We start from the raw sequence: 106,636 nt of genomic DNA, 5'->3' as shown, positions 1-106,636 counted from the left end.
GGTGCGCCGGGCCCGCCCCCCCCCCCCCCCCGCCGGCCGCCCCCCCCCCCCCCCCGCCCCCCCCCCCCCCGGGGGGGGGGGCGGGGGGGCCCCCCCCCCCCCCGCCGGTTGTGGGAGAGCGTTGCTGTGGGGTCAGACGCCCGCGGTCGAGGTGATCCAGGCCCGGTTGTAGGCGACGCTGCCGTAGTTCTGGATGCTGACGCCGTCGGCCGTCGAGGCCACACCCACCTGCGCGCCGTTGTAGAACTGCGGGCCGCCGGAGTCGCCGCGCCAGGCGTTGCCGTTGATCCGGGTGCTGCGGATGGCCCGGCCGCCGTAGGCGTCGGTGACGTTGGTGCTGGTCACCCGGACGCTCGCGGTCTTCAGGACCGGCGAGGCGTCACAGCCGCTGTAGCAGGTCATGCCCCAGCCGTAGATCGTGTTGGTGGAGTTGACCGGCGGGTAGGAGCTGGACAACGTCACGTAGGTGGTGCTCACCGCGCTGCTCAGCCGCATCAGGGCCAGGTCGCTGCGGGTGTAGGTGGCGCTGACGGTGCGGGTGACGCCTCCTGAGGAGCGGTTGACGCTGCCCACCCGCACCGACATGGTGCCGCTGATGCAGTGCCGGGCGGTGAGCACCCAGGTCGACGCGATGATGGTGCCCGAGCAGGTGAACGAACCGTTGCTCATCACGGCCGCGGCCCACGGCGCCGACGCGACCGTGCTGCCACCGATGATCTGGGCCGGGTCGGTCGGGCCGACGGGTGCGGCGCCGGCCGCGCTGGGCACGAGGAACGCGCCGGTCAGACCGATGGCGAGCGCGGCCAGGGTGAGGCGTTTGCGCATCTGTTGGGCTCCTATCCGAGGGGGGTGGTTCGGACTGCCCGAGACGCTATTGGGATATCGATGTATTCGCAATCATCAAATCCAGGTCATACCTCCCGGTGATGGCCGGCCGGCGGCGGCGGGTTTGTGGCCGAGATCCCATCGCGGTCTTCGCCGGCTCCTGGCGGGCGCTGGTGGCGCTCTCCCGAGCCGCTGTTTGGGGTCCTCCGGGGCTGCGGAAGAGGGCCAAGTTGTCGGTGATCCGATATGTGGCGCCCGGGATCCGCCTCGTCCTCGCCGTCCGCACCACGGTTGCGGCACTACGCGCGTAATGCCTGTCCACGACGCCTGTCCACGGTCTGGGCGGGTGCCGGTCCGCGTCTATCTACCGGGTAGTCTTGGCGCGCTTACCGCGTACAAAAGTCAGGAGTGCCCAGTGGCTCGCGTCGTCGTCGACGTCATGCTCAAGCCGGAGATCCTCGATCCTCAGGGCCAAGCGGTCGCCAACGCGCTGCCACGGCTAGGGGTCAGCGATGTCTCCTCCGTGCGCATCGGTCGCCGCATCGAGATCGAGTTCACCGGCGAAGCCGATCTCGATCGGGTGCGGGAGATCGCCGACAAGCTGCTCGCCAACCCGGTGATCGAAGACTTCACCATTCACGAGGTTGCCGAGGAGCCGGTCGCCGCGGGTGATCCGTCGTGAGTGCCCGCGTCGGTGTGGTGACCTTCCCGGGTTCGCTCGACGACGGTGACGCCGCCCGCGCCGTCCGCGTCGCCGGTGGCGAGGCCGTGCGCCTCTGGCACGGCGACAGCGACCTGCACGGCGTCGACGCCGTGGTGCTGCCCGGCGGCTTCTCCTACGGCGACTACCTGCGCACCGGTGCGATCGCCCGGTTCGCGCCGGTGATGGAGTCGATCATCGACGGGGCCCGGGCCGGGCTGCCGGTGCTCGGCATCTGCAACGGCTTCCAGATCCTCTGCGAGGCACACCTGCTCCCCGGTGCCCTCACCCGCAACAGCCACCTGCACTTCCGCAACCGCGACCAGTGGCTGCGCGTCGGCACCAGTGGCACCGCGTGGACCAACTCGTTCGAGACCGACCAGGAGATCCTGGTGCCGCTCAAGAGCGGCGAGGGCCGCTACGTCGCCGACCAGGCGACGCTCGACGAGCTCGCCGCCAACGGCCGGATCGTGGCGACCTACGTGCGCGGCAACCCCAACGGCTCCGAGCGCGACATCGCCGGCGTCAGCAACGAGGCCGGCAACGTCGTCGGTCTCATGCCCCACCCCGAGCACGCGATCGAGGCACTCACCGGTCCGTCGCTCGACGGTCTGGGCTTCTTCACCTCGATTCTCAAGCACTTGGCGGGGGCCTCGGCATGACAACTTCGTCCGACACCGCGCCCGGCGAGGCAGCGGAGCTGTCCTTGCCCGCGCAGGTTTCGCCTTACGAGCCGCACGAGGGCCCCGACACCGTCGAGCAGGCCAACGGCACCCCGGGCGAGCTGCAGCCGTTCGCCGAGCTGGGGCTCCGCGACGACGAATACGAGCGCATCCGCGGCATCCTGGGCCGCCGGCCGACCCAGTCGGAGCTGGCGATGTACTCGATCATGTGGAGCGAGCACTGCTCCTACAAGTCGAGCAAGGTGCACCTGCGGCAGTTCAGCGAGAAGGCGCCGCCGAGCGACCGGATGCTGGCCGGCATCGGCGAAAACGCCGGCGTCATCAAGATCTCCGACGAGATCGCGGTCACCTTCAAGGTCGAGTCGCACAACCACCCGAGCTTCGTCGAGCCCTACCAGGGCGCCGCGACCGGTGTCGGCGGCATCGTCCGCGACATCCTCGCGATGGGCGCCCGGCCGGTCGCCGTGATGGACCCGCTGCGGTTCGGCGCCGCCGACCACGAAGACACCGCCCGCGTGCTGCCCGGCGTGGTGGCCGGCATCGGCGGCTACGGCAACTCCCTGGGCCTGCCCAACGTCGGCGGCGAGGTCGTCTTCGACCCGACCTATCAGGGCAACCCGCTGGTCAACGCGCTCTGCCTTGGCGTGCTGCCGGTCGACCGGCTGCAGAAGAAAGACGCCGCCGGCCCCGGCAACATCGTGGTGCTGATGGGCGCCAAGACGGGCCGCGACGGCATCGGCGGCGTCTCGGTGCTGGCCAGCGCGACCTTCGACGACGGCAGCGCGGCCCGCCGGCCGTCGGTGCAGGTCGGCGACCCGTTCACGGAGAAGCTGCTGATCGAGGCCTGCCTCGAGCTCTACGACGCCAACCTGGTCGTCGGCATTCAAGACCTCGGTGGCGCGGGCCTGACCTGCGCGCTGACCGAGACGGCCGCCTCCGCCGGCACCGGCATGCGCGTCGCTCTGGAGCGGGTGCCGCTGCGTGAGCAGTCGATGGAGCCGCACGAGATCCTGGCCAGCGAGTCGCAGGAGCGGATGCTGCTGATCGTCAAGCCCGAGCAGCTCGACGAGGTGCTCGGCGTCGCCGAGAAGTGGGGCGTGCTGGCCACCGCGATCGGCGAGGTCACCCCGTCCGAGGTCAGCGGCCTGCCCGGGCGGCTCCGGATCACCTGGCGCGACAACCTGGTCGTCGACGTGCCGCCGGCCTCGCTGGTCGACGACGGCCCGGTCTACGCCCGCCCGATGCGCGAACCCGCCGACCTGATCCTGCTGCAGGCCGACCGGGCCGAGACGCTGCCCCGACCGGCGACGCCGGAAGACCTCAAGGCGACGCTGCTGAAGATGGTCGGCTCGCCGAACCTCTGCGACAAGTCGTGGGTCACCGAGCAGTTCGACCGCTACGTGCTCGGCAACACCGTGCTGGCCCAGCCGGAAGACGCGGGTCTGGTCCGGATCGACGAGAACAGCGGCCTCGGCGTCGCGCTCTCGGTCGACGGCAACGGCCGGTTCGCGCGGCTCGACCCCTACAACGGCGCCAAGCTGGCCCTGGCCGAGAGCTACCGCAACGTCGCCGTCAGCGGTGCCAAGCCGATCGCGGTGACCAACTGCCTCAACTTCGGCTCGCCCGAAGACCCGGCCGTGATGTGGCAGTTCGCCGAGGCCGTGCGCGGTCTGGCCGACGGCTGCCTCGAGCTGGGCATCCCGGTGACCGGCGGCAACGTCAGCTTCTACAACCAGACCGGCGCCGCGGCGATCCACCCGACGCCGGTGGTCGGCGTGCTCGGCGTGATCGACAACGTCGCCGACCGGGTGCCGATCGGCTTCACCAAGCCGGCGACCGGCGACGGCGACCTGATCTTCCTGCTCGGCGAGACCGCCAACGAGCTGTCCGGCTCCGAGTGGGCCTGGGTCGCCCACGAGCACCTGGGCGGCGTGCCGCCGAAGGTCGACCTGGCCCGCGAGCGGGCCCTGGCCGAGGTGCTGGCCGAGGCCTCGCGGGTCGGCCACCTGAGCGCGGCGCACGACGTTTCCGACGGCGGCCTCGCGCAGGCCCTGGTCGAGGCCAGCCTGCGCAACGGTGTGGGTGCCCGGATCGCGCTGCCGGAGGAGTTCTCGGCCGGGTCGATGCCGTTCGTCTACCTCTTCAGCGAGTCGGCCGGCCGGGCCGTCGTGGCGGTGCCGCGCGGTCACGAGCGGGCGTTCACCGGGCTGTGCGCCGAGAAGGGCGTGCCGTGGACCCCGATCGGCGTGACCGACGGGCAGAACGAGGCGCTCGACATCCGCGGCCAGTTCGCGGTGCCGCTGGCCGAGTTGCGCGCGGCACACACCGCGACGATGCCCCGCCTGTTCGGCGCGTCGCTGCCGGTCGACGAGTAAGCCATACAAAAGGGGGGCCGCCTTCGCGGCCCCCCTTTTTTCGTTGCTCTGATCAGTCGTCGAGCCAGCCGAGCTGCCGCCGGTCGCGGCCGCCCTCGGCGCCGTGCCGGGCACTGCGGCCCTCGGGCTCGTCGGGGTAGTAGTCGCCCCGCTCGCCGTAGCCGTTGGGCGCGGTGTATTCGCCACCGCCCCGCTGCTCCGGCACCCGGTCATAGCCGTTGCCACCCTGCGGGTAGCCGCCGCCCTGACCCGGGTCGTAGCCACCCTGCGGGTAGCCACCGGCCGGCGGGCCCTGGTCGTAGCCGGCAGTCGGTGCGCCGCCGTAGCCGCCGCCCTCGTAGCCGCCCCGACCCTGGTCGTAGCCGCCACGCTGGCCGCCGCCGTAGCCGTTGCCGCCCTGGTCGTAGCCGTTGGGCTCCGCTGCGCCGTAGCCGCGCTCGTCGGCGCCGTAGCCCTGGCCGCCGCCGTAGCCGCCGCCCTGCTGCGGGTAGCCGGCGCCGGGCTGGCCGCCGTAGCCGCCGCCACCGGACGCGGGCTCGTAGCGACCGGTCGGCTCGTCGAAGCGCTCGCCGTAGCCGCCGCCGGCCGCCGGGTAGCCGCCACCGCCGGGCTGGCCGCCGAAGCCGCCGCCCGACGAAGGCGCGGCGCCGTAGCCGCCGCTACCCGAGCCGGGCGCGTCGGGGTAGCCGCCGCCGGCACCGTAGCCGCCGCCCGAGCCGGGCGCCGGGTTGTACATCTGCGTCTGCTCGCCGTAGCCGCCGGCCCGGGTGGGCTGGTCGCCGTAGCCGCCGGCCCGGGTGGGCTGGTCGCCGTAGCCGCCGGCGCCGCCCCAGCCGGGCTGCGTCTGCGCGCCGCCACCGTAGGTCGGTGCCTGCGGCGGCATCGGAGCGCCGTAGGGGTCGGGGAACTCGTCCATCGGGGCGCGGCTGTGCAGCATCGTCGGTGCGTCGGCCAGAGCGCCGCCGCCGGGCCCGCCGATCCGGGTCGCGTCGTTGCCGCGGTAGGCCGCCGCGCCGCCGACCGGCACCGCCGGCCGGACACCCGTCGTCGAGGGGTCGCCGTCGGGGTCGTCGGTCTCCTTGCGGCGCAGCATCACCCAGATGATGCCGCCGACGCCGAACGCCACCAGCAGGCCGCCACCGAGCACGACCAGCCAGTTGCCGAAACCGCCACCGTCGTCGGAGTTGCCGACCGGTGCCGCGGCGATCGCGCTGTCACTGGCCGTGGCCTCGTCGGTGACCTCGTCGTCGGGCGCCTCGGTGGGCACCAGCGGGGTCGCGCTGATCGTGGGGTCGGCCGCGGCGAGCGGGAGCTGGATCACCACGCCGTTCTTGCTCTGGCCGGCGCCGACGTTGATCGTGGTGGTGTTGCGCTTGTCGTCCTTCGAGGCGCCGACAGTGATCTGGCCGGGTGCGATCGGGTTCTGGGCGCTGCCCGAGAAGCTGTAGTTGCCGCTGGCGTTGGCCAGGCTCTCGTGCAGCTTGCCGGCACCGTCACTGAGAGCGACGTAAGCGCCACTCACGCCCTTGCCGTCGGACTGGTTGGTGACCTTGCCGGTGATCGACTTGACCGTCTCCACCGCCGGCGGCGCCTGCACCTGCTTGCCACGGACCGTCACATTACGAGTGGCTGGATCGCTCTTCTCGCCGTTGATGGTGGCGGTCACGATGACCTGGCCGGACTTGGTCTGCCCGTCGGGGACGTTGCCGGCGGTCAGCTCCGCCTCGAACGTCTGGCCGCCGGGGCCGATCTGCTCGTCGCTGTCGCAGACACCGTCGGTGCAGCTCAACTCGCCGAAGCTGGTCGTCACGCTGATGGTCGCCGTCTGCTGGCCACCGCCCTGGTTGCGGTTGACGACCTGGAACCGGACGGTCGCCTTCTGACCGGGTGACAAGGTGCCGTTGGAGAAGCTGACGATCGACACTGTTGGAGCGTCCGCTTGTGCGGGGTTGGGAAATACTGTGACCAGTGCGCCAGCTATCAGCGCTACGACCACACCGGCCCGTGCTCTCCAGGCTCGTCGGTGTGTTGTCACGTCCACCGCCTTCCGGTCTCACCCCCGAACGAGTACACCGTCGGTCACTATGCCTTGTCCGACGGGATCAGCGCGACCCAGGGCCGAAGGAACAACAACGCGAAGAGGTCGTATCGTCCCGTCATGTCCCGTGCGCACAATAAGTCACCCGCGGTAGCTGCCGCCCTTGATGCCCTCGACGCCGGGGATAGCCCCGAGGCGGCGACGCTCCGTGATGCCGTGCGTGCGCTGCTGACCGACCTCGCCAAGCGCGCGCCAGGCCGCTCGGTCGAGGTGCGGGTCCCACCATACGGTGCCGTGCAATGCATTCCAGGACCGCGACATACCCGTGGAACTCCCTCTAATGTGGTCGAAACCGACGGTGTGACGTGGATCCTTCTCGCGACCGGCCGCCTCGACTGGGCTGCGGCGCTTGCCGCCGGCAAGATCAAGGCAAGCGGAAACCGAGCCGATCTCTCCGCATATCTCCCCTAGTCGGCCAGAAATCGGGTCGCCCGAACGGGTCCGTTGACCGCGTGGAGCGCCAAGGTGGCCGACGGTGACCGGCCTGAACTCGCGTACACTGGCCCGAGCAGACGTGCCAAGCAGGTGAGCAGCGAGGAGCGGTAGGTGCCCCGAGGCGACGGCCGGTTGAGCCAGGACCTCGACCCCCAACGACCCGGCCCGCAAGATGCTTGCGGTGTGTTCGGTGTGTGGGGGCCGGGTGAAGAGGTCGCGAAGCTGACCTACTTCGGGCTCTACGCCCTTCAGCACCGAGGCCAGGAAGCGGCCGGCATAGCCGTCAGCGACGGCTCCGGCGTGGTGGTCTACAAGGACCTCGGCCTGGTGGCCCAGGTTTTCGACGAGCCCACGCTGGCCAGCCTGCGCGGCCATCTCGCCATCGGCCACACCCGTTACTCCACCACCGGCGGCTCGACGTGGGAAAACGCCCAGCCGACGATCCGGGCGACCACGGCCGGCACGACCATCGCGCTGGCGCACAACGGCAACCTGGTCAACACCGCCGAGTTGGCCCGCGAGGTCGCCGAGCGGGGTCTGCCGACCGACCCGGCGACCACCTCCGACACCGCGCTGGTGACCGCGCTGCTCGCCGGCCGCCCCGACATGTCGGTCGAGGCCGCCGCGCTCGAGGTGCTGCCCACCCTGCAGGGCGCGTTCAGCTTCGTGTTCATGGACGAAAACACCCTCTACGCCGCCCGTGACCCTTATGGGGTGCGGCCGCTGGTGCTCGGCCGGCTGGAGCGCGGCTGGGTGGTGGCCAGCGAGACCGCGGCCCTCGACATCGTCGGCGCCAGCGTCGTGCGCGAGGTCGAGCCGGGTGAGCTGATCGCGATCGACGAAGACGGGCTGCGCTCGTTCCGGTTCGCGGTGCCCGAGCCCAAGGGCTGCCTCTTCGAATACGTCTACATCGCGCGCCCCGACACCACGATCTCCGGGCGCAACGTGCACGCCGCCCGGGTGCAGATCGGCCGCCAGCTCGCCAAGGAGCACCCGGTCGAGGCCGACATGGTGATCCCGGTGCCCGAGTCCGGCACGCCGGCCGCGATCGGCTACGCCGCCGAGTCCGGCATCACCTACGGCGCGGGCCTGGTGAAGAACGCCTACGTCGGGCGCACCTTCATCCAGCCGTCGCAGACGCTGCGCCAGCTCGGCATCCGGCTCAAGCTCAACCCATTGCGGGAAAACGTCCGCGGCAAGCGGATCGTGGTGGTCGACGACTCCATCGTGCGGGGCAACACCCAGCGGGCCATCGTCCGCATGCTCCGCGAGGCCGGCGCGCTCGAGGTGCACGTGCGCATCTCCTCGCCGCCGGTCAACTGGCCCTGCTTCTACGGCATCGACTTCGCCACCCGCGCGGAGCTGCTGGCCAACGGCCTCGACAACGAGGGCATCCGGCGATCGATCGGTGCCGACTCGTTGGGTTACGTATCACTCGGCGGTCTGATTGCCGCGACCGAGCAGCCGAAGACGCGCCTGTGCCGCGCGTGTTTCGATGGGGAGTACCCGATCCCGCTGCCGGCCGGCAACCTGATCGGCAAGCACGTGCTCGAAGGTGTCGCCCGGCGGGTCGGCGCCGATGCCGAGCAGCGCGGCGAGGGCGGAGCCAACCGTCCGGCGTCGGGCGACCTTCCGTTGGTCGTCCAGCAGATGGCAGCCAGCTCCAACGGCGGCGGCACGCACAGTTCCTAGCCGGCGTCTCCAGCGAGACACCGCGCGTCAGGCGTAAAGGGAGAAATCGTGACGCACGTTACTGAGCGGGGCGGCGGCCCGAGCAACACCGGGGGCACCGACGGTCTCCAGCCATGGACGGCCGGTTCGGGTCGCACCAGTCGCAAGCGCACAGTGACCTACGCCGACGCCGGCGTCTCGATCCACGCCGGCGAGCGCGCGGTCGAGCTGCTCAAGAGCAAGGTGGCCAAGGCGCAGCGCCCCGAGGTGCTCGGCGACCTCGGCGGCTTCGCGGGCCTCTTCAAGCTCGACACCAAGCGCTACAAGAACCCGATCCTGGCCTCGTCGACCGACGGTGTCGGCACCAAGCTGGTCATCGCGCAGCAGCTCGACATCCACGACACGGTCGGCATCGACCTGGTCGCGATGGTCGTCGACGACCTGGTCGCGTGCGGCGCCGAGCCGCTGTTCCTGCTCGACTACATCGCCTGCGGCGAGGTCGTGCCCGACAAGGTGGCCGAGATCGGCGCCGGCATCTCCGACGGCTGCCGCTACGCCGGCTGCGCCCTGCTCGGTGGCGAGACGGCCGAGCACCCGGGTGTCCTGCGCCCCGACGAATACGACCTATCGGCGACCGGTGTCGGCGTGGTGGAGGAGAGCGAGATCCTCGGCCGCGAGCGGGTCGAGGTCGGCGACGTGGTCATCGCCATGCGCTCCTCGGGCCTGCACTCCAACGGCTACTCGCTGGTCCGCCACGTGCTGCTCGGCGCCGGCCGGATGCGGCTCGACACGGTCGTCGACGACTTCGGCAAGCAGCGCACCCTCGGCGAGGAGCTGCTCACGCCGACCAAGATCTACGCCCGCGACTGCCTCAAGCTGATCTCCGAGGCCGACGTGCGGGCGCTGGCCCACGTCACCGGCGGCGGCATCCCCGGCAACCTGGTGCGGGTGCTGCCCGAACACGTCGACGCCGTGGTCAACCGCTCGACCTGGAAGCCGCAGCCGATCTTCGACATGGTGCAGGCCAAGGGCCGGATCGAAGACCAGGAGATGGAGTCGACGTTCAACATGGGCGTCGGCATGTTCGCCATCGTCTCGCCGGAAGACGCCGACCGGGCGCTGGCGTTCCTCGCCGGCCGCGGCATCGACGCCTGGCAGGCCGGCGAAATCATCGAGGGCACCGGCACCGTTCAGATGATCGGCCAGCACACCCGCGGCTGATCGCGGCCGGGCCCTTGTGATCGTTCGCCTAGTGACCGGGCGGCCGCTTGACACGCAGTGTCAAGACGCCTGAGGACCTGAGCTGACAACTGATTGGGTCTTACCCGATTGGCTACCGCCGCCTAACCTAAAGTCCTGCCTTCGACACCTCGACGGGGAGAGGAGGGCGGGTGGTTGTCCGGCATGGCCAGTTCACCGGCATGCGCGGCATCGCCCAGGTGCCCTCCTATGTGGTCATGCAGCCGACGACGCTGTGCAACCTCGACTGCGCCTACTGTTATCTCCCGTTCCGCTCCGCTGACCGGAAAATGCCGGTCGGCGTAGCCGGCGCGGTCGCGGAGCCGGTCAACCGCTGGGCCGCAGACGGCCGCTTCTCGGTCGTCTGGCACGGCGGCGAGCCGCTGGCGACCGGTCGCGACCACCTCGCCGCGCTGCTCGCGCCGTTCGATCCGGCGGTCGAGCACCACGTCCAGACCAACGCGACGCTGGTCGACGACGCCTGGTGTGAGTTCTTCGCCGCGCACCAGATCCGGGTCAGTGTCAGCGTCGACGGGCCGCGCGAGCGCAACGGCGACCGGGTGACCCGGGGCGGCCGGCCCGCCTACGACCGCATCGTCCGCGGCATCGAGACGCTGCGCCGGCACGGCGTCGGCTTCTCCGCCCTCTGCGTGGTCTCCGATCCCGCACCTGGGCGGGCGGCCGAGCTCTACCGCTATTTCCTCGACCTCGGTTGCGACGTGCTCGGCATCAACATCGAAGAGACCGAGGGCACCAACACCCGCGCCAACGCCCATCCGGCACAGCAGGTCGTCGACTTCTGGGCCGAACTCGTCGCCGCCTGGCGCCAGGATCCGCGGATCCACGTCCGCGAGATCGAGTGGTCACTGCGCTACACCGAGGCGGTGCTGGCCGGCACCGCCGACAGCCTGCTGCCCCGGCAGCTCGACCCGATTCCTACCGTCGCCTACGACGGCTCGGTGGTGCTGCTCTCTCCCGAGCTGGCCGGGTTCCAGGACGCCCGGCACGGCGACTTCAGCAGCGGCAACGTCCTGGCGACACCCCTTACCGAAATCATCGCGGGTGCGGCCAGCCGCACGCCCTGGGTCGCCGAGTTCCTCGACGGCGTGGAGGCGTGCCGGGCAACCTGCCCCTACTTCGGTTTCTGCGGCGGTGCGCACGCGGCGAACCGCTATTTCGAACACGGCCGGTTCGACACGACCGAGACCGACCACTGCCGCAACAGCAAGATCCGCCTACTGGAAGGGGTGTTGCAGCATGCCCGAGACCACCAGCCTTCGGCCGTCTGACGACGTCGAGGGCGCCACGGCTGACACCACCGACCTCGCCGACCGCGTCGCCGGTGTGCGGGCAGGGCTCAGCGCACTGCTGATGGAAGCGGAAGAGGCTCGCAAGCTACGCGCGGAGGCGGCCGACCCGGCCGACGGCGCGGTGTGTGCCTGGAACCACTTCGAGAACATCCCAACGTTCTACAACTGGAACAACCGGCCCCGCTGACACCCCTGGACACGACCGAGCACGCGGGTAGTTACCGCGTGCTCGTTGATGACCCGGGGGTCAGCGGGAGCGAGACGACCAGTTGTTGGAAGCGTCGTCTTCTGCGATGTCGTCCTCGTCTTCGTCGTCGACCAAGCTGCCGCTGTGGTCATTGTCGAAGTCGTGGTCCGACTTGCCGCTGCCGCCGAGTTCTCGCTGCAAGGCAGCAAGGTCGGTGTTCGGGGAGTGATACTTCAACTCCCTGGCCACCTTTGTCTGCTTGGCCTTAGCACGGCCGCGCCCCATGGCTCGACCCCCTCGCACAGAATTCGGGGCAGCACGAAGGCGGGCCCCGATGACGTCAGGCATCTCTCGTGGCTCTTACGGTACATGGGGATGGCCAGGTTCGACACCTCGGGTTGCCCCGTCCGGCCGGCGCGTCGATCACGTTTTTGATCAGGGGAATGTCCGGCGGTCGTGTCGCCCGCCAGGAGGCGGTCGGCGACACGACCCGGGAACCGGACGGTAAGGGGCGCTCTGGTCAGCGGAGATGGATGGTGCGGAGTCGCCCGATCTCGGCCATCCGCCGCTCTGCCAGGCGATCCGCGGCCACGGCCGGGGGAACGCCCTCGGCGTCGGCCAGTCGCAAGATCTCGCGCGTTGTGTCGTAGATCCGCGTCGCCCGGAGCTTGGCGCGGTCGAAGTTGAAGCCCTCGATCTCATCTGCGACCTGGATCACACCGCCCGCGTTGACCACGTAGTCGGGCGTGTAGAGGATGCCGCGATCGGCGAGCTGCTTCTCGATGCCGGGGTGGGCGAGCTGGTTGTTGGCGCCGCCGGTGACGATCTTTGCCCGGAGCTGCGGCACCGTGTCGTCGTCGAGGGCGCCGCCGAGCGCGCAGGGCGCGTAGACGTCGATGTCGCCGGAGATCAGGCCGGCGGTGTCGGAGACCAGGTCGACCTGGGGGTACGTGGTCCTGGCCCAGTCGAGCGCGCGGGCGTTGACGTCGGTGGCCACCACGCTGGCGCCGTCGTCGATCAGGTGGGCGGTGAGGTGCTTACCGACCTTGCCGAGACCGGACACGCCGACCCGGCGGCCGGCCAGCGTCGGGCTGCCCCAGACGTGTTCGGCCGCGGCCCGCATGCCCTGGAAGACGCCCCACGCGGTGAGCACCGACGAGTCGCCGGCGCCGCCGTGCTCGACGCTGCGGCCGGTGACGTAGCTGGTCTCCCGGGCCACCACGTCCATGTCGGTGACGTAGGTGCCCACGTCGCAGGCGGTGTAGTAGCGCCCGCCGAGGGACTCGACGAACCGGCCGTACGCCCGCAGCAGGCTCTCGCTCTTGATCTTGTCTGGGTCTCCCCAGATGACCGCCTTGCCGCCGCCGAGGTCGAGCCCGGCCAGGGCGTTCTTGTAGGCCATGCCGCGGGAGAGCTCCAGGACGTCGTGGAGGGCCTCGGCCTCGCTGGCGTAGGGGTAGAAGCGGGTGCCGCCGAGGGCCGGGCCCAGGGCGGTGGAGTAGATACCGATGATCGCCTTCAGGCCGCTCTGCTTGTCCTGGCAGAAGACGACCTGTTCATGGCCGGTGGAGTCGGGATCTTCCGTAGTGGCGAATACGGCCATCACTGTTCCTCCTGGTCGCGGTGCGGCCTCGTGGGGCGCACGCCTGCGGGTGGCGCCGGCGGGGTGGTGCCGGTTTCTGCGCACGACGATATTCCCGTTGGCAACGTGGCGCAGACGCGTGTCGCCCGTCGTTACGGCTCGCGGCCGATTCGTGGGAGGATCGCGCCGTGCCGTCGCTGTTCGCTTCCTACCTGCGGGTCTACGAGCCGTTGACCGCATTCGATCGGGAACGTCAGGTTTTCTGGCGCCGCTACGTCCGTGAGGGCCGTGCGGTCGCGCCCCAGGAGGGGCCGGTCCGCCAGCGGACCGCCGTGATCGAGGGCCTTGGCGCCGGCTGGACCCGCCTGCCCGACCTGCCCGAAGAGGCCTACGTGCTGGAGGCCGACGACACGCTGCTCGTCTGCCCCTGGAACCTGCGCCTGCGGGTGGCCGAGGCGGCGCTGAGCGCCCGCGACGGCGTGCCGTCGGTGATCGCTGACGCGTTCGTCCCGCCGGTGCTCGCCGGCCAGGCCCGCGCGGTCGTCGACGACTGGCGCAGTGGTGCCCGGGTGCTCGAGCACGGCGTGCCCCGGGTGCACGAGCAGATCGCCACCTGGGGCGTGCCGCTGCGCTGGTTCGTCTTCGTCGACCTGGGCGAGCGCGAACTCGTGCTGCGCGAGGAGCGGCGGTCGCTGCGCTACCGCACCGAGATCTCCAAGGCCCGCCGGCGGGCCTCCCGGGCGCTGTCCGTCCTGCGCAAGTCCATCGGGGACGCGCCGATCACCGAGGCCGTCGAAGAGGGTGCCCGGTGGCTGGAGGAGTTCCACCCCCGTTCGGTGGTCGAACTCGACTACGGCGGCCTGGTCGACCTGCTCTCCGACACCATCCTCGAAGAGGACGACTCGCCGGGTCTGGTCGCTGCCGGCCTGGCTGCTTTGTCCCGCGGTGATGCTGATGGGGCCACAGAGGTCTATGAGAACTTGGTCACTCGTTGGCGTGCGATTCAGCTCCTCGAACGGTGTAATTAGGTGCCAAATCGGTGACGTTGAATGAGTTAACCTCGTGTTTTCCTGAACACGAACGGTGACGTAGAGTCCAAATAAGGCGGTTTCTGGCATATAAAATCGCCATAAATCGGTCATTGCTCATCCGTCCATCCAGGGACGTTCGGCCGTTCGGCCCATGTCGGACATCGGGGACTAGCCGGACCATGAGAGACGCGTCGGCCGGCGGGACCCCGGCCGATGTCTATAGGTACCTGTGGAGGAGTGACCGATGGCATCGCGTACGCACGAACCCGAGCCGCTACTCACGCCGGCAGAGGTCGCGTCGATGTTCCGTGTCGACCCGAAGACGGTGACCCGGTGGGCGAAGGCCGGAAAGCTCAGCGCGATTCGCACGCTGGGCGGCCACCGCCGCTACCGTGAATCCGAGGTTCGAGCCCTGCTGCAGGGGCAGATTCCCCAGCAGCGCCAGGGCGACTGACCAACCCCCGGTCGAACGATCGTCGGACAGGGGCGGGAGCTACACGACAACCGTGTAGGTCCCGCCCCTGATGCGTGTTCGGCCACGGTCTGACCTGCGTCTAAGGTCGACCGGTGCGAGAACCCCTCTCCGGCGACGCCTTCGGCGAGCTGATCCGCGACGCCCTCGCCGTCGCCACCGGGGTCGGCCCCCGGCCCCTGGCCGGCGGGCGGCTGCCCCGGCCGGTCATCGAGGTCATCGAGCGCGACGACGGGCTGATCAACGGGGCGCCCGCCGCCGGCTACCTCGACGAGCCGGACGCCTGGCCGGATCACGACCATCGAGCCATTTCCCGGGTACGCGGGCGCGTGCTCGACATCGGCGTCGGCGGCGGCCGGATCGCCCTGGAACTGCAGCGCCGCGGCATCGAGGTGACCGGTCTGGACGTCTCCGCCGGTGCGATCGAGGTGTGCCGCCGGCGTGGCGTACGCGACCTCGTGCTCGCCACGGTCGACGAGCACGCGGCGACCGCCGGGCCCACGTACGACACCTTCCTGATGCTCGGCAACAACCTCGGGCTGATCGGCGGGGCCGACCGGGCACCCGGGTTCCTGGCCGCGCTGGCCGCGCTGGCCCGTCCGGGTGCGCGCGTGATCGCCCATGGCACGAACCCCTACAACACCACCGATCCCGTGCACACCGCCTACCATCGGTGGAATCGGGAACGCGGCCGATTGGGCGGCCAACTGCGGCTCCGGGTGCGCTACCGGGAGCTGGCCACCGACTGGTTCGACTTCCTCGTCTGCTCGGTCGACGAGCTGGCCGGCCTGGTCGCCGGCACGCCGTGGCGGATCGCCGACATCGACAACGCGGACGCCCCTTACTACCTCGCCACGCTGGAGCTGACCGCCTCGCGGTAAAGGTGAACAAACCTCGGGAATCCGGCGCTGCCGGATGTTTCGGTCGGTAGCGTCCGGTCCATGAGGGTGGCGGGCGGCACGCTGCTGCGGAACCTCGCCGGCAGCATCGGGATCCTGGCCACCGTGGCCGGGTTGGCCATCGGGCTACCCGCCCTCGACAACGCCCTGCCGGCGCAGCGCCCGGTCGGCAGCGGCAGCTATCCGGTCGGCGGCGGCGTGACCGTCACACCGCCGCCGGACGCGCGGCTCGACGTGACCCTCACCCGCCCGGGTGACACCCGGGGCACCGCGGTCTTCCTGGTCGGCTCGGTGCGCTACGTCATCGTGGTCACGCCATTCCACGGCACGCTGCCGGAGGCGACGGAACGGCTGCGCCGCAAGATCACTGCCGTCCGCGGGCACGAGATCACCGGCCAGCAGTTCCCGACCACCACGGCCAGCGGCCTGCCCGGGGTGCAGGGCACCTACGCCGCACCCGGGCGCGGCGGCCGTTACCTGGTCTTCGCCGGCGACGGTGTGGCGATCGAGGTCACCGTGGCCGGGACGGCGCCCGCGCTGCGTGACGCGCTCGGCGCCATCGAGGCCAGCACGAAGACGATCGCCCACCGCGGCGGCACCGCATGACGCAGACCCTCCGGGCGTCCCGGAGCGCACCGGTGCACCCGACACCGGCCTGGGCGCACCCCGGCAAGTCCCTGCTCCTGCCGGCGTTCTGGGTGGTGCTGTTGCTGATCGCCGGCGGCGGGCTGCGCCTGGTCGTCTTCATCCGCGAGTCGTTCGCGACCTATCCGACCGCGACCCTGACCGCATTGGTCCTGTTCGGCCTGTACGCGGTGCCGTTCTGCGTCTTCGTCGCCGCGCTCGACTACCTGGAGCGCGAACCGCCCCTGCTGCTGGCGACGGCGTTCGCCTGGGGCGGCCTGGTCGCGACCTCGATCTCGATCCGCGGCAACGCGGCCGTGCACAACCTGATCGCCAAGCTGGCCTCGCCTGGGCTGGCCGCGGAATGGGGTTCGGCCATGGCCGGCCCGACCGTCGAGGAGACCGCCAAGGCACTCGGCATCGTCGCGATCGTGCTGGTGGCCCGCGCCCAGGTCAACAGCATCCTGGACGGTGTCGTCTACGGCTCGCTGGTCGGCCTCGGCTTCCAGGTCGTCGAGGACGTGGTCTACGCGATCAACGCGGTCGCGGTGGCCGGTCGCGGTGACCAGGTGGCCCCGGTGGTGGCCACGTTCCTCCTGCGCGGCTTCCTGGCCGGCCTCTGGAGCCACACCCTGTTCGGCGCGCTGGCCGGCGCCGGCATCGGCTACCTGGCGGTCCGCACGGACCGCTCGCTCTTCTCCCGCGTCGGCGTGGCGGTGCTGTCGGTCCTGGGCGCGATGGCGATCCACTTCCTGTGGAACTCCCCGCTCCTGAGCCTCGGTGGCGGCGCCGGCATCTTCGGCGACCTGTTCGTGAAGGGCCTACCCCCGCTCCTGATGATCCTTTTCCTGGTCCGCGGGGTGCGGCATCGCGAGGCTGACTACTACATGGCCCAGTTGGCCGCCCTCGGCGATCGCCGGATCGCCACGCCCGACGAGTTGCGGGTGCTGGCGCACGGGCACCTGCGCGCCGGCGCCCGCCGGCACGCCCATGGCCGGGCTGGGATCAAGGGCCGGCACGCGGTACGCCGATTGCAGCGTGCCCAGGCCCGGCTGGCGGTGGAGCTGAGCCGGGCCGGCGGGATCGCGGTTGCCGGCCTGCCCCTCCCGCCGGCCACCGCGGTCGCGCCTTCGCCGGTGGGCGGTGCCGGGGTCGCGGTCGGAGTGGCCCGCATGGTGCCGCAGCCGCCAGGCGCCCTCGTGCTGGGCGGCCCGGCGGCGGTCCGGTGGCGCGACCGGGTACTGGTGGAGCGCGGCCGCCTGCTGGCGCTCGGCCACCCCGAGGCGACCGCTCCCGCGACGCGGAACGGCAGCATTCGCCGCGTGGTCGGCGGCGTGGCCATCTTCCTGGCGTCGATGGTCGCGGTCGGGCTGGCCTTGATCGCGCTCGGCGCGTCGTGACCGGATCATCAGGGGCGGAAGGCGTGCTCGACCACGTCGCCGCAGGGTCGGCCAGCCGGCGCATGCCGGGAGTCGAGCGGTGCTGGTGGGACGCGTGCTGGGCCAGGTTGTCGTGGAGTGCCGCCGCGAGGTTCACGCCAGCGCGCTTCGGGTGCTGGCCGCGACGTGTGCGCCGCCGCCGAGGTCGGCCGTCGTGCCCGCGGCGAAGCCGGACGCGCCGCCGTCCCCGGTGAGGCGGCGCGGGCGGGCCAGGCGGGCCGTCGGGTAGGCCTCGTCGCGGCGGCGCTCCACCGCGCCCGAGCGGTCGGCCAGGACCAGGTCCATCGACGGCACGCCCGACGACGCCGCCGATTCGGCCGCCCGGAGCCGGGTGGTCACCGCGGCCGCGAAGCCGGCCAGCCACGACCTTCGGAAGGCCGCGGCGTGCTGGCCGGGCGGGACCGCGGCGGCGGCCAGGCCGTGCGCGGCCTGCACCAGCAGCGAGGTGTAGAGCAACTCCGCCCGACTCACGTCGCTGTCGAAGCCGAACAGGTGCACGGCGACCGAGCCGGCCCGGGTGAGCCGGACCGTGCGGCACCGCAGTGGGATCGCGACGCCGACGAGCAGGCCGGCCTTGTCGGTGGCGTAGGGCGACGGCACCTCGATCATCCGGTCGACGACGGGGTCGCGGGCCGGGTCCCGAGCGGCAAGGAGCGCCTGGTCGACGCCGTATTTGGCGATCAGCTCGGTCGCCTTGGCGGTCAGTGCCTCGGCCTCGGCCGGCGAGCACGCCGGGTCTTCGGCCTTCGCCAGCAGCTTTCGCACCTTGTCAAGCACGAGGTCAAGAGATAGCACATCGCCGGAAACGGCTGTCAGACATGGATAGTCATGAGTACGCTGGCGTCCGCCCGTTGATCCACGATGGAGGCCGCCCCATGTTGACCCGACTCCTCCGTGCCCTCTTGACGAGCCTGTTGGCGATCACCACGATGGCCGCGCTCGGCGTCGCCGTGGCCACCCCCGCGCAGGCCGAGCCCGCCACCACCGACCTCGCCGCCGCTGGCATCTGCTACGGCGGGTTCGTCCGCAAGTCGCTCCCGCGCGGCGGCACCGGCTTCGACGCCGGGCCCTACACGACCTCGACGCGCTGCGTCGACATCAACGTCCGCAACGCCAGCGTCTACCCGTTCAAGGTCTGCGTGATCTTCGTCAGCGTCGGTTCGTGCAACTACTGGACCAGCGTGCCGACCGGCGGTGCGTGGAAGGTCGCCGCCACCAACGTGCGCGACAACGTGAAGTTCTACGTGCGCGTCGTGCTCGCCGAATACAAGTACGAGCCGCTGGTGATCGACACCGCCTACTGAGAGCGGCGGCGGAGCGTGGCGACGGCCGACCCGGCCAGCGTCAAAAGGCACTCCGGCAGTTGACCGTCGGCCAGCGCGGCGCCGAACAGCGCCTCGCCGGTCGACGCGTCGCTATTGGCATAGGCACTGACGAAGCGGGCCACCCACCGGGTGTCATAGCCCGCTTCGTCGATGTCGGGAAAGTCGAGCGTCCACCGGCCGGCCGGCACGCCGTCGCCGACCATCGTCGCGGCCAGGCACCAGGCGACGTCGTAGGCGCCGACGACACCCGACCGGTCGACGACCGCGTCGAACGCGTTGACCACCGCGTCACTGTCGCCGTCGAGGGCCAACCGCAGCACCTGCGCGGCATCGTCGACCGCATCCGGGGGAACCTCGACCACGGGCGAACTCTACGACCCACCGTCAACCACGGCCACGCGAACGACTCAGCCGGGTGCCCGCAACAGACAGGTCAGCCGGGCGGTGCAGACCCGGTCGCCGGCCTCGTCGGTGATCACGATTTCGTAGGTGGCCACCCCGCGACCCCGGTGGGCCGGTGTGGCGACGCCGGTGACCGTGCCCGTGCGTACCGCCTTGTGGTGGGTGGCACTGATGTCGACGCCCAGGGCGAGCCCACGGCCGATGGTGTGCCCGTGCATGGCGGAGGCCACCGAGCCGAGCGTCTCGGCCAGCACGCACGACGCGCCGCCGTGCAGCAGGCCGTACGGCTGCGTGTTGCCGTCGACCGGCATCGTGCCGACCACGCGCTCCGGGGTCACTTCGGTGAGGACGATGCCCATCCGCTCCGCGAGCGCGCCCGGGCCTGATTCGAGGGGTGATGTTGACACGCGGTCACGTTACCCGTCGGTATAACGGTTTTGACCGGGCGCTATCCCATATATCGACGTGGGCACGCTACCCTCCCTGGCGGACCTCAGGGGAGGAAGGACGGACACCCCATGCTCGTCTCCCGCGGAGCGCGCTACATGGCCATCGCCGTGTCTGCCGCGCTCGTGCTGGCCAGTGCCGCGTGTGGCAAGGATGCCCCACCGCCGGACACCGCCGAGGCGGCCGGCACCCCGGCGCGGCTCTACGGCACCGACGGAAACATGATCAATACGTTCGGCGACGAGTTCAAGGAGCAGGCGGGCATGCTCGCCGGGATGAAGGGCACGACGCCCCTCGCCCCGCTGTCCGAAGACTTCAAGGCGCGGATCAAGGCGCTGCGCCCCAAGCTCACCGACTACACCTATGCCGGCGAGACCTACGACGCGGTCGTGATCAGCGCGCTCGCGGCGCAGCAGGCGGGCTCGACCGAGCCGGCCGCGATCGCCAAGCAGATCAACTCGGTGACCACCGGGGGCACCGAGTGCGAGTCGGTGCCGGCCTGCCTGGCGCTCGCGCGCGACGGTGCCGACCTGGAATACCGGGGCGTCTCGCTCAAGCGCGGCGGGTTCACCGACGCCGGTGAGCCGTCGACCGCGAGCTACGCGACACTGCACTTCGGCTCCGGCGACCGGCTCGACGACAGCAAGACGGAATACGTCGGCGCCGGCGACGAGTCGGCCACGACGACGAAGAAGCCCCCCGCGACGTCGACCGCGCCCGACAAGATCGACCCACTCAAGATCGGCGGGCTGTTGCCGGAGACCGGCGACCTGGCGCTCGCCTACCCGCCGATGGAGGCGGCCGCGGCGCTGGCGATCAAGGAACTCAACGCGGCCGGCGGCGTCTTCGACCAGGACGTCGTGTGGGTGCCCGGCGACGACGGCACCAACCCCGACGTGGCCAAGCAGACGGTGGCCAAGCAGATCGCGGCCAAGGTCAGCGTGATCATCGGTGCCGGTGCGTCGAGCATCTCGCGCGCCGTGCTGCCCGATGTGGTCAAGGCCGGCCTGGTGCTGTTCTCGCCGTGCAACACCGACGCCGGGCTGAGCACGATCGACGACAAGGGCCTCTACTTCCGCACCGCGCCCTCCGACATCCTGCAGGGCCGCGCCCTGGCCGACGTGATCCTGCGCGACGGGCCGCGGAAGATCGCGATCGTCGCCCGCAACGACTCCTACGGCACGGGCCTGCAGGGCAACGTGAAGTCCGAACTGGAGCGGGCCGGCTTCCCGACCGACATGATCGAGCTGCTGACCTACGAGCCGCCGACGCCGGCCGCCCCCAACATCGACTTCACCACCGGCGCCAATCAGATCAAGACCACCGGCCCCGACGGCGTCCTGGTCATCGGCTTCGGCGAGTCGGCCCAGATCATCAAGGCGCTCGACAAGGCCGGCGTCGCGATCCATCACTGACGTGGCACGTTTCCGGGAGCCGGGCCCATCGGGCCCGGCCCTAGATTGCTCCACATGAGTGAGTGGGACACCTCGCACCTGGCCAGTGACCCGGCCGGCGTAGACGGCCTGGGCGGCGGCGACGACTCCGCCGGCCTCGGCGCACCGCAGTCCATCGTGGAGCACGACCTCGACGGCGGCCGCACCTACATCACCGACGTCGACGGAGACGGCTACGCCGACCTGGTGGCCGTCGACGGCGACCACGACGGCGTCATCGAGGCCGCCTACCACGACAGCGACGGCGACGGCCGCCTCGACACGACGATGCGCGACTACGACGAAGACGGCGTAGCCGACCAATACCTGACCGACAACAACGGCGACGGCCACACCGACGCGGTATCCTCCGACATCAACAACGACGGCCGCGTCGACTCCCTGTCGATGGACACTGACTTCGACGGCCGCACCGACGCCTGGATCCGCGACACCAACTACGACGGCATCGCCGATTACGCCTCGGTCCGGCCGAGCCCGTTCGTCACGAACTAACTGCTGGTTGGCTCGGGCCCGCGGTGGGCGCGACCGTTGCTCCCGCCAGGGACCGCTGCGCTTCGCTCCGCTGCCAGGTCCGCGGCGGCTCGCTCTCAGATCGCCGCCAGCGGCATTGGCCGGGACTCCGCTGCGGGTTCTGCGGCGGTTGTCGGGGCGTCGCCTGATGGGCGGCGGCCGGGAATTCTGTTGGCGGTTCCGCTGGGGGGCCGCTCGGGGTCGTCGCTCGGTGGGCGGCGACCACGGATTCTGTTGACGGGTGGGCGACGACCCCTTGTCAGGGGGTCCCCTGGTGGGTGGCGGCCGGGAATTCTGTTGGCGGGTGTGCGGCCGCTTGCTGTCAGATCGTCGCCCTGGGCGGCGGCCGGGACGTGTGTGCCGGGTCCGCGATGGCTCGCTGTAGATCGCCGCCTGCTGGGCGAGAACTGGAACCTTCCTCGCCGGACGCCCGAGGCGGCGGCCCGGACGTGTGTGCCGGGTCCGCGATGGCTCGCTGTAGATCGCCGCCCGCTGGGCCAGAACCGGAATGTTCCTCGCCGGGTCCGCGGCCGCCCGCTGTCAGATCGTCGTCCCTGGGCGGCGATTTGGACCTCTGTTGTCAGGTCTGCGGCGCCTGTCGCCGAATCGCCGCGGCGTGGGTGACGGGTGGTCGGGGGCCCTTCTCAGAGCCAACATGTTTTCGCGTGTAGCTACATGCCAAAACATGTGCGCGCGAAGCAGGTACCCGGCCCTCGCCGTGGCGCGTGTGGGGGTGGCGTGCGAGCGTCGAGTCGCGGTGGGGAGCCGGTGGCCGTAGGTTGTGCCGGAACGCTACCCGCACCCGCGCGAGGAGATCCGATGAGCGAGTCCGAAGAGGTCGTCGAGACCCGCGGCGACGAGCACGTCGAGCTGATGACGGCAGACGCCAACAACGACGGCAAGACCGACGTGTGGGTGGTCGACACCGACGGCGACGGCAAGCCCGACCTGTTCCAGTTCGACACCGACGGCGACGGCAAGGTCGACGTCACCATGGTCGACCTCGACGAAGACGGCACCCCTGACGAGGTCGTCGACGGCGACGGCGGCCACCCGCCGGCGGCCGCCTGACCGCCGCCGCACCCTGCCTGAACATTGGGCCCGCCCGCGAGGGGCGGGCCTAATGCTGTTTGGCGGCCGCGAGGAGCGCCGTCAGGAGGTGGTCGTCGGCTGCCGGCGGCACCGTACGCAGGTCGAGCAGGCAGCGGCCCGCGGATACCCGGCCGACGACCGGTGGGTCGCCCTGGCGGAGCAGCGCCGCGTAGCCGGTGGGCAGGCTCAGCGCGACGCTCGGCAGCACCACCCCGGGCGCGCCGCCGCCGCCGACCGTGGAGCCGGCGTCCACCACCTCGACGTCGATGGCCGCGTCGGTCAGTGCCGACGCGAGCCGCCGCGCCCGCTCGCGTAGGGCCGTCACGGGGGTACGCAGTGACACCGTCGTCGGCGGGAGCGGGCCGCGTACCGTCGCCTCGAGCGCGGCCAGGGTCAGCTTGTCGACGCGCAGCGCCCGCGCCAGCGGATGCCGGGCCATCCGCGTCACCAGGTCGGTGCGGCCGAAGATCAGGCCGGCCTGGGGGCCGCCCAGCAGCTTGTCGCCGCTCGCCGTGACCAGGGAGGCCCCCGCGGCCAGGGCCGAGGCGGCGTCCGGCTCGTCGGGGAGCAACGGCTCGGGTGCCAGCAGGCCCGAACCGATGTCGTAGACCACCGGCAGGTTCAGGGAGGCCAACTCGGCGACGGTGGGCGCCGCGGTGAAGCCGGTGACCCGATAGTTCGACGGATGCAGGCGCATCACCAGCGCCGTGTCGGGGCCGATCGCCGCGGCGTAGTCGGCGAGCCGGGTCCGGTTGGTGGTGCCGACCTCGCGCAGCACCGCGCCGGCCGCGGTGAGCAACTCCGGGATGCGGAAGCCGTCGCCGATCTCGATCAGTTCGCCTCGGCTGATCACGACCTCGCGGCCGGCCGCCAGCGCGAAGACCGTCAGCGCCAGCGCGGCGGCGTTGTTGTTGACGACGTGCACCGCCTCGGCGCCGGGGACCGCGGCCCGCAGTGCCGCGAGGACCTCGGCGCCGCGCCGGGCGCGTACGCCCGATGAAAGGTCGAATTCCACGTCGGTGTAGCCGGCCGCGTCGGTGACCGCCGCGAGCGCCGCCGGTGAGAGGGCGGAACGCCCGAGGTTGGTGTGCACGATGACACCGGTCGCGTTGAGGACCGGCCGCAGCGCCGCGGGCGACGCGGGCAGGGCGCCGACCGCCACGTCGGCGGCGGCCGATGCCGGGAGACGGCCGGAGCGGATCTCGTCCAGTGCCCGGTTCACCGCGGCGCGGACCAGGCCGTGGCCGAGGCGCTCGGCGGCGGCGACCAGGCGCGGGTCGGCGAGGACCGTGTCGACCCGCGGCGTCGCCCGGCGTGGATCGGTCATCGCGCCCCCCGGGTCAGGGAAGGTTGGTGGCGGAGGCGTACGGGAATCGAACCCGCCTGACCCGGATGCCGGATCACGCCGGTTTTGAAGACCGGGAGGGCCACCAGGCGCCCACTCGCCTCCGTCGGCGACTATAAGCGACAAACGCGGAGCTTGCGGAGAACCTCGGGAAAGCAACACGCCCACCGTGCGAAGCCGCAGGTGGGCGGTGCTCAAAGCCCGGCGAGAGGCTTGGTGGCCAGGGGCGGGGTCGAACCGCCGACCTTCCGATTTTCAGTCGGACGCTCGTACCAACTGAGCTACCTGGCCGTGGTGACAACGCGGTCCTGACGGGACTTGAACCCGCGACCTCCGCCTTGACAGGGCGGCGAGCACTCCAACTGCTCCACAGGACCTTGCTCGTGCTCCCCGGCCGAAGCCGGGGTCTTTCCGTGCCCCCAACGGGATTCGAACCCGTGCTACCGCCTTGAAAGGGCGGCGTCCTGGGCCGCTAGACGATGAGGGCGGCCCCGCAATCATCGCACATGTGGATCCAGGCGCGAATCTGGCGGCAGTGCTCCCATCCGGACCCGCCGGAGGCTTCGAAAGCATACGCGATGCCTGTCTCCCTCACCAAGCCGGTACCACCGGTACCGCAAACCCGCCCAAACCCCACCCGCTCAGCGCAGCTGGGTGATGCCGTACCGGCTGCGCAGGTTCTTGATCACTCCTGGGCACGCGACGAGCGTGCCGTTCCGGTCACCGCCGCCGTCGTGCATCAGGATGATCGAGCCGGCACGTGAGTGCGAGATCACTCGGGAGCCGATGAGTTTCGCGTCGGAGATCTCCCAGTCGCGCGGATCGACGTCCCAGCCGAGCGGGAGCATGCCCAGCGAACCGGCGACCTTGACCACGTTGGCGGTCCATTCGCCGCCGGGCTGGCGGAAGTAGCGGATCTTCGCGTTGGGCACGGCCTTGCGGATCGCGCGGTTGGTCGCCTCGAGGTTGGCCTTGATCTCGTTGACCGGGCGCTTGCCGAGGTCGAGTTCGTGGTTCCAGCTGTGGTTGCAGAGCGTGTGCCCCTCGCGGACGATCCGCTTCACCAGGTCGGGGTATTTCCTGACCTGCGAGCCGACCACGCAGAACGTCGCCTTCACGTGTGCGGCCTTGAGCCGGTCGAGCACCTTCGGTGTCCACATCGGGTGCGGGCCGTCGTCGAAGGTGAGCGCGACCTGCTTGCGGCCGGTCAGCTTCATGCTGCCGAACGGGCCGCTGCCGGCCGGCTTGGGCTTCGGCTTGGGTTTGGGCGCGACGACCACGTCGGGCGGTGGGGCGGATACCGAAGGTGACGGCGCCGGCTCGGTCGTGTGCACTGCCGACGGGCTGGCCGCGACCGTGCCGCGCTGATTGGCCAGCACGGCCGAGCGGTTGGTGGTCCAGCGCGAGCCCACCAGCAGCGTGAGGACGACCAGCGCGGCAGCGACCGCGACGCGTCTCGACATCGTCTGACTCCCGGGGCGGGAGCGGGGGCGTGCTCCCAAGGGGCGCCGGCCCACGCCGGCGAGGACCGCACACACGGTAGCGGACCTCGGCCCGGTATACGACTATCCGAGAGACCTTCGCGCCCACGTTTGGGCGAGTTGGACCGCTTCGGCGAGGCTCGCCGGCGCGACCACCCCGGAGGGCAGCGTTTCGACCGACCATCCTGGACCGCCGGCCAGGATCAGCACCGGTCGGCGTGGCGCGTCCTGCAGCACGACGAGTTGCGCCGGGTCGGCGGTGTCGGGTGCGTGCGACCAGATCATGACCACATCGGGACCGGTACGGTCGACCGCGTCGGCCAACGCCACCGACGGCACCCGGGCGCCGAGCAACCGGCTCGCGACCCCGGCGGTCGCCAGCGCGGCGGCCATCGCCTCCAGCGGCAGGCTGTGCTGTTCCTCGTCGGCGCAGGCGAGCAGGATCCGCGGCGGCTCGGCCTCGCGCGGCCTCGGCACGGCCGCGAAGACCTCGGTCGCGGTGCGGGTGAACAGGTGCTCGACCTCGATCAGCCGCTTGGTCGCCATGTGCCGCTCGCCGATGCCGGCCAGCACCGGGCGCAGCACCTCGTCCCACGCTGACACGACACCCTGCTCGGCGACGGCCCGCGACATGATCTCGCGCATCGCGTCGACGTCGAGCCGGATCGCCGCGCGGGCCAGGCCGCGCGCGGTCGGCCCGGCGCGGCCGACCGGGATGGCGAACCCGCCGCCGTCGCGGGCCGGCCGGGCCGCCGGCGCAGGAGGCGCCGGCGGGACGTCGGGTGCGTACCGGGCCCAGCGAGCGGCTTCGGCCGGCGCGATGCCCTCGGCGGTCAGCCGGCGCATCACCTCGAGCCGGGACAGGTCTTCGACGGTGTAGCGACGGTGGTGCCCGGGCACGTGGCTGCTCGGCCCCAGCCCGTAGCGCTGGTGCCAGGTGCGCAGCGTGGTGACCGCGACACCGAGGCGGCGCGCGACAGCCCCGGCGCTCAGGCCCTCATCGGCCACCTGACCGCTCCGCCGCGTCGCCGTCGGCGTCTGCCGGTGCCGCGGCCGCGCCCACGGCGCCGGACCGCTGGAACGCGGCGACCTGGTTGATCACCCCCGCCAGCCAGGGTGAGTAGAGCGTGGGCTCGGCTCGGATCGCCCGGGGCAGCACCTCGGGATCGACCCAGTCGAGCTCCGCGACCTCGTCGGGGTCTGGCAGCAGTGGCTCGTCGCCGGACACCCGGCCGAGCAGCACGTGGTCGTATTCCCACTCGACCCGGCCGGTCGCGGGGTCTTCGGCGTAGTAGACGTAGACACCGATCTCGGCCAGCGCGACCGGCGTCGCGCCGAGTTCTTCCTTGAGCCGGCGGTTGGCCGAGATCGCCAGCTCCTCGCCCGGCGCCGGGTGGCCGCAACAGGTGTTGGCCCAGCGCATCGGGAAGCGCGTCTTCACCGCCGCCCGGCGCTGCAGCAGGACCCGCCCATCAGGGTCCATCAGCACCACCGAGAACGCCCGGTGCAGTTGACCGGGGCGCTGGTGTGCCACCTCGACGGTCTCGCTGCCGATCGGCAGGCCGGCGTCGTCCACGAGTTCGACGAGGTGTCGTTCGCGAGAGTCGGTCATGTCAGTCCTCCGACGATCCGGTCAGCGGCGAGCTTGCCGGAGATGAGCACCATCGGCACGCCGACGCCCGGCTGGGTGCCGGAACCGACGAAAACCACATTGGACAATGCGGGGTGCAGGTTGCCCGGGCGGAACGGCCCGGTCTGGAACAAGCTGTGCGCGGCCGCGAACGGGGTGCCCGCGGCCATCCCGGCGGCCGCCCAGTCGGCTGGGGTGACCACACGGGAAACTTCGACGCCGGCGGCGAACCCGTGGTAGCCGCGCTTTTCCAGCGTGGCCATCAGCTCGTCGGCGTAGCGGCGGCCGAGCGGGCCGCGCCAGTCCAGTGGCGCCCGGTCGAGGTTGGGCACCGGCGCCAGCACGTAGTAGCTGTGCCGGCCGGCGGGCGCCACCGTCGGCTCGGTGCGGCTCGGGTTGGTGACCAGCAGCGACGGGTCGGACATCAGCGCGCCCCGGTCGATGATCTCGGCGAACGTACGCCGCCAGGCCCGGCCGAAGTGGATGTTGTGGTGCGCGATCCGCTCGTACCCCTGGCTGGATCCGATGTGCAGGACGACGGCGGAGGGCGAGTAGCGAAGCGGGCGCACCGACTCGCCGAGCAACTCCGCGGCCGCGACGGGCAGGTCGGGGTTGAGCACCACCACGTCGGCCGGGATCCGCTCGCCGGTGGCGGTGTGCACGGCGACCGCCCGGCCGCCAGCGGTCTCCACCCGCGTCACCGCGCAGCCGTAGCGGATCTGCACGCCGTGCTTCTCGGCGGCGCCGGCCAGGGCACGCGGCACGGCGTAGATGCCGCCGCGCGGGTAGAACACGCCGGCGACCGAGTCGAGGTAGGCGATCACCGCGTAGATCGCCAGCGCGTCCTGTGGCGCGAGGCCGGCGTACATGGCCTGGAAAGAGAAGATCCGGCGGGTACGCGGGTCGCGGAAGAACTGGTTGACCTTGGTCTGCAGGCGGCGGAAGGCGCCGGTGGCGAAGAGCCGCAGCAGGTTGCCGGTCAGCAGGTCGGTCGGGGCGTCGAAGTTGCGGGCGATGAAGTCGTCACGCTCGAGCCGCCACAGGTTGCGCGCGAACTCGACGAACCGCAGATAGCCGTCGGCCTCGCGCGGTCCGCAGACGCGGGAGATCTCGGCGGCCATCCGCACGGTGTCGGTGATCACGTCGAGGGTCGAGCCGTCGGGGTAGTGGGCCCGGTAGGCCGGGTCGAGGGGGATCAACTCCAGCCAGTCGCCGAGTTCCTCGCCCACCGCGGCCAGCGCCTCGGCGATCAGGTCGGGCATGGTCAACACGGTCGGCCCGGTGTCGAACTCGTAGCCGTCGAGGCTGAGTCGCCCGGCGCGGCCGCCCGGGACCGCCTCGCGCTCGAGGATCGTGACCTGGCGGCCGGCACCGGCGAGGTGCAGGGCGGCGGCCAGCCCACCAAGGCCCGCGCCGACCACGACGACGCGGTCGGTCGGTCCGGTTACGGTTCGCACGCCCACCTCCTGAAGTTAGCCGTCACGATCGCCGTTGCGTGGCCGCCACCGCCAGCGCACCCAGCGCGGCCCGGGTCGAGCCGTCGACCGGTGCCCCGTCCAGCGCGGTCAGAGCGGCACTGATCCGATTGTCGATCATGGCGTCGACCATGGCCACCGCGCCAGTATCGGCGACGATCTCCGCAACGCGGTCGATTTCGCGTGGACGGGCCAGCTCCGCCTGCTGTGCCGGGTTGGCCAGGCGCCGGGCGAGCAGCAGCAACACGGTCGGTTTGCCGGTGCGCAGGTCGTCGCCGGCCGGCTTGCCGGTCTCGGCCGGGTCGCCGAACACGCCGAGCAGGTCGTCGCGGAGTTGGAACGCCTCGCCGACCGCGTCGCCGTAGCGCTGGTAGGACTCGGCGACCGCCGCACCGCCGCCGGTGAGCGCCGCTCCGAACAGCAACGGCCGGGTCACCGTGTAGCTCGCCGTCTTCAGCCGGGCCACCCGCAGCGCCCGATCGACCGACCAGCGATCGGGCTCGGCGTCGCCGAGCACGTCGAGGTATTGCCCGGCGATCGCTTCGACCCGCATCTCGTCATAGCAGCGGCGGGCAGCCAGCAGCGCGGCTGCGGGCACGTCGGCCTTGGCCAGCAACCGATCGGCCCAGACCAGGCAGAGGTCACCGACCAGCACGGCGCCGGCCGAGCCGAACCGGTCCGCCGGGCCGACCCGCCCCGCGTGGGTGTGCTGTGCCGCGAGCACCTGGTGTGCCGTCGGCCGGCCGCGCCGGGTCAGCGAGCCGTCCATCACGTCGTCGTGGATCAGCGCGAACGCGTGCAGCAACTCGAGGGCGGCGAAGGCGGGCAGCACCGGGTCGACGGCGGGCCCGGGACCGGCGACGCCACGCCAGCCCCAGTGTGCGAACGTCGGCCGCAGCCGCTTGCCGCCGGCCAGCACGCTGTCGCGGGCCAGGGCCCCGAACGGGCGCAGGGCGTGGTCGGTGGACTCGAGGGTGGTGCATTCGTCCCGGAGGAACGCGGCGAGGGTGGTGTCGATAGCGGCCCGTAGCCGCCCGTCGCCCAGGTATGTGGAGCGTTGGGGCGGCGGGGCCAGAGGCAGCGCGTCGAGCGTGTCGTTGGCCACGCGGCCGAGCGTACCCTATGATTACGAGTTGCGTCGATTGATGAGTCGATTTACTGTAGGAGGCGTGATGGAGCAGAACCTGACTGCGTCCTACGAAAGCTGCCGTGAGCTGCACCGACAGCACGGTCGAACGTACTATCTCGCGACTCGGCTGCTGCCCGCGTGGAAACGGCGACACGTTCACGCTCTCTACGGCTTCACCCGCCATGCCGACGAGATCGTCGACCGCACCGACGACCTCGCCCCGGCCGACCGCGCCGCCGAGCTCGCCCGCTGGTCGGAGAGCTTCGTGGCCGGGCTCCACGGCGCCGAGGTCGACGACCCGTTGCTGCCCGCCGTGCTGCACACGATCGCCGTGTTCGACCTCGACCGCGACGACTTCGCGAGCTTCCTGCGCAGCATGGCCATGGACCTCACGGTCACCACCTACCCCACCTACACCGACCTGCTCGGCTACATGGAGGGCTCGGCGGCGGTGATCGGCAGCATGATGTTGCCGATCCTCGGCAGTTCCGACTTCGCGGCCGCCCGCGAGCCGGCCCGGCAACTGGGGCTCGCGTTCCAGCTCACCAACTTCATCCGTGACGTCGGCGAAGACCTCTACCGGGGGCGCACCTACCTGCCCGACGAAGACCTCGACCGGTTCGGCGTGACCCGGGCCGACCTGGCCGGAGCGGTCACCCGGCGGGCCGCGACACCCAGCATCAAGAGCCTCATCGCGTACGAGGTGGAGCGCGCCCGCCTGCACTACGCCGCCGCGGCTCCCGGCGTGGCCCTGCTCGCGCCCGGTTCGCGGGCCTGCATCCGCGCCGCCTACACGCTCTACGGCGGGATCCTCGACGAGGTGGTGGCCGCCGACTACGACGTGTTCGTCCGCCGGGCCACCGTGCCCAACCACCGCCGGGCCGCCGTCGCCGCCCGCGCACTCCTCGCCAGTCCCGGCACGCCCATCGTCGTGCCGCCGACCAACGCGCGGGCGGTGCCGGCGGCGGCCGTGGAGGCCGCCTGATGCGCACCGCGGTCGTGCTCTTCACCCGCGACCTGCGGGTGCACGACAACCCGGCGCTGACCGCGGCGTGTGCCAACGCGGAGCAGGTCGTGCCCCTGTTCGTCTTCGACCCGGTGCTGGCCGGCCGGTCGCCCAACCGCGACCGGTTCCTACACCAGAGCGTCGCCGACCTGCGCGCGGTGCTCCGCGACCGGGGCAGCGACCTGGTGCTCCGGGAAGGCGACCCGGTCGCCGAGACGATCCGGGTGGCCGGCGAGGTCGGCGCCGAAGGGGTGGCCGTCGCGGCCGACGTGAGCCGCTATGCCCGGCGCCGCGAGCGGCGGCTCACCGAAGAGGGTCAGCGGCATCGGCTCTCCGTCAAGTTCTTTCCTGGCCTGACCATTGTGGACCCCGGTGCGCTGAAGCCCGGCGGCGGCGACCACTACCGGGTGTTCTCGCCCTACCACCGGGCCTGGACGGCGGCGAAGTGGCGCGACCGGGTGGGCCCGCCGAAGAAGGCGGCGTTCCCGTCCGGCGTCGCGGTCGGGCCGTTGCCGGACGAGCCCGCAGGCGAGTCGCCCGGCGCGGTGCCGGGCGGCGAGACCGCGGCCCGGAAACGGATGCGGGGCTGGCTCGCCAACGTCGAACGCTACGACGACCTGCACAACGACCTCGCCGGCGACGGCACTTCACGGCTCAGCCCGTACCTCCGCTTCGGTTGCCTTTCTCCGTTGGAGCTGGCACACGCCGCGCTGGGCCGCCCGGGTGCCGAGCCGTTCGTCCGCCAGCTCTGCTGGCGCGACTTCTACTACCAGGTCGCCTTCGCGTTCCCGCAGATCGCCCGCGAGGCCTACCGACGCGGCAGCACCGAGAGCTGGCGGGACGACGACGCGGCGTTCCACCGCTGGGCCGAGGGCCGCACGGGTGTGCCCATTGTGGACGCCGGCATGCACCAGCTCCGGCGGGAGGGCTGGATGCACAACCGGGCCCGACTGGTGACCGCGTCCTATCTGACCAAGGATCTGGGCGTCGACTGGCGGCGCGGGCTCGCCGAGTTCGCACACTGGCTGCTCGACGGCGATCTGCCCAACAACTCGGGCAACTGGCAGTGGACGGCGGGCACCGGCAACGACACCCGGCCCTATCGCCGGTTCAACCCCGAGCGCCAGCGGGAGCGCTACGACCCCGCCGGCGAGTACGTCGCCCGCTATTCCTGAACGACGCCCATGATGGCGGTTTCCAGCTCCTCGAGCCGGTCGAACTCGGCCAGGTGTCGGGTGACGAAGCCGATCGCGAGGCCGGCGCTGGGCAGCGCGTAGCCGCAGCTGCCGCCGATCCCGCCCATGCCGAAGCTGCCGTCGTCTTCGATCTGGAAGCCGAGCGACCAGCGCACGGTGCGGTCGAGCAACTGGTCGGGCCCGTCGTGCTGCACCCGGCACATCTCGGCCACGGCCGCCTCGCTCAGGATGCGCCGGCCGTCGAGCGTGCCGCCGGCCAACATGCCCGCGTAGAACCGGACGACCGCGGTCGCGGTCGCGTGCAGGTTGACCGCCGGCACCGTGGTCTCCCGCCACAGTGGACCGTTGAGCACCGCGAGGTCGCGGCAGCCGGCCGGGTTGGCCAGGGCGCGGTGGCGCAGGCTGCCCGGCGCGCCGACCGAAGTGTGGGGCCAGTCCGGTGAGCCGAAACCCAGGTCGGCCACGTCGGTGCGGCCGCCGGCGCCGAAGTCGAGCTCGAGCTGCCACGGCCGGGCCACCTCGTCGGCCAGGAACTGCCCGATCGGCCGGCCGTCCACCCGGCGGACCAGTTCGCCGACCAGGTGGCCGTAGGTGAGGGCGTGTTCCGCCGCCACCGTGCCCGGCATCCACATCGGAGCGGCGCCGGCCAGGTCGGCGACCAGCGTGTCCCAGTCGGGCCCAGGCGGGTGCCGGTCGCGCGGTGGGGAAGGCGGGGCGGGCGGCGGTATGTGCGAGCACGTGCCGGACCGTGGTGCCGTCGTCGGGGAACTCGGGCCAGTGCTCGTGCACGGGGTCGTCGAGGCCGACCAGGCCGCGGTCGACCAGGATCATCAGGCAGGCGGCGGCGAACGGCTTGCTCACCGAATAAACGGCGACCACGGTCCGGGGCGTCCACGGGCGCCGGCGGTCGGCGTCGCACCAGCCGCCGACCAGGTCGACCACCAGCCGGCCGCGGTGGACGACGGCGAGACCGGCTCCGCTGTCGCGCCCGTCGGCGAAGAAGCTCTCGAAGACGTCACGCACGGGCGCGTACGCCGGGCTGGTGTGGCCGGTCACGGGCGACATGGCGGTCACTCTAGGCCCGGCTGACGTTTAATGGGCTACGTGACTGAGCGCGTGGACGTCGTCGTGGTGGGTTTGGGCGTCGGAGGCGAGGAGGTCGCCGGCAAGCTCGCCGAGGCCGGGCTCGCGGTCGTCGGCATCGAGAGCAACCTGGTGGGCGGCGAGTGCCCCTACTTCGGCTGTGTGCCGACCAAGATGATGATCCGGGCCGGCAACGCGCTGGCCGAGGCGCGCCGGATCGCCCGGCTGGCCGGCTCGGCGTCGGTGCACCCGGACTGGTCGCCGGTCGCCAGGCGGATCCGCGAGGAGGCCACCGACGACTGGGACGACACGGTCGCCGTCGACCGGTTCGTCGGCAAGGGCGGCCGGTTCGTCCGCGGCTACGGCACGCTCACCGGCCCCCGCACGGTCGAGGTGGCCGGCCAGACGTTCGAGGCCGCCCGCGGCATCGTCATCGGCACCGGCGCCGCGCCGGTCGCGCCGCCGATCGAGGGCCTGACCGGCACGCCCTACTGGACCAACCGCGAGGCCGTCGAAGCCGAAGAGCTGCCGGTCTCCCTGGTGGTGCTCGGCGGTGGCGCGATCGGCGTCGAGCTGGCCCAGGTGTTCGCCCGGTTCGGCGTGCGGGTCACGGTGGTCGAGGCGGCCGACCGCCTGCTGCCGTTCGACGAGCCGGAGGCCGGAGCGTTGGTGCGCACGGCGCTCGAGGCCGACGGCGTGGAGATCCACACCGGCATGCACGCGACCCGCGTGCTCCATACCGAGCAGGACGGCTTCGCGGTCGAGCTCGGCGAGGGCGCCGCTCCGGTGACCGGTGACCGGTTGCTGGTCGCGACCGGCCGGCGGGCCCGGGTCGCGGACCTCGGCCTGGAGAGCATCGGGGTCGACACGTCGGCCCACGTGCTCGCGACCGACGAGCGGATGCGGATCGCCGACGGCGTCTGGGCGGTCGGCGACGTCACCGGGCACGGCGCGTTCACCCACATCGCGATGTATGAGGCCGGCATCGCCGTGCGCGACATCCTCGGCCAGGAGGGCCCGCCGGCCGACTATCGCGCGGTGCCGCGGGTCACCTTCACCGACCCGGAGGTCGGCTCGGTCGGCCTGACCGAGGCACAGGCCCGCGACCGGGGCTTGAACGTCCGAGTTGGACTGACCGATCTCACCACCTCCGCACGCGGCTGGATTCACAAGGAGGGCAACGCGGGCCTGATCAAGCTGATCGCCGACGGCGACGTGCTGGTCGGCGCCACGTCGGTCGGCCCGATGGGCGGCGAGGTGCTCAGCATGCTCACCCTGGCCGTGCACGCCCAGGTGCCGCTGGCCCAGCTGCGCAGCATGATCTACGCCTACCCCACCTTCCACCGCGCCGTCGAAGGTGCCTTGCACAACCTCGCCTAGAACAGCTCGGCCGGATCGATGGCGAGCGGGAACGGGTAGTCGGAACGCCATACTTCGCCCGGGTGGAGGACCGCGCGGTCGGTGTATTTGCCGTCATCGGCCAGTTGCAGGATCGTGAGCGAGCGGTTCCGGCGGTCGACGATCCAGTATTCGGGGATCTGGTGACGCGCGTAGAGCTCGCGCTTGAAGACGAGGTCGTTGCTTGGGTTGGAGGGTGACAGGACCTCGACGACAAGCAAGGTCTGTTGCGGCTGAGCGCCGAGAGCGCCGCTGTCCAGCACTTCGTCTGGGATGACCATCAGGTCGGGGATGAAGTAGTTGCGGTCGTTGGGATAGAGGCCCGCACCTTCGATGATCCGGAGGTGCCGTGGCGCCTGGTCATAGAGGCGATCGCGCAGGTTGGCCGTCGCCCTCGCGTGCGGAAATGGCGGGGGAGGCGTCACCACGAGACTCCCGTCGAAGATCTCGTACCGGTAGCCGTCGTCCGGGAAGTCGAACAGGTCGTCGACCGTGTAGCCGGTGGTGGACCTGGCACGGTAATGGGGGGTTGTCACTGTCACGCCTCCTTTCTAGGGGATCAGCGTTGCATCCGCGTTTGATCGATTACAACCTGTGGACAACTGGTGTCTGTGGATTACCGGCGGAGATGACGGGGTCGGGCAAATGGCTGTCGTGTTCTTGCAAAAAGATGACGTACAGTTTGCGCCGTGACCAGACGACTGACCGAGGTCGCGCGCAAGGCCGGCGTCAGCGAAGCGACCGTGAGCCGGGTGCTCAACGGGCGCGACGGTGTCTCCGAGTCGACGCGCACGGCGGTGCTCACCGCCCTCGACGTGCTCGGCTACGAGCGCCCGACCAAGCTGCGCGGCGAGCGCGCCAGGCTGGTCGGCCTCGTGCTGCCCGAGCTGCAGAACCCGATCTTCCCCGCCCTCGCCGAGGTGGTGACCGGCTCCCTCGCGCAGCGCGGGCTGACCCCGGCCCTCTGTGCCCGCACCATCGGCGGCATCTCCGAGCCCGACTACGTCGACATGTTGCTCGACCACCAGGTCTCCGGCGTGATCTTCGCCGGCGGTGCCTACGCGCTGGCCGACGCCAAGCACGACCACTACCGCCAGCTCACCGACCGCGGTCTGCCGGTGGTGCTGGTCAACGCGGGCGTCGACGAGTTGCCGTTCCCGCACGTCTCGACCGACGACGCGGTGGCCGTCGAGCAGGCCTACGGGCACCTGCGCTCGCTCGGCCACGAGCGGATCGGCCTGGTGCTCGGGCCGGAAGACCACGTGCCGTCGCGGCGGAAGTTGGCCGCCATGGCCGAGGCCGCCGGCTGGAGCGCCGACGACGCGACCGAGTGGGTGGGTCGCACCAGCTTCTCGATGGAGAGTGCCCGGGTCGCCGCCGCGAAGCTGATCGACAAGGGCGCCACCGGGCTGATCTGCGCGAGCGACGTGATCGCGCTGGGCACCATCCGGGCCGTGCGCCGGCTGGGCAAGCAGGTGCCCGACGACATCTCGGTGATCGGCTTCGATGACTCGGGGCTGATGACCTGCACCGACCCGCCGCTGACCACGATCCGCCAGCCGATCGAGATGATGGGCCAGGCGGCCGTCGACATCCTGGTCAACCAGATCGAAGGCGTCGGCGTCAACACCGACGAACTTCTCTTCGAGCCGGAGTTGGTGGTGCGCGGCTCGACCGGGCCGGCTCGTCCGCGCTGACCTGCACAGACGACCGTAAATATGGGCGGGCCAACTGGCCCGCCCATATTCGTGTCGGCATTGGGAGCGCTCCCAAGCAAAGTCTTGTTTTTTCTGAGACCAGTCGGCTTCTTGCGAGAGGTAGTTCGGCTTTGTATCGTCATCGCCACGAAACATGGCACGTGAGAGAGCCACATCACACCCGAGAATCCCCGCTCCACCCAGGAAGGGCGTTCACCTCATGAACAGATCCAGGTTGCGTAGCGCCGTCGGGCTGCTGCTGGTCGCCGGGGTCGCGCTGTCGGCGGCCGCGTGCGGCTCCGACGACGGCGGCAACGCACCGGCTTCTGACCCCAATGCCAAGGTCACGCTCGTCATCAACGGCCTGCCGCCGGACACCGAGGCGGTCAACCGCAAGCACTTCCTTGACAACGTGGCCGAGTTCGAGAAGCTCAACCCGAACATCGACATCGATGCCAAAGAGGGCAAGATGGACCCGCAGACCTTCCAGTCGAAGCTCGCGGGTGGCCAGCTCGAAGACGTCTTCTACGTCTACTTCACCGACCCGGCCAGCCTGATCGCGAAGCGCCAGGTCGCTGACATCAGCAAATACCTCGACGAGTTCGCGCCGACCAAGCAGATCCGCCCGGATCTGATGAAGATCTTCTCGGACGACGGCGGCAAGGTGTACGGCCTGCCCGCGAAGAACTACTCGCTGGGCCTGCTCTACAACCGGGACCTGTTCACCCAGGCCAAGCTCGACCCGAACAGCCCGCCGAAGACCTGGGAAGAGGTGCGCGCCGCGGCCAAGGCGATCAGCGCCCTGGGCAAGGACTACGTCGGCTACGGCGACTACAGCAAGAACAACACCGGCGGTTGGCACTTCACCGCGGAGATGTACTCGCTCGGTGGCGACATCGCCGTCAACGAGGGCGGCACCTGGAAGGCGGCCTTCAACAACGAGAAGGGCACGCAGGTCCTCCAGCAGCTCAAGGACATGCGCTGGACCGACAACAGCATGGGCCAGCGCCAGCTTCTCGAGTGGGCCGACCTGCTGCAGATGATGGGCTCGGGCAAGCTCGGCATGTATGTCGCCGCCCCGGACAACATCGAGACGATCGTCAACCAGTTCAAGGGCGACTTCAACAAGTACGGCCTGGGCCCGATCCCGAACGGCACCGCCACCCTGGCCGGCGGCGAGGGCTACATGTTCAACGCCAAGGCCACGCCCGAGAAGATCCGCGCCGGCCTCAAGTGGCTGACCTACTGGTGGAACAACCCGGACCGGATCGAGGCCGAATACCAGTGGGCCTCGGAGCAGAAGACCCCGGTCGGCCTGCCCGAGCCGGCGCTGTGGACCGGTGACGCGAAGGCCAAGCAGCAGGCGGCCGTCGACAAGCTGAAGAACCTGCCGGTCGACAACTACAAGCCGTTCGCCGACGCCACGGCCAACATCCCGCTGAAGGTCGAGCCGCCGAACGCGCAGCAGATCTACGCGGTGCTGGACGTGCCGATGCAGAAGGTGCTGACGGACAAGAACGCCGACATCGCCAAGCTCCTTTCGGATGCCGAGACCCAGGTCAACAGCATCCTCGCCAGCGTCAAGTAGCCATCGTGACCGCCGCCGGGGCAAACCGGGCCCCGGCGGCGGTCCGCCGAGTCTGAAGGGTGACGCTGGAGATGGCGGTCGCCACCGCCGGCCGGCCGACTGCGTTCCGCAGCCGCCTGAGCCGGAAGATCCAGGACAACCTCATGGCGTACGCCTTCATGGCCGGAGGCATCGCCTGTTTCGCGTTCTTCTCGTGGTATCCGCTGGTCCGCGGTGTGATCCTGAGCTTCCAGCAGATCAACTTCGTGACCGATCCCTACTGGGTCGGCGCCGACAACTTCACCGCCATCTTCGACGACCCGCTGTTCGTCACGGCGTGGAAGAACACCCTCATCTTCACCGGCATCGCGCTGGTCTTCGGGTTCCTCGTACCCCTGGCGCTGTCGATCCTGATCAACGAGATGCGGCACCTCAAGGGCTTCTTCCGGGTGGCCGTCTATCTGCCCGTGATGCTCCCGCCGATCGTCGGCGTGCTGCTCTTCCGCTACTTCTACGACCCGGGCTTCGGCCTGTTCAACACGATCCTGCGCGGCGTCGGCCTGCCGGAGTCGCAGTGGACGCAGTCGTCGAAGACCGCGATGATCTCGCTGGTCCTGGTCTCCACCTGGGCCAACCTGGGCGGCGCGACACTGATGTATCTGGCCGCGTTGCAGAGCATCCCCGGAGACCTCTACGAGGCCGCCGAACTTGACGGCGCGAGCGCCTGGCGCCGGCTGCGCCACGTCACGCTGCCCCAACTGCGCTTCATCATGCTGGTCCTGCTCCTCCTGCAGATCATCGCGACGATGCAGGTGTTCATCGAGCCCTACCAGCTCACCGGCACGTCGAATCCGGACACCGTCACGGTGATGGTGCTGATCTACCGGTACGCGTTCACCGTCAACCAGGACTTCGGTATGGCCGCCGCGATGAGCGTGCTGCTGTTCGTGGTGCTGGGCATCTTCTCCGCGATCTACCTGCGGGTTACCCGGGACCGGGACTGAGGGGGACGAGCATGACGATCACCACGCCGATCCGGCCGTTGCCGGCGACTCCGCCGGTGGCACCCCCGCCCCGCCGTCGCCGGGCGGCCACCGGCTCCGGTGCCACCCGGACCCTGTTCTCCGAGGTCGAGATCAGCCGGGGCAAGGGCCGGGTCCTCTACTGGGTCGCCCTCACCCTGGTCTTCCTGCTCTTCCTGGCCATCTTCATCTTCCCGCTCTACTGGATGTTCAGCAGCGCGGTGAAGACGCCCGAGGAATACGCCCAGCCGAACCCGACCCTGATACCGCACTCCTTCGTGCCGGAGACCTACCAGCTCGCCTGGGACCGGATGCGGATCGCCAAGTTCTTCGCCAACACCGCGTTCTACGCGCTCGGCGGCTGGCTGATCCAACTGGTCTTCCAGGTCGCCGTCGCGTACGCCCTGTCGAAGTTGCGCCCGATCTTCGGCAAGGTGGTGCTCGGCGCGATGCTGGCCAGCCTGATGCTGCCGGCCACGGCGCTGCTGATCCCGGCCTACCTGACCGTGACCGACGTGCCGATCTTCGGCTGGAACCTGCTCAACACCCCGTGGGCGCTGTGGCTGCCGGCGGTCGCCAACGCGTTCAACATCTACGTGCTCAAGCGGTTCTTCGACCAGATTCCCAACGACCTGCTCGACTCCGCGGCGCTCGACGGCGCGGGCCGGTTCCGGGTGCTCTGGAGCATCGTGCTCCCGCTGTCCCGGCCGGTGCTGGGTGTGGTGTCGATCTTCTCGATCGTGGCCATCTGGAAGGACTTCATCTGGCCGCTGCTGGTGCTCCAGGACCCGGAGACACAGACGCTCAGCGTCGCGCTGAGCCGGCTCGCCTCGACCAGCCAAGTGCCGCCGACCCAACTGATGGCGGGTCTGGCGATCGCCAGCGTGCCGATGATCGTAGTTTTCCTCATTTTCCAGCGCAGCATCATCGGCGGATTGGCGGCGGGGAGTATGAAGGGCTGACCATCGGACTACCAGCGACAACGGCGGTCAGAGCAGACCGCGCTCCCGAAACACCCGAAAAGAAAGAAAGCAGGTATCCAGTGTCCATCGCAGAACGCGGGCCGTGGTGGCGCGGGGCGGTGATCTACCAGATCTACCCCCGTAGCTTCGCCGACGGTAGTGGCGACGGCATCGGCGACATCGCCGGCATCCGGGCACACCTGGACCACCTCTCCGGGCTCGGGGTCGACGCGGTCTGGTTGAGCCCCTGGTTTCCGTCGCCGATGGCGGACGCGGGCTACGACGTCTCGGACTTCCGCGACATCGACCCGCTTTTCGGCACGCTTGGCGAGGCCGAGGCGATGATCGCGGAGGCGCACGAGCGCGGCATCCGGGTGATCGTCGACATCGTGCCGAACCACTGCTCCGACCAGCACCCCTGGTTTCAGGCCGCGCTGGCCGCCGGGCCGGGCTCGCCGGAACGCGAGCTGTTCTGGTTCCGGCCGGGCCGCGGCCCCAACGGCGACGAGATGCCGACCGACTGGCGGGGCGAGTTCAAAGGCACGACGTGGACCCGCACGACCAATCCCGACGGCACTCCCGGCGAGTGGTACCTGCACCTGTTCGCACCCGAACAACCGGACTTCAACTGGGACCACCCCAAGGTCCGGGCCGAGTTCGAGAGCATCCTGCGCTTCTGGTTCGACCGCGGCATCGACGGCATCCGGATCGACTCGGCGGCGCTGCTACTGAAGGACCCGGCGCTGCCGGAGGTCGAGGCGGCGCAGCGGCACCCCTTCCACGACCTGGACGGGGTGCACGACGTCTACCGGAGCTGGCGGCGGATCGCCGACGAATACCCGGGGGAGCGCGCGCTGATCGGCGAGGTCTGGCTACCCGACGCGGAGCGGTTCACCAACTACCTGCGGCCAGACGAGCTGCACTCGGCGTTCAACTTCGACTTCCTCGGTTGCGCCTGGGATCCGGACCTGCTGCGGGCCTGCATCGACCGCACGATGGAGACGCACGCGCTCGTCGGTGCGCCGGCCACCTGGGTGCTCTCCAACCACGACGTCACCCGGCCGGTCACCCGCTACGGCCGGGAGGACACGACGTTCAGCTTCGCGACCAAGCGCGAAGGGACGCCGACCGACCTGCAACTCGGCTATCAGCGGGCCCGCGCGGCCGCGCTGCTCTGCCTGGCGCTGCCCGGCGGCGCCTACATCTACCAAGGCGAGGAACTCGGCCTCTGGGAGGTGGAAGACATCCCGCCGGCGATGCGCACCGACCCGATGTATCCGCGCTCGGGCTTCGTCGACCCCGGCCGCGACGGCTGCCGGGTGCCACTGCCGTGGTCCGGCGTCGAGTCGCCGTTCGGGTTCAGCCCGGCCGGCTCCGCGGCGCCGTGGTTGCCGCAACCCGCTGACTGGAAGGACCGGACCGTCCAGGCGCAGACCGGCGACCCGCACTCGATGCTCGAGCTCTACCGCGAGGCGTTGCGCATCCGGCGCGACACCGCGGCGCTGGGCGACGGCGAGATGCGCTGGCTGCCGTCGGCCCACGGGGTGCTGGCGTTCGCCCGCGACCCGCGGTTCGTCTGCGTCGCCAACCTCTCGGCCACCACCGTCGACCTGCCCGAACACGAGGAGGTGGCGCTGGCCAGCGGTCCGCTCGACGGCGACCGGCTGCCGCCGGACACCACCGCCTGGCTCCGCACGATCTGACCGACCGGCTCCACGGAACCTTTCAACTCACGGGGGTACGCGCACCAAAGGGCACCACGCACGGGGGGATCGTCCCACCTCTCGGAAGGGAACCCATGCCCAACCATGACGCCGACGCTGCGCCCACAGCCGGCAGCGCACCGCCCATCTCCCGGCGCCGGGCGGGGCTCGCCATCCTGGCGAGTTCCGCCCTGGTCGCCAGCAGCATCGCGGTGGTCACCCTGACCACCGCCGGGCCCGCCGTCGCGGCCGGGCTCTCCCCGTTCGACATCGTCGGCCGCGGCGCCACCGTCCCCTTCGTCGAGCAGGAGGCGGAGAAGGTCGCGCACAACGGCACCAAGATCGGTCCGACCCGGTTCTACGGGCAGCTTCCGGCGGAGGCGTCCGGCCGGGAGGCGGTCACCCTCGACGCGGTCGGCGAGTATGTCGAGTTCACCCTGACCGCGCCGGCCAACGCGGTGACCTTCCGCTACAGCATCCCGGACGGCCCCGGCGGCGCCGGTCGTGACGCGACCATCGACCTGCGGGCCAACGGGTCGCTGCTCAAGACCGTGCCGGTGACCTCGAAGTACGGCTGGTACTACGGCGGCTATCCGTTCAACAACAACCCGGGCGACACCAACCCGCACCACTTCTACGACGAGGCCCGGGCCATGTTCGGCTCGACCCAGCCGGTCGGCACGAAGATCCGGCTGCAGGTCAACTCGACCGCGCAGTCGCCGACCTTCACCATCGACCTCGCCGACTTCGAGAACGTGCCGGCGGCGATCGGCAAGCCGACCAACGCGCTGGATGTCGTGGCCGACTTCGGCGCGGACCCGACCGGTGCCACCGACTCCACCGCGAAGTTCCAGGCGGCGGTCAACGCCGGCCAGGCCCAGGGCCGCGTGGTCTACGTGCCGCAGGGCAATTTCACCCTCTACGACCACGTGGTGGTCGACGGCGTGACGCTGCGCGGTGCCGGCCCCTGGTACACGGTGCTCGGCGGTCGGCACCCGACCGACCGCAAGCGTGCGGCCGGCATCTACGGCAAGTACGTGCCGGGCGGCGGCTACACCGGTGAGATCCGGTCGCACGAGGCAAACGGGCCCAGCCGCAACGTCACCGTCCGCGACCTGGCCATCATCGGCGACATCCGCGAGCGGGTCGACGAGGACCAGGTCAACGCGTTCGGCGGTGCGATGACCGACTCGGTCATCGACAACGTCTGGGTGCAGCACACCAAGGTCGGTGCCTGGATGGACGGCCCGATGGACAACTTCACGATTCGCAACAGCCGGATCCTCGACCAGACGGCCGACGGGGTCAACTTCCACACGGGCGTCACGAACTCGACGGTGACCAACACGTTCCTGCGCAACACCGGCGACGACGCGCTGGCGATGTGGGCGCAGAACGTGCCCAACGTCAACAACACCTTCAGCCACAACACGATCGGCGTCACGCTGCTGGCCAACCACCTGGTCAGTTACGGCGGCCGGGACATCAAGATCACTGACAACGTGGTCGCCGACTCGCTCACCAACGGCGGCGGCATCCACGTGGCCAACCGTTATCCGGGCGTGCAGGGCGCGACCGCGGTGCACGGCACCTGGACGATCGCCCGCAACACCACGATCCGGGCCGGCAACTCCGACTACAACTGGAACTTCGGCGTCGGCGCGATCTGGTTCTCGGCCCTCAACGAGGCGTTCGCCAGCGACGCGGCCATCAACATCACCGACACCGACATCCTGGACAGCTCGTACGCCGCGCTGCACTGGATCGAAGGTCAAACCCGAGGGATCAACTTCACCAACGTCAAGATCCAGGGCGCCGGCACGTACGCCCTGCAGGTGCAGGCGGCCAGCCAGGTCTCCTTCACCAACGTGGTGGCCACCGGGATCGCCCAGCCCAACCCGATGCACAACTGCGTGGGCTCGGGCTTCCAGATCACCCAGGGCGCCGGCAACTCCGGCTGGTTCACCACGACGCCGGACTGCGGGCCCTGGCCCGCTCCACAGTGGAACAACGGGCCGACCAGCCCGCCGACCACCACCCCGCCGACACCGACCGGGCAGATCGTCGCCAGCCCGAGCAGCCTCACCTTCGGCACGCAGAACCTCAACACCACCAGCGCGGCGCAGGTCGTGACGTTGCGCAACACCGGCAACGCCAACGCCCCGGTGTCCGGCATCTCGGCCAGCCCGGCCGACTTCACCCAGACCAACAACTGCCCGTCGTCGCTGGCACCGAACGCGACCTGCACCGTCAACGTCAGCTTCCGGCCGACCGCCGCGGGCAACCGCGCCGGCATGGTCTTCGTCCAGACCACACCGGGTGACCTGGTGATCGGTGTGTCCGGCGTCGGCTTCGACCCGGCGGGCAACCTCGCGGCCGGCCGCCCGGTGACCGCGACCAGCGCCAACGGGCCCTACCCGGCCACCAACGCGGTCGACGGCAATGTGGCGTCCTATTGGGAATCCACCAACGGGCAGTTCCCCCAGTCGTTGACGGTCGACCTGGGCGCCGCACAGTCCGTCGGCCGGCTGGTGCTCAAGCTGCCGACCAACTGGGAGACCCGCACCCAGAACATCACCGTCCTGGGCTCGACCGACGGCGGTTCCTACAGCCAGATCCTGGGCGCCGCCAACTACACCTTCAACCAGGGCTCGTCGGTCACCGTCAACCTGCCGGCCGGCACCCGGCGGTTCGTCCGGCTGACGTTCAACAGCAACAATGTCTGGCCCGCCGCGCAACTCTCCGAGTTCGAGGTCTACGGCGGCGGTGGCTCGACCGGCCCGGCGCTCGCCGTGACACCGGGCGCGCTCACCTTCGCCAGCCGGCAGGTCGGCACCACCAGCGCGGCACAGCAGGTCAGCGTCACCAACACCGGCAACGCGGGCGCGACGATCTCCGGGGTCTCGGCCACCGGTGACTACGCGCAGAGCAACAACTGCGGTTCGCTGGCCGCCGGCGCGTCCTGCACCGTCAACGTCACCTTCACGCCGACCGGCTCGGGCACCCGCACCGGCACCCTGTCGATCGCGTCCAACGCGCCCGGCTCGCCGCACACCGTGAGCCTGTCCGGCGTCGGCACCACCACGACGCCACCGGTGACCAACCTCGCGCTCAACCGGCCGGTCACCGAGACCAGCCACGCCGACGTCTACGGCGCCGGCAACGCCGTCGACGGAAACGCCAACAGCTACTGGGAGAGCGCCAACAACGCGTTCCCGCAGTCGCTGACCGTCGACCTCGGCAGTGCCCAGTCGGTTTCCCGGGTGGTGCTGAAGCTGCCGCCGGCGAGCGCGTGGCAGACGCGTACCCAGACGATCGCTGTTCTGGGTTCGACCAACAACTCGTCCTTCAGCACCCTGGCCGGCGCGGCCGGGCGGACCTTCAACCCCGCGTCCGGCAACACGGTGACCATCACGTTCACCGCGACCTCGCAGCGCTGGCTGCGGTTGACCTTCACCGGCAACACGGGCTGGCCGGCCGGCCAGCTCTCGGAGTACGAGGTTTACGCCTCCTGACCGCACAAACGGGAGGGCCGCCCTGCCTTGGCGGCCCTCCCGAAGCGCCATCCCCGCAAGCGCCTTCCGACTCCACGGAACTCCTCACGGAAGAGGTGCAACCCCCATCATGTCCCGATCCCGGCACCGACGTGTCACGTGGCGGTTAATTGCCGGCACACTCTCGACCCTGCTCGTTGGCTCCGTCCTGTCCGCCGTGTCCGGCTCGCCCGCCGTCGCGGCCGGGGGACCCAACCTCGCAGCCGGCCGGCCCGCCTCGGCCAGCAGCACCAACGCCGGCTTCGTCGCGAGCAACCTCACCGACGGCAACAAGGGCAGCTACTGGGAAAGCTCCGGCGCCCTGCCCCAGTGGGGCCAGGTCGACCTGGGCAGCACGATCAGCGTCGACCAGGTCGTGCTGAAACTCCCCGACGGGTGGGGACAGCGCACCGAGACGCTCTCGATCCAGGGCAGCACCAACGGATCGACCTTCTCGGCGATCACCTCGTCGGCCGGCCAGGTCTTCTCGCCCGGCAACAACAACACGGTGACCATCAACTTCGGCGGGACCAACACCCGGTACGTGCGGGTCAACATCACCGCCAACACCGGCTGGGGCGCGGCCCAGCTCTCCGCCATCGAGGTCTACGGCGCCGCCACCTCGTCAGCCAACCTGGCGCTGGGCAAGGCCACCAGCGAGAGCGGGCACTCCGACGTCTACGGCTCCGGCAACGCGGTGGACGGCAACCAGGGCAGCTACTGGGAGAGCGTCAACAACTCGTTCCCGGAGTTCCTCCAGGTCGACCTCGGCTCCGCGGTCGCCGTCAACCGGGTCGTGCTGAAGCTGCCGACGAGCGGCTGGGGCACCCGCACCCAGACGCTGGCCGTGCAGGGCAGCACCGACGGCTCGACGTTCACCGACCTCTCGCCGTCGGCCGGCCGGGTGTTCGACCCGGCCAGCGGCAACACCGTCTCGATCACCTTCAACCAGGCGACCACGCGGTACGTGCGGCTGAACATCACCGCCAACACCGCCTGGCCGGCCGGCCAGATCTCCGAGTTCGAGGTCTACGGCCCGACCACCGGTGACACCCAGGCGCCCAGCACGCCGACCAACCTGGCGTTCACCCAGCCGGCATCCGGCCAGATCCGGTTGACCTGGACGGCCTCGACCGACAACGTCGGCGTCACCGGCTATGACATCTACGCCAATGGTGTGCTGCGGACCAGCGTCGGCAGCGTCACCACCTACACCGACACCCAGCCGGACAGCGCGACGGTGGCCTACTTCGTGCGGGCCAAGGACGCGGCCGGCAACGTGTCGGGAAACAGCAACACGGTGACCCGGCAGGGCACCTCCACCGACACCCAGGCGCCGTCGGCACCGTCGAACCTCGCCTACACCGAGCCTGGCTCCGGTCAGATCCGGTTGACCTGGACCGCTTCCACCGACAACGTCGGCGTGACCGGCTACGACGTCTACGCCAACGGCTCCGTGCGGGCCAGCGTCGCGGGCAACGTGCTGACCTACACCGACAGCCAGCCCGCGACGGCGACGGTGTCCTACTACGTCCGGGCCAAGGACGCGGCCGGCAACGTCTCCGGCAACAGCAACACCGTCACCCGCGCCGGCAGCGGCGGCCCGGGCGGCACCAACCTGGCGGTGGGCAAGCCGATCGCGGCCTCGTCGACCGTATTCACGTTCGTGGCCACCAACGCCAACGACGACTCGACCGCCACCTACTGGGAGGGTGCGGGCGGTGCCTACCCGAGTACGCTGACCGTCTCGCTCGGCGCGAACGCGACCGTCAGCGCGGTCGTCATCAAGCTGCCACCGGGCACCGAGTGGGGTCCGCGTACGCAGACCCTGTCGGTCCAGGGCCGCGAGCAGAGCTCGTCGACGTTCACCACGCTCGTCGGCTCCGCGACCTACAGCTTCAGCCCGACCTCGGGCGGCAACACGGTGACCATCCCGGTCAGCGGGAACGTCGCCGACGTCCGACTCACCTTCACCGCCAACTCCGGCTCGTCCAACGGTCAGGTCGCCGAGTTCCAGGTCATCGGAACCCCGGCACCCAACCCGGACCTGACTGTCAGCGCCATCTCGGCCGCGCCGGCCAACCCGATCGAGACCGACGCGATCACCTTGTCGGCGACGGTCCGCAACATCGGCAACGCCGGCTCCGGCGCCACCACGGTCGGCCTCTACCTGGGCACGACCAAGGTCGCAACGGCCAACGTCGGCGCCCTCGCGGCCGGCGGCCAGACCACCGTCACGTCCAACATCGGCCCGCGCGACGCCGGCACCTACCAGCTGGTCGCGAAGGTCGACGAGAGCAACACGGTGATCGAGCAGAGCGACGCCAACAACACCTTCACCGGCGGCAACCTCGTCGTCGGCCAGGTGCAGAGCTCCGACCTGGTCGCGGGCAGCGTCAGCTGGTCGCCCAACAACCCGTCGGCCGGGCAGACGGTCACCTTCTCGGTGGCCATCCGCAACCAGGGCACGATCGCCTCGGCGGCCGGCACGCACGGCATCACGCTCACCGTGCTCAACGAGTCCGGCACGGTCGTGCGTACGCTGACCGGCTCGTTCAGCGGCACGATCGCCGCCGGCGCCACCGCGGCGGCGGTCAACATGGGCACCTGGACGGCCGCCAACGGCCGCTACACGGTGCGCGTCGTGCTCGCCGACGACGCCAACGAGTTGCCGGTCAAGCGGGCCAACAACACCAGCGAGCGGCCGTTCTTCGCCGGCCGCGGCGCCAACATGCCCTACGACATGTACGAGGCCGAAGACGGCACGATCGGTGGCGGCGCCCAGTCGCTGTCGCCGAACCGGACCATCGGCGACCTCGCCGGCGAGGCGTCCGGCCGGCGCGCGGTGCGCCTGCCCAGCAACGGCTCGTTCGTGCAGTGGACCACCCGCAACCCGACCAACACCCTGGTCGTCCGCTTCTCGATCCCGGACTCCGCGGGCGGTGGCGGCCAGAGCTCGTCGCTCAACATCTACGTCAACGGAACGCTGCACAAGGCGATCCCGCTCAACTCGCGGTACGCCTGGCTCTACGGCGCCGAAGCCGGCCCGAGCAACTCGCCCGGTTCCGGCGGCCCACGGCACATCTACGACGAGGCCAACATCATGTTGAACTCGTCGATTCCGGCCGGTTCCACCATCAAGCTGCAGAAGGACACCGGCACCGAGGCGACCGTCGACTTCGTCAACCTCGAGCAGGTCGCGCCGCGGGCCAACCCGGACCCGACGCGCTACAAGGTGCCGACCGGCACCAGCCAGCAAGAGGTCCAGGCGGCGTTCGACGCGGCTCGCCAGGACACCACCTCGCTCGGCGTCTACCTGCCGGCGGGCACCTACGACACGCAGAACAAGTTCACCATCTACGGGCGCGCGATCAAGGTGGTCGGCGCCGGCATCTGGTACACCCGGTTCCAGACACCGCAGACCCAGGAGAACACCAACGCCGGCTTCGACGTGCAGTCGTCGGCCAGCGGGTCCTCGTTCGAGCAGCTCGCCTTCTTCGGCAACTACACGTCGCGACAGGACGGGCCGGGCAAGGTCTGGGGTGAGCTCTCCAACGTCGACAACATGACGATCGACAACGTCTGGGTGGAGCACACGGTCTGCGCCTACTGGGGCGTGAGCGTCAGCGGTCTGAAGATCACCAACAGCCGCTTCCGCAACACGTTCGCCGACGGCGTCAACATGACCAACGGCAGCACCAACAACCTGATCTCCAACAACGAGGGCCGGGGCAACGGCGACGACGCGTTCGCGCTGTTCTCGGCGACCGACGCGGGCGGGGGAGCGAACACCGGCAACACGTTCGAGAACCTGTCGGCGACGCTGACCTGGCGGGCTGCCGGTGTGGCGGTGTACGGCGGGCAGAGCAACACGTTCCGCAACCTCTACATCGCCGACATGCTGACCTACTCCGGTCTGACCGTCAGCTCGCTGGACTTCGGTTACCCGTTCGTCGGGTTCGGGCCGGGGCTGACCACGTTCGACAACATCTCGCTCGTCCGGGCGGGTGGTCATTTCTGGGGCGGTCAGACGTTCGGAGCGATCTGGATGTTCTCCGCCTCCAAGGAGTTCCGCGCCCTTCGGCTGTCCAACATAGACATCGTCGATCCGACGTACACCGGGATCATGTTCCAGACCAACTACGTCGGGGGTGCTCCGCAGAACCCCGTGCAGGACACGATCTTCACGAACGTGTCGATCTCGGGGGCGCAGAAGAGCGGTGACGCCTTCGACGCCAAGTCCGGCTTCGGCATCTGGGTCAACGAGTTGCCCGAGCCCGGTCAAGGCCCGGCGGTCGGCTCCGCGACGTTCAACAACCTGACCTTCAGCAACAACTTCCAGAACATCAAGAACACGACGAGTACGTTCCAGCTGATCATCAACTAACCACCACGACCGGGTGCCCCGGGGACAACGCCGAGTCCCCGGGGCACCCCCGTTATCCAATGAGGAGATTGCGTTATGCGACGGGGGATGCTGGCCGCGGTGGCCGCGTTTGTTGTTCTCCTGGCCGGCTGCGGAGGTGACGACGGCGGCGCACCGGCCGCGGCGCCCGGCGGGCCCAGCCCGACCGGCCCGGTGCCGGGCGGCGAATGCCCGGGGATGGCCTCGAGTGTCGGCGCGAAGCCGGTGCACTTCGGTGCGGCGGGCGCGACCAACCTGGCCGGCCTGATCGGCGGCACCGGCACCTCAGGTGTGGTGCTGGCCCACCAGGCCGAGGCCGACCTGTGCCAGTGGATCCTGGGCTTCAACGAACTGATCGGCAAGGGTTATCGGGTGCTGGCGTTCGACTTCCACGGACACGGCGCTTCGGAGAGCAGCGAGGTCGGCTTCGAAGACGACGTGGTAGCCGCTGCGGCGACGCTGCGGGCCGACGGCGCCACGTCGATCGTGCTGATCGGCGCGTCGATGGGCGGCACGTTCTCGGTGGCCGCCGCACCGAAGATCAGCCCACCGGTGGCCGGGGTCGTGTCGGTATCGGCGCCGCTGGCCTACGGCGGGGTGAGCGCACAACAGGCCGCGCCGGCGGTCGCGGTGCCGGTGCTCTACCTGGCCAACGAAAACGACGGCATCATCGGCGACGCGGCCGAGGAACTGAAGGCGGCGTCGACGGCCAGCCCCGACGCCCAGGCGCTGGTCACGTCGGGAGCGGTGCACGGCGTGCCGCTGGTGATCGAGGGCGGCGACGCGAAGATTCGGGCGGCGCTGTTCGCGTTTCTGGCCAAGTACGCGCCGGTCTGATGTTTCCCGCCCGCCCCTGGCGGCGGCCGGTCGCACGCGGGCCAGCAGTGACCGCGTCCGCGCCGCCGCCTGGGTTGGCGGCAGCATCGGCCCTGACGCTCGGCGGCGGCCGGGCTTGGTGGGCTTTGCCGGTGCTTCTGTGGCTCGGCGGAGACCTGGCGGGCGGTCGGCGGTGGTCGTTGCCGGTGCTTTGAGGCGTGGCGGCATCCGGGCTGTCGGTGGGCGGTGGTGGTCTGTGTCGGTGCGTGCGGCGCGTGGCGCCGTCACGGCTGGCGGTCGGTGGGCGCGCCGTGGCGGCCTTCGCCGTTGACGAAGCGCGCGGCGCCCGCGGCCGCGTCCGCCGCGAGTGACTCGAGGCCCAACGCGAACTCCGCTTCCATCGTGCCGGCGTGCACCGCCCGGCGGTCGTTGCGCAGGCATGCCTGCGGCAGCGCCGCCAAGTCGGCGGCCAGCGCTTTCGCGGCGGCGAGCGCGGTGCCGGCCGGTGCCAACCGGTTGACCAGGCCGATCCGGTGCGCCTCGGCCGCGTCCACCGGGCGGCCGGTGAGGATCAGGTCCATCGCGCGGCTCTCGCCGATCAGCCGGGGCAGGCGCACCGTGCCGCCGTCGATCAGCGGCACGCCCCAGCGCCGGCAGAAGACGCCGAGCACCGCGTCCTCGGCCGCGACGCGCAGGTCGCACCAGAGGGCGAGTTCCAGGCCGCCGGCGACGGCGTACCCCTCGATCGCCGCTATTACCGGTTTGGACAGTGCCATTCGGGTCGGTCCCATCGGGCCGTCGCCGTCGGGTGTGACCTGGTTGCCCCGCTCGGTGCCGATCGCGCCGAGGTCGGCGCCGGCGCAGAAGGTGCCGCCGGCGCCGGTCAGGATCGCGACCGCTGCGCTGTCGTCGGCCTCGAAGGCGCGAAACGCGGCGGCCAGGGCGGCGGCGGTCGGTCCGTCGACGGCGTTGCGCTTCTCCGGCCGGTCGATGACCACGGTCGTGACGGCGCCGTCTTGCTCGGTTCGCACGGTCATGTCGCAACCATCACAGACCCGGGCGGGTGACGTCCGGCGGGGCAGCCTCCCCGAGCGGAGGGCACGTGCCAGCATGGCTGCGTCCTTTGTATATATACGGGGGTTTTATGAGACTTCATCGCTTCGCCGCTGTCCTGGCGGGGGCTCTCTCGGTGACGATGGTCGCGCCGACGGTGGCCAACGCCGCGCCGAACCCGAACCGTCCGTGGGTAACCGTCATCGCCAGCCGGCTTGACAACCCGCGCGGCGTTTCGGTCGGCGCCGACGGCACGGTCGTGGTCGCGGAAGCGGGTCGGGGCGGCAAGACTGACAAGTGCGTCGACTCTCCCGAAGGCGGCAAGGTCTGCCTCGGGTTCACCGGGGCCATCACCACGGTGACGGCCGGGCAGCGCGGCATCTGGCGGCAGCGGCGGTTCGTGGGCGGTCTTCCCTCGCTCGCGGGCTCCGACGGTTCGTCGGCGGTCGGGCCGCACGACGTGTCGCCCTACGCCGGCGGTGGCTACGTGGCCACGCTGGGGCTCGGTGGCTCGGCGCAGACCCGGCTGGGTCTGGGTTTTGGTGGTCTCATGCTCGGCCAGACGATCGTGGTCAACCGGGACGGCAACAACTCGCTGAGCCTTCGTACGCTCGGCGACCCGGCCGCGTTCGAAGCCCGGCGCGATCCCGACCGGCAGGGCGTGGACTCCAACCCGTACGGCGTGCTCGGCACCCGGGGCGGCGCGGTGGCCACGGATGCGGGTGGCAACACGCTGCTCACCATCGACCGCAAGGGCGCGGTTTCCACGCTGGCTGTCTTCCCCAACCGGATGGTCGCGTCCCCCGAGCCGGGTGGCGGCCGGGTGCCGATGCAGGCCGTGCCGACCTCGGTGGTCCGGGGCCCGGACGGCGCCTACTACGTCGGCCAACTGACCGGCTTCCCGTTCCCGGTCGGTGGCGCCAACGTCTACCGCGTCGTGCCCGGCCAGCGGCCCACGGTCTACGCCCGGGGCTTCACCAACATCATCGACCTGGCCTTCGACGAGCAGGGCCGGTTGCTGGTGCTGGAGATCGCCAAGAACGGGCTGACCAGCGGTGACCAGAGCGGTGCGCTGATCCGGGTGGACCGGCGCGGCGGGCACACCGAACTCGTGCCGGGTCGGCTGACCGCCCCGGGTGGGCTCGCGGTCGGTGCGGACGGTTCGCTCTTCGTGACCAACAGGTCGGTCGTGGCCGGCCGCGGCGAGGTGTTGCGGATCGCCAACAGGTAAACGTCCTTCCCTCCCGAACGGCCCCGGTCCACTCTGGACCGGGGCCGTTCTCTCGTGTCTGGTCAGACGGCGGCGAGCACCATGACGCCGAGCGTCAGGACGCCGGCGGCGAGGAAGAGGGCGCCGAGCCAGAGCAGCACGATGAGGCCGTTGGGTCGGGTGCGGCCGCGGCCCATCGAGGAGAAGAAGAAGCCGGCCGGCATGAGGATGGCCGCGATCGGGATCGCGGTGCGGGCCAGCCAGCCCCAGAAGCCGTGTGCGCCGGCGGCGTCCGCGTAGGGGAGCGCGACCAGGCTGAGGATCACGAAAACGCCGGCGTGGGCGTGGCCGGCGCGGGCGAACGCCTTCTGGAAATCGGTCAGCTCGACCGCACCGCGGGCCACCTTCGTCAGGTAATACCCGCCGGTCTCGATGGTCACGATGGTCAGCAACAGGACCCCGGCGATGCCCAGTGACTGAGAGGTGAGAGCCACGGCGGCCACCCAATCTTGACGTTGACTAGATATCTTGACGGTGACAAGACTAGCCTGGAACATGGAAGGTGGGAAGAGGGGGGACCGAGATGACCAAGCCGCACGAGCGCGTATCGCACGCCGAACGCGAGTCGGCCGCGAAGATGCTCGCCGACGCGACCGGCGCCGGCTATCTCACGACCGACGAGTTCGACGGCCGGATCGCTGCCGCGTACTCCGCCGTGACCAGGGCAGACCTTGACCGGGTCGCCGCCGAACTGCCACCGGAGTGGGTCCGCGGCTGGGAGAAGTCCCGGCGCCGCGCCGAGCGGGTGGTCGAGAAGCAGGCGGCGGCCCGCAGGCATTTGGCAGCGTACGTCGCGGGCAGCGGCTTGATGATCACGATCTGGCTCGTGGTTGGCCTGGCCACCGGTGCCTGGTATCCGTGGCCGCTCTGGCCGATTCTTGGTTGGGGTTTCGGCGTCTGGCACCACACCAAGCCGCTCCGCGAGGCCCGCGCCCTACGTGCCGACGGCGGCCCACCGCCACTGAGCCGGGGCATGCTCTAGCGGCTCGCGGCCCGCGCCTCGGGCCTGGCGCCTCGGGCCTGGCGCCTCGGGCCTGGCGCCTCGGGCCTGGCGCCTCGGGCCTGGCGCCTCGGGCCTGGCGCCTCGGGCCTGGCGCCTCGGGCCTCGCGCCTCGGGCCTCGCGCCTCGGGCCTCGCGCCTCCGGCCTCGCGGCTCGCGCCTCGGCACCGTTGGCGGCCGCCGCCTGGCGTCGCACGGCCTGCCGGCGGCCCGGGGGCCGGTCGCGGTCGCGACCGGGCTTTCGCCGGAACGCGGTTTGACCGCGGGTTCCCGCCGCCGCCCGAACAACGGCGGGAACCCGCGATCCGGCAGGTCAGTCGTGTTCGGCGCGGTGGCGGCCGCCGTCGAGCGGGGTCCCGGCCGGTCGACGGCGTAGTCCGAACACGGTGCCGACCTGCGCGCCTACGATCGCCGCCGCGGCTATCACGGCGGAGACGGCGAGCGGGCGGTTGATCTGGAGGCCGGTGTCGCTCTGCTGCGGAGCGCCGGCGGCCATGTTCTGGTCGGGCGACGCCGGTGGCAGCGGCACGATGTCCGGCGGCTGCGGCGCCGGTAGCACCGGAGGCACGGTGATGGTGGGCGGCTTCGGGTGCGCGGGTTGCGCCGGCAGCGGTGGCGCGGTCTCGCGCGGCGGCGTGGGCGCGGGCCTGGTCGGTGGCTGCTGGGCCGGCGGCGGCTGTGTCGGGTCGTGGCCGTCGTCGATGCCGGGCTCGATGACCATTCCGCTCGCATGTGGACGGTAGCCGTGGTCTACGGCCTGGTCGGGCAGTCTGAGCAACTGACCCGGGAAGATCCGGTCGGGATCCTTGATCTTGTTGAGCCGGGCAAGCTCGGGGTAGTCGTCGAAGTCGCCGACATAGCGGTCGGCGATGGCACCCAGGTAGTCGCCGCGCTCGACCTGGTAGCGCTGCTCGGCGCCGCCGCTGTCGCGCGCCGCGACCGGCAGCAGGTGGGCGACACCGCTGGCCGCAGCCGGCCCCGGGACCGCCCCGGCCGCCGCGCGCTGCGGCGCCGCGGCCGCCGCTCGCTCCGGCGTAGCCGCCGCTCGCTGCGGTGTCGTGGCCCACGGTGTCGACGCGATTAGGGCCGACTCAACCCCCGGCTGAAGGTGCACCGTCATCGGCTGGGTGGCGCTCGCTGCGACCGCCGCGGTCGCGGGGCTGGCGACCAGGATCAGCGCCGACCCGATCAGCGCCGCTGCCATCCGCTGCTGGCGGCCAAGCCCGGGTAGTCGGGGCGCCGGCCGGCGGACGATCCGGAACGGCAGGTCGATCAGCACCGAGACGGCGAACGTGGCCCAGCCCAGCCAGCCGACGACCGCCAGCGCGCGGACGAAGAGTTGACCGTCGTCGCGGCTGGTCAAGGTCGTGCCGATCTCGGAGAGGGTGGGCAGGTGGTCAGGCAACGGGTTGCCGGCGAAGGCGAGCAGCGCGATCGGCGCGCCGCCGACCAGACCGACCAGCACGACCAGCGCGCCCAGGCCGGTGACTATCTGCCCCACGCGTCGGGGCGCGGAAACGCTCACAGGTTCCTCCTGCCGTGGAGCTACGGGATGGCATCGGTGGTGGTCACCAGTTCGACGGTCGCTTCGGCCTGGACCGGGTACGTGTCGGCGAAGCCGAAGAAGTCGAGCATCGCGGCGTCGTACGAGATCGTGACCGTGACCCGAAGGAACTGGGTGCTCTCGGCGCCGCTGTCGTCTTCGCCCAACGAGACGCTGCGGTCGACGATGGTCGGGTCGTCGAGGTTGTCGATGAACGTGACGGCGGCGGCGGTCGCGGCGACCGGGTCGACCGCCGCCGGTGCACCGGCGATCGCGTCGGCCACGTCGATCGCCTGGCCGCCGGCGCGCGCCGCCTCGGCCGCGATGTTGGCCGCTCGCTGGTAGGCCCGGATCCGGCCGATGCCGTCGAACGTCAGGCCGATCACGATCAGCACCGCGACCAGCGCGACCGCGATGAACACTGAAACCCGCCCGTGGTCCCGGTCGGCGCGCCGAGGCCTGGCCTTGCGAGGCTGCGCGACATCGAGGCGGACGGCGCCGGGTGGCCCGTTCATCGCGCGCTCCGGCCGCGATACCAGTCGAGCGGCGAGGTGTAGCGCGCGGACACGTCGCGGGTCGTGAAGTCGAGCAACGGGAAGCCGACGAAGGTGAGCCGGCACTCCACGGTCACGGTGACCACGGGCGGCGCGCCCTCCTGCGGGCCGAAGTCGGTGTTGGCGAAGGCGGCCGCCACGTCCGGGGTGATCGTGCGGCTCGCGCATAGCACGTCGAGTTCGTCGAGGGTGTCGTTGGCGGCGTCGGTGGCGGCGGCCGCCGCGCGGTCGCCCTCGCGCTCGATCGATGCGGCCCGGGCGGCGTCGTGTGCGGCGAGGTCGACGGCGTTCTGCGCGATGGTCACCCGGCCGACGACCGACGCCACCACCATCAGCAGGATGAAGGCCGGCAGCAGGATGGCGACCTCGACGGAAGCCGAGCCGCGCTCGCGGGAGAGGTTCATCCGGCGTCCACAGTGAATCGTTCGACGGTGCCGTGCGCGGTCTGTGACACCCGGAACCGCACGCCCGGGATGACCGACAGGGCCTGACCGGTGACGGTGAACGCGACCTCGTCGGCCTCGGCCGGCGCCTCGCTCACCGCGGTGGCCGAGAGCCAGCCGCCGGTGTGTTCCAGAAACTCTTTGCCCTTGGCGATGCCGGCACCGGGCGGCGCCTGGTAGGCGCGCTGCGCACTGACCGCCTCCTGCGCGGCTGACAGCGCGGCGGACCGGGCCAGGAACACCGACGCGATCTGGATGGCCAGGAACAGCAACAGGATGATCAGTGGCGCCACGATCGCCAACTCGACGGGCGAGGCGCCACGGTCGGATCCGCTCCGATCGCCGGGCACGGCCGGGCCGCGGCCCGCGGAGTCCGCGGCCATGCCCGGGATCGGTAGCGCGATCATGGTCAGCCTTCGCCGCCGGCGCCCGGCATGGGCCCGATGTCGCCGGACTGGTCCATGAAGGTGTTCGCGGTCGTGAGGGCCCAGCCCACGACGATGCCGGCCAGCAGTGCGAGCCCGACGATGATGATCGCGGTCGGCACCGGGTTGTCGCCCCGGTCCCCTTCGCCGCCGCTGGTGAGCATTCGCAGCCGCTGCGTGGCGACCGCGTGTAGGTAGGCCAGGTACGCCATCGGGTGGTCCTTTCGTACGCCCGGGTCACACCCGGGTCATGAAGGGGTAGAGAACGAAGCCCATGAGTACGAAGACGAGCATCGCTCCGGGTACGTCGAGACGGCCGGTGACCGCCTCGGCGCGTGCGAGGTTGTCGGTGCGGATCTGGTCGCGCAACGAGTCGGCCCGGGCGCGCAGGGTCTCGTGGACCTGGGCGCCCTCGGTGCCGGAGGACTGCATGATGGCTCCGACGTCGCCCAGTTCGGGGACGCCGATCTCGTCGGAAAGCTCCCGCAGTTCCTCCCACGGCGAGTGCATCTGCAACTGGGCCATCCGCAGCGCCGAGCGGATCCGCTCGAACACCCACCCGTCACAGATCGCCGCCGCGTTCTCGAGTGCCTGCACCGGCCCGTGTGCCGCGGTCAACTGCAGCGCGACCAGGTCGAGGTAGGTGCAGACGGCCCGGCTGAACTCCCGCCGGGCCCGGTCGGCCTTGCTGAGCACATCGCGGTGTGCGATGAAAGCGGCGATCGCGGCCAGGCCGAGGCTGGCGATCACCGGGACGAAGAACGGCATCGGGATGCCGAAGATCTGGAAGATCAGCGTCAACAGCACCGGCGCGACCAGGCCGGCGCCGGCCGCGATCAGCAAGGACAGGGCGTACTGCTCGGGCGTGCGGCCGAGCAGCGCCAGGTCGCGGGTCGGTGGGCGGAGCCAGCGGGACAACCCGCCGAGCCAGTCGAGGTCGCGCCGGGTGCCCGTCGACGGCCCGGCGGCGGGCGCGGTCGCGTGCAGGCGGCGCAGTGCCGGTCCGAGCGCCGGCGTCGCGGGCAGCGCCTCACGCACGATCACGAACGCGCCGGCGCCGATCATGGCGCCCCCGAGGACGCCGGAGACGAAGGGCAGGTTGACGATCACCGGACCGCCTCCTCCAGCTTCGGCGGTGCGAGGAACCGGGCGGCCTTGGGCGGCAGGCTCATCGCCCGCACCCAGACGAGCAAACCGACGAAGATGCCGCCGAGTACGACCATGACGACTTGGCCGGCGGGAGTTCCGTACGGACTCATGTAGTCGGGGTTGACCAGCCCGTAGCCGAGCACCAGCAGCACCATGCCGGTGAGGAAGCGCACCGCGAACCGGGGCTGGGTGCGCTTGGCCTCGACCTCGCGGCGGGTGGCCACCTCGGCCGCGGCCGCCGCGGCGATCGAGCCGAGCACGTCACCGAGGCGCTCGCCGCGGTCGCTCAGGTGCAGGATCAGCGCGGCGACGACCTGGTCGGCCACCGGGTCGGAGATCTCGTCGGCGAACGCCAGCAGCGCGATCCGGGCCTGCCAACCGGCCTGCAGCCGGGCCGCGAGCAGACCGACCTCCTCCTGGATCTGCTCGGGTACGGTCGCCACGGTGCCGACGATCGCCTGCTGCAGGCCCTGCCCGGTGCCGGAGACGTCTTTGAGCCGCCGGGTCCACTCGCCGATCGCCTCGATCCGGGCCACCGCCCGCTGCTCGGCCCGCCCGACGGTGAACAGCCAGGGCGTGCCCGGCACGGCGACCGCGAACAGCAGGCCGACCACCGGCAGCCCCGTGACCAGGAACGCGAGCGCGCCCGCGCCGGCCGCGCAGAGCAGCAGGATCTGGTGCCGCCGCCGGTCCTTCGGGTTGTCGCTGGAACCGGTCCACAGTCGACCGATGCTCGAGGTGCCGGATGTGGGCCGGGGCGGCCGGGTGGTGCCGACGATGGCGACCACCGCGAGGATCACCCCGGCCACGCAGGCGGCGCCGGCGAGCAGCGCGATCAGCTCGAGGTCGGCGGGCAGCTTCACATCGACCTCCGCTGCTGGAGCTGGGTGTGCCGGGGCCGTCGCCAGGCTCCGGTGCCCGCGTCGATGTAGCGGGTCAGCATGCGGGCGTCGTACCCGATGCGCAGCAGTTGGTCTCTGACTCTCTCCGGCAGGTGCCGCGGAACCGCCCGGCCGTCGGGGCCCGGGCCGAAGACGGTCGTGGTCGCGACGCGGTTGTGCTCGCTGACGCCGATGACCTCTTCGATGTGTGAGATGAAGCGGTGCTTGCGGCCGCCGATGGCGGTCTCGTCCTCCACCGTGACGTAGACGATCAGGTCGAGCGCGTTGCCGGCCATCCGGCGGGCCTGGTCGACGGTCATCTCGCGGCCGTGGGAGAGGGCCAGCTCGATGATGCGTTCGGACACACCGCCGGGCGTACGCGCGTGGATCGTGCACATCGAACCGCGGCTCGTCGTCATCGCCTGCAGCATCGGCACGATCTCGCGCGACCGGACCTCGCCGACGATGATCCGCAGCACGCCCATCCGCAGGGACAGCGGGATCAGGTCGGCGATCGTCACCTCACCGGCCGGGCGGCCGTCGTAGCCGCGCTCGCCGTGCCCCTCGCGGGACTCGAAGCTCATCACCGCGCGGTGTTTCAGCGAGCGGCGGGCCGGCAACAGTTCGCGGCTCTCCTCCAGCAGCACGTAGGGCTCGTCGGCCGGGATCTCGTTCATCAGCGCCCGGATGACCGTGGTCTTACCGGCGCCGGCGAGCCCGGCGACCATGATGTTGAGTCCGGCGCGCATCGAGGCCCGGAGGAAGTCGCGGATCAGCGGGTCGACCATCTCGTCGAGGTCGGCACGGGCGCCGGCGAGCTCGTCGAGGGTCACGTCGAGGGTGTTGTGCCGGCGGATCACCGCGTAGGGGCGGTGGCTGACGAGGAACACGGCGGCGAGCCGGCTGCCGTCGGGCAGTTGCAGGTCGAGCGTCGGCTTCGAGGTGGACAGCGAGCGTTCGGTCGAACCGGCCCGGCGCGCCGCCGCCTGGAGGATCTCCACCATCTCCTCGTCGCTGTCGGCGATCGGGTCGCCCCAGTCGACGCCGCCGCCGTGCCGGGTGATCCGGACCTGGTCGCAGCCGAGGATGTGTACCTCTTCGATCGACTCGTCGATCAGCAGCGACTGGAGCCGGCCGAGCCCGACGAGTTCGGCGGTGACCTGGTCGAGCAGGGCGCGCTCGTCGGCGGCGTGCAGCGGGGTGCCGGCCCGGCGCACGGCGTCGGCGTAGGCCGCGACCACCTCGGCCGCCAGCCGGGCGCGTTCGACGTCTTCCTCGCCCGGGGTGTATTCGCGGCCGCGCTGCCAGTGCGTGAGCCGCTCGCTGAGCTCTCGGCGCAGCTCGCGGACCAGGGCGAAGTCGATCCGCCGGCGGTGCGGCGGCTGGGGGTGCACGGGTTGGGGATGAGCGACCGGCGGCGGGCCGTTTTCGTCCGGTTGGTGGTGCCGCCCATTGGGGAGCATGGGCGGCACGGTCGAGGTGGCGCCGTCGCGACCGCGGGGGTCGTGGGCGACCGGTTCAAACCGCATGGGTCACCTCCGCGGCCGGCCAGCTCAGCCGGGCCCGGCGGCGGTCGAGCAGGCTGTGCACCGGCACCTCGAGCGCGCCGGCGGCGCGCATCAGCGGCCGGTTGGCCCGGACGGTGCCGCCATGCGTCAGCACCTCGGCGGTACGCGGGTCGTCGGGCAACTGGCCGATGATCGGCAGCCGCAGCGCCTTGCTGATCTCCGACTTGGGGTGTCCGTCGCCGACCACCAGCAGCCGCAGGTTGCCCGCGGGGACGCGGTGGTCGGTGAAGTCGCGTTCGATCGCCCGGACCGCGCCGCGGGTCGCCGACAGGTCGGCCAGCCGGGCGCCGGTGACGACCAGCACGGTCGCGGCGGCGCGCAACAGCGGCCAGGGCGGGTTGACGACCTCGATCCGGCCACAGTCGACCACCACGTCGAAGGGTGGCTGGCCGCGTTCGAGCGAGACGAAGAAGTCGGCGAACCGTTGCCAGAGCGGGGTCACGCTGCCCGCCTGCGCCGCGTCGACGACACCCGGGAGCAGCAGCCGCTCGCGGCGGGGCGCGTCGAGGTCGACGAGTTGCGACCAGAAGTGCCCCTCCAGGTTGCCGTCGCGCAACTCGGCGACGGCGACCTCCCCGAGGCCGCGGCGACCGTCGAGCGAACCGCCGAGATAGCCGGCGAGGATCGAGCCGCCGGCCGGGTCGCACTCGGCCAGGATGAGCCGGCGGTGCCAGGTCAGCGTGCAGGCCAGGGCGGCGGTGGTGACGCCGGGCGCGCCCTTGCCCGAGACCAGCGCGATGATCGCCACGGTCACTTACCCGAGGTGAGGACGACGGCGATCCGGTCGGCGTCGGCGAGCAGCACGACGGCCGCCACGTCGGCCGCGTCCAGCGCGAGGTAGACCGTCGCGTTGGTGCGGTCGAGGGCCATGTCGATGACGGTGCCCTCGTAGCGGGTGACCGCCGCCGGTGCGCCCTTCTCCGGCGTGCCGACCAGGATCACGTGGTCGCCGGGCAGCAGCCGCCGGGCCGGCACCTGGTTGGCCCGCAGGCCCAATGCGACCTGTTGCTGACCGCCGGTGAGCAGCGGCTTGTCGGTGAGCTGGGCCCGGGCCAGCAACGTGCCCGGCACCAGCGAGACCAGCGCCCGCTTGCCGACGACCTGGGCCTGCTGGTCGGCCGGCACGGGCGTCAGCCCGGCACCGCCGGCCACCTGCACGGTCACCAGGTCGTCGGCGGTCAGCGTGGTGCCCTGCGGCACCGCACGCGCCACGGCCAGGTAGGAACCGGTCGCCTTGACCGAGGTGATGGCGAACGCGGCGCCGAGGCCGCCGAGCGCGATCAGCAACACCGCCAGCCCGAGCAGCCCGGGGCGCATCCGGCGTTGCCGGATGACCTTGGGCGGGGCGATCGGTGCCGGGGTCGGCAAGGCGGCGTTGCGGGTCGGCGTCGCGGTCACTTGGTCACCACCTGAAGCTCGTCGATCTGGATCTGCGCGGTGTTCTCCCGCGTGACGTTGGGGATCACGCCGTTGTCGCCGCCGGCCACCCAGGTGACCGTCCACGTTGTCGTCGCGGTGACCGTGTAGGTGTCGGCCGCGGAGTAGCCCTTGAATCCACAGGTCGGCGACTCGCCGCCCTGGCGCGCGTAGGGCGTGCCGGGGTTGGTGCAGGTGACCGGCGTCTTGCCGTCGCCCATGTCCCAGGTGATCTTGCCGACGACCGCGGTCAGGTTGACCGTGACGCCGCGTTCGGACTCGCTGGCGGTCAGCGGCCCCCAGGTGCTGGCGTTGTCGCCGGGGTCGTCGTCGGCCGGGACCCAGAGCCAGATCGGCAGGCCGACGAGGCCGGGGCCGACGGCCGGGTCGGGCGCGATGCCGATGGCCGGTGGCTGCAGGTCGAGGCTGGCCAGCGCACGGGCCGCCAACTCGGCTGGGTCGGGCGGCGCCGCGAACCCGGGCGGCGGGTCGTCGAGCAGCACCGGCTCGCCACCGGCCAGCCCGCCGGCGCCGCAACTGCGGGTGTAGGACGTCTTGCCCTCCGGCACGCCGGCCGGTTGCGGCTCGGTGACCCGGTAGTAGCAACCGTCGGACGGGTTGAACCAGCCGAGCAGGTCGTCGTAGCAGTCGACCACTTCGCCGTCGCGCATGCACGGGCCGGCGCTGCCGCCACCGTCGCCGCCGCCGGGCCCGCCGCCGCCACCGGGCTTGGGTGGCTTGCCGCCGCCCTCGCCCCAGCCGTCGCAGGTGGTCTGGTTGGGCGGGCATTCCGCGCCGCCGTCGTCGGCGATGGCGGCGGCCGTGCCGGCGAGGACCAGCGCGAGGCTCGCGGTCAGCGCGCCGATCCTGGTCAGCCGGCGCGCGGTCAGCACGGCTGGTCCCGGTGCGCGATGCCCGAGTCGATCAGCCAGCGGCCGTCGGGATAGCGACTGGCGGTCGCCGTGGCGATGTAGCGGCCGGCGGCTTGACCGGGCACGGCCTTCTTGGTCTTCTTGTCGACCATCGCGTAGCCGGTGGCGTCGATGCAGTCTTGAATCGACACGGTCGCCGGCACCGAATCCAAGCTCACGGCGGTTATGCGTGGGTCGGAAATGAGTTTGCCGGTACGCATCGCACCGTGCTCCTTAATGTCACGAATAGACGTTCGGACGCGGGTCAGCAGTGGGTCGCCTAGATATTTCTTCAGGTCTGGATAGTTGGGGTCGGGAATAGCTTCGGCCTTTCGGGCGGCCGACAGATATCCGGCGTACGCGGCGAGCGCCGACTTGGTCGCGGCGGCGGTTTCGGGATTGGCCGTGGAAGCGGTGTCGGGGTAGTCGAATGCGGCGGTCGACGGCGGCTCGGAACCGCAGGCGGCCAGCGCCGCCGTCAGCGCGACGGCGACTGCGGCGCTCGCCAGTCGTGGTGCGGGCACGGTGCATCCTCCCTGCGTCGCCTGGGACCGTGGGCGAAACTGGGCACGGGTTAACTAAGGGTCGGACCATGATCGGACCGCGATTAGCATTTATTAACTTGGATCATCAAAGCAGCGGCTGGCGGAGTCACACCGGCCGCTAAAAGGTCGGTAGTGCAACACCCGAGGGCCGAGCATAGGCTGACGATCGCCGATGCAACAGAGGTCATCTCAAATAACACGTAGGGTCACGGCGGCGGCTGTGACCGGGCCGGAAGGATCACCGATGACGCCGTTTTTCGGGTGGCTGCGACACCCGGGTGCACGCGTCCCGCGCTTTCTATGGAGCGACGGACAGCGTGTGCGATTCAAACTTCGATATGCGCGAGACCGTCGGTTTGTGTCCGATTCGTCGATCGAGACGGACGCCAATCGTTGGCATGCGTTGTCCACAGGCGCCGGTTGTGCCGACGGTGCGGGGCAGGCGTCTCGAAGATCGACATGTGCGATCAACTCATCACTGTCCGTGAAGATGGGGCGATTGGCATGACGACGGGGGTACGCGTACGGACGGCACCGCGCCGGCTACCCGCGGTGTTGGTCACCCCGCTGCTGCGGTGGCTGGCGGTCAACCACGCCGTCCCGCCGGGCGAGCCGTGGTGCCGGTCGTGCACCGCCTGCGGTGCCGACCTCGGAGTCGACCTGCGTCCACGGGCGCGCTGCGCGGGGTGCGGCGGCCGGATCGGTCCGCTGCCGTGGTCCGTCGAGGTGCTGGTGGTGCTGGCGGCCGGGGTCGGCGTGCTCGCCGTACCCCTGCCGGTGGTGGCCGCCTACGCCTGGTGGGCCGCGCTGGCCATCCCGCTGGTGCTGGTCGACCTCGCCGTGCACCGCCTGCCCGACCGGCTGACACTGCCCGCCGCGGCCGGGGTGACAGTGCTGCTGGGCGTCGCCGCCGCGTTCGACGGCGCGGCCGACCGCTGGTGGCGGTCGCTGGCGGCGGGAGCGGCCGTCGGGCTCTTCTTCGCGACCACCACGGTGCTGTTGGGCCGGCGGGGATTCGGCCTCGGCGACGCCAAGCTGGCGCTGAGTTGCGCCGCGCTGCTGGGCTGGTTCGGCTGGGGTGCCGTGCTGCTCGGCCTGATGGCCGGCCTGCTGTTGTCGGCCCTGGTGAGCATCGCGCTGCTGGTCGCCGGCAAGGTGCGCTGGACGAGCCACCTGCCGTTCGGCCCGTTCCTGGTCGCCGGCACCGTCATCGGCCTTATTGTTGTCGGACCCCTGTCTTAGCGTGCTCGTGTGGTCACGATCGACGATGTTCGACGGCTCGCCAGCACCCTGCCGCGGGCCTATGAGGTGCTGGTCCGCGACCGGGTCAAGTTCCGGGTCGGGCAAATCGTGTTCCTGGCCTTCTCGCGCGACGAGACCGTGATGGGCTTCGGCTTCCCCAAGGAGGAGCGGGAGGGGCTGGTCGCCGCCGAGCCGCACAAGTTCCTCATGCCCGTCCCGTCCGACGAGCGCTACAACTGGGTCCAGGTCAGGCTGGCGGAGCTCGACGAGGCCGAGATGCGCGAACTCGTTCTCGACGCCTGGCGGATGTGCGTCCCCAAGCGGGTCGCCCGAGAGTTCCTGGAGGCGAGATAACGTCCGATGAGTGACAACGGAGACGATGGTCGGGTTCGGCCGCAAGCAGGCGTGGTTGGCGATCCGCGGCCGTGACCCCGGCGCGGTGGTCGACGCCCTCGGCCTGCGCGACCTGGGGCCGGCACCCTGGCGTGAGGGTGTCGACCTCGCCCACCTGACCGACGACCGGCTGGCGGTGACCCCGCCGCTGGCCGGTGCCCGCGACAACGAGTGGATCCTGGTGGCGGGCCGGCGGCTGTTCACCATCCCGAGCACGGTCGAGGCCGTCGCGCTGTCGGTCGCGTTGGAGACCGAGGTGCAGTTCTTCGCCACCCACCGGGTCGGCGAGCAACATCGCTGGGTCCGCGCGGTCGACGGGGTGCTGGTGCGCGCCTTCGACTTCGTCGGTGAGACCGGCACGGTCACCGAGTGGCGCGGCGATCCTGACGACGCCGAGCGCTCGCTCGGCATCCCGGAGGCGGCCCCCGAAGACGCCGAAGACCTCCTGGTCGGCGAAGACGACGTGACACGCCTGGCCGCCCGGTGGAGCGTCGACCCGACCGCCCTCGACGGCCGACCCGCTCCGGGCCCGTTGCACGTCGCGGCCGCCCCGGAATAGCCGGCCGCCCCGGATGAGCCGCAGCCAAGGAATGAGCGGCTGCCCCGGAATGAGCGGCTGCCGCGGAATGAGCGGCTGGCCCGGAATGAGCGGCTGCCCCGGAATGAGCGGCTGCCCCGGAATGAGCGGCTGCCGCGGATGAGCCGCCGCCCTGGAATGAGCCCCGCCCCGGAGCGAGCGGCTGCCCCGGAGGGAGCGGCTGGCCCGGAGGGAGCGGCTGCCCCGGAATGAGCGGCTGCCGCGGAATGAGCGGCTGCCGCGGATGAGCCGCCGCCCTGGAATGAGCCCCGCCCCGGAGGGAGCGGCCGCCCCGGAATAAGTCGGGCCCACGCGGGCGGCGGCCTACAAGCGGAACGAGAGGTCGGGCGTGATCGACTGGGTATCCATCTGGGCCTTCTGCAGGCGGCCTGAATAGTCCCAGTTCATCGACTGCCAGCGGGTGAACTGGTCGAGCACCCACATGCCCGACTGGCGGGAGCCGTTGCCGGACCTGCCGTTGCCGCCGAAGGGCAGGTGGGCCTCGGCGCCCGAGGTGGAGTTGTTGACGCTGACCATGCCGGCCGAGACGCCGGCCCGGAAGGTGAACGCCGCCCGCGGGTCGTTGGTGTAGATCGACGACGAGAGGCCGTAGCCGGGCGCGTTGGCCAACTCGATCGCCTCGTCGAGATCCCGGTAGGGCATGACGCCGACGATCGGGCCGAACGTCTCCTCCCGGAACAGGCGGTCGTCCGGCCGGACGCCGGCCACCAGCACCGGGTGGTAGAACAGGCCGGTCGTGGGGTCGCCGGCGAATCCCGCACGGGGGTTTTCCGGCGTGATCCGGCCGCGTGGGCCGGCCACCCGGTGGTGGTCGCCGATCCAACCCAGGTATTCCTCGTAACGCGTCGCGAACCGCTCGGCCAGCATCGGTCCATAAAGGACGTCTTCCCGGGTCGGGTCGCCGATCACCGCGTCGGAGAGGGCCTTGCCGAGGGACTCGACGAACGATTCGTACACCGACTCGTGCACGATCGCCGTGCCCAGCGACGTGCAGCGCTGGCCCGCGGTGCCGAAGCCGCCGAAGAGCGCGCCCTCCACCGCCAGCGACAGGTCGGCGTCGGGAGCGACCACCATCGGGTTCTTGCCACCCAGCTCCAGGCACGGGGTCTGCAGGTGGCGGCCGGTCAGCTCGCCGATCGGGCGCCCACCGCCGACGAGCCGGTGAAGCCGACCTTGTCGACCAGGCCCGCGTCGAGCGCGTCGGACAGGCCGGCGAAGGTGGCCGCACCGTCGGCGTCGACGACCTCGAACACGCCCGCCGGCACGCCGGCCCGGCGGACCAGGGCGCCGAGGGCGGCGGCAGACGCGGACGCGTACTCGGCGGGTTTCCAGACCACCGCGTTGCCGCAGAGCAGCGCGGGCACCAGGTACCACGACGGGACCGCGACCGGGAAGTTGCCGGCCGTGATGATCGCGGCCACCCCGACCGGCACCCGGAACGTGAAGAGCTGCTTGTCGGGCATCTCGCTGGCACGGTCTGGCCGTAGAGGCGACGGCCCTCGCCGAGGAAGAAGTCGCAGGTGTCGATGATCTCCCGCACCTCGCCGCGGGCCTCCACGATCGGCTTGCCGATCTCGCGGGTGACCAACTGCGCGAGTGCCTCGAGGTTGGCGCGGACCAGGGCGCCCAGGTTGCCGATGACCTGGCCGCGCACCGGCGCCGGCACGGCCGCCCACCGTGACTGCGCGGCCCGGGCGGCTCGGCAGGCGGCCACGAAGCCGGCGGCGTCGGTCAGCGGCACCTCGGCCACCACGTCGTCGAGCCGGGCCGGGTTGACGGAGCGGTAGGTCGTCATGACCCACACATTACGGAGTGAGCTGGCCCAGGTAGGGCGGCAGGTGCAGGCCGTCGCGGATCGCCCGCTGCACGGTGGCCGGGTCGGGCCGGGCGTCGACGGTGAGCACGTATTCCTTGCGCCGGAACAGTTCCAGCACCGGTTCGGTCTTGCCGTAGTAGTCGCGCAGCCGGGCCCGCAGCGCCTCCGGGGTGTCGTCGGCGCGGGTGATCAGGTTGCCGCCGCAGACGTCGCACTTGCCCTCGACCTCGGGCCGGTCGGAGATGAGGTTGTAGTCCATGCCGCAGTTGGCGCAGAGCCGGCGGCTGAGCACCCGGTGCGCCACGTCTTCGTCGGGCAGGTCGAGGTGGATCACCCCGTCGATGTCGTAGCTCTCCAGGAAGAACTCGGCCTGGCGGACGTTGCGCGGAAAGCCGTCGATCAGGAAGCCGTAGTTCCAGTCGTGCTGCTGGAGCCGCTCGCGCACGATCGACTCGACCAGGTCGTCGCTGACCAGCTCGCCGGCGGTCATCGTGCGGCGCACCAGAGCGCCGATCTTGGTGTGCTGCTGGACGTGCCAGCGCAGGATGTCGCCGACGCTGATGTGGGTCAGGTCGAGTTCGCGGCTCATCAGGGTGCTCTGGGTGCCCTTGCCGCTGCCCTGCACACCCATGATCACGTACTTCCGCATGCGCAAACGGTCCCATCCGCCGCCGGGCCGTGCCAACTGATTCAGTGGATCCAATTACTGGAACGTATCGTTCCGTTCTGTTAGTCTGAAGCGGAACGGACCAGAACGTTCCGAACGAAGGTGAGCGATCATGAACCCCTACCGCCTCGATGTGCCCCAGGCCGACCTCGACGACCTCCGCGCACGCCTCGCACAGACCCGCTGGCCGTTCGCCCTGCCCGGCGCCGAGTGGTCCCGCGGTGTCCCGGTCGACTACCTGCGGGACCTGACCGCCTACTGGGCCGACGGCTACGACTGGCGCGCGCAGGAGCGGCGGATCAACGAGCTGCCGCAGTTCACCGCGGAGATCGACGGCCAGCGCGTGCACTTCCTGCACGCCCGCTCGCCGGAACCCGGCGCGCTGCCCCTCCTGCTCAACCACGGCTGGCCCGGCTCGATCCTCGAGTTCCTCGACGTGGTCGGCCCGCTGACCGACCCGCGGGCGCACGGTGGTGACCCGACCGACGCGTTCCACGTGGTGATCCCGTCGATTCCCGGCTTCGGTCTCTCCGGCCAGGTGACCGAGGCCGGCTGGGACAGTCGCCGGATCGCCGGCGCGTTCGCCGAGCTGGTGCGCCGCCTCGGCTATTCGCGCTACGGCGCGCAGGGTGGCGACTACGGCGCCTTCATCGCGCCGGACCTGGGCCGGGTCGACGCCGAACACGTCGCGGGCATCCACGTCAACGCGGCCACGGTCGGCTTCATCCCGTTCGGCGAGGTGCCGGCGGAGGAGCAGGCCACGATGACCGACGCCGAGCGGGTCCGGGTCGGTCGGCTGGCCAACTATCTGCAGGACATGAACGGCTACTTCCAGATCCAGGCGACCCGACCCCAGACCCTGTCGTACGCACTGGCGGATTCACCGGTCGGCCAGCTCGCCTGGATCGTGGAGAAGTTCCAGGAATGGACGCACGGCGGCAAGCTGCCGGAAGACGTGGTCGACCGCGACAAGATCCTGACCAACGTGATGCTCTACTGGCTGACCAACACGGCCGGCACCTCCGCCAACCTCTATTACGAGAGCATGCACAGCGGCAACTGGCCCACCCCGAGCGGTGTGCCGACCGGGGTCGCCGTGTTCGCCGAAGACGTGTCGATCCGCCGCTACGCCGAGCAGAGCAACACGATCACCCACTGGTCGGAGTTCGACCGCGGCGGCCATTTCGCCGCCCTCGAAGCGCCCGACCTGTTCGTCGACGACGTCCGCGCGTTCTTCCGGACGGTGCGCTAACTGTCCGCGTCGCCGGCCTGGTCACGCAAGGTCGCGACATCCGGCTCGGCCAGGCCGGCCACACCGCTCACCCGGTGCTGGTCGGCCTGGTCGTCGATCCACTTGGTGTGTGCCTCCCAGGCCGCCTGCTTGCTGGTGCCCAGCGCGGCGCCGATCTGTGTCCACGAGGCACCGGCGGCGCGGGCCGTGCGGACGCTGAGTTGCCGGCCGTAGTGCGCCTTGCGGGCCAGCACCTCGCTCAGCGCGAGCAACTCGAGCGCCTCGTGCCGGCCGAGCGTCGGCTCGCCCAGAGCCTCCCAGGTGCGCAGCTGGTCGAAGCGGGCGACGGCGGTGGCCAGCGTGTGCTCCAACTCGAGCAGGTCGGGCGTCATGCCAGCAAGGCTGCCGTCAAGCCAGCCTGACGTCAAGGCGTGTTCGCTGCGGGCGAAGCGGCCCGGGCGTCCAGTGCGGACGCCCGGGCACGCTCCTCGCCGACACTGCGCGCGATCGCTTCCGCGAGCGAGCGGAACGCCGGGTCGGCGCCGGCGTTCTGCTCTCCGGTGCAGAGTCGGGAGGTCTGGTCGAGATGCGCGATCACCACGGCCGCGAACTCGCGGTCGAACTTCTTGCCGGTCGCACCGGTCAAGGCGGCGGTCTGCGCGGCCGTGGGCATGCCGGGCATCTCGTGCTGGAGGTGCGGGTTGTCGCTGGGCAGTGTGACCCCGGCAGCCAACCCCCGTAGCGAATCGAGTTCGGCCGCTCGCGCGCGCCGGGTCACCGAGGCGAACAACTGCACGGCCGGGTCGCCGGATCTCGGCGGCACCAGGTCGAGCACGGGCAGCAGTCGCTCGTTCATCGCGATCAGCAGTTGCAACCAGGCGATGTCGGTGGTGTTCGGCCCGGTCGACGACGGGCCGGGCGCGGGCGCCATGCCAGCGCGGTCGGGCTTCGTGCAGCCGCCGACCACGGCGAGCGGAACGAGCGCGAGCACGGCGCGGCGGCGGATCATCGGTCAGCTCCTCGACGGGGACGGTCGTCGGTGAGAGATCTTGGGTTGTCGATGGATTTCTGCGAGAGAGCGCTCTCGCCGATGGCCAGTTTGTGCGACACTACGATGCGTGTCAATCCCTGGAAAGCGCTCCCCCAGATATTGACGAGAACCGAACCGCGGTGAAAACTCAGAGCCGCTCGGAGAGCGCTCTCCGAGCACCACGCCCCCGTCCCGGCGTGCATACCGCGCGCGCCGCCTATCCCCGTTAGGCAGGCACATGAGACCCGTCGCACCACCCCCCGTCGCACCACCGGACCCACCGCCGCCGCCCCGCCGTCGCCCGACCCGGCGCCACGCGGCCCTCGCCGGCCTGGCCGCCGCCGCGCTGGTGGCCGCCGCACTGACCGTCTCCTCCGCGGCGAGCGCCGCGGACGCGGTCATCTCGCAGGGCAAGCCGGCCACCGCCTCGTCGGTGGAGAACGCGGCCTTCCCCGCCACGGCCGCCGTCGACGGCAACGCCGGCACCCGGTGGGCCTCGGCGTTCAGCGATCCACAGTGGATCCGCGTGGACCTCGGCGCCACGGCCACCATCACCCAGATCACCCTGAACTGGGAGGCGGCGTACGCCCGCTCCTTCCAGATCCAGACCTCGCCCGACGGCAACACCTGGACCAACATCTACACGACCACAACGGGCGCCGGCGGCACGCAGGTGTTGCCGGTCAGCGGCAGCGGCCGCTACGTGCGGCTCAACGGCACGGTCCGGGCCACGGCCTACGGCTACAGCCTGTTCGAGTTCCAGGTGCACGGCACGTTCGGCGGCAGCAACCCGCCCGGTGGCTGCGGCACCACCAACGCCGCGCAGGGCAAGCCGGCGACCGCGTCATCGGTGCAGAACGCCGGCTTCCCGGCGACCGCCGCCGTCGACGGCAACGCCGGCACCCGGTGGTCGTCGGCCGCGTCCGATCCACAGTGGATCCGGGTCGACCTGGGCAGCACGCAGAGCATCTGCCAGGTGGTGCTGCAGTGGGAGGCCGCGTACGCGACCGCCTTCCAGATCCAGACCAGCACCAACGACTCGACCTGGACGACCGTCTACAGCGCCACGTCGGCCACCGGCGGCACGCAGACGCTCAACGTCACCGGCAGCGGCCGGTATGTGCGAATGAACGGCACCGCCCGGGGCACCGGCTACGGCTACTCACTCTGGGAGATGCGGATCTACACCGGCACCGGCACCAACCCCACCGACCCGCCCACCAGCGAGCCGCCGACCGGCACACCGGTCGAACCCACGGACCCACGCAACCCCAACTTCGGGCCCAACACCATCGTGTACGACCCGTCGACGCCGACCGCGACCATCCAGAGCCGGCTCAACAGCATCTTCACCCAGCAGGAGCGCAACCAGTTCGGCCCGGAGCGGTATGCCGTTCTGTTCAAGCCGGGCACCTACACGGCCGACGTCAACCTCGGCTTCTTCACCCAGGTCGCGGGGCTCGGCATGTCGCCCGACGACGTCAACCTCAACGGGCATGTGCGCGCCGAGGCGTTCTGGATGGGCGGCAACGCCACCCAGAACTTCTGGCGGTCGGCCGAGAACCTGAGCGTCACCCTGCCGGCCGGCGTCAGCGTCGAGCGGTGGGCGGTCTCCCAGGCGGCCCCGTACCGCCGGATGCATCTTCGTGGCGGTGGCAACCAGATCCAACTCTGGAACGGCGGCGACGGCTGGTCGAGCGGCGGCTTCATGGCCGACACCAAGATCGACGGCGCAGTCGTCTCCGGCTCGCAGCAGCAGTGGTACTCGCGTAACAGCGAGTTCGGCTCGTGGAGCGGTTCGGTCTGGAACATGGTGTTCCAGGGCGTGACCGGCGCGCCGCCCAACCACTTCCCGAACCCGTCCCACACGGTCATCGCCAACACGCCGACCGTGCGCGAGAAGCCGTTCCTCTACATCGACGGCACCGGCGAATACCGGGTGTTCGTGCCCGCGCTGCGCGCCAACTCGACCGGCACCACCTGGTTCAACAAGACGCCGGCGGGCTCGTCGCTGTCGCTGTCGACGTTCTTCATCGTGCGGCCGGGCACCCCGGTCGCCACCATCAACAGCGCGCTGTCGCAGGGCAAGAACCTGCTCTTCGCGCCCGGCGTGCACCACGTCACCTCGCCGATCCAGGTCAACCGGGCCGACACGGTCGTCCTGGGTCTTGGCCTGGCCACCATCCAGGCCGACAACGGCTCGGTGGGCATGCGGATCGCCGACGTCAACGGCGTCAAGGTCGGCGGGATCATGTTCGAGGCCGGCGAGACCAACTCGCCGGTGCTGATGGAGGTCGGCCCGCCCGGATCCTCCGCCGACCACGCCGCCAACCCGGTCTCGCTGCACGACGTGTTCTTCCGCATCGGTGGCGCGGGCGTCGGCCGTGCGACCAACACGTTGACCGTCAACAGCGACGACGTCATCGGCGACCACATGTGGCTGTGGCGCGCCGACCACGGCGACGGGGTGGGCTGGTCGGTCAACACGGCCGACACGGGCCTGACCGTCAACGGCGACGACGTGACCATGTATGGCCTGTTCGTCGAGCACTTCCAGAAATATCAGACGGTCTGGAACGGCGAGCGCGGCCGGACCTACTTCTACCAGAACGAGTTCCCCTACGAGATGCCCAACCAGGCCGCCTGGATGAACGGCTCGACGAGGGGTTACGCCGCCTACAAGGTCAACGACGCGGTCAACGAGCACTTCGCGATCGGGCTCGGTTCCTATTGCGTGTTCACCTTGGACCCGTCGGTGGTCGCGGAAAGATCCTTCGAGGTGCCCACCAAGACGGGCGTGCGGTTCCAGAACATGGTGACTGTCTCGCTCGGCGGTGCGGGCACGATCAACCACATCATCAACAACGCCGGGGGTACGGCTCGCGCCGGTGCCGAGATCCAGTACCTCAACAACTACCCGTGAGGTCAGTCCGCTGACAGCACCTGATTGATCGCGTGTTCGCCGGCATCCGCCAAACCGGGGTGGATGTCGGCGAACACGGCTATCGCCGTGCCGATCGCGAGCGCCCAGGCCCGGGCGCGCTGCCAGGTGGCGTCGTCGGCCTCGATGCCGGCCTGGAAGGCGGCCCGCCCCTCGGCGTCGAAGACCAACCAGGCGGCGGCGAGGTCGGTGGCCGGGTCGCCGGCGGTCAGGTCCCCGAAGTCGAGCACGGCCGCAAGCGTCGCCGGCTGGCCGCGCAAGACGAGGTTGGCCGGGTGCGGGTCGCCGTGTAGCCAGACCTTGGGCCCGGTCCACTCGGGCGCGGTCCGCAGTTCGTCCCAGAGCGCGCGAAGCTCGTCTTCGCGCTCCAGCTTCCCGCCGGTGAGCCGATCATGGATCTGCTCGTCGCGGACGGCCAGCGGCACGCCGCGCACCGGGTTGGCGGGCGCGTCGCCGGGAGCGACGACGTGCAGCCGGTTCATGAACTCGGCCAGTTCGCCGGCCATCGCCCGCCGCTCGACGACCGGCACGAGCGACGCGATCTCACCCTCGAACCACCGACAGATCGACCACGGCCAGGGATAGCCCTCGCCGGCCGCGCCGACCCGGACCGGCGCGGGCACGCTGACCGCAAGCCGCTCGGCGATGGCAGGCAGCCACCGCTGCTCGTTGACCAACAGCCGCACCGCCACCTGCCGCCGCGGCAACCGCACACAAAGATCGTCGCCAACCCGCACGATCGTGTTGTCCCACCCGTTGGCGACCAGCCGAAGTGGACGGTCGGCGAGATCAGGATGCTGCGCCCGCAACAGCCGCTCAACCAGCTCGAGGGTGACGTCGATGTCGGCGACAGGAGCACTCATGCCCCCATTCTCCGGCCGCGGCGCCAGCGGGCTGCGGTCGAGGTGGCCGCATCTAGCCGACGAAGGGTTTGTCCTGGCGGTGGACGGCATCGCGCAGGACGGGTACGTCAGGGGCGAACAGTGGCGCCGGCAGTCGATCGAGCGGGAACCAGCCGAGTTCGGTGGCCTCGCCGTCCGGCGTGGCGGTCCTGCTTCGCGGCCTGCCCAGGAACACCGCGCCGACGAAGTGCATGACCGCGCCGCCGGGGTACCGATGGGTCTGTGTAGCGGGATCGCTGTAGAGGCCGAGGAGGCCGTCCAGATCGACGTCCCACCCGGTCTCTTCCCTGCATTCGCGTCGGGCCGCCTGCTCCCAGGTCTCTCCGGGCGCCATGCCGCCGCCAGGCAGGCCCCAGGTGCCTTCGCCGTTACGCCGCATGAGCAGAACCCGGTCGCGCTCATCGAGGACGACGACGCCGCAGCAGACCCGAAGCTCGATCTTCTCTCCGCTCATCGAGCGATCCTGTCAGACGGGGCATCCACGGCCGACCGCGCGATCGGCGGCCCGCGTCACGGTTGCAGGGGGACGCGGCGGGGCCGGACGACTCGGCGCGTGATCCTCCAGCCGTCGTCGCTGAGCTTGAGAGTGTCCTCGTAGGTTCCGCTCGCGACGGACCCGTCAGCCATCACGCCGAGGTACTTGGACAGGGCCTGGACCGTTCCGTCCGCCGCTTCGTCGAGGACGATGTTCGTGACGTGGTGGGCCAACGGATTCGCCTCGCCGAGTTCGAGTGCGGCATCCCGCGCGCCGGCCAGCCCGGCGAGGACGCCACCGCCGAGGGCGCTGACGTCGTAGGCGACGTCCTCGGTGAACAGGTTGGGCATGTTGGCGAAGTCGCCACGGTCGGTCAGGTGGCCATGCAGGTTGATGACGTCTTCGATGGCGAACCGGTCCTCGGTGCTCAGCATCGCGTGCCCCTCATTCATCTGGGGTCGTCCCCGTTTCGTTGCCGTACCATATTCGGGGATGTCCCCAGATAGCAAGCGCCGACCTCGATCCGACGCCCAGCGCAACAGAGAACGCCTGATCATCGCGGCGCGTGAACTCGTGGCGGAGGTCGGCAGCGAGGTCGCCCTCGACGACGTCGCACGGCGCGCGGGCGTCGGCAACGCGACGCTGTACCGGCACTTCCCGACCCGGGCCGAGCTGCTGGCCGCCCTGTATGCCGACGAGGTGACGGCGCTCTGCGACTACGGCGACCGGCTCCTCGCCGCCCCCGCACCGGTCGAGGCGCTCTTCGCCTGGCTCGACGGGTTCGTCGTCCACGTGGCGACCAAACGCCCGCTCGCCTTGGCGGCCACCGATGTCCGGGACGGACGCCGCACCCCGATGTTCGAGGAATGGCACGCCGCCATCACGACCACGGCTGGCGCCCTGGTGCGACGTGCGCAACCGGCGCTCCGGCAGGACATCACGGCCACCGACGTGCTGGCACTCGCCAGCGGCGCGGCACTCACCACCGACGCCGAGAACGCACGCCGCCTGGTCGCACTGCTCCGTACCGGTCTGACCGCATAGTGCACGGGGCTCTCACGCCGACGACCGCGCCACCAGGGTCGGCTCGAAGATGACGGTCTGGGGGATCAGCTTCGGGTTGTCGATGTGGGCGATCAGCAGGCGGGCGCTTTCCGCGGCCATGTCCTCCAGCGGCTGGCGGACGGTGGTGAGGGGCGGTCGGGCCGCGAGCGCCGCGCTGCTGTCGTCGAAGCCGACCACCGCGATGTCGTCCGGGACGCGGTGGCCGAGTTCGCGCAGCACGCTCAGTGCACCCTGTGCCATCAGGTCGTTGGCCACGAACACACCGTCGAGGTCCGGGTGGTCGGTGATCAGCCGGCGCATCGCCGCGTCGCCGCTCTCGTGCGTGAAGTTGCCCTCGACCGATGGGATGGCGTTGCCGGAAAGCGCGGCCCGGAAACCGGCCGCGCGGTCGGCGCTCGCCGGCACGTGTGCCGGTCCGGTGATCATGCCGAGCCGGTGCCGCCCGACCGCGACGAGATGGTCGGCGGCCAGGGCGGCGCCGCGGTCGTTGGCCACGTCGACGTAGCTGATCGGCGTGGGCGTCGCCGGGCGGCCGATCACCACCCCGGGGACGCCCGCGTCGATCAGTAGCGCCGGGAGGGTGTCGTCGGGGTGCAGGGAGAGGACCACGGCACCGTCGGCCTGGCCCTGGCGGAGGTCGCCGACAAGGCGCTTGCGGGCCTCGTCGGTGCCGACCAGTTGGAGTCCCAACTGCATCCGCGCGGGGCGCAACGTGCTGAGCAGGCCGCCGACCACCCGGCCGAAGAACGGGTCGCTGAAGAAGCGGCTCATGAACGGGTCGTCGTCGTGCGTCTCCGCGTCCGAGACGACCAGGGCGATCGTGCCCGTGCGCCGGGTGACCAGGGAGCGGGCGGCGCGGTTGGGTACGTAACCGGTGGCCTGCACGGCGTTCCAGACCACCTCGTGCAACTCGGGGTTGACGTTGCGGATGCCGTTGATCACGCGGGAGACGGTGGCCCGGGACACGCCCGCGACCTGGGCGACGTCTTCGAGCGTGGGCAGGCGCGCGCCGTCGGTGGTCACGTGTGCTTCCTATGATCAGGGGAGAGCGCTCTCCGCGCCGGGCCTCGTCAGCGTAACAGCCGATCGATCTACGGCGGGTTCAGCAGCGGACGGAAGGCGGCCCTGAACAGGCGCGGGCCGACCAATCTCAGGACGGTGTCGCGCACCGGCGGTGGCAGGTGGCGCGCCATGTCGCGGCGGCGGGTCTGGTCGCGGACCCAGCGGGCGCGGGGGATCCGGCGGCGGGCGTAGCCAGCGATGTCATGCAGATGATCGGCCAGCAGGAGAGCGTCTTCGAGCGCGAGCGCCGCACCCTGGGCCATGTTGGGCGAGTAGGCGTGCGCGGCGTCGCCGATCAGCACGCTCTTGCCGCGGGTCACCGAGTCGAGGAAGACCTCCTCGAACAGGTCGGCCCGGATCCCCTTGGCCTGCAGCGCGTGCGCCGCACCCAGGCCGGCGATCCCGGCGCCGACGATCAACACGCGCGGATCCGTCATGTCACACAGTCTGTCAACGAAGCGGCAGCGGTCCTACATAGACCCACGAGCCGTCCTGGCGTACGAAGCGGCTCCGCTCCTGCAGTTCGTCTGTCCGGCCGCCCTGCCGGTAGACGGCGCGGAACTCCACGACGCCGGTCGGGTCGGCCGGCCCGCCCTTGGCCGTGTCGAGCACCTCGAGGCGGATCCAGCGTTGCGCCGGGTCGAGGTCGAGCGACTCGGGTCGGGTCGTGCGGTGCCAGGTGCGAAGCAGATAGTCGGCATCGCCCAGGGCGAATGCGCTGAACCGCGACCGCATCAGCCGCTCGGCGGTCGGTGCGGCGGCCACGCCGCGGTGCGGCGGGCCGCAGCACTCGTCATAGCCGAGGCCGGACCCGCAGGGACAACGTGCCATCCCGCCATTCTCGCGAAGACGCGTGGGCGGCCGCGGGACCCCCGACCCGCGACCGCCCACCAGGGGTTCAGCTAACTTCCCGCCGGAGCAGGCGGGTCAGGCCGAGCACGGTCGGCAGCAGGACCCACAGCCCGACCGACGCGGCGAGCTTGGCCCACTCGCCACCGCTCAGGGCCGCGTCGTCGAACAGCGGCGTCGACGTCACGCTCAGGTCGAGCCATTCGCTGGTGCTCTTCAGGCCGGAGATGAGGCCGGTGAGCAGCGACCAGACGGTCGGGACCACGAAGTAGAGCACGATCGCGACGGCCGAGTTCATGAACAGCATGCCGAAACCGATGCCGAACAGAACGTTGATCACGCTGAACAGCACCGCGTAGCCGAGCAGCATCGCGCTGAACGACCAACTGCCCGCCGCGCTGTCCATGCCGCCCGCGATCGCGTTGCCGATCGCGGCGAAGACCAGGCCGGGCAGCACCGCGAGGACGCCGAGGACCACGGCGGCCAGCACCTTCGCGCCGGCGATCCGCTGGCGCTGTGGGGTGAGGGCGAAAGTGGTCAGCGCCGTGCGCTGGCTCCACTCGCTGGTCACCGACAGGATGCCGAGGACCGGCAACAGGATCGCGGTGGGGAACATCGTCGACTGGAACAGGTTCTTGAACGTCTGGTCGGCCGGGTGGGCGGCGAAGAGCTGGATCACCACCACGGCCACGGAGACCAGCGCGGTGATCACCATCAACCAGAGGCCGGCCCGGGTGTCAGCCATCTTGCGCAACTCGACGCCGGTGAGCCGGGCCAGGCTCGGCCGGGTGAAGGTACGGGTCGACGCGCTCGGCGTACGGGTGGCGGTCAGCGTCGCGGTCATCGCGCGGTCTCCTTGGGCTCGCCGGCGGTCAGGGTCAGGAACAGCTCTTCCAGGCCGCCGGTGTCGACCGGGCGCAGCTCCAGCAGCACCGCCGAGATGCTCGCCGCCACCTGCCCGACCTCTTCCGCCTCGGCCTGCACGGTCAGTGCACCGTCGGCGCCCGCGGTGACGGCGAGGCCGGCCCGCTCCAGCGCCGTCCGCAGCGTGGCGGTGTCCAGTGCCCGCACCCGGACACCGCCCGCCGCCAACAACTCCGCCTTGGTGCCGTTGGCCACGATTCGACCGCCCCCGATGACCACGAGTCGATCCGCGACCGCCTCCACCTCACGGAGCAGGTGTGACGAGAGCAACACGGTGCCGCCCCGATCGGCGAAGTCACGCAGCAGGCCCCGCATCCAGAAGATGCCCTCCGGGTCGAGCCCGTTGGCCGGCTCGTCGAGGATCAGCACCCGCGGGTCGCCGAGGAAGGCGTGCGCGATGCCGAGCCGCTGCCGCATGCCCAGCGAGTAGCCGCGGACGCGCCGGGTCGCCGCCGGGCCGGCCAGTCCCACCAGCTTCAGCAGTTCGTCGACCCGCGCCGAGCCCACCCCCTGCGTGCGGGCCGACAGGGTCAACACCTCGCGCCCGGTCCGGCCCGGGTGCTGCGCGGAGGCATCGAGCAGGACCCCGACCTCGCGGGCCGGGTTGGGCAGTTGCCGGTAGGGCCGCCCGGCGACCATCGAGGCGCCGGCGGTCGGTGGGGTGAGCCCGGTGATCATGCGCATCGTGGTCGACTTGCCCGCGCCGTTGGGGCCCAGGAAACCGGTCACGGTGCCAGGAGCGCACTCGAACGACACGTCGTTGACGGCCGTGTGAGCCCCGTAGCGCTTCGTCAAGCTGGTCACACTGATCATGCCGATAAGCCTGCGGCCGCCGGGTGGTCGAGCGCGTCGGGCCAAGGACGATCGCCGGGCGCCGAAGGTAGCCGACCGATACCGACTTTGGTCGTATGCCGATCGCGCCGGTTCGCTCGTACCCTTTGCTCATGAGTGCGGCGACCCGGGTCGGGCCGGACATACCGTCCCTGTTGCCGGGTGGGCTCCTCCAAACCGTCGACGCGGAGCGCCCGGTTCGGCGGCGATCCACCCGCGACTGGGTCGTCGACTCGATCATCTTCCTGGTGGCCGTCACCACGGTCGCTCTTTTCACGGCCAGCGTGTGGAACGACGACAGCCTGGCCGTCTGGGGCCGCTGGCTCGACATCGGCCTGGGCGCGGTGTCGCCCTTCCTGCTCTGGTTCCGCCGCCGCTGGCCGGCCGCGATCGCGCTGATCATGGTGCCGGTCGGCGGGGTGTCGCTGACCGCGGCGGCCGCCGGCCTGATCACGTTGTTCACCGTCGCCGTTCATCGCCGGGTCGGCATCTCGGCCCCGATCGCGCTGCTCAGCGCGGCCACGACGCCGATCTTCCTGGCCTGGCGCCCCGATCCGGACCTGCCCTACTGGTTGGTCACCGCGTTCGCCGTGCTGTCCACCTTCGCCGTGTTCGCCTGGGGAATGTTCGTCCGGGCCCGTCGCCAACTCGTGGTGTCGCTGCACGACCGGGCCGTGCGGGCCGAGTCCGAGCAGCAACTCCGGGTGGCGCAGGCCCGCCATCTCGAGCGGACCCGGATCGCCCGCGAGATGCACGACGTGCTGGCACACCGGATCTCGCTGCTCAGCCTGCACGCCGGCGCCCTGGAGATCCGCCCCGACGCACCGCCGGACGAGGTCGCCAGGGCCGCCTCGGTGATCCGGGGCAGCGCACACCAGGCGCTGCAGGACCTGCGCGAGGTGATCGGCGTGCTGCGCGAAGAGGACGGCGAGCCGATCAAGCCACAGCCGACGCTGGCCGACGTGTCGGCGCTGATCGAGGAGTCGCGCGGTGCGGGCATGAAGGTGCGGGTCGACTGCCAGGTCGACGACCTCGACGCGGTGCCGGCGGCGGTCGGGCGCAACGCGTACCGCATCGTCCAGGAGGGTTTGACCAATGCCCGCAAGCACGCCGCGGGCGTGCTGGTCGACATCCATTTCGAGGGTACGGCCGGCAACGGGTTGACCGTCTCCGTCCGCAACGCGGCTCCGGTGGGCTCCCCGGCGACCATCCCGGGCGCCGGCACCGGCATCGTCGGCCTGGTCGAGCGGACCGGGCTGGCCGGCGGCCGGCTGACCCACGGCCGCACCGACACGGGCGACTTCGAACTGCGCGCCTGGCTACCGTGGCCGGCATGACCGACAACCCCGTGCGGGTCCTGATCGTCGACGACGACCCGCTGGTCCGCGCGGGCCTCTCGATGATCCTCGGTGGCACCGCCGAGCTGAGCGTGGTCGGCGAGGCCGCCGACGGCTCCGAGGTCGCGGCCGCGGTGGCGGCGGTCTCGCCCGACGTCGTGCTGATGGACATCCGGATGCCGAAGATGGACGGCCTGACCGCCACGGAGCGGCTGCGCCGGGTCGCGGGCGCGCCCGAGGTGCTGGTGCTGACCACCTTCGAGGCCGACGAGTACGTGCTGCGCGCGCTACGGGCCGGCGCCAGCGGCTTCCTGCTCAAGGACACGCCTCCGGCCGAGATCGTGCAGGCGGTGCGCCGGGTCGCGGCCGGCGAGCCGATCCTGTCGCCCCGGGTGACCCGCAGGCTGATCGCTCACGTCGCCGACGACGGCGCCGACGCCCGCCGCAAGCGGTCCCGCGAGTTGCTCGCCAGGCTGAGCGAGCGCGAGGTCGAGGTCGCGGTCGCCGTCGGCCGGGGTCTGTCCAATGCGGAGATCGGCGCCGAGTTGTTCATGAGTGTGGCCACGGTCAAGGCGCACATGACCCGGATGCTGACCAAACTCGACCTCAACAACCGGGTGCAGGTCGCCCTCCTCGCACAGGATGCGGGATTGACCTGAGCAACCCCTAGTATTTGCGTGGTGACCGAGCCAACTCCCGACGAGCCCGCGGTGCGGGTCACCACCCTGGAGCTCTTCTTCGACCTCGTGTTCGTCTTCACGATCACGCAGCTCACCGACGTGCTGGCCGAGCATCTCGACTGGCACACATTGGGCGAGTCGGTGCTGATGCTGGGGCTCATCTGGTGGATGTATTCGGGCTATGCCTGGCTGACCAACGCCGTGGCGCCGAGCAGCACGTTCCGCCGAAGCATGCTGCTGATCGGCATGGCCGGGTTCCTGGTCATCGCGCTGTCGATTCCCGAGGCGTTCGGTGACAACGGCTGGGCGTTCGGCGTCGGCTATCTGATCGTCAGCCTGGTGCACAGCGTGTTGTTCCTGCGCTCGGCCGGCCTGGGTGGTTACCAGGCCGCGAGCCGTTTCGCGCCAGTCAACCTGATCTCCGCCGGTCTGGTGCTGGCCGGCGGCCTGCTGCCCGAGGAGCACCGGGCCGCGTGGTGGGGCGGCGCCATGGTGGTCCAGTTCTTCGTTCCCTATATCCGGCGCATCGGTGTGCTGGTGCTTATCGCCGGTCACTTCGTCGAGCGGCACGGGCTCGTCATGATCATTGTGATCGGCGAGTCGATCGTCTCGATCGGCCTCGGCTTCGTCGGCGTCGAACTCGACGGCTCGTCGTTGCTGGTCGCGCTGCTCGGCCTCGGCGTCGCCTACTACTTCTACTGGGCCTACTTCGCAGGCGACGACGAACGCTCGGTCGAGGCGCTGCGGGGCATCGCCAATCCGGTCCACAAGGCCCGGGTGGCGGTGTGGGCCTGGGGATACGCCCACTTCCCGATGATCATCGGAATCATCCTGTTCTCGGCCGGCATCAAGAAGGCGATCCCGGCCGCCTTCGACCCCCTCAAGCTCAACGCCGCCCTCGCGCTGGCGGTCGGCGCCGCCGGGTTCATGGTCGGGCACGCCGCTTTCCTGATGCTGTTGCGGCTGCGGCAGGGCGTGATCCACCGACTGGTGGCGGCGGTGCTGGTCGTGTTCACCGTCTTCATCGGCCGGATCGACGCTACCGCGCAACTCGTCGCGATCCTGGTGGTCATGGCCGGTGCGCTGATCATCGAGGACGCACCGGCGGTGTTACGCAGTCGCAGCACCACTTTGCACACGTTCGGCCGCTGAGCGCTGTCCTTCCGTACGCTGGCGGTTATGGCGGCTTTGGACTATTTCGCGAACACCGACACGGTACGCATCTCGACGTCGCTGCGCACCGGCGGCGAGGTGCAGACCCCGATCTGGGCGGTCGTGGTCGAGGGGGTGCCTTACATCCGGAGCGGGTACGGGCCCGACTCGAAGTGGTATCGACGGGCGCACCGCTCGGGGCGGGCCACGTTCGTCGACGGCCCGCACCGGTATCCGGCGACGATCATCGACGTCGCCGACGAGCCGACCCTGGCCGCGGTGGACGCGGCCTACCGCGCCAAATACGCGGGCCAGAGCGGCGTGCGAGAGATGGTCACCGAAACCGCGCGCGACTGCACCATGCGGCTCGACCTAGCCTGATCCTCCAGCGATGACCGTCCACGGGTCCAGCGCAAGCCGCGCTGAGGCCGAGGTGGCGGTGGGCCACCGGTTCTGGCCCCCGGCAGCGAGACCTGCAGGCTCCGGGTCTGGGTTGAGGGCGACCGGGCGCGGAGGCCGAGGTGGCGGTGGGCCACCGTTCTGGCCCCCGGGCAACTAGACCTGCAGGCTCCGGGTCTGGGGTGAGGGCGACCGGGCGCGGAGGCCGCAGCGGAGCGCAGCGGAGCGGGCTCTGGCGGGAGCGACGGTCGTGCGCACCGCGGACCCGAGCCAGCAGGCTCTTGCTCCTGGATCTTGATCAGGGGCAGGGCGCCGGCGCGCGCAGGCCGGTGATCAGCATCTCGGCGAAGAGTTCCCACTTCTCGGTGCGGGCGATCGCCGCCGACAGCCCGCCCAGGATCGCCTGGAAGTCGCTGACGCTCAGGTCGTCGCGGATGGCTCCGGCGTCTCGGGCGCGGGCGAGCAACCGCTCGGTGCGCTCGCCGAGAATGCTCTCGATCGGGCAGCCGTTGTCGGGCAGGTCGCTGAACAGGTGACACAGGCCCGCGTCGCTGGCCATGTCTTCTGCCGTGCGGCGGACGAACCAGCCGAACGCGCCGGCCGGGTCGGGCATCGCCAGCGCCTCGTCGGCGATCTCGACGCGCTCGTCGATCCATCGCTGCGCCAACTCGGCGATCAAGGCCTGCTTGGTGGGGAAGTTGCGGTAGAGCGTGCCCACCCCCACGCCGGCCCGGCGCGCGATCTGCTCCATCTGCACGTCGGCGCCGTCTTCGGAGAAGGCGGCACGGGCGGCGTCGAGCACCCGGGCGCGGTTGCGGGCGGCGTCGCCGCGCATGGGCCGGGGAGCCCCGGCGAGCACCGGGCTGAGCATCTTCCCCCCGGTGGTGTGGGGGTCGGCTGTGGTGGTCATCACGCTGATCCTACCGAATCCGATTGACAACCGGAATCTTGGTTCCGTACTTTCGAAGCATACCGGAAGCGGAATTCGACTTCCACTTCAAACCTCGGGGGGAACGCGCAGATGAGTCGCGCGGAACAAGCAACACCGCACAAGACCCTCGCCCTGGCCTTGCTTGCGGTCACTCAGTTCGTCCTGGTCCTCGACGCGTCAATCGTCAACGTCGCGTTGCCGTCGATCGGCCGGGAGCTCCACTTCAACCAGGACTCGCTGTCCTGGGTCACCAACGCCTACACCCTGACGTTCGGCGGGTTCCTGCTGCTCGGCGGCCGGGTCAGCGACATCCTCGGCAGACGCCGGATGTTCATGGCCGGCCTCGGGCTCTTCGTCGTCGCCTCGTTCGTCGGTGCGCTGGCTCAGGCGCCGGCCATGCTGGTCACCGCCCGGGCCGCTCAGGGCCTCGGCGCAGCGCTGGTCGCACCGGCCGCGCTGTCCCTGCTCATGACCATCTTCCCGGCCGGCGCGGAACGGAACCGCGCGCTCGGTGTCTGGGGCGCGGTCGCCGGCGGCGGCGCTGCCGCGGGCTCGATTCTCGGCGGCGTGCTGACCGAATGGATCGGCTGGGAGGCCGTCCTCTGGGTCAACGTGCCGATCGGCGTCGTGGCGCTCGCTCTGGCACCACGCCTGCTGCCCGCCGCGCGGGACCGGGTCTCCGCTGCCGGTTTCGACGTAATGGGCGCGATCACCGTTACCGGCGGTCTAGCACTCGGCGTCTATGCGCTGGTCGACGGCAACAACGCCGGCTGGCTGTCGGCGCAGACCATCGCCTCCGCCGCGATCGCGATCGCCCTGCTGGCTGCGTTCGTGGTGATCGAATCGCGGGCCAAGCACCCGCTGGTGCCGATGCACATCTTCAAACAGCACACGCTGCGCAGCGCCAACCTGATCGCGCTCCTGGTGACCGGGTCGGTGTTCCCGATGTTCTTCGTGTTGACGCTGTTCATGCAGCAGGTCTGGGGCTACAGCCCGATCAAGGCGGGCTTCGGGCAGCTCCCGTTCGCGATCACGCTGATCGCGTTCGCCGGGTTGACCTCCCGCTGGGTCACCCGGCTCGGGTTCAAGACGCCGCTGCTGATCGGCATGCTGATCACCGCGGGGTCGCTGGTCTGGCTGTCGCTGCTGAGCGTGGGTGGCAGCTACTGGACCGAGCTGCTCGGGCCTTCGCTGCTGGCCGGCGTCGGTGGTGCGCTGATGTTCATCCCGGTCACGCTGGCCGCGACGGCCGGCGCCCGGCGGGACGAGGCCGGGCTCGCGTCCGGTCTGATCAACACCACCCAGCAGGTCGGTGGCTCGATCGGTCTGGCGATCACGGTCGCTATCGCGACCGCTGCCACCACGTCGTCGCTGACCAGCGGCAACGCACCCGGGGTGGCGGCCACCGACGGCTTCCAGGTCGCGCTGCTGGCCGGCGCGGGGCTGGCTGCCCTGGGCGCCATCTTCACTGCCTGGCTGCTGCCCGGCGTGAAGAACCAGCCGGCGCCGATCGACGAAGAGGCCGAGGAGCGCGAGGCGGTCACGGTCTGACGATCGGGGGAGCACGAAGGCCCGGAGGTCTTCGTGTCAGGGGAAATCGAGGGCCCGCACCGGTTCGGTGCGGGCCCTCGTGTCGCCGCGATCAGCCCGGATACTCCGTCAGCGTGCTCGTGCCGAACGAGCCGACGACCGGCGTACCGGCGTCGTTGATCGTGCGTTCGATGCCACCGCTGCCGTCGAGGAAGACGGTGATCATGTTGTGGAAACGCACCCCGGGCCGGTCCGGCACCTCGATGCCGCGCGCCGCCCGGATGTCGACGCCCTGGTTGAAGTAGGAGTAGACGCCCAGCCCCCACGCCTCGTGGCTGCGCACCGACGAACCGACCTTGTAGGACGCCCAACCGCTGCCGGTCGGGCTGTTCCAGGCCGCCTGGCTCGGCGGGTCGTAGGGCATCTCGCTCTGGTAGAAGATCGTCCGACCGCGCTCGCCGTTCCAGATCGTCTGCCACTTCTGGTAGTGCTCGACGAACAGGCCGTACGCCGTGACGTCGTCGCCGTTGACCACCACGCCGGTGTCGCCGGTGTTCTGCGTCCAGCCGACGCCGTTGCCGTGGTCGGCGCGCCACGCCCAGATGTTTTCCAGGATCGTGTCGTCGCTGTTGACCACCAGGCTGGTCGTCGCCCGGCCGACCCAGGGGCCGCCGACCCGGATGAACACGTCCTGCAGCGAGGTCGGGTTGCGCGAGTGGTCGGCCCGGCCGAACCGGGAGCCGACCTCGATCAGCGTGTCGGATTTGCGGGCACCGGCGTCGACCAGCACGCCGGCCACCTTGACGCCGTCGACGTCGGCGATCTTCAGCGCCGCCTCGCCGGTGTCGGGTGCCAGGCTGGGCATGCCCAGGCCGAGCACCACGGTGTTCTTGTGCAGCACCCGCAGCGGCCGGTCGAGGTGGTAGACGCCGGGGGTGAGCAGCAGGTTCTTGCCCAGCGCGAGGGCCAGGTTGATCCGCGCCGCGCTGTCGGTCGGCTTGGCGATGAAGAAGTCGTCGATGTCGATCGACGAACCGGGCTCGCTGCCGTCGGCCCACGTGGTGCCGGCCGTGTCGTGCTGGAGCGCCGGCACGAAGACCCGGTATTCGCCCTTCTCGTCGACGAAGAGATAGGGCTTCTCGCGACTGACCGGGCTGCTGGCCAGCGTCGTGTAGGGCGGGTTGGGGAAGCCGGTCGGCGGGGCGCCGGTGACGCCGGAGAAGACCTGGTTCCACACGCCGTTGGTCCACGCGTCACCGAGTTCGCTGTCCCGCGTCAGCCACTGCTGCTGCGAGCCGTTGATGGTGATGCCGTCCACCTTGGAGTTGGCGATGAAGCCACCGCTGGAGTAGCCCCCGTTGCCCGGCTCCAACCAGAGGATCCCCTTCACGTGTACGCGTCGCATCGGCGACGCCTGCGAGACCGCCCACTGGTTGGACCAGTCGGTCGGCGTCACCGTGAAGTTCTCGGCCGACCGCCAGAAGTTGGTCAGCGCCGAGACGCCGCCCGGCACGTTGGGGTTGACCTGGCCGACCACCCGCACCGCGCCGGTGATGTCGACGTCGGCCGGCGACCGGCCGAGCCCCGACACGGTGGTGTAGTAGCCGAGCCGGGCGTTGACGTCGTAGTGGCCGGGCTTGAAGAGCACCGCGTAGCGGTTGGTGCCCATCTCGTTCTTCTCTTGCTGCGCGAACAGTTCGTCGAACTTGGCCTGCATCTCGGCCGCGGGCGTGCTGGGGTCGTAGACGAAGACGTTCGGACCGAAGTCGGGCGCGCCGCGGTGAGCGGCGGCGCTGCCGGGCATGGCGAACACCCCGGCAGCCGTCAACGTGGCCGCGGTGGTGGCGGCTGCGAGGAGACGGACGGTTCTCATCGACCTGCCTAACGGGGACGGGAGTGAGAGAGCGCTCTCACGGATCGATCCGTTTCTACACGCCGACGAGGGTGTCGCGCTAGGTGCCTAGCGGTCAGATATCGGTGACGACCGGTGGCTGGTTGCCCTGGGCCCACGGCGGCGGGCCTTCGAAGCGCAGCGCGTGCACGTCGAAGAGGACCGCGTGCTGCACGCCGAGTGCCGGGCCGGCCATGCCCGCCATCCAGGTCAGGAACGGGCCGGGCTCGGGGCCCGCGCCGCCCAGGCCCTTGGTGTATTCGTCGTGTGCGGCCAGCGAGGCGATGCCGCGCTGCAGCGGCTCACCGGTGATGTCGACACCGTGGCTGGGCTTCTCGGCGCCGGCGAAGCAGACGTAGCGCACGCCGTTCCACGGCTCCAGGCCCTCGTCTTCGAGCTCCGGGAAGATCCAGCGGTTGCCGGCGTCCCGGGCCGCGTCGAGGGCGGCCAGGCCGACGGCCCGGTGGTCGGCCTGGTTGGTCATGCCGCCGATCATCCGGATCGAGAAAGCGCCGGACAGGATCACCTCGGGCTTGTGCCGGCGGATCGACCGGGTGATGTCGCGGCGCAGCGCGTTGCCGTATTCGACGACGCCGTCGCGGTGGTCGAGGAACTCGACGACCTTGACGCCCACCTCGGCCGCGCCGGCCCGCTCCTCCTGCTCGCGCAGCGGGGCGGCGTCTTCCGGGCGCATCGAGTCGATGCCCGCCTCGCCGCGGGTGGCCAGCAGGTAGGTCACCGTCTTGCCCTGGGAGGTCCACCGGGCGATGGCGGACGCGGTGCCGTATTCGATGTCGTCGGGGTGCGCGACCACAGCCATGGCCCGCTCCCAGTCTTCCGGCAGCGCCGGCAGCAGAACGTCAGTCACGGCCAAACCTTAGACCCGATCCGCGCGCGCGGAAGTCACCCGCGCGACGGTTCGACGCGGATGTGTGTCGACGTCAGGCCCAGGTGGGCCAGCGCCGCTCGCGGGCGCAGCCCTTTGGGAAGGGTCTCGAGGAAACCCCGCCAGATGCCGCGGTCGGTGGCGAGCGCCGCGAGATAGGCGACGCACAGCTCGGCCGTGATGAACAGGCGGCGGCCGTGTGAGGCGCGCATCGACTCGGTGATCCGCCGCTTCTCCTCCTCGGTGAGGCCGGGCCGCCCCGGAATCGCCGCGATGATCCGGTCGACCATGTCGCGCCGGTCATCCAGGAATGCCCGCCAGAAGGCGAGGTCAGCGTCGGCAACCGAGCCGCCGTCGTCGAGCAGGGCGTAGATCCCCTCGGCCAGGCAGTCGCCGAGTTCCTCGGCCCGCGCCCGCTCGGTCGTGCGGAACGGCTCGTAGGGCTCCTGCACCATCCGCCCGGTCACCGCCGTGCGGCTCAGGCCGTCTTCGTCGAGGAGGAAGAACCAGTCTTCGTTGTAGATGTCGGGGAAGAACGTCTTGGTGCGCCCGACCGGCACGACCATCGCGCCACCGCCGACGAATGTCTCCTGCGGAGCGCCGACCGCGCGCAGCGCGTGGCAGACCACCGAGTTGTCGGGGAACCCGTCGTTGCCGAGCCCGACCATGTTGAACCCGTCGAGTAGGCCCGCGGCGGCCCGCATGTCGTCGGGCCGCACCGACCGGATGTCGTCGTCGAGGAAGGCGATCCGGTCCCAGTCGAGCATCTTCGACAGGGCGAGCCCGATGTTGCGTTTCAGGCTGAGGTCGCCCTTGCGGCTGAACCGGGAGTCGGCGAGCAGCGCCGAGGTGGCGAACGCGGGCAGGTTGACCCGATTGGGCACGTCGGTCGCGATCAGATGCACGCCCATCTGCCGGGCCACCCGGTGCGCCGCGTCGGCGCTGGCCCGGATGCTGCACAGCGCGACAACGGGACATTGCAGCTCTCGGCCGAGGGCCAGTGCGAAGCGCAGGTAGGGGATCTGCCGCGCGGTGGGCACGATGATCGCGTCGAGCTTGTGCGTCGCGGGGTGGTGCTCGACCCGGGTCAGCAACTTGGCGTGCGACGGGTGATGCCGCGGCGCCGGCCGGGCCGGTGCGGGCACCGGCTGGGCTGCCAGTTGGATGCTCACGCGGACCACTCGTGCAGGATGTTGTCGGGGATCGTCCAGTCCGGTGTGACCACCTCACCGTTCACCACCCTGACCCGGGCCAGGATGCTGTAGGTCTGGCCCTGGGGGAAGCGCTGCCGAACGTGGTCCGCGTTGCGATCGCGGAAGCGTGTGTCGGTGAGCGCGCGCACCGCGCCGTAGACTCCCCGACCGAACATGCCGTTGCACACGGTGACGGTCCTCAAAGCGTTGTATGGGTTCTGGCCGCGACAGAAATGCGCGACGTCTTCGACCAGGATCCGGCGCCCGCCCTCTTTGCGCAGGGACGGCCGGTGCGACTCGGCCCGGCCTTCCCGCACCTCGAACGCGCCCTCGTCGTCTGCTTCGTCGGTCAGCCGGGTCTGCTGGCGGACCGGCACCCCCAGCGAGTCGAGGACATCGGCGATCAGCTCGTTGAAGTCGACGCCTCCCAGCAGGACCAGGTGGGTAGTGAGGTGGTCACTGGTGACCAACGAAGCGGGCATGAACCAGACGTCGCTCTTCGGGTTCGCCGCCCGAACGTGTCCGTGCAACTCGACCATCGAGTCCAGGTCGGTGTAGCTGTAGAGCGCGACGTAGTCCGGGCTCTCCGGGTCGGTGTAGGCCGGGTCGGCGCGCCGCTCCGCCGGGAGCTCGCCGCAGACGATCGTCACCGGCGCGCCATCGGGGAAATACCAAGGCCCGGCATCGGGCGGCCGGTTGTTCCACTTGTCGGGGATCACCGGTGTACCGCCGCGGTTGACGGCGGCCGCCCGCAGGCTCAGCAGCTCTTCCTCCAGTTGCTGCCGGTGGAGTTCCTCGTCGGGGGTCAGGTCGTTGCGCAGCCCGGCCCGGCCGTCGGAAATGGAGCGCGGGGTGGCGAAGAACCGGGCGTAGGCGGAGAGCCGCTCGGCGGGCGGCGGCTTGGGGCCGACCCGGCTCTCCCACGATGAGATCAACGGGACGCTGACCCCGAGTGCCCGAGCGAGTTGTGGCTGCTTGACCGGCTCGGGCCACTGGTGGAGGCGAAGGTCGCGCAGGCGCAGCGCCAGCGCTGTCGCCGCGTCGTCGTCAGCCATTGCCGTCTCCTTCAGACAACTTCAGCTAATCGCTGAAGTTGGCCGGCAGCGCAGATGGAGCCAAATGAATGCCGCATTCACGCCGATCGGTGCTGTCCGCAGCACGATAACACCTTGATTCAGCTCTATGCTGAAGTTTAAGCTGAAGATCCAACACGTTACTGAATCTTAACGAGAGGAGGTAAACGCGGGAGAAGCGTAGCAGGATCACTTTGGCTGTGACAGCGCGACAAAGAAACGAAGACACCCTCGGCGGCAACCGAGGGTGTCTGCAACGGCAAGCTCCTGCGGTCTGAAGCGAGGAGTCCGCTCATGTCCACGGTAACCGCTCTGTCCAATCTGGCCAAGGACTCGTTAGGGCCGGATCCGGGCCTAGGCACCATCCCCTTCTTCGCCGTCGTCATCGGGCTCGTGATGTTCGCGGCGGTCAAGCTCTTCGGGCAGGTCGGCGAGGCTTTCGTCAACGCCGTGCAACTGCTCCGCATCGCCATTGCCGCCCTCGGCACGGCCACTTTGCTGGTCGCCGCCGTGGTCGTAATGGCCGTCGTGGTGATTCGCGCATAACGCGGATCTGACACGACTTCACCTTTCCCCGGCACCATTGCCATGTGCAGATCCGGCCCGCGTCCGCTGAGGACATGCTCTATCTGGAGCGTGTCCTCGGCATCGAGCGGACGGCCTTCTACCGGCACCGGCTGAAACGCCAAGGGGTCGTGCTCGCCTCCTGGGAGGGCGAGGACCCGACCGGCGCGGTCTATGTGACCTGGGAACCCGCCGACGAAGACATCGTCCGCAAGCACCTGCCCGCGGTTCCCTTCGTGCATCGCCTGCACGTCGTCGACGGCCGCCGCAACAACGGGCACGGCCGGGCGCTGCTGCGGGAGGCGGAAGAACTCGACGAGGTGCGGATGGCCGGCCGGCTCGGCGCCGGCATCGACCTCGACAACGACCGGGTGATCGGCTGGTACGAGCGCCTCGGCTATCGCGAGTGGCCGCACGGGATCGTGGAGACCGTCAAGGAAGAGCATGAACCGGATGGCACCGTACAAATGGCGCCCGATCTGTGCCGGATCTTTGTCAAGGATCTCGATCCGGCCTGAGTGGGTAGGGTCGGCGGGTGCGAATCGGGGTTTTGCTGCTCCCTACCGATCCCTGGCCGGAGAGCGTGGCGTTGGCGCGGCGGATCGAGGAGATGGGCTATGACCATCTCTGGACCTACGACCACCTGTCCTGGCGGCGCTATCGCGACCGGCCGTGGCACGCCGCCATCCCGTGGCTGACCGGCATCGCGGCCAGGACGTCGCGGATCCGGCTCGGCACGATGGTGTCGTCGCCCAACTTCCGCCACCCGGTGACGCTGGCCAAGGAGGCGATGACCCTCGACCACGTCAGCGACGGGCGGCTGACCCTCGGCATCGGCGCGGGCGGCATCGGCTTCGACGCGACCGTGCTGGGCGGGTCGGTGCTCTCGCCCGGCGAGCGGGCGCGCCGCCTCGACGAGTTCGTCGGCGCCGTCGACACGCTGCTGCGCGAGCCGTCGGCCTCGCATTCGGGCGAGTTCTACACCGTCGACGACGCGCGCATGCTGCCCGGCTGCGTCCAGCGGCCCCGGCTGCCGCTGGCGGTCGCCGCCGGCGGGAAGCAGACCATGAAGACCGTCATCCGGTACGCCGACGCGTGGATCACCGAAGGCGACCCGGAGCGGATCCGGGTGAACGCCGACCGGCTGGACGAGTCGGGACGGACGATCGACCGGATCCTGCTCGCCGACAACGGCGAGGACCGGCCGCTCGCCAGCGTCGACGCGTTCATCGACCTGGTCGGCCGCTATCGGGAACTCGGCTTCACCGACCTGGTCTTCCACCACCCGCGGCCGGACGACCCGGTCTGGACCGACAACCCCGCGATGGTGGAGAAGATCGCCACCGAGGCGCTGCCGAAGCTCCGCTAGTCGGTCTCGACCTCTTCCAGGCGGCCGGTGGCGACGTCGAAGACGAAGCCGCGCACGTCGTCGCGGTGCGGCAACCACGGGCAACCGCGCACCACGGAGATCGACTTGCGGACCGTCAGCCGGATGTCGCTGAAGCCCGGCACGCTCCACTCCGGCGCGACGCCGGTGTCGGCCGTCAGCCGCCGGCGGAACGCGTCGTCGTCGAAGCCTTCCATCCCGCACTCGGTGTGGTGGATCACCACGACCTCGCGGGTGCCCAGGGAGTGCTGGCTGACCGCTAGCGAGCGGAGCACGTCTTCGGTCGGCAGCCCGCCCGCGTTGCGGATCAGGTGGGCGTCGCCGATCTGCAGGCCGAGGGCGCCGAACAGGTCCAACCGCGAGTCCATGCAGGCGACGACCGCGAGCCTTAGCTTGGGCCGTTGCGGTCGGGCGCCTTCGAACCGGGCGGAGTAGGCCTCATTGGCATGCAGGAGGTGGTCGATCGCGGACACAGGTGGAGTACAACATCCCTTCGAGCGCAGGGTCGACAACTTCCCGCAGTTTTGCCGCACAAGTCACGACCAAAGGCCCCAACCGGGCAGGCACCCCGGTTGGGGTTTCGTTGTCTAATCGACCGGCTTGCCGTTGGCGGTGAGGGTCACGTCGATGTTGCCGCGGGTGGCGTTCGAGTAGGGGCAGATGCTGTGCGCCGTGCGTACCAGATCGATGGCCTGCGTCTCGTCGCTGATCGAGGGGAGCGCCACGTCGAGTTCGACGGCCAGCGTGAAGCCGCCGGTGCCGGTGGGCAGCAGGCTGACCTTGGCGTCGATCTCGACGTCGTCGGCCTCGATCTTCGACCGGCGGGCCGCGCCGGCCAGCGCCGACTCGAAGCACGCGGCGTAGCCGACGGCGAACAGCTGCTCGGGGTTGGTGCCGCCGCCCTCGCCGCCCATCTCCACCGGCAGGCGGAGGTCGACCTCCAGGGCGCCGTCGGAGGTGCGACCGTGGCCGTGCGCGCGACCGCCGGCCACGTGCGCGTCGGCGGTGTAAAGAATCTTCGCCATACCGCCAAATTAGCGCGTGCCGCGCGGTCGGCGGGTTGCCCGGCGGAGCTGGAAGATCCGGGCCGCGAACGGGACCGAACAGATCAGCGCGCCACCGATGGCGGCCAGCAACAGGGCGACACCGAGCGGCATCGTGAAGTCGGCGGTCAGGAAGTGGATGCGCACGCTGTCGAGGTTCTGCAGCACGAAGACCAGGAGGAAGGCGAGCAGGATCACGCCGACCAGCAGGATGATCCACGAGATGCCGATCTTGGTGTGGCGCTTCTCGTCGGGCAGTGTGCCCTTGGTGGAAACGGACCGGCTCATGCGACCCACCTCATCCCATAACTACTTCTACCGTAGTCGCCCGTATCCGAAAAATCCGCATACAGGGGATGAGGGTTAGGACAATCGACCCTCATTGCCGCCTGCGCACGCCGACGCCACCGTCGCGTAGGCCGGCACCTGCTTGAGCAGGCCGACGACCCCGAGTAGCCGGCTCATGAACGGCGACGGCGCGGCGAGCGCGAGATAGCCGCCCTCGGCCGCGCACCGGCGGTGGGCGTCTAGGAAGGTGGACAGGCCCATCGAGTCGCAGAAGCCGAGCAGGGCCAGGTCGATGACGATGCGGCGGGTAGGGCGGTCGAGGAGTTCCTCGATCGCCGCCGCGAGCTCCGCCGCGGTGTCGACGCCGAGCTCACCGGCCAGCTTCACGACCGTCGCCCCGCCAGCCGGTGCCTCGGCGATTGAGATGCGCACGAGAATCCCCATTCTCGTCTTCCGTCAAACCGTAACTTCGCTCTAGGTCATACAACGGACAAGGAGTGCGTGTCTCGGATCACCATCAAATACCTCTGTCACGGAGGTAATTTGTGGAGATGACCGACGTCACTCACAGCGCGGAGGTAGTGGGCGAGTTGATGTCCATCACGGCTGCCTTACGCCGCCTCTCGCGGCGTCGCACGGCCGAAGCCGTCGCCGTGCCGCCGCTGCCCGAGGCGCAGCGGGAGCTGCTGTTCGTGGTCGCCAACCAGCCCGGCATCGGGATCGCCGGCGCCGCCCAGGCGCTCGACCTCGCCGGCAACTCGGTCAGCACCCTGGTCAACGCGCTGGTCGACCAGGGCCTGTTGCGGCGCGAGCCCGACCCGGCCGACCGGCGCGCCGCCCGCCTCACGCTGACCACTAAGGCACAGGAGCGGATGGCCGCCTGGCGGGCGGCCCGGGCCGCGCTGATCGGCCAGGCGCTCGACCGGGCCGCGCCCGAGGACCGGGCCGCCATCGCCGCCGCGCTGCCGGCCCTGCGCCGCCTGCTCGACCAGGTACGCACGGACGTGCTCGACACCGGGAGGGACCTATGACCGACGCGGCCGTCGACGTGCGCGACCTGCACTACAAGTTCGGCGAGACCAAGGCGGTCGACGGCGTCGACCTGACGGTCGAGCGGGGCGAGATCTTCGGCCTGCTCGGGCCCAACGGCGCCGGGAAGACCACCACCATCCGGGCGATCACCGCGCTGCTGCCCGTACCCGCTGATGTCATCTCGGTCTTCGGTCTCGACGTCGCGAAGCGGCGGATGTCGGTGCGCCGGCTGATCGGCTACGTCCCGCAGCAACTCTCCGCCGACGGCTCGCTCTCCGGACTGGAGAACGTGTCGCTGTTCGCGCGCCTGTTCGACGTGCCGCGCCGGCAGCGCAAGGCCAGGGTCAGCGAGTCGCTGGAGATGATGGGGCTGACCGACGCGGCCGGGCGGCTGGCCAAGACCTACTCGGGCGGCATGATCCGCCGGCTGGAGCTGGCCCAGGCGCTGGTCAGCTCGCCGCAGTTGCTGATCCTCGACGAGCCGACGATCGGCCTCGACCCGATCGCCCGGGGCAGCGTCTGGGACCGGATCGCCGCCGTCCGGGCCGAGACGGGCATGACCGTGCTGCTGACCACGCACTACATGGAAGAGGCCGAGCAGTCCTGCGACCGGGTCGGGCTGATGCACCGTGGCCGGCTCGGCAAGCTCGGCACACCGCGCGAGCTGATCGACGAGCTCGACGACCCGGAAGCCACGCTCGAAGACGTCTTCCGGGCTTACTCCGGCGGTTCGCTCGAAGAAGAACAGAAGGGACTGCGCGATGTCCGTGCCACTCGCCGCACCGCTGGCCGGCTCGGTTGACCTTGACCGGCGGATGAGCCCGCGGCTGATCCTGTCGCGGGTGGTCGCGCTGTGCGTCGTCGAGCTGCAGAAGCTCTCGCACGACCGCAGCGAGCTGGTCACCCGGGCCGTGCAGCCGGCGCTCTGGCTGGTCATCTTCGGCGTCACGTTCACCAAGCTGCACGCCATCCCGACCGGCGGAGTGCCGTACCTCGACTTCCTCGCGCCCGGCGTGCTGGCCCAGTCCGCGCTGTTCGTGTCGATCTTCTACGGCATCCAGATCATCTGGGAGCGCGACGCCGGCGTGCTGGCCAAGCTGATGGTCACCCCGACGCCACGGGCCGCGCTGGTCACCGGGAAGGCGTTCGCGGCCGGCGTACGCGGCCTGGCCCAGGCGGTCGTCGTGTACGCGATAGCGGAACTGCTCGGCGTGCGCTTCACCGTCAACCCGCTGCGGCTGCTCGGAGTGATCGTCGTGGTGCTGCTCGGCGCCGCGTTCTTCTGCTGCCTGTCGGTGACCATCGCCGGGCTGGTGCTGTCGCGGGACCGGATGATGGGCATCGGCCAGGCCATCATGATGCCGCTGTTCTTCGCCTCGAACGCGCTCTATCCGGTGTCGCTGATGCCCGGTTGGCTCCAGGTGGTCAACCACGTCAACCCGTTGAGCTACCAGGTCGAAGCGCTGCGTGGGCTGCTGATCGGCACGCCTGCCCGGCTGCCGCTGGACTTCGGCGTGCTGATCGTGGCGACCGCCGTGGGCATCGCGGCAGCATCCGGACTTTTGGCGCGTCTGGCGCGATAGCCGGCTCACACTCTGGGACTGCCGGCGGCCTTACGCACCCCTGTCCGGGTATTCTCGACGGTCGCTCCCGTGATCGGGAAACTGCCCGTGGGGGGCGGTCAGGCGACCGGAGGAGATACGGCGATGAGCGACGTGCGGAGCCGGGAACAAGCCCTTCGAGAAGCCCTCGACAGCCGGATCGTCGTGCTCGACGGTGCCTGGGGCACCATGCTGCAGGAAGAGAACCTGACGCCGGCCGACTACCGCGGCGACCTGTTCACGGAGCACACGCACGACGTCACCGGCGACCCCGACGTGCTCAACCTGACCCGGCCGGATCTGATCCTCGACGTGCACCGGCGTTACCTCGCCGCGGGCGCCGACATCACCACCACCAACACGTTCACGGCGACCAGCATCGGCCAGGCCGACTACGGCCTGGAGGGCCACGTCCGCGAGATGAACCTGGCCGGCGCGCGGCTGGCCCGGCAGGCGGCCGACGAGGCCGGCGGCCGGTTCGTCGCCGGTTCGGTCGGCCCGCTCAACGTGACGCTCTCGCTGTCGCCGAAGGTCGACGATCCGGCCTACCGGGCCGTGGTCTTCGACCAGGTCAAGGCCGCCTACGTCGAGCAGCTCGCGGCGCTCGCCGAGGGCGGCGTCGACCTGTTCCTGATCGAGACGATCTTCGACACGCTCAACGCCAAGGCGGCCATCACCGCGGCCCGCGAGGTGGCCCCGGACGTTCCCTTGTGGATTTCGTTGTTCGTCGACCAGAGCTCGCGGACGCTGTCCGGCCAGACGGTCGAGGCGTTCTGGAACTCGATCGCACACGCGCAGCCGTTGGTGGTCGGCGCCAACTGCTCGCTCGGCGCACACCAACTTCGCCCCTACGTCGCCGAGCTGTCGCGGGTGGCGGGCACCTACGTGAGCACCCACCCCAACGCCGGCCTGCCCAACGCGTTCGGCGGCTACGACGAGGCGCCCGAGGTGACCGCCTCGGAGCTGGCCGAGTTCGCCAGCGCCGGGCTGGTCAACATCGTGGGCGGCTGCTGCGGCACGACGCCGGCCCACATCGAGCAGATCGCCGCGGCCGTCCGGGGCGTCGAGCGGCGGGTCGTGCCGGCCCCGGCGAAGCGCACCCGGTTCAGTGGCCTGGAGCCGTTCGAGATCGGGCCCGACACCGGCTTCGTGATCATCGGCGAGCGCACCAACGTCACCGGCTCGGCCAAGTTCCGCCGGCTGATCGAGGGCGACGACCACCAGGGCGCCGTCGCGGTGGCGCTCGACCAGGTGCGCGGCGGCGCCAACCTGCTCGACGTCAACATGGATGCCGACCTGCTCGACGGCGCCAAGGCGATGACCACGTTCCTCAACCTGATCGCGACCGAGCCCGAGGTGGCCCGTCTGCCGATCATGGTCGACAGCTCGCGCTGGGAGGTGATCGAGGCCGGCCTCAAGTGCGTGCAGGGCAAGGGCGTGGTCAACTCGATCAGCCTCAAGGAGGGCGAGGAGGAGTTCCTCCGGCACGCCCGCCGCATCCGCGACTACGGCGCCGGTGTCGTCGTGATGGCCTTCGACGAGCAGGGCCAGGCCGACACGGCCGACCGCAAGGTCGAGATCTGCGGCCGGGCGTACGACCTGCTGACGCAGGAAGTGGGCTTCCCGCCGGAAGACATCGTCTTCGACCCCAACGTGCTGGCCGTCGCCACCGGCATCGACGAGCACAACGACTACGCCAAGGCGTTCATCGAGGCGCTGCCCCGGATCAAGGAGCGCTGCCCGGGCGCGCACACCAGCGGCGGCATCTCCAACCTGTCGTTCTCGTTCCGCGGCAACGACGTCGTCCGCGAGGCGATGCACTCGGCGTTCCTGTTCCACGCCGTGCGCGCCGGCCTCGACATGGGCATCGTCAACGCCGGCCAGCTCGCCGTCTACCAGGACATCCCGGCCGACCTGCTGGAGCTGGTCGAAGACGTCATCTTCAACCGCCGGCCCGACGCCACCGACCGGCTGGTCACGTTCGCCGCGACGGTCACCGGCTCGGGCACCAAGCGCGTCATCGACCTGTCCTGGCGCGAGGCCCCGGTCGAAGACCGGCTGGCCCACGCGCTGGTGCACGGCATCGTCGACTTCATCGAGGTCGACACCGAAGAGGCCCGGCGCCAGGCGGCCCGCTCCCTCGACGTGATCGAGGGTCCGCTGATGAGCGGCATGAAGGTCGTCGGCGACCTGTTCGGTGCCGGCAAGATGTTCCTGCCCCAGGTGGTGAAGAGCGCCCGGGCGATGAAGCGCGCGGTCGCCTACCTCGAGCCCTATCTGCAGGCCGAGAAGCTGGCCCTGGTCGACCCGGCCGCCGAGGAGGAGTCGTCCGCGGGCAAGGGTCGGGGCACGGTCGTGATGGCCACCGTCAAGGGCGACGTGCACGACATCGGCAAGAACATCGTCGGCGTGGTGCTCGGCTGCAACAACTACGACGTCATCGACCTCGGCGTGATGGTGCCGGCGACGACGATCCTCGACACCGCCGAGGCGGTCGGCGCCGACGTGATCGGCCTGTCCGGCCTGATCACCCCGTCCCTCGACGAGATGGTCAGTGTGGCCAAGGAGATGGAGCGGCGCGGCATCAAGCTGCCGCTGCTGGTCGGCGGCGCGACCACCTCGCGCCAGCACACGGCCGTGCGGATCGCGCCCGCCTACACCGGTTCGACCGTGCACGTGCAGGACGCGTCGCGGGTGGCCGCGGTGCTGACCGGGTTGCTCGACCCCGAGCGGGTGGAAGCGTTCGACGCGGCCAACCGGGTCGAGCAGAAGCGCCTGCGCGACCAGCACGCCGACCGGGAGAAGCGGCCGCTGGTGCCGATCGGCACGGCGCGGACCCACCGCGAGGTGGTCTCCTTCGACGAGCTGCCGGTGCCGGCGTTCACCGGGCTGCGCGAGGTGACGCCCGACCTGCGCGCGCTGCGCGAGATGATCGACTGGCGGTTCTTCTTCATCGCCTGGGAGCTCAAGGGCAGCTACCCGGCGATCCTCGACGAACCGGTGGCCCGCGAGCTGTTCGACGAGGCCCAGTCGCTGCTCGACCGGATCGAGGCCGAGAAGCTGCTGCAGGCGCGCGGCGTCTACGGCTTCTGGCCGGCGCACAGCGAGGGCGACGACATCGTGTTCGACGACGGCCCGCGCTTCCCGATGCTGCGGCAGCAGCGCCAGGACTCGCGGCCGGCGCGCTGCCTGGCCGACTACGTCGCGCCCGAGGGCGACCACCTGGGCGCGTTCGCGGTCTCGATCCAGGGCGCCGAGGAACTGGCCGCCGAATACGAGGCACAGGGCGACGACTACAAGGCCATCATGGTCAAGTCGCTGGCCGACCGGTTGGCCGAGGCGTTCGCCGAGTGGGTGCACCTCAAGGCCCGCCGCGAGTGGTACGAGCCCGACGCCGACCCCGACCTCGACGACCTGCACCACGAGCGGTTCCGCGGCATCCGGCCGGCGTTCGGCTATCCCGCCAGCCCCGACCACAGCCAGAAGGGCCCGCTCTTCGACCTGCTCCAGGCCGAGTCGATCGGCATGAAGCTGACCGAGAACTTCGCGATGACCCCGGCGGCGAGCGTGAGCGCGCTGTTCTTCGCACACCCCGACGCCCGCTACTTCGCGGTCGGCCGGATCGGCGAAGACCAGGTCCGCGAATACGCGCAGCGGGCGGGCATCCCGGTCGCCGATGCCGAACGCATCCTGCGCCCCAACCTGGGCTACGAGCCGAAGGAGCGCTGACCGTGCCGGAGCGGATGGTGAAGGTCGACGACGCCACGCTCTGCGTCGAGACGTTCGGTGACCCGGCTGACCCGGCGATCCTGCTGCTCGGCGGCGCGGCCAGCGCGATGGACTTCTGGGACACCGAGTTCTGCCGCGCGCTGGCCGACGCCGGCCGGCACGTGGTCCGCTACGACAACCGCGACACCGGCCGGTCGACGAACTATCCGGCCGGCGAGCCCGGCTACACCGGGACGACGCTGGTGACCGACGCGCTGGGCCTGCTCGACGCGCTCGGCATCGCGCGCGCCCACCTGGTCGGCGTCTCGATGGGTGGCGGCATCGCGCAGCAGATCGGCATCGAGCACCCCGGCCGGGTCGCGTCGCTGACGCTGATCGAGACGAGCCCGGCACCGGCTCGGCCCGACGGCGCCGACCCGCTGCCGCCGCCGGAAGCGCGGATCCGGGCACTGTTCGGCGATCCCGAGCCGGCACCCGACTGGACCGACCGCTCGGCCGCGATCGACCGGGTCGTGCGCGACCTGGCGACGTTCGGCGGCTCGGTGACCCTCGACGACGCGCGCGCCCGCGCGTTGGCCACTCGGGTCTACGACCGGACGATCGACTTCGCGGCCAGCCAGACCAACCACTGGATCCTCGAGGGCGGCCCCGGCGTGCGGGGCGGGCTCGGTGACATCACCGCGCCGACGCTGGTGCTGCACGGCACCGAAGACCCGTTCTTCCCGCTCGGGCACGGCGAGGCGCTGGCCCGCGAGATCCCCGGCGCCCGGTTCGTGCCGCTGCCCGGCGTCGGCCACGAATACCCGCCACCGCAGGTCTGGCCGATCGTCGTGCCGGCCATCATCGCAGTGACAGGCGTAGACGGCGTAACGTGATCATCGCTCGCCAGCCGTGCCTTTGTCGGCGTGTCGCACGGCTGGCGGGCCCCGAATCGCGAGGTCTGAAACCCGCCAGCTTCGCCGCTGCCGACGCCGAAGACTGTACGCATGAGCTTTCGGATTCACGCGATCCCCAGTGAGATCCTGACCGGCGTCCGCGACAGCGGGCGCGACGTCTCCGGTCACCCGGTCCCGGTCGTCCGCGCCGGCGGTGGCGAGCCGCTGCGCTGCTGCCTGCGTGATGCGGCGGAGGGCGAAGAGCTGATCCTTTTCGGGTACGAGCCAGCGCTGCCGGCCAGCCCGTACCGCGAGATCGGTGCGGTTTTCGCGCACGCCACCGCCTGCCCGTCGGCTCCGGCGGAGGGCTACCCGGCCGAATGGCGGGGCCGCAAGCAAGTGCTGCGGGCCTACGACCAGCGCGGTTGGATCCACCCGTCGACCCGGGTGCACGACGGCAGCGACCCGGAGGCGGAGATCGCCGCGATCCTGGCGGACCCCGACGTCGTGCAGATCCACAGCCGGAACGTGGCCTACGGCTGCTTCATGTTCGCGATCACCCGCGACTGATCTCCCGGGTGGCCCGGGTCACCGCAGGACCCCTTGGACTCACCGCGCCGGCGGCGTTAACTGGAGAGTCAACCGTCACGCCATGTGACGCCGGGAGGACATTCGGTGTCGGATTCCCAGTCGTTGGGCTCTCTCATCCGGGGCGACCGCGCGATGCGGTGGGCAACCGGTGCGGGCGCAGGCTGGCTGGTGATCTTCATCGTGCTGCTGGTGATCGCGCAGGCGCACTCCTCGACGGCCCTGGTCGACCTTCCCTATCTGCTGCCCATCGTGGCGGCCGTCGGCCTGTCCGTCGCCGCTGCGGTGGTCACCGGTGGCCGGACCCGGATCGCCTGGACGCTGCTCGCGACGTCGAACGCCCTGTGGCTGGCCGGCGAGGTGATCTGGGTCTACTACACCTACGTGCTCCAGCGGGGGCCGCCGGCCGTCTCCAGCGCCGACTTCTTCTACCTGGCGTCGTATGTCTTCGCGATCCCGGCGATCCTGGTCGGCATCGGCAGCACCGGGCACCTGCGGCACATCCGTGGGCTGCTCGACGCCGGCCTGCTCGCCCTCGGGCTGGGCACGATCGGCTGGCAGGTCGCGATCTCACCGTCGCTGCCGGAGGCGCCGCGGCTGGCGGACTTCGTGGCGTTCGCGTACCCGCTCTTCGGTGTGGCCATCGTCACCACGCTCGCGGCCGTCGGGCTCGCCGGGCGGCACCGGCTGCCGGCCTGGGGCGTGCTGGTCGGCGCCGCGTTCGCGGTGGCCGGCGTGACTGACGCGGTGTACGCGTACTCGATCGCCGCCCAGGACACCGCCAGCAACTGGATCAACATCGGCTGGCAGGTCGAGGCGGTGTTGTTCGGCCTGGCCGCCGTCGCCGCGATCCGCAAGCCGGCCCCGGTCGAACGGGAGCGGGCCAGGTCTCGCGACCTCACCGCGGCGCCGCTGGTGATCGCCGGCCTCGCCGCCACCGGGTTGATCCTGGCCGACCGCCTCGACGAAGGGCCGCTCACCGCGAGCACGCTGGCCATACTGCTGGCCCTGTTCGTCGGCCTGCTCGTCCGCCAGTTGTTGATCATCCGGGACCGCACCCGGCTGGCCACCCAGTTGCGGGCCGCGCTGCGCGAACAGGAGCGCCTGGCCATCACCGACGGCCTGACCGGCGTCTACAACCGCCGCTTCTTCCAGGAGATGTTGCGGATAGAGGCCGAGCGGGGCGAGCGCGCGCAGACACCGCTCAGCCTCGTCCTGATCGACCTCGACGAGTTCAAGAAGGTCAACGACGGGTACGGCCACCCGGCCGGCGACGTGGTGCTGGCCCAGATCGCGGCGCGGATCCGCGGCGGGCTGCGCAGCACCGACGTGGTCGCGCGCTACGGCGGTGAGGAGTTCGTCTGCCTGTTGCCCGGGGCCGGCGAGGAGGTGGCGGTCGAGATCGCCGAGCAGATCCGCCAGTCGATCGGGCGCGACGCGGTCGCCGTGGGCGGCGGCCGGAGCGTCTGCCTGACCTCGTCGCTGGGCGTGGCCACGGCCGGCATCCGCGGCACCCGGCCGTTGACCGAACCGGACGCCCTGGTCAACGACGCCGACGCCGCGCTCTACCGGGCCAAGGCCAACGGCCGCAACCAGGTCGTGGCGGTCGGCATGCTGGCCGACCCGATCGACACCGACCCCGACCTGCCGCCCGGGCTGGTCTGGCTGGCCGACCAGATCGACGCGAAGATCAGCGCCCACGAACACAGCACGGCGGTGTCCCGCTGGTCGCTGCTCGTGGGGGAGCGGCTGGGCGTCGATGTCGCCACGCTGCGCCGGGTCGGTGCCGCCGGCCGCCTGCACGACGTCGGCAAGCTCAGCGTCGCGGATTCCGTGCTGCGCAAGGCGCTCCCGCTGACCGCGGCGGAATGGGAGCAGTTGCGCCGGCATCCGGCCGAGAGTGCCCGCCTGCTGACCGAACTCGGCCAGCGTCCGGACCTGGCGACGGTGGCGGCGGCGCATCACGAACGCTTCGACGGCAGGGGCTATCCGCTGGGCCTGGCCGGCGCGCAGATTCCCGTCGAGGCGCGCATCGTCGCGGTGACCGACGCTTGGGCGGCGATGCTGGCCGACCGGCCGTATGCGCCGGCCCGCACCGTGGCCGGAGCCCGCGAGCAGATCGAACAGGGTCGCGGTGCGCAGTTCGACCCCGTCGTGGCTGACGCGTTTTTGGCCCTGGTAGACGAGGGACTGATCGGTGGACCGGCGGCCCGGGCCGTCCCGAGTCCTATGTAAACCGGTTGGCTGCCACTCGTGGTGCCGTCGACCATGGAGTGCATGCTTCGACCTGAGGTCCTCGACTATTACCGGCGCGGCGGCGAACGCACCCGGCTGGCTGCCGGCCCCGGCCGGCTCGAGTTCCTGCGCACCTGGGACGTGTTGACCCGGGCCCTGCCCGCGGCCCCCGCGTCGGTGCTCGACGTCGGCGGTGCGACCGGGGTCTACGCCGGCCCGCTGGCCGCTGCCGGCTATCGGGTGCGGGTGATCGACCCGGTCCCGGCGCACGTGGCGGATGCCGCAGCACTGCCCGGCGTGACCGCCACGGTCGGCGACGCGCGGTCATTGCCGGCCGCCGACGGCGAGGCCGACGCGGTGCTGCTGTTCGGGCCGCTCTACCACTTGTTGGAGCGGGCCGACCGGGTCACGGCGTGGCGGGAGGCGGCCCGGGTCGTGCGCCCGGGCGGCGTGGTCGTCGGCGCGACCATCAACCGGTTCGCGTCGTTGTTCGACGGCTTCGTCAAGGACTATTACCTCGACCCGCGCTTCCAGCCGGTGGTCGAGGGCGCCCTGTCGCACGGCGTGCATCGCAGCGACACCTGGTTCACCAGCGCCTATTTCCACCACCCGGACGAGCCGGCGGCCGAGGCGAGCGAAGCCGGGCTCGAGGTGCGGCGCCGGGTGCCGGTCGAGAGTCCGTTGTGGATGATCGGCGAGCGGCTCGACGAGATCCTGGCCAGCCCGGAGCGCACCGAGTTCATGCTGGCGATGCTGCGCCGGGTGGAGGAGGAGCCGAGCCTGCTGGGTGCCAGCAGCCACGTGCTCACGATCGCGTCGCCGCCAGCAGGTGCAGCCGGCGACGCATGAGCGCCCGGCGGCTCGGGTCGGCCCGGCGCAGAAACCACGGCCAGTCCAGTAGGAGCAGCCGGATCTCGGCCGTGTTGGTGGCGCGGATCAGCGTCTCGTCGTGCGCGAGGCCGCGCGCGGCGGCGTAGGTGGCCAGCATCGCTTCACGCGGTGGGTCCGCGCCGTCGGCCTCGGCGCGCTGCCAGAGCAGAGCCAGGTCTTCGGGGCCCTGGCCGACCCCGACCTCCTGCCAGTCGGTCCAGACCAGGCCGCCGTCGCCGGCGCGCAGCAGATTGCCGGCGTGCAGATCGCCGTGCAGGAGGCAGGTCGGCAGCTTGTCGTCGACGACCAGGTCGAGCAGCGCCAACTCGGTCGCGCTCCAGAACGCCCTGGCGATCTGATCCGGCTGCCTGGCGACCGGCTGCTTGAGCCACCGAGGACTGTGGTCGAGCGGCATGGCGTGCAGGGTCCCCAGTTGGCGGGCGACCTCGTGCCATTGCCCAGTCGGCCAGTCGTTCGGCGGCGGCAGCGGTTCGAGCGCTTCGAGCAGCAGGCAGGTGTCGTCGGCCGCCACCAACCGCGGCGTGCGGACCGGCAACCGGGCGGCCGCGCGGTAAAGGGCGACCTCGCGGGGTGTCGTCGTCTTGAGGACCAGCCGCTCGCCGTCGTGGAAGTGGAGCAGGGCGACGCGCGAGCCGGACGCGGAGCCGGCGAGCGACTCGGTGGAACGCACCGAGCTCGGGTCCCGCCCGAGCCTGAGCAGGCACTCGTCGTCGGTCATCGGCCGACAAGCGGGCTGCGGTTGGGTTCTGCCATTGCGCCAGCCTAATTTGACGTCCGTCAGAACGAGATCAGCGTTACAGGGATACCGGTCGGGCAGCGAAGTACGGTGAGAATGTGCCGACGAAAGACGTGATCACGAGCGCCGACCTTGCCGATCTCCGCCGCTCAGCACTCGCGACGGCCGACCCGCTCGGCATCGCCGCCGATCTGGCCGACGCGGTCGACCATGATCGACTCGCCTCGCCCGAAGACGCCGGCGACGCGCTGAGCCTGGCCGCGGAGATCGCCGAGGTCCGCAACCGGCTGGACGCGGCGCTCCGATACGCCGACCGGGCCGTGGCTGCCTTCCCGTCGCCTACCGACCCGGGCGCCGGCTTCGCCACGGCGCTGCGCGCCCGCATCATGTTCAAGCTCGGCGACCGCGACGACGAGGCGCTGGCGGCGGTCACCGCGCTGCGCCCGCTGCTGACCGAGCAGCCCGACGCGCCGGCCTACGTGAGCGCGGCGCTCGAGGCCGGCGGCCGCACGGCGGTCGCCGAGGAGTGGCTCAGCGAGGCGGTTGACACCCTGCTCGGTGCCCGCACGACCGCCGACGTCGGCCCGGCCGAGGCCCCCGGCGTCGCGTTCTTCCTGCTCCAGCAGCGGCACCGGGTGCGCCGCGATCTCAACCTGCCGCACGACCGGCAGGACGACCTGGCCGACCGGCTGGAGGCGCAGCTCACCCGCGGCACCGAGTCCGACGAGCCCGACCTGCTGTTCTTCCCGAAGGCCGAGTTCGACCGCCTCGACACGCTGACCGACACGTTCGGTCCGGACTATGACGCGCACCGGGCCCGGTTGGAGAAGGCGTTGGTCCGGCTGGCCGAGGGCGGCGGTGCGACGTTGAGCGTGCTGCGGGCTTCCGTGGCCGGCCTGACCGGCTATGCCAACCGCAACGACGGCGATCCATCCGCCCCCAACATCCGGCGGCGCTATGCCGAGGAACTCGACGCCCAGCCGGGCGCGCACATCTCGTGGCCGCCGGAGCGCAACGGCGCGTGCTGGTGCGGTTCGGGCCTCAAATACAAGAAGTGCTGCCTGCCGCGCTCCCGGAGCTGACCCGGTTTCCACTGTTTTGCCCTTGGCGGGCCGTGTAGCCGGCGGCGCTCTGGTCTGATTCGCGGCGTGAAGCGTGCGTGGCTCGCGTCCGTCGGCGTTGCCGTCGCCCTGTTGGCCGGCGGGTGCGGCCCTGCGCCGGCCAGGTTCGTTCCACCGCCGGGACCGGCGAGTGGGTCCCCGCATTCGCCTGGCGACACGGGCTCGACCAACGCCGAGGCTCGGCCCACGGCCGTGCCGACGCCGGGTCCCGAGGTGCTGCCGGGCGCCACTCGACGCGGCCGGCGCCCACCGGTCGTCAACCACGGCCCGCGTACCGGCAACCTGGTGGCATTGACCTTCGACGCCGACCTCACCGTCTCGATGGGATCGGCACTCGACTCGGGCCGGGTGAAGTCCTACGCGAACCTACGCGTTCTCGACCGGTTGGAGCGCGGCCAGGTCCCCGCGACGTTCTTCCTGACCGGCATGTGGGTCGAGC

At 70.7% G+C, this 106,636-nt stretch carries 103 protein-coding genes, 4 tRNA genes and 3 pseudogenes (1 of these 110 cut by a window edge); 54 read left to right on the top strand and 56 right to left on the bottom strand.

Annotated features, from left to right (window positions below; genetic code table 11):
• Nucleotides 1–132 precede the first annotated feature (132 nt).
• Nucleotides 133–825 (bottom strand): trypsin-like serine protease, encoded by a 693-nt coding sequence (locus AB0J74_RS30775; RefSeq protein ID WP_363454125.1) that lies wholly within the window; start codon nucleotides 823–825, stop codon nucleotides 133–135.
• Between the two features lie 415 nt (nucleotides 826–1,240).
• Between AB0J74_RS30775 and purS the strand changes: the two genes are divergently transcribed.
• The 3 genes from purS to purL are packed head-to-tail and all read left to right on the top strand — an operon-like array spanning nucleotide 1,241 to nucleotide 4,583.
• Nucleotides 1,241–1,507 carry a phosphoribosylformylglycinamidine synthase subunit PurS gene (gene purS, locus AB0J74_RS30770; protein WP_363454149.1) on the top strand — a complete coding sequence of 89 codons (267 nt, stop codon included), beginning with the start codon at nucleotides 1,241–1,243 and terminating at the stop codon, nucleotides 1,505–1,507.
• Nucleotides 1,504–2,187, top strand: coding sequence for a phosphoribosylformylglycinamidine synthase subunit PurQ (gene purQ / locus AB0J74_RS30765; RefSeq protein ID WP_363454123.1), 684 nt, complete (start codon nucleotides 1,504–1,506; stop codon nucleotides 2,185–2,187). The genes purS and purQ overlap by 4 nt, the downstream gene beginning before the upstream one ends.
• Nucleotides 2,184–4,583 carry a phosphoribosylformylglycinamidine synthase subunit PurL gene (purL, locus tag AB0J74_RS30760; protein ID WP_363454121.1) on the top strand — a complete coding sequence of 800 codons (2,400 nt, stop codon included), beginning with the start codon at nucleotides 2,184–2,186 and terminating at the stop codon, nucleotides 4,581–4,583. Before purQ ends, purL begins: the two co-directional genes overlap by 4 nt.
• Before the next feature lie 52 nt (nucleotides 4,584–4,635).
• Here purL and AB0J74_RS30755 read toward each other — a convergent pair whose 3' ends face one another.
• Nucleotides 4,636–6,507 (bottom strand): carboxypeptidase-like regulatory domain-containing protein, encoded by a 1,872-nt coding sequence (locus AB0J74_RS30755; RefSeq protein ID WP_363454119.1) that lies wholly within the window; start codon nucleotides 6,505–6,507, stop codon nucleotides 4,636–4,638.
• A gap of 234 nt (nucleotides 6,508–6,741) precedes the next feature.
• Here AB0J74_RS30755 and AB0J74_RS30750 point away from each other — a divergent pair, with 234 nt between their 5' ends.
• The 5 genes from AB0J74_RS30750 (at nucleotide 6,742) to amcA (ending at nucleotide 11,523) form a co-directional block, all read left to right on the top strand.
• Nucleotides 6,742–7,092: a sterol carrier family protein gene (locus tag AB0J74_RS30750; RefSeq protein ID WP_363454117.1), complete on the top strand. Its 351-nt coding sequence runs from the start codon at nucleotides 6,742–6,744 to the stop codon at nucleotides 7,090–7,092.
• Nucleotides 7,093–7,227: 135 nt separating this feature from the next.
• The gene (gene purF, locus AB0J74_RS30745) at nucleotides 7,228–8,808 is read left to right on the top strand and encodes an amidophosphoribosyltransferase (protein ID WP_363454115.1); all 1,581 of its coding nucleotides are present in this window, start codon (nucleotides 7,228–7,230) and stop codon (nucleotides 8,806–8,808) included.
• Nucleotides 8,809–8,856: 48 nt separating this feature from the next.
• Nucleotides 8,857–10,008: a phosphoribosylformylglycinamidine cyclo-ligase gene (purM, locus tag AB0J74_RS30740; RefSeq protein ID WP_363454113.1), complete on the top strand. Its 1,152-nt coding sequence runs from the start codon at nucleotides 8,857–8,859 to the stop codon at nucleotides 10,006–10,008.
• Between the two features lie 200 nt (nucleotides 10,009–10,208).
• The gene (amcB, locus tag AB0J74_RS30735; protein WP_363454147.1) at nucleotides 10,209–11,315 is read left to right on the top strand and encodes a cyclophane-forming radical SAM peptide maturase AmcB; all 1,107 of its coding nucleotides are present in this window, start codon (nucleotides 10,209–10,211) and stop codon (nucleotides 11,313–11,315) included.
• Nucleotides 11,284–11,523, top strand: coding sequence for a multiple cyclophane-containing RiPP AmcA (gene amcA, locus AB0J74_RS30730; RefSeq protein ID WP_363454111.1), 240 nt, complete (start codon nucleotides 11,284–11,286; stop codon nucleotides 11,521–11,523). The genes amcB and amcA overlap by 32 nt, the downstream gene beginning before the upstream one ends.
• Nucleotides 11,524–11,583: 60 nt before the next feature.
• On the opposite strand, the gene AB0J74_RS30725 is transcribed toward amcA, so the two are convergent.
• Together AB0J74_RS30725 and AB0J74_RS30720 are read right to left on the bottom strand one after the other, a co-directional pair.
• A complete protein-coding gene (locus AB0J74_RS30725; RefSeq protein WP_363454109.1) occupies nucleotides 11,584–11,808 on the bottom strand; it encodes a DUF3073 domain-containing protein in 225 nt (74 codons plus the stop codon).
• A gap of 235 nt (nucleotides 11,809–12,043) precedes the next feature.
• Nucleotides 12,044–13,126, bottom strand: a complete 1,083-nt coding sequence (locus AB0J74_RS30720; RefSeq protein WP_363454107.1) for a Glu/Leu/Phe/Val dehydrogenase dimerization domain-containing protein — start codon at nucleotides 13,124–13,126, stop codon at nucleotides 12,044–12,046.
• 167 nt (nucleotides 13,127–13,293) lie between these two features.
• Here AB0J74_RS30720 and AB0J74_RS30715 point away from each other — a divergent pair, with 167 nt between their 5' ends.
• The 5 genes from AB0J74_RS30715 (at nucleotide 13,294) to AB0J74_RS30695 (ending at nucleotide 17,531) form a co-directional block, all read left to right on the top strand.
• Nucleotides 13,294–14,133 (top strand): hypothetical protein, encoded by an 840-nt coding sequence (locus AB0J74_RS30715; RefSeq protein WP_363454105.1) that lies wholly within the window; start codon nucleotides 13,294–13,296, stop codon nucleotides 14,131–14,133.
• A gap of 247 nt (nucleotides 14,134–14,380) precedes the next feature.
• Nucleotides 14,381–14,590, top strand: coding sequence for a BldC family transcriptional regulator (locus AB0J74_RS30710; protein ID WP_007073996.1), 210 nt, complete (start codon nucleotides 14,381–14,383; stop codon nucleotides 14,588–14,590).
• Between the two features lie 113 nt (nucleotides 14,591–14,703).
• Nucleotides 14,704–15,489: a class I SAM-dependent methyltransferase gene (locus AB0J74_RS30705; RefSeq protein WP_363454102.1), complete on the top strand. Its 786-nt coding sequence runs from the start codon at nucleotides 14,704–14,706 to the stop codon at nucleotides 15,487–15,489.
• Nucleotides 15,490–15,549: 60 nt separating this feature from the next.
• Nucleotides 15,550–16,113 (top strand): hypothetical protein, encoded by a 564-nt coding sequence (locus tag AB0J74_RS30700; protein WP_363454100.1) that lies wholly within the window; start codon nucleotides 15,550–15,552, stop codon nucleotides 16,111–16,113.
• On the top strand, nucleotides 16,110–17,531 hold the full coding sequence (locus AB0J74_RS30695; RefSeq protein ID WP_363454098.1) for a PrsW family intramembrane metalloprotease: 1,422 nt from the start codon (nucleotides 16,110–16,112) through the stop codon (nucleotides 17,529–17,531). The genes AB0J74_RS30700 and AB0J74_RS30695 overlap by 4 nt, the downstream gene beginning before the upstream one ends.
• A gap of 132 nt (nucleotides 17,532–17,663) precedes the next feature.
• Here the strand turns inward: AB0J74_RS30695 and AB0J74_RS30690 are convergent, their stop codons facing one another.
• A complete protein-coding gene (locus AB0J74_RS30690) occupies nucleotides 17,664–18,347 on the bottom strand; it encodes a DUF2786 domain-containing protein (protein WP_363454096.1) in 684 nt (227 codons plus the stop codon).
• Between the two features lie 98 nt (nucleotides 18,348–18,445).
• On the opposite strand from AB0J74_RS30690, the gene AB0J74_RS30685 reads away from it, so the two are divergent.
• The gene (locus tag AB0J74_RS30685) at nucleotides 18,446–18,874 is read left to right on the top strand and encodes a hypothetical protein (protein ID WP_363454095.1); all 429 of its coding nucleotides are present in this window, start codon (nucleotides 18,446–18,448) and stop codon (nucleotides 18,872–18,874) included.
• On the opposite strand, the gene AB0J74_RS30680 is transcribed toward AB0J74_RS30685, so the two are convergent.
• Nucleotides 18,868–19,257 (bottom strand): hypothetical protein, encoded by a 390-nt coding sequence (locus AB0J74_RS30680; RefSeq protein WP_363454093.1) that lies wholly within the window; start codon nucleotides 19,255–19,257, stop codon nucleotides 18,868–18,870. The two genes, AB0J74_RS30685 and AB0J74_RS30680, sit on opposite strands and share 7 nt — an antisense overlap.
• Nucleotides 19,258–19,302: 45 nt before the next feature.
• The gene (locus tag AB0J74_RS30675) at nucleotides 19,303–19,656 is read right to left on the bottom strand and encodes a hotdog fold thioesterase (protein ID WP_363454145.1); all 354 of its coding nucleotides are present in this window, start codon (nucleotides 19,654–19,656) and stop codon (nucleotides 19,303–19,305) included.
• 159 nt (nucleotides 19,657–19,815) lie between these two features.
• On the opposite strand from AB0J74_RS30675, the gene AB0J74_RS30670 reads away from it, so the two are divergent.
• The 3 genes from AB0J74_RS30670 to AB0J74_RS30660 all read left to right on the top strand — a co-directional run bounded on the left by AB0J74_RS30670 (nucleotide 19,816) and on the right by AB0J74_RS30660 (nucleotide 22,782).
• Nucleotides 19,816–21,159, top strand: a complete 1,344-nt coding sequence (locus AB0J74_RS30670; RefSeq protein ID WP_363454091.1) for an ABC transporter substrate-binding protein — start codon at nucleotides 19,816–19,818, stop codon at nucleotides 21,157–21,159.
• Nucleotides 21,160–21,213: 54 nt separating this feature from the next.
• A complete protein-coding gene (locus AB0J74_RS30665; RefSeq protein WP_363454089.1) occupies nucleotides 21,214–21,693 on the top strand; it encodes a hypothetical protein in 480 nt (159 codons plus the stop codon).
• A gap of 837 nt (nucleotides 21,694–22,530) precedes the next feature.
• Nucleotides 22,531–22,782 (top strand): hypothetical protein, encoded by a 252-nt coding sequence (locus AB0J74_RS30660; RefSeq protein ID WP_363454087.1) that lies wholly within the window; start codon nucleotides 22,531–22,533, stop codon nucleotides 22,780–22,782.
• Between the two features lie 49 nt (nucleotides 22,783–22,831).
• Here AB0J74_RS30660 and selA read toward each other — a convergent pair whose 3' ends face one another.
• The 10 genes from selA to AB0J74_RS30610 form a co-directional block, all read right to left on the bottom strand.
• Nucleotides 22,832–24,130, bottom strand: a complete 1,299-nt coding sequence (gene selA, locus AB0J74_RS30655; RefSeq protein WP_363454085.1) for an L-seryl-tRNA(Sec) selenium transferase — start codon at nucleotides 24,128–24,130, stop codon at nucleotides 22,832–22,834.
• A gap of 27 nt (nucleotides 24,131–24,157) precedes the next feature.
• Nucleotides 24,158–24,253: transfer RNA gene (locus tag AB0J74_RS30650), tRNA-Sec, on the bottom strand.
• A 109-nt stretch (nucleotides 24,254–24,362) separates the two neighbouring features.
• Nucleotides 24,363–24,439: transfer RNA gene (locus AB0J74_RS30645), tRNA-Phe, on the bottom strand.
• A gap of 12 nt (nucleotides 24,440–24,451) precedes the next feature.
• Nucleotides 24,452–24,525, bottom strand: a tRNA-Asp gene (locus tag AB0J74_RS30640).
• 37 nt (nucleotides 24,526–24,562) lie between these two features.
• A tRNA-Glu gene (locus tag AB0J74_RS30635) sits at nucleotides 24,563–24,635 on the bottom strand.
• Nucleotides 24,636–24,789: 154 nt separating this feature from the next.
• A complete protein-coding gene (locus AB0J74_RS30630) occupies nucleotides 24,790–25,611 on the bottom strand; it encodes a polysaccharide deacetylase family protein (RefSeq protein WP_363454083.1) in 822 nt (273 codons plus the stop codon).
• A 102-nt stretch (nucleotides 25,612–25,713) separates the two neighbouring features.
• Complete coding sequence (locus AB0J74_RS30625) at nucleotides 25,714–26,637, bottom strand: MerR family transcriptional regulator (RefSeq protein WP_363454081.1); 924 nt, start codon at nucleotides 26,635–26,637, stop codon at nucleotides 25,714–25,716.
• A complete protein-coding gene (gene idi, locus AB0J74_RS30620) occupies nucleotides 26,627–27,241 on the bottom strand; it encodes an isopentenyl-diphosphate Delta-isomerase (protein WP_363454079.1) in 615 nt (204 codons plus the stop codon). Before idi ends, AB0J74_RS30625 begins: the two co-directional genes overlap by 11 nt.
• On the bottom strand, nucleotides 27,238–28,716 hold the full coding sequence (crtI, locus tag AB0J74_RS30615; protein ID WP_363454077.1) for a phytoene desaturase family protein: 1,479 nt from the start codon (nucleotides 28,714–28,716) through the stop codon (nucleotides 27,238–27,240). Before crtI ends, idi begins: the two co-directional genes overlap by 4 nt.
• A 22-nt stretch (nucleotides 28,717–28,738) precedes the next feature.
• Nucleotides 28,739–29,815: a polyprenyl synthetase family protein gene (locus tag AB0J74_RS30610; RefSeq protein WP_363454143.1), complete on the bottom strand. Its 1,077-nt coding sequence runs from the start codon at nucleotides 29,813–29,815 to the stop codon at nucleotides 28,739–28,741.
• 91 nt (nucleotides 29,816–29,906) lie between these two features.
• On the opposite strand from AB0J74_RS30610, the gene AB0J74_RS30605 reads away from it, so the two are divergent.
• A complete protein-coding gene (locus AB0J74_RS30605) occupies nucleotides 29,907–30,848 on the top strand; it encodes a phytoene/squalene synthase family protein (protein WP_363454075.1) in 942 nt (313 codons plus the stop codon).
• A complete protein-coding gene (locus tag AB0J74_RS30600) occupies nucleotides 30,848–32,044 on the top strand; it encodes a deoxyribodipyrimidine photo-lyase (protein ID WP_363454073.1) in 1,197 nt (398 codons plus the stop codon). Before AB0J74_RS30605 ends, AB0J74_RS30600 begins: the two co-directional genes overlap by 1 nt.
• Here the strand turns inward: AB0J74_RS30600 and AB0J74_RS30595 are convergent.
• Nucleotides 32,035–33,130 (bottom strand): annotated as a pseudogene (locus AB0J74_RS30595) (serine hydrolase domain-containing protein). The gene AB0J74_RS30600 and the pseudogene AB0J74_RS30595 overlap by 10 nt on opposite strands.
• Nucleotides 33,131–33,169: 39 nt before the next feature.
• On the opposite strand from AB0J74_RS30595, the gene AB0J74_RS30590 reads away from it, so the two are divergent.
• Entirely contained in the window at nucleotides 33,170–34,528 is a 1,359-nt protein-coding gene (locus AB0J74_RS30590; protein ID WP_363454071.1) for an NAD(P)/FAD-dependent oxidoreductase, read from the top strand.
• Here AB0J74_RS30590 and AB0J74_RS30585 read toward each other — a convergent pair.
• The gene (locus tag AB0J74_RS30585) at nucleotides 34,525–35,082 is read right to left on the bottom strand and encodes a Uma2 family endonuclease (RefSeq protein WP_363454069.1); all 558 of its coding nucleotides are present in this window, start codon (nucleotides 35,080–35,082) and stop codon (nucleotides 34,525–34,527) included. The two genes, AB0J74_RS30590 and AB0J74_RS30585, sit on opposite strands and share 4 nt — an antisense overlap.
• Nucleotides 35,083–35,235: 153 nt before the next feature.
• Here AB0J74_RS30585 and AB0J74_RS30580 point away from each other — a divergent pair, with 153 nt between their 5' ends.
• From AB0J74_RS30580 to AB0J74_RS30545, 8 genes are all read left to right on the top strand, one after another.
• Nucleotides 35,236–36,243 (top strand): LacI family DNA-binding transcriptional regulator, encoded by a 1,008-nt coding sequence (locus tag AB0J74_RS30580; protein WP_363454067.1) that lies wholly within the window; start codon nucleotides 35,236–35,238, stop codon nucleotides 36,241–36,243.
• A 220-nt stretch (nucleotides 36,244–36,463) separates the two neighbouring features.
• Entirely contained in the window at nucleotides 36,464–37,831 is a 1,368-nt protein-coding gene (locus AB0J74_RS30575) for an extracellular solute-binding protein (protein WP_363454065.1), read from the top strand.
• Nucleotides 37,832–37,890: 59 nt separating this feature from the next.
• Nucleotides 37,891–38,814 carry a sugar ABC transporter permease gene (locus AB0J74_RS30570; RefSeq protein ID WP_363454063.1) on the top strand — a complete coding sequence of 308 codons (924 nt, stop codon included), beginning with the start codon at nucleotides 37,891–37,893 and terminating at the stop codon, nucleotides 38,812–38,814.
• A gap of 11 nt (nucleotides 38,815–38,825) precedes the next feature.
• Entirely contained in the window at nucleotides 38,826–39,794 is a 969-nt protein-coding gene (locus tag AB0J74_RS30565; RefSeq protein WP_363454062.1) for a carbohydrate ABC transporter permease, read from the top strand.
• An 86-nt stretch (nucleotides 39,795–39,880) separates the two neighbouring features.
• On the top strand, nucleotides 39,881–41,497 hold the full coding sequence (locus tag AB0J74_RS30560; RefSeq protein ID WP_363454141.1) for a glycoside hydrolase family 13 protein: 1,617 nt from the start codon (nucleotides 39,881–39,883) through the stop codon (nucleotides 41,495–41,497).
• A gap of 95 nt (nucleotides 41,498–41,592) precedes the next feature.
• Complete coding sequence (locus AB0J74_RS30555) at nucleotides 41,593–45,012, top strand: discoidin domain-containing protein (protein WP_363454060.1); 3,420 nt, start codon at nucleotides 41,593–41,595, stop codon at nucleotides 45,010–45,012.
• Nucleotides 45,013–45,121: 109 nt separating this feature from the next.
• Entirely contained in the window at nucleotides 45,122–49,417 is a 4,296-nt protein-coding gene (locus AB0J74_RS30550) for a discoidin domain-containing protein (protein ID WP_363454058.1), read from the top strand.
• 75 nt (nucleotides 49,418–49,492) lie between these two features.
• Complete coding sequence (locus AB0J74_RS30545; RefSeq protein WP_363454056.1) at nucleotides 49,493–50,272, top strand: alpha/beta hydrolase; 780 nt, start codon at nucleotides 49,493–49,495, stop codon at nucleotides 50,270–50,272.
• A 263-nt stretch (nucleotides 50,273–50,535) separates the two neighbouring features.
• On the opposite strand, the gene AB0J74_RS30540 is transcribed toward AB0J74_RS30545, so the two are convergent.
• Nucleotides 50,536–51,288, bottom strand: a complete 753-nt coding sequence (locus AB0J74_RS30540) for a crotonase/enoyl-CoA hydratase family protein (RefSeq protein ID WP_363454054.1) — start codon at nucleotides 51,286–51,288, stop codon at nucleotides 50,536–50,538.
• Between the two features lie 107 nt (nucleotides 51,289–51,395).
• Here AB0J74_RS30540 and AB0J74_RS30535 point away from each other — a divergent pair, with 107 nt between their 5' ends.
• Entirely contained in the window at nucleotides 51,396–52,535 is a 1,140-nt protein-coding gene (locus AB0J74_RS30535; RefSeq protein WP_363454052.1) for a ScyD/ScyE family protein, read from the top strand.
• 62 nt (nucleotides 52,536–52,597) lie between these two features.
• Here AB0J74_RS30535 and AB0J74_RS30530 read toward each other — a convergent pair whose 3' ends face one another.
• Entirely contained in the window at nucleotides 52,598–53,008 is a 411-nt protein-coding gene (locus AB0J74_RS30530; RefSeq protein WP_363454050.1) for a hypothetical protein, read from the bottom strand.
• 89 nt (nucleotides 53,009–53,097) lie between these two features.
• Between AB0J74_RS30530 and AB0J74_RS30525 the strand changes: the two genes are divergently transcribed.
• On the top strand, nucleotides 53,098–53,556 hold the full coding sequence (locus AB0J74_RS30525) for a DUF1707 domain-containing protein (RefSeq protein ID WP_363454048.1): 459 nt from the start codon (nucleotides 53,098–53,100) through the stop codon (nucleotides 53,554–53,556).
• 331 nt (nucleotides 53,557–53,887) lie between these two features.
• Here AB0J74_RS30525 and AB0J74_RS30520 read toward each other — a convergent pair whose 3' ends face one another.
• The 12 genes from AB0J74_RS30520 to AB0J74_RS30465 form a co-directional block, all read right to left on the bottom strand.
• Complete coding sequence (locus AB0J74_RS30520; RefSeq protein ID WP_363454046.1) at nucleotides 53,888–55,099, bottom strand: LysM peptidoglycan-binding domain-containing protein; 1,212 nt, start codon at nucleotides 55,097–55,099, stop codon at nucleotides 53,888–53,890.
• A gap of 20 nt (nucleotides 55,100–55,119) precedes the next feature.
• Entirely contained in the window at nucleotides 55,120–55,632 is a 513-nt protein-coding gene (locus AB0J74_RS30515) for a hypothetical protein (protein ID WP_363454044.1), read from the bottom strand.
• Nucleotides 55,629–56,075 carry a TadE family protein gene (locus tag AB0J74_RS30510; RefSeq protein ID WP_363454042.1) on the bottom strand — a complete coding sequence of 149 codons (447 nt, stop codon included), beginning with the start codon at nucleotides 56,073–56,075 and terminating at the stop codon, nucleotides 55,629–55,631. The genes AB0J74_RS30515 and AB0J74_RS30510 overlap by 4 nt, the downstream gene beginning before the upstream one ends.
• The gene (locus tag AB0J74_RS30505) at nucleotides 56,072–56,497 is read right to left on the bottom strand and encodes a TadE/TadG family type IV pilus assembly protein (protein ID WP_363454139.1); all 426 of its coding nucleotides are present in this window, start codon (nucleotides 56,495–56,497) and stop codon (nucleotides 56,072–56,074) included. Before AB0J74_RS30505 ends, AB0J74_RS30510 begins: the two co-directional genes overlap by 4 nt.
• Nucleotides 56,498–56,523: 26 nt before the next feature.
• A complete protein-coding gene (locus AB0J74_RS30500) occupies nucleotides 56,524–56,751 on the bottom strand; it encodes a hypothetical protein (protein ID WP_363454040.1) in 228 nt (75 codons plus the stop codon).
• A gap of 25 nt (nucleotides 56,752–56,776) precedes the next feature.
• Entirely contained in the window at nucleotides 56,777–57,604 is an 828-nt protein-coding gene (locus AB0J74_RS30495; protein WP_363454137.1) for a type II secretion system F family protein, read from the bottom strand.
• Between the two features lie 41 nt (nucleotides 57,605–57,645).
• Nucleotides 57,646–58,545 (bottom strand): type II secretion system F family protein, encoded by a 900-nt coding sequence (locus tag AB0J74_RS30490; protein ID WP_363454135.1) that lies wholly within the window; start codon nucleotides 58,543–58,545, stop codon nucleotides 57,646–57,648.
• Between the two features lie 2 nt (nucleotides 58,546–58,547).
• The gene (locus tag AB0J74_RS30485; RefSeq protein ID WP_363454038.1) at nucleotides 58,548–60,098 is read right to left on the bottom strand and encodes a CpaF/VirB11 family protein; all 1,551 of its coding nucleotides are present in this window, start codon (nucleotides 60,096–60,098) and stop codon (nucleotides 58,548–58,550) included.
• The gene (locus AB0J74_RS30480; RefSeq protein WP_363454133.1) at nucleotides 60,088–60,885 is read right to left on the bottom strand and encodes a ParA family protein; all 798 of its coding nucleotides are present in this window, start codon (nucleotides 60,883–60,885) and stop codon (nucleotides 60,088–60,090) included. The genes AB0J74_RS30485 and AB0J74_RS30480 overlap by 11 nt, the downstream gene beginning before the upstream one ends.
• A gap of 2 nt (nucleotides 60,886–60,887) precedes the next feature.
• Nucleotides 60,888–61,454: an SAF domain-containing protein gene (locus tag AB0J74_RS30475; RefSeq protein ID WP_363454131.1), complete on the bottom strand. Its 567-nt coding sequence runs from the start codon at nucleotides 61,452–61,454 to the stop codon at nucleotides 60,888–60,890.
• A gap of 77 nt (nucleotides 61,455–61,531) precedes the next feature.
• Nucleotides 61,532–62,446 (bottom strand): hypothetical protein, encoded by a 915-nt coding sequence (locus tag AB0J74_RS30470; RefSeq protein WP_363454036.1) that lies wholly within the window; start codon nucleotides 62,444–62,446, stop codon nucleotides 61,532–61,534.
• Nucleotides 62,440–62,973 (bottom strand): hypothetical protein, encoded by a 534-nt coding sequence (locus tag AB0J74_RS30465; protein ID WP_363454129.1) that lies wholly within the window; start codon nucleotides 62,971–62,973, stop codon nucleotides 62,440–62,442. Before AB0J74_RS30465 ends, AB0J74_RS30470 begins: the two co-directional genes overlap by 7 nt.
• 540 nt (nucleotides 62,974–63,513) lie before the next feature.
• Here AB0J74_RS30465 and AB0J74_RS30460 point away from each other — a divergent pair.
• Genes AB0J74_RS30460 through AB0J74_RS30450 form a run of 3 tightly spaced genes read left to right on the top strand, consistent with a single transcriptional unit; the run spans nucleotide 63,514 to nucleotide 65,203 of the window.
• Nucleotides 63,514–64,251 carry an A24 family peptidase gene (locus AB0J74_RS30460; RefSeq protein ID WP_363454034.1) on the top strand — a complete coding sequence of 246 codons (738 nt, stop codon included), beginning with the start codon at nucleotides 63,514–63,516 and terminating at the stop codon, nucleotides 64,249–64,251.
• A gap of 9 nt (nucleotides 64,252–64,260) precedes the next feature.
• Nucleotides 64,261–64,605, top strand: coding sequence for an MmcQ/YjbR family DNA-binding protein (locus AB0J74_RS30455; protein WP_363454032.1), 345 nt, complete (start codon nucleotides 64,261–64,263; stop codon nucleotides 64,603–64,605).
• A gap of 10 nt (nucleotides 64,606–64,615) precedes the next feature.
• Entirely contained in the window at nucleotides 64,616–65,203 is a 588-nt protein-coding gene (locus AB0J74_RS30450) for a hypothetical protein (protein WP_363454030.1), read from the top strand.
• Between the two features lie 342 nt (nucleotides 65,204–65,545).
• On the opposite strand, the pseudogene AB0J74_RS30445 reads toward AB0J74_RS30450, so the two are convergent.
• The 3 genes and pseudogenes from AB0J74_RS30445 to AB0J74_RS30435 form a co-directional block, all read right to left on the bottom strand.
• Nucleotides 65,546–66,705 (bottom strand): annotated as a pseudogene (locus tag AB0J74_RS30445) (aldehyde dehydrogenase family protein).
• Nucleotides 66,706–66,767: 62 nt separating this feature from the next.
• Nucleotides 66,768–67,037, bottom strand: a pseudogene (locus AB0J74_RS30440) (aldehyde dehydrogenase family protein); the annotation flags it as partial.
• 10 nt (nucleotides 67,038–67,047) lie between these two features.
• Nucleotides 67,048–67,707 carry a nucleoside monophosphate kinase gene (locus tag AB0J74_RS30435; RefSeq protein ID WP_363454028.1) on the bottom strand — a complete coding sequence of 220 codons (660 nt, stop codon included), beginning with the start codon at nucleotides 67,705–67,707 and terminating at the stop codon, nucleotides 67,048–67,050.
• A gap of 130 nt (nucleotides 67,708–67,837) precedes the next feature.
• Here AB0J74_RS30435 and AB0J74_RS30430 point away from each other — a divergent pair, with 130 nt between their 5' ends.
• A complete protein-coding gene (locus AB0J74_RS30430; protein WP_363454026.1) occupies nucleotides 67,838–68,977 on the top strand; it encodes an epoxide hydrolase family protein in 1,140 nt (379 codons plus the stop codon).
• Here AB0J74_RS30430 and AB0J74_RS30425 read toward each other — a convergent pair.
• A complete protein-coding gene (locus tag AB0J74_RS30425) occupies nucleotides 68,974–69,348 on the bottom strand; it encodes a hypothetical protein (protein ID WP_363454024.1) in 375 nt (124 codons plus the stop codon). The genes AB0J74_RS30430 and AB0J74_RS30425 overlap by 4 nt on opposite strands.
• A gap of 32 nt (nucleotides 69,349–69,380) precedes the next feature.
• On the bottom strand, nucleotides 69,381–69,965 hold the full coding sequence (locus tag AB0J74_RS30420) for a DUF305 domain-containing protein (protein WP_363454022.1): 585 nt from the start codon (nucleotides 69,963–69,965) through the stop codon (nucleotides 69,381–69,383).
• A 259-nt stretch (nucleotides 69,966–70,224) separates the two neighbouring features.
• Between AB0J74_RS30420 and AB0J74_RS30415 the strand changes: the two genes are divergently transcribed.
• Nucleotides 70,225–72,909, top strand: coding sequence for a discoidin domain-containing protein (locus AB0J74_RS30415; RefSeq protein ID WP_363454020.1), 2,685 nt, complete (start codon nucleotides 70,225–70,227; stop codon nucleotides 72,907–72,909).
• A 2-nt stretch (nucleotides 72,910–72,911) separates the two neighbouring features.
• Here AB0J74_RS30415 and AB0J74_RS30410 read toward each other — a convergent pair whose 3' ends face one another.
• The 3 genes from AB0J74_RS30410 to AB0J74_RS30400 are packed head-to-tail and all read right to left on the bottom strand — an operon-like array spanning nucleotide 72,912 to nucleotide 74,738.
• Nucleotides 72,912–73,790 (bottom strand): aminoglycoside phosphotransferase family protein, encoded by an 879-nt coding sequence (locus AB0J74_RS30410; protein ID WP_363454018.1) that lies wholly within the window; start codon nucleotides 73,788–73,790, stop codon nucleotides 72,912–72,914.
• 52 nt (nucleotides 73,791–73,842) lie between these two features.
• Nucleotides 73,843–74,283 carry an NUDIX domain-containing protein gene (locus AB0J74_RS30405; protein ID WP_363454016.1) on the bottom strand — a complete coding sequence of 147 codons (441 nt, stop codon included), beginning with the start codon at nucleotides 74,281–74,283 and terminating at the stop codon, nucleotides 73,843–73,845.
• A 56-nt stretch (nucleotides 74,284–74,339) separates the two neighbouring features.
• Nucleotides 74,340–74,738, bottom strand: a complete 399-nt coding sequence (locus tag AB0J74_RS30400; RefSeq protein ID WP_363454014.1) for a nuclear transport factor 2 family protein — start codon at nucleotides 74,736–74,738, stop codon at nucleotides 74,340–74,342.
• A 58-nt stretch (nucleotides 74,739–74,796) separates the two neighbouring features.
• Between AB0J74_RS30400 and AB0J74_RS30395 the strand changes: the two genes are divergently transcribed.
• Nucleotides 74,797–75,348: a helix-turn-helix domain-containing protein gene (locus AB0J74_RS30395; protein WP_363454012.1), complete on the top strand. Its 552-nt coding sequence runs from the start codon at nucleotides 74,797–74,799 to the stop codon at nucleotides 75,346–75,348.
• A 12-nt stretch (nucleotides 75,349–75,360) separates the two neighbouring features.
• Here AB0J74_RS30395 and AB0J74_RS30390 read toward each other — a convergent pair whose 3' ends face one another.
• From AB0J74_RS30390 to AB0J74_RS30370, 5 genes are all read right to left on the bottom strand, one after another.
• Nucleotides 75,361–76,392, bottom strand: coding sequence for a LacI family DNA-binding transcriptional regulator (locus AB0J74_RS30390; protein WP_363454010.1), 1,032 nt, complete (start codon nucleotides 76,390–76,392; stop codon nucleotides 75,361–75,363).
• 68 nt (nucleotides 76,393–76,460) lie between these two features.
• The gene (locus AB0J74_RS30385) at nucleotides 76,461–76,868 is read right to left on the bottom strand and encodes an FAD-dependent monooxygenase (protein ID WP_363454008.1); all 408 of its coding nucleotides are present in this window, start codon (nucleotides 76,866–76,868) and stop codon (nucleotides 76,461–76,463) included.
• Nucleotides 76,869–76,881: 13 nt separating this feature from the next.
• On the bottom strand, nucleotides 76,882–77,262 hold the full coding sequence (locus AB0J74_RS30380) for a YchJ family metal-binding protein (protein WP_363454006.1): 381 nt from the start codon (nucleotides 77,260–77,262) through the stop codon (nucleotides 76,882–76,884).
• 67 nt (nucleotides 77,263–77,329) lie between these two features.
• Nucleotides 77,330–78,124: an ABC transporter permease gene (locus tag AB0J74_RS30375; RefSeq protein WP_363454004.1), complete on the bottom strand. Its 795-nt coding sequence runs from the start codon at nucleotides 78,122–78,124 to the stop codon at nucleotides 77,330–77,332.
• Complete coding sequence (locus AB0J74_RS30370; protein WP_363454002.1) at nucleotides 78,121–79,017, bottom strand: ATP-binding cassette domain-containing protein; 897 nt, start codon at nucleotides 79,015–79,017, stop codon at nucleotides 78,121–78,123. The genes AB0J74_RS30375 and AB0J74_RS30370 overlap by 4 nt, the downstream gene beginning before the upstream one ends.
• Before the next feature lie 131 nt (nucleotides 79,018–79,148).
• Here AB0J74_RS30370 and AB0J74_RS30365 point away from each other — a divergent pair, with 131 nt between their 5' ends.
• Genes AB0J74_RS30365 through AB0J74_RS30350 form a run of 4 tightly spaced genes read left to right on the top strand, consistent with a single transcriptional unit; the run spans nucleotide 79,149 to nucleotide 82,585 of the window.
• Nucleotides 79,149–80,372 carry a histidine kinase gene (locus AB0J74_RS30365; RefSeq protein WP_363454000.1) on the top strand — a complete coding sequence of 408 codons (1,224 nt, stop codon included), beginning with the start codon at nucleotides 79,149–79,151 and terminating at the stop codon, nucleotides 80,370–80,372.
• Complete coding sequence (locus AB0J74_RS30360) at nucleotides 80,369–81,031, top strand: response regulator transcription factor (protein WP_363453998.1); 663 nt, start codon at nucleotides 80,369–80,371, stop codon at nucleotides 81,029–81,031. The genes AB0J74_RS30365 and AB0J74_RS30360 overlap by 4 nt, the downstream gene beginning before the upstream one ends.
• A gap of 21 nt (nucleotides 81,032–81,052) precedes the next feature.
• Nucleotides 81,053–82,204 carry a low temperature requirement protein A gene (locus tag AB0J74_RS30355; protein WP_363453996.1) on the top strand — a complete coding sequence of 384 codons (1,152 nt, stop codon included), beginning with the start codon at nucleotides 81,053–81,055 and terminating at the stop codon, nucleotides 82,202–82,204.
• A gap of 27 nt (nucleotides 82,205–82,231) precedes the next feature.
• Nucleotides 82,232–82,585 carry a DUF2255 family protein gene (locus tag AB0J74_RS30350; protein ID WP_363453994.1) on the top strand — a complete coding sequence of 118 codons (354 nt, stop codon included), beginning with the start codon at nucleotides 82,232–82,234 and terminating at the stop codon, nucleotides 82,583–82,585.
• A 316-nt stretch (nucleotides 82,586–82,901) separates the two neighbouring features.
• On the opposite strand, the gene AB0J74_RS30345 is transcribed toward AB0J74_RS30350, so the two are convergent.
• Nucleotides 82,902–83,513 carry a helix-turn-helix domain-containing protein gene (locus AB0J74_RS30345; protein ID WP_363453992.1) on the bottom strand — a complete coding sequence of 204 codons (612 nt, stop codon included), beginning with the start codon at nucleotides 83,511–83,513 and terminating at the stop codon, nucleotides 82,902–82,904.
• Nucleotides 83,514–83,624: 111 nt separating this feature from the next.
• On the opposite strand from AB0J74_RS30345, the gene AB0J74_RS30340 reads away from it, so the two are divergent.
• On the top strand, nucleotides 83,625–85,085 hold the full coding sequence (locus AB0J74_RS30340) for an MFS transporter (protein ID WP_363453990.1): 1,461 nt from the start codon (nucleotides 83,625–83,627) through the stop codon (nucleotides 85,083–85,085).
• A 91-nt stretch (nucleotides 85,086–85,176) separates the two neighbouring features.
• Here the strand turns inward: AB0J74_RS30340 and AB0J74_RS30335 are convergent, their stop codons facing one another.
• The 4 genes from AB0J74_RS30335 to AB0J74_RS30320 all read right to left on the bottom strand — a co-directional run bounded on the left by AB0J74_RS30335 (nucleotide 85,177) and on the right by AB0J74_RS30320 (nucleotide 90,089).
• The gene (locus AB0J74_RS30335) at nucleotides 85,177–86,937 is read right to left on the bottom strand and encodes an adenylyl cyclase (RefSeq protein ID WP_363453988.1); all 1,761 of its coding nucleotides are present in this window, start codon (nucleotides 86,935–86,937) and stop codon (nucleotides 85,177–85,179) included.
• Nucleotides 86,938–87,031: 94 nt separating this feature from the next.
• Entirely contained in the window at nucleotides 87,032–87,823 is a 792-nt protein-coding gene (locus tag AB0J74_RS30330) for a PIG-L deacetylase family protein (RefSeq protein ID WP_363453986.1), read from the bottom strand.
• A gap of 35 nt (nucleotides 87,824–87,858) precedes the next feature.
• Nucleotides 87,859–89,013 carry a hypothetical protein gene (locus AB0J74_RS30325; RefSeq protein WP_363453984.1) on the bottom strand — a complete coding sequence of 385 codons (1,155 nt, stop codon included), beginning with the start codon at nucleotides 89,011–89,013 and terminating at the stop codon, nucleotides 87,859–87,861.
• A complete protein-coding gene (locus tag AB0J74_RS30320; RefSeq protein WP_363453982.1) occupies nucleotides 89,010–90,089 on the bottom strand; it encodes a helix-turn-helix transcriptional regulator in 1,080 nt (359 codons plus the stop codon). Before AB0J74_RS30320 ends, AB0J74_RS30325 begins: the two co-directional genes overlap by 4 nt.
• Before the next feature lie 312 nt (nucleotides 90,090–90,401).
• On the opposite strand from AB0J74_RS30320, the gene AB0J74_RS30315 reads away from it, so the two are divergent.
• Genes AB0J74_RS30315 through AB0J74_RS30305 form a run of 3 tightly spaced genes read left to right on the top strand, consistent with a single transcriptional unit; the run spans nucleotide 90,402 to nucleotide 92,040 of the window.
• Nucleotides 90,402–90,653 (top strand): hypothetical protein, encoded by a 252-nt coding sequence (locus AB0J74_RS30315; protein WP_363453980.1) that lies wholly within the window; start codon nucleotides 90,402–90,404, stop codon nucleotides 90,651–90,653.
• Between the two features lie 44 nt (nucleotides 90,654–90,697).
• A complete protein-coding gene (locus AB0J74_RS30310; RefSeq protein WP_363453978.1) occupies nucleotides 90,698–91,189 on the top strand; it encodes a GNAT family N-acetyltransferase in 492 nt (163 codons plus the stop codon).
• A 17-nt stretch (nucleotides 91,190–91,206) separates the two neighbouring features.
• Nucleotides 91,207–92,040 carry an LLM class flavin-dependent oxidoreductase gene (locus AB0J74_RS30305; protein ID WP_363453976.1) on the top strand — a complete coding sequence of 278 codons (834 nt, stop codon included), beginning with the start codon at nucleotides 91,207–91,209 and terminating at the stop codon, nucleotides 92,038–92,040.
• On the opposite strand, the gene AB0J74_RS30300 is transcribed toward AB0J74_RS30305, so the two are convergent.
• From AB0J74_RS30300 to AB0J74_RS30285, 4 genes are all read right to left on the bottom strand, one after another.
• Nucleotides 92,037–92,531 (bottom strand): carbonic anhydrase, encoded by a 495-nt coding sequence (locus AB0J74_RS30300; RefSeq protein WP_363453974.1) that lies wholly within the window; start codon nucleotides 92,529–92,531, stop codon nucleotides 92,037–92,039. The two genes, AB0J74_RS30305 and AB0J74_RS30300, sit on opposite strands and share 4 nt — an antisense overlap.
• Nucleotides 92,532–92,645: 114 nt before the next feature.
• Nucleotides 92,646–93,083, bottom strand: a complete 438-nt coding sequence (locus tag AB0J74_RS30295) for an organic hydroperoxide resistance protein (protein WP_363453972.1) — start codon at nucleotides 93,081–93,083, stop codon at nucleotides 92,646–92,648.
• A 9-nt stretch (nucleotides 93,084–93,092) separates the two neighbouring features.
• Nucleotides 93,093–93,389: a lipopolysaccharide assembly protein LapA domain-containing protein gene (locus AB0J74_RS30290; protein ID WP_363453970.1), complete on the bottom strand. Its 297-nt coding sequence runs from the start codon at nucleotides 93,387–93,389 to the stop codon at nucleotides 93,093–93,095.
• A gap of 75 nt (nucleotides 93,390–93,464) precedes the next feature.
• Nucleotides 93,465–93,821: an STAS domain-containing protein gene (locus tag AB0J74_RS30285; RefSeq protein ID WP_363453968.1), complete on the bottom strand. Its 357-nt coding sequence runs from the start codon at nucleotides 93,819–93,821 to the stop codon at nucleotides 93,465–93,467.
• A 119-nt stretch (nucleotides 93,822–93,940) separates the two neighbouring features.
• On the opposite strand from AB0J74_RS30285, the gene AB0J74_RS30280 reads away from it, so the two are divergent.
• The 8 genes from AB0J74_RS30280 to AB0J74_RS30245 all read left to right on the top strand — a co-directional run bounded on the left by AB0J74_RS30280 (nucleotide 93,941) and on the right by AB0J74_RS30245 (nucleotide 104,298).
• Nucleotides 93,941–94,420, top strand: coding sequence for a MarR family transcriptional regulator (locus AB0J74_RS30280; protein ID WP_363453966.1), 480 nt, complete (start codon nucleotides 93,941–93,943; stop codon nucleotides 94,418–94,420).
• Nucleotides 94,417–95,223, top strand: a complete 807-nt coding sequence (locus AB0J74_RS30275) for an ATP-binding cassette domain-containing protein (protein ID WP_363453964.1) — start codon at nucleotides 94,417–94,419, stop codon at nucleotides 95,221–95,223. The genes AB0J74_RS30280 and AB0J74_RS30275 overlap by 4 nt, the downstream gene beginning before the upstream one ends.
• Entirely contained in the window at nucleotides 95,183–96,004 is an 822-nt protein-coding gene (locus tag AB0J74_RS30270; protein WP_363453962.1) for an ABC transporter permease, read from the top strand. The genes AB0J74_RS30275 and AB0J74_RS30270 overlap by 41 nt, the downstream gene beginning before the upstream one ends.
• 123 nt (nucleotides 96,005–96,127) lie before the next feature.
• Nucleotides 96,128–99,751 (top strand): methionine synthase, encoded by a 3,624-nt coding sequence (gene metH / locus AB0J74_RS30265; RefSeq protein WP_363453960.1) that lies wholly within the window; start codon nucleotides 96,128–96,130, stop codon nucleotides 99,749–99,751.
• Between the two features lie 2 nt (nucleotides 99,752–99,753).
• A complete protein-coding gene (locus AB0J74_RS30260; protein WP_363453958.1) occupies nucleotides 99,754–100,626 on the top strand; it encodes an alpha/beta hydrolase in 873 nt (290 codons plus the stop codon).
• Between the two features lie 111 nt (nucleotides 100,627–100,737).
• Nucleotides 100,738–101,196 carry a DUF1203 domain-containing protein gene (locus tag AB0J74_RS30255; RefSeq protein WP_363453956.1) on the top strand — a complete coding sequence of 153 codons (459 nt, stop codon included), beginning with the start codon at nucleotides 100,738–100,740 and terminating at the stop codon, nucleotides 101,194–101,196.
• A gap of 105 nt (nucleotides 101,197–101,301) precedes the next feature.
• Nucleotides 101,302–103,449, top strand: coding sequence for a diguanylate cyclase (locus AB0J74_RS30250; RefSeq protein ID WP_363453954.1), 2,148 nt, complete (start codon nucleotides 101,302–101,304; stop codon nucleotides 103,447–103,449).
• A gap of 42 nt (nucleotides 103,450–103,491) precedes the next feature.
• Nucleotides 103,492–104,298 (top strand): class I SAM-dependent methyltransferase, encoded by an 807-nt coding sequence (locus tag AB0J74_RS30245; protein WP_363453952.1) that lies wholly within the window; start codon nucleotides 103,492–103,494, stop codon nucleotides 104,296–104,298.
• On the opposite strand, the gene AB0J74_RS30240 is transcribed toward AB0J74_RS30245, so the two are convergent.
• Entirely contained in the window at nucleotides 104,255–105,058 is an 804-nt protein-coding gene (locus tag AB0J74_RS30240) for a phosphotransferase (RefSeq protein WP_363453950.1), read from the bottom strand. The genes AB0J74_RS30245 and AB0J74_RS30240 overlap by 44 nt on opposite strands.
• A gap of 116 nt (nucleotides 105,059–105,174) precedes the next feature.
• On the opposite strand from AB0J74_RS30240, the gene AB0J74_RS30235 reads away from it, so the two are divergent.
• Nucleotides 105,175–106,158 (top strand): SEC-C metal-binding domain-containing protein, encoded by a 984-nt coding sequence (locus AB0J74_RS30235; protein WP_363453948.1) that lies wholly within the window; start codon nucleotides 105,175–105,177, stop codon nucleotides 106,156–106,158.
• Nucleotides 106,159–106,389: 231 nt separating this feature from the next.
• On the top strand, nucleotides 106,390–106,636 hold the 5' end (the start) of the coding sequence (locus AB0J74_RS30230) for a polysaccharide deacetylase family protein (protein ID WP_363453946.1). Its footprint extends 470 nt past the window's final position; 247 of the gene's 717 nt are visible here — the first part of the coding sequence; its start codon is at nucleotides 106,390–106,392; its stop codon lies beyond the right edge, outside the window.

The organism is Asanoa sp. NPDC049573, assembly GCF_040676615.1.
Taxonomy (GTDB): Bacteria; Actinomycetota; Actinomycetes; order Mycobacteriales; family Micromonosporaceae; genus Asanoa.
This window is presented reverse-complemented; position numbering and strand designations above follow the sequence as displayed.

Excerpts from the sequence above, each read along its gene's own strand:
- AB0J74_RS30775 (WP_363454125.1), bottom strand. The coding sequence starts at position 825 with ATGCGCAAACGCCTCACCCTGGCCGCGCTCGCCATCGGTCTGACCGGC.
- purL (WP_363454121.1), top strand. The coding sequence starts at position 2,184 with ATGACAACTTCGTCCGACACCGCGCCCGGCGAGGCAGCGGAGCTGTCC.
- AB0J74_RS30750 (WP_363454117.1), top strand. The coding sequence starts at position 6,742 with ATGTCCCGTGCGCACAATAAGTCACCCGCGGTAGCTGCCGCCCTTGAT.
- amcB (WP_363454147.1), top strand. The coding sequence starts at position 10,209 with ATGCGCGGCATCGCCCAGGTGCCCTCCTATGTGGTCATGCAGCCGACG.
- amcA (WP_363454111.1), top strand. The coding sequence starts at position 11,284 with ATGCCCGAGACCACCAGCCTTCGGCCGTCTGACGACGTCGAGGGCGCC.
- AB0J74_RS30725 (WP_363454109.1), bottom strand. The coding sequence starts at position 11,808 with ATGGGGCGCGGCCGTGCTAAGGCCAAGCAGACAAAGGTGGCCAGGGAG.
- AB0J74_RS30720 (WP_363454107.1), bottom strand. The coding sequence starts at position 13,126 with ATGGCCGTATTCGCCACTACGGAAGATCCCGACTCCACCGGCCATGAA.
- AB0J74_RS30710 (WP_007073996.1), top strand. The coding sequence starts at position 14,381 with ATGGCATCGCGTACGCACGAACCCGAGCCGCTACTCACGCCGGCAGAG.
- AB0J74_RS30700 (WP_363454100.1), top strand. The coding sequence starts at position 15,550 with ATGAGGGTGGCGGGCGGCACGCTGCTGCGGAACCTCGCCGGCAGCATC.
- AB0J74_RS30695 (WP_363454098.1), top strand. The coding sequence starts at position 16,110 with ATGACGCAGACCCTCCGGGCGTCCCGGAGCGCACCGGTGCACCCGACA.
- AB0J74_RS30685 (WP_363454095.1), top strand. The coding sequence starts at position 18,446 with ATGTTGACCCGACTCCTCCGTGCCCTCTTGACGAGCCTGTTGGCGATC.
- AB0J74_RS30675 (WP_363454145.1), bottom strand. The coding sequence starts at position 19,656 with ATGGGCATCGTCCTCACCGAAGTGACCCCGGAGCGCGTGGTCGGCACG.
- AB0J74_RS30670 (WP_363454091.1), top strand. The coding sequence starts at position 19,816 with ATGCTCGTCTCCCGCGGAGCGCGCTACATGGCCATCGCCGTGTCTGCC.
- AB0J74_RS30665 (WP_363454089.1), top strand. The coding sequence starts at position 21,214 with ATGAGTGAGTGGGACACCTCGCACCTGGCCAGTGACCCGGCCGGCGTA.
- AB0J74_RS30660 (WP_363454087.1), top strand. The coding sequence starts at position 22,531 with ATGAGCGAGTCCGAAGAGGTCGTCGAGACCCGCGGCGACGAGCACGTC.
- selA (WP_363454085.1), bottom strand. The coding sequence starts at position 24,130 with ATGACCGATCCACGCCGGGCGACGCCGCGGGTCGACACGGTCCTCGCC.
- AB0J74_RS30630 (WP_363454083.1), bottom strand. The coding sequence starts at position 25,611 with ATGTCGAGACGCGTCGCGGTCGCTGCCGCGCTGGTCGTCCTCACGCTG.
- idi (WP_363454079.1), bottom strand. The coding sequence starts at position 27,241 with ATGACCGACTCTCGCGAACGACACCTCGTCGAACTCGTGGACGACGCC.
- AB0J74_RS30605 (WP_363454075.1), top strand. The coding sequence starts at position 29,907 with ATGGAGCAGAACCTGACTGCGTCCTACGAAAGCTGCCGTGAGCTGCAC.
- AB0J74_RS30600 (WP_363454073.1), top strand. The coding sequence starts at position 30,848 with ATGCGCACCGCGGTCGTGCTCTTCACCCGCGACCTGCGGGTGCACGAC.
- AB0J74_RS30575 (WP_363454065.1), top strand. The coding sequence starts at position 36,464 with ATGAACAGATCCAGGTTGCGTAGCGCCGTCGGGCTGCTGCTGGTCGCC.
- AB0J74_RS30565 (WP_363454062.1), top strand. The coding sequence starts at position 38,826 with ATGACGATCACCACGCCGATCCGGCCGTTGCCGGCGACTCCGCCGGTG.
- AB0J74_RS30555 (WP_363454060.1), top strand. The coding sequence starts at position 41,593 with ATGCCCAACCATGACGCCGACGCTGCGCCCACAGCCGGCAGCGCACCG.
- AB0J74_RS30550 (WP_363454058.1), top strand. The coding sequence starts at position 45,122 with ATGTCCCGATCCCGGCACCGACGTGTCACGTGGCGGTTAATTGCCGGC.
- AB0J74_RS30545 (WP_363454056.1), top strand. The coding sequence starts at position 49,493 with ATGCGACGGGGGATGCTGGCCGCGGTGGCCGCGTTTGTTGTTCTCCTG.
- AB0J74_RS30540 (WP_363454054.1), bottom strand. The coding sequence starts at position 51,288 with ATGACCGTGCGAACCGAGCAAGACGGCGCCGTCACGACCGTGGTCATC.
- AB0J74_RS30535 (WP_363454052.1), top strand. The coding sequence starts at position 51,396 with ATGAGACTTCATCGCTTCGCCGCTGTCCTGGCGGGGGCTCTCTCGGTG.
- AB0J74_RS30525 (WP_363454048.1), top strand. The coding sequence starts at position 53,098 with ATGACCAAGCCGCACGAGCGCGTATCGCACGCCGAACGCGAGTCGGCC.
- AB0J74_RS30515 (WP_363454044.1), bottom strand. The coding sequence starts at position 55,632 with ATGAACGGGCCACCCGGCGCCGTCCGCCTCGATGTCGCGCAGCCTCGC.
- AB0J74_RS30510 (WP_363454042.1), bottom strand. The coding sequence starts at position 56,075 with ATGAACCTCTCCCGCGAGCGCGGCTCGGCTTCCGTCGAGGTCGCCATC.
- AB0J74_RS30505 (WP_363454139.1), bottom strand. The coding sequence starts at position 56,497 with ATGGCCGCGGACTCCGCGGGCCGCGGCCCGGCCGTGCCCGGCGATCGG.
- AB0J74_RS30500 (WP_363454040.1), bottom strand. The coding sequence starts at position 56,751 with ATGGCGTACCTGGCCTACCTACACGCGGTCGCCACGCAGCGGCTGCGA.
- AB0J74_RS30495 (WP_363454137.1), bottom strand. The coding sequence starts at position 57,604 with ATGATCGGCGCCGGCGCGTTCGTGATCGTGCGTGAGGCGCTGCCCGCG.
- AB0J74_RS30485 (WP_363454038.1), bottom strand. The coding sequence starts at position 60,098 with ATGCGGTTTGAACCGGTCGCCCACGACCCCCGCGGTCGCGACGGCGCC.
- AB0J74_RS30475 (WP_363454131.1), bottom strand. The coding sequence starts at position 61,454 with ATGCGCCCCGGGCTGCTCGGGCTGGCGGTGTTGCTGATCGCGCTCGGC.
- AB0J74_RS30460 (WP_363454034.1), top strand. The coding sequence starts at position 63,514 with ATGACGACGGGGGTACGCGTACGGACGGCACCGCGCCGGCTACCCGCG.
- AB0J74_RS30435 (WP_363454028.1), bottom strand. The coding sequence starts at position 67,707 with ATGCGGAAGTACGTGATCATGGGTGTGCAGGGCAGCGGCAAGGGCACC.
- AB0J74_RS30430 (WP_363454026.1), top strand. The coding sequence starts at position 67,838 with ATGAACCCCTACCGCCTCGATGTGCCCCAGGCCGACCTCGACGACCTC.
- AB0J74_RS30425 (WP_363454024.1), bottom strand. The coding sequence starts at position 69,348 with ATGACGCCCGACCTGCTCGAGTTGGAGCACACGCTGGCCACCGCCGTC.
- AB0J74_RS30420 (WP_363454022.1), bottom strand. The coding sequence starts at position 69,965 with ATGATCCGCCGCCGCGCCGTGCTCGCGCTCGTTCCGCTCGCCGTGGTC.
- AB0J74_RS30415 (WP_363454020.1), top strand. The coding sequence starts at position 70,225 with ATGAGACCCGTCGCACCACCCCCCGTCGCACCACCGGACCCACCGCCG.
- AB0J74_RS30410 (WP_363454018.1), bottom strand. The coding sequence starts at position 73,790 with ATGAGTGCTCCTGTCGCCGACATCGACGTCACCCTCGAGCTGGTTGAG.
- AB0J74_RS30405 (WP_363454016.1), bottom strand. The coding sequence starts at position 74,283 with ATGAGCGGAGAGAAGATCGAGCTTCGGGTCTGCTGCGGCGTCGTCGTC.
- AB0J74_RS30400 (WP_363454014.1), bottom strand. The coding sequence starts at position 74,738 with ATGCTGAGCACCGAGGACCGGTTCGCCATCGAAGACGTCATCAACCTG.
- AB0J74_RS30395 (WP_363454012.1), top strand. The coding sequence starts at position 74,797 with ATGTCCCCAGATAGCAAGCGCCGACCTCGATCCGACGCCCAGCGCAAC.
- AB0J74_RS30385 (WP_363454008.1), bottom strand. The coding sequence starts at position 76,868 with ATGACGGATCCGCGCGTGTTGATCGTCGGCGCCGGGATCGCCGGCCTG.
- AB0J74_RS30380 (WP_363454006.1), bottom strand. The coding sequence starts at position 77,262 with ATGGCACGTTGTCCCTGCGGGTCCGGCCTCGGCTATGACGAGTGCTGC.
- AB0J74_RS30375 (WP_363454004.1), bottom strand. The coding sequence starts at position 78,124 with ATGACCGCGACGCTGACCGCCACCCGTACGCCGAGCGCGTCGACCCGT.
- AB0J74_RS30370 (WP_363454002.1), bottom strand. The coding sequence starts at position 79,017 with ATGATCAGTGTGACCAGCTTGACGAAGCGCTACGGGGCTCACACGGCC.
- AB0J74_RS30365 (WP_363454000.1), top strand. The coding sequence starts at position 79,149 with ATGAGTGCGGCGACCCGGGTCGGGCCGGACATACCGTCCCTGTTGCCG.
- AB0J74_RS30360 (WP_363453998.1), top strand. The coding sequence starts at position 80,369 with ATGACCGACAACCCCGTGCGGGTCCTGATCGTCGACGACGACCCGCTG.
- AB0J74_RS30350 (WP_363453994.1), top strand. The coding sequence starts at position 82,232 with ATGGCGGCTTTGGACTATTTCGCGAACACCGACACGGTACGCATCTCG.
- AB0J74_RS30345 (WP_363453992.1), bottom strand. The coding sequence starts at position 83,513 with ATGACCACCACAGCCGACCCCCACACCACCGGGGGGAAGATGCTCAGC.
- AB0J74_RS30340 (WP_363453990.1), top strand. The coding sequence starts at position 83,625 with ATGAGTCGCGCGGAACAAGCAACACCGCACAAGACCCTCGCCCTGGCC.
- AB0J74_RS30335 (WP_363453988.1), bottom strand. The coding sequence starts at position 86,937 with ATGAGAACCGTCCGTCTCCTCGCAGCCGCCACCACCGCGGCCACGTTG.
- AB0J74_RS30320 (WP_363453982.1), bottom strand. The coding sequence starts at position 90,089 with ATGGCTGACGACGACGCGGCGACAGCGCTGGCGCTGCGCCTGCGCGAC.
- AB0J74_RS30315 (WP_363453980.1), top strand. The coding sequence starts at position 90,402 with ATGTCCACGGTAACCGCTCTGTCCAATCTGGCCAAGGACTCGTTAGGG.
- AB0J74_RS30295 (WP_363453972.1), bottom strand. The coding sequence starts at position 93,083 with ATGGCGAAGATTCTTTACACCGCCGACGCGCACGTGGCCGGCGGTCGC.
- AB0J74_RS30290 (WP_363453970.1), bottom strand. The coding sequence starts at position 93,389 with ATGAGCCGGTCCGTTTCCACCAAGGGCACACTGCCCGACGAGAAGCGC.
- AB0J74_RS30280 (WP_363453966.1), top strand. The coding sequence starts at position 93,941 with ATGACCGACGTCACTCACAGCGCGGAGGTAGTGGGCGAGTTGATGTCC.
- AB0J74_RS30275 (WP_363453964.1), top strand. The coding sequence starts at position 94,417 with ATGACCGACGCGGCCGTCGACGTGCGCGACCTGCACTACAAGTTCGGC.
- AB0J74_RS30270 (WP_363453962.1), top strand. The coding sequence starts at position 95,183 with ATGTCCGTGCCACTCGCCGCACCGCTGGCCGGCTCGGTTGACCTTGAC.
- metH (WP_363453960.1), top strand. The coding sequence starts at position 96,128 with ATGAGCGACGTGCGGAGCCGGGAACAAGCCCTTCGAGAAGCCCTCGAC.
- AB0J74_RS30255 (WP_363453956.1), top strand. The coding sequence starts at position 100,738 with ATGAGCTTTCGGATTCACGCGATCCCCAGTGAGATCCTGACCGGCGTC.
- AB0J74_RS30245 (WP_363453952.1), top strand. The coding sequence starts at position 103,492 with ATGCTTCGACCTGAGGTCCTCGACTATTACCGGCGCGGCGGCGAACGC.
- AB0J74_RS30240 (WP_363453950.1), bottom strand. The coding sequence starts at position 105,058 with ATGACCGACGACGAGTGCCTGCTCAGGCTCGGGCGGGACCCGAGCTCG.